The organism is Scytonema sp. NUACC21 (assembly GCF_054684315.1).
Genome location: NZ_BAAFZH010000100.1, coordinates 115,343 through 230,685, shown reverse-complemented (window position 1 = coordinate 230,685; position 115,343 = coordinate 115,343). Strand labels below are relative to the sequence as shown.

General features: G+C 41.3%; 90 protein-coding genes and 8 pseudogenes (2 of these 98 running past the window's edge). 54 read left to right on the top strand and 44 right to left on the bottom strand.

Translation table 11 applies throughout. The annotated features are described in order from the left end of the window. Together ACYRY3_RS32575 and ACYRY3_RS32570 are read left to right on the top strand one after the other, a co-directional pair. Positions 1-2,270, top strand: partial view of a heavy metal translocating P-type ATPase gene (locus ACYRY3_RS32575; protein ID WP_460205797.1) — the 3' portion only. It extends 391 nt beyond the left edge of the window; 2,270 of the gene's 2,661 nt are visible here — the last part of the coding sequence; its start codon lies off the left edge, out of view; it ends in the stop codon at positions 2,268-2,270. Positions 2,271-2,289: 19 nt separating this feature from the next. Beyond that, positions 2,290-3,741 carry an APC family permease gene (locus ACYRY3_RS32570; protein WP_460205796.1) on the top strand — a complete coding sequence of 484 codons (1,452 nt, stop codon included), beginning with the start codon at positions 2,290-2,292 and terminating at the stop codon, positions 3,739-3,741. Between the two features lie 26 nt (positions 3,742-3,767). Here ACYRY3_RS32570 and ACYRY3_RS32565 read toward each other — a convergent pair whose 3' ends face one another. After that, entirely contained in the window at positions 3,768-4,574 is an 807-nt protein-coding gene (locus ACYRY3_RS32565; RefSeq protein ID WP_460205795.1) for an HMA2 domain-containing protein, read from the bottom strand. Positions 4,575-4,829: 255 nt separating this feature from the next. Continuing rightward, positions 4,830-4,985: a DUF454 family protein gene (locus ACYRY3_RS32560; RefSeq protein ID WP_460205794.1), complete on the bottom strand. Its 156-nt coding sequence runs from the start codon at positions 4,983-4,985 to the stop codon at positions 4,830-4,832. Positions 4,986-5,451: 466 nt separating this feature from the next. On the opposite strand from ACYRY3_RS32560, the gene ACYRY3_RS32555 reads away from it, so the two are divergent. The 4 genes from ACYRY3_RS32555 (at position 5,452) to ACYRY3_RS32540 (ending at position 8,619) form a co-directional block, all read left to right on the top strand. After that, positions 5,452-6,021: an HMA2 domain-containing protein gene (locus tag ACYRY3_RS32555; RefSeq protein ID WP_460205793.1), complete on the top strand. Its 570-nt coding sequence runs from the start codon at positions 5,452-5,454 to the stop codon at positions 6,019-6,021. A 525-nt stretch (positions 6,022-6,546) separates the two neighbouring features. Further along, positions 6,547-6,912: a hypothetical protein gene (locus ACYRY3_RS32550; protein WP_460205792.1), complete on the top strand. Its 366-nt coding sequence runs from the start codon at positions 6,547-6,549 to the stop codon at positions 6,910-6,912. A gap of 325 nt (positions 6,913-7,237) precedes the next feature. Next, a complete protein-coding gene (locus ACYRY3_RS32545; protein WP_460205791.1) occupies positions 7,238-7,777 on the top strand; it encodes a Dps family protein in 540 nt (179 codons plus the stop codon). A 74-nt stretch (positions 7,778-7,851) separates the two neighbouring features. Next, on the top strand, positions 7,852-8,619 hold the full coding sequence (locus tag ACYRY3_RS32540) for a ChaB family protein (RefSeq protein ID WP_460205790.1): 768 nt from the start codon (positions 7,852-7,854) through the stop codon (positions 8,617-8,619). A gap of 76 nt (positions 8,620-8,695) precedes the next feature. On the opposite strand, the gene ACYRY3_RS32535 is transcribed toward ACYRY3_RS32540, so the two are convergent. From ACYRY3_RS32535 to ACYRY3_RS32520, 4 genes are all read right to left on the bottom strand, one after another. Continuing rightward, positions 8,696-9,121 carry a TIGR02588 family protein gene (locus tag ACYRY3_RS32535; protein WP_460205789.1) on the bottom strand — a complete coding sequence of 142 codons (426 nt, stop codon included), beginning with the start codon at positions 9,119-9,121 and terminating at the stop codon, positions 8,696-8,698. Then, positions 9,118-10,011, bottom strand: coding sequence for a TIGR02587 family membrane protein (locus ACYRY3_RS32530; protein WP_460205788.1), 894 nt, complete (start codon positions 10,009-10,011; stop codon positions 9,118-9,120). The genes ACYRY3_RS32535 and ACYRY3_RS32530 overlap by 4 nt, the downstream gene beginning before the upstream one ends. Before the next feature lie 358 nt (positions 10,012-10,369). Continuing rightward, positions 10,370-10,639 carry a GlsB/YeaQ/YmgE family stress response membrane protein gene (locus tag ACYRY3_RS32525; protein WP_460205787.1) on the bottom strand — a complete coding sequence of 90 codons (270 nt, stop codon included), beginning with the start codon at positions 10,637-10,639 and terminating at the stop codon, positions 10,370-10,372. A 453-nt stretch (positions 10,640-11,092) separates the two neighbouring features. Then, the gene (locus ACYRY3_RS32520) at positions 11,093-11,812 is read right to left on the bottom strand and encodes a response regulator (RefSeq protein ID WP_460205808.1); all 720 of its coding nucleotides are present in this window, start codon (positions 11,810-11,812) and stop codon (positions 11,093-11,095) included. A gap of 488 nt (positions 11,813-12,300) precedes the next feature. Here ACYRY3_RS32520 and ACYRY3_RS32515 point away from each other — a divergent pair, with 488 nt between their 5' ends. From ACYRY3_RS32515 to ACYRY3_RS32495, 5 genes are all read left to right on the top strand, one after another. Beyond that, complete coding sequence (locus ACYRY3_RS32515) at positions 12,301-13,989, top strand: PAS domain-containing sensor histidine kinase (RefSeq protein ID WP_460205786.1); 1,689 nt, start codon at positions 12,301-12,303, stop codon at positions 13,987-13,989. Between the two features lie 262 nt (positions 13,990-14,251). Continuing rightward, entirely contained in the window at positions 14,252-14,683 is a 432-nt protein-coding gene (locus tag ACYRY3_RS32510) for a response regulator (protein WP_460205785.1), read from the top strand. A gap of 111 nt (positions 14,684-14,794) precedes the next feature. Then, on the top strand, positions 14,795-16,126 hold the full coding sequence (locus ACYRY3_RS32505; RefSeq protein ID WP_460205784.1) for an ATP-binding response regulator: 1,332 nt from the start codon (positions 14,795-14,797) through the stop codon (positions 16,124-16,126). Positions 16,127-16,183: 57 nt separating this feature from the next. Further along, positions 16,184-17,311, top strand: coding sequence for an ATP-binding response regulator (locus ACYRY3_RS32500; protein ID WP_460205783.1), 1,128 nt, complete (start codon positions 16,184-16,186; stop codon positions 17,309-17,311). A gap of 491 nt (positions 17,312-17,802) precedes the next feature. Further along, positions 17,803-18,243, top strand: a complete 441-nt coding sequence (locus ACYRY3_RS32495; RefSeq protein WP_460205782.1) for a Na-translocating system protein MpsC family protein — start codon at positions 17,803-17,805, stop codon at positions 18,241-18,243. Between the two features lie 2 nt (positions 18,244-18,245). On the opposite strand, the gene ACYRY3_RS32490 is transcribed toward ACYRY3_RS32495, so the two are convergent. Further along, positions 18,246-18,701 carry a response regulator gene (locus tag ACYRY3_RS32490; RefSeq protein ID WP_460205807.1) on the bottom strand — a complete coding sequence of 152 codons (456 nt, stop codon included), beginning with the start codon at positions 18,699-18,701 and terminating at the stop codon, positions 18,246-18,248. Positions 18,702-19,357: 656 nt separating this feature from the next. On the opposite strand from ACYRY3_RS32490, the pseudogene ACYRY3_RS32485 reads away from it, so the two are divergent. Next, positions 19,358-19,609, top strand: a pseudogene (locus ACYRY3_RS32485) (elongation factor Ts); the annotation flags it as partial. On the opposite strand, the pseudogene ACYRY3_RS32480 reads toward ACYRY3_RS32485, so the two are convergent. Further along, positions 19,609-19,938, bottom strand: a pseudogene (locus tag ACYRY3_RS32480) (photosystem II q(b) protein); the annotation flags it as partial. The pseudogenes ACYRY3_RS32485 and ACYRY3_RS32480 sit on opposite strands and share 1 nt — an antisense overlap. A 244-nt stretch (positions 19,939-20,182) precedes the next feature. On the opposite strand from ACYRY3_RS32480, the gene ACYRY3_RS32475 reads away from it, so the two are divergent. Continuing rightward, entirely contained in the window at positions 20,183-20,812 is a 630-nt protein-coding gene (locus tag ACYRY3_RS32475) for a Uma2 family endonuclease (protein ID WP_460205781.1), read from the top strand. 71 nt (positions 20,813-20,883) lie between these two features. Here ACYRY3_RS32475 and ACYRY3_RS32470 read toward each other — a convergent pair whose 3' ends face one another. The 5 genes from ACYRY3_RS32470 to ACYRY3_RS32450 form a co-directional block, all read right to left on the bottom strand. Further along, the gene (locus ACYRY3_RS32470) at positions 20,884-21,222 is read right to left on the bottom strand and encodes an element excision factor XisI family protein (protein ID WP_460205780.1); all 339 of its coding nucleotides are present in this window, start codon (positions 21,220-21,222) and stop codon (positions 20,884-20,886) included. 3 nt (positions 21,223-21,225) lie between these two features. Then, on the bottom strand, positions 21,226-21,519 hold the full coding sequence (locus ACYRY3_RS32465; RefSeq protein WP_460205779.1) for a DUF433 domain-containing protein: 294 nt from the start codon (positions 21,517-21,519) through the stop codon (positions 21,226-21,228). Positions 21,520-22,038: 519 nt separating this feature from the next. Next, entirely contained in the window at positions 22,039-23,583 is a 1,545-nt protein-coding gene (locus tag ACYRY3_RS32460) for an HNH endonuclease family protein (protein ID WP_460205777.1), read from the bottom strand. Between the two features lie 642 nt (positions 23,584-24,225). Then, the gene (locus tag ACYRY3_RS32455; RefSeq protein WP_460205776.1) at positions 24,226-29,358 is read right to left on the bottom strand and encodes a LamG-like jellyroll fold domain-containing protein; all 5,133 of its coding nucleotides are present in this window, start codon (positions 29,356-29,358) and stop codon (positions 24,226-24,228) included. 39 nt (positions 29,359-29,397) lie between these two features. Next, positions 29,398-34,392 (bottom strand): LamG-like jellyroll fold domain-containing protein, encoded by a 4,995-nt coding sequence (locus tag ACYRY3_RS32450; protein ID WP_460205775.1) that lies wholly within the window; start codon positions 34,390-34,392, stop codon positions 29,398-29,400. A gap of 775 nt (positions 34,393-35,167) precedes the next feature. On the opposite strand from ACYRY3_RS32450, the gene gvpJ reads away from it, so the two are divergent. The 4 genes from gvpJ to ACYRY3_RS32430 all read left to right on the top strand — a co-directional run bounded on the left by gvpJ (position 35,168) and on the right by ACYRY3_RS32430 (position 37,239). Then, on the top strand, positions 35,168-35,572 hold the full coding sequence (gene gvpJ / locus ACYRY3_RS32445; protein ID WP_460205774.1) for a gas vesicle protein GvpJ: 405 nt from the start codon (positions 35,168-35,170) through the stop codon (positions 35,570-35,572). Positions 35,573-35,654: 82 nt separating this feature from the next. Beyond that, positions 35,655-36,128 (top strand): gas vesicle protein K, encoded by a 474-nt coding sequence (locus ACYRY3_RS32440; protein WP_460205773.1) that lies wholly within the window; start codon positions 35,655-35,657, stop codon positions 36,126-36,128. A gap of 113 nt (positions 36,129-36,241) precedes the next feature. Continuing rightward, positions 36,242-36,982, top strand: coding sequence for a gas vesicle protein GvpF (gene gvpF, locus ACYRY3_RS32435; protein ID WP_460205772.1), 741 nt, complete (start codon positions 36,242-36,244; stop codon positions 36,980-36,982). Positions 36,983-36,990: 8 nt separating this feature from the next. Further along, positions 36,991-37,239 (top strand): gas vesicle protein GvpG, encoded by a 249-nt coding sequence (locus ACYRY3_RS32430; protein WP_460205771.1) that lies wholly within the window; start codon positions 36,991-36,993, stop codon positions 37,237-37,239. A gap of 1 nt (position 37,240) precedes the next feature. Here ACYRY3_RS32430 and ACYRY3_RS32425 read toward each other — a convergent pair whose 3' ends face one another. Continuing rightward, positions 37,241-37,552: a gas vesicle protein gene (locus tag ACYRY3_RS32425; RefSeq protein WP_460205770.1), complete on the bottom strand. Its 312-nt coding sequence runs from the start codon at positions 37,550-37,552 to the stop codon at positions 37,241-37,243. Positions 37,553-37,865: 313 nt separating this feature from the next. On the opposite strand from ACYRY3_RS32425, the gene ACYRY3_RS32420 reads away from it, so the two are divergent. From ACYRY3_RS32420 to ACYRY3_RS32405, 4 genes are all read left to right on the top strand, one after another. Continuing rightward, on the top strand, positions 37,866-38,549 hold the full coding sequence (locus ACYRY3_RS32420; RefSeq protein ID WP_460205806.1) for a GvpL/GvpF family gas vesicle protein: 684 nt from the start codon (positions 37,866-37,868) through the stop codon (positions 38,547-38,549). 14 nt (positions 38,550-38,563) lie between these two features. After that, positions 38,564-40,465, top strand: a complete 1,902-nt coding sequence (locus ACYRY3_RS32415; protein ID WP_460205769.1) for an ArsA family ATPase — start codon at positions 38,564-38,566, stop codon at positions 40,463-40,465. Positions 40,466-40,755: 290 nt separating this feature from the next. Then, the gene (locus ACYRY3_RS32410; RefSeq protein WP_460205768.1) at positions 40,756-42,594 is read left to right on the top strand and encodes an AAA family ATPase; all 1,839 of its coding nucleotides are present in this window, start codon (positions 40,756-40,758) and stop codon (positions 42,592-42,594) included. Positions 42,595-42,928: 334 nt separating this feature from the next. Beyond that, complete coding sequence (locus ACYRY3_RS32405; protein WP_460205767.1) at positions 42,929-43,489, top strand: Uma2 family endonuclease; 561 nt, start codon at positions 42,929-42,931, stop codon at positions 43,487-43,489. Here the strand turns inward: ACYRY3_RS32405 and ACYRY3_RS32400 are convergent. After that, positions 43,374-44,414: pseudogene (locus tag ACYRY3_RS32400) on the bottom strand (AAA family ATPase); the annotation flags it as partial. The gene ACYRY3_RS32405 and the pseudogene ACYRY3_RS32400 sit on opposite strands and share 116 nt — an antisense overlap. A gap of 366 nt (positions 44,415-44,780) precedes the next feature. Between ACYRY3_RS32400 and ACYRY3_RS32395 the strand changes: the two are divergent. The 4 genes from ACYRY3_RS32395 to ACYRY3_RS32380 all read left to right on the top strand — a co-directional run bounded on the left by ACYRY3_RS32395 (position 44,781) and on the right by ACYRY3_RS32380 (position 53,050). Further along, positions 44,781-45,632: a transcription factor RcaD gene (locus ACYRY3_RS32395; protein ID WP_460205766.1), complete on the top strand. Its 852-nt coding sequence runs from the start codon at positions 44,781-44,783 to the stop codon at positions 45,630-45,632. Between the two features lie 65 nt (positions 45,633-45,697). Further along, positions 45,698-47,803, top strand: coding sequence for an ATP-binding protein (locus ACYRY3_RS32390; RefSeq protein ID WP_460205765.1), 2,106 nt, complete (start codon positions 45,698-45,700; stop codon positions 47,801-47,803). A gap of 26 nt (positions 47,804-47,829) precedes the next feature. Then, positions 47,830-50,412, top strand: coding sequence for a DNA translocase FtsK (locus tag ACYRY3_RS32385; RefSeq protein ID WP_460205764.1), 2,583 nt, complete (start codon positions 47,830-47,832; stop codon positions 50,410-50,412). Between the two features lie 745 nt (positions 50,413-51,157). Continuing rightward, the gene (locus ACYRY3_RS32380; protein WP_460205763.1) at positions 51,158-53,050 is read left to right on the top strand and encodes a putative bifunctional diguanylate cyclase/phosphodiesterase; all 1,893 of its coding nucleotides are present in this window, start codon (positions 51,158-51,160) and stop codon (positions 53,048-53,050) included. Between the two features lie 52 nt (positions 53,051-53,102). On the opposite strand, the gene ACYRY3_RS32375 is transcribed toward ACYRY3_RS32380, so the two are convergent. Further along, entirely contained in the window at positions 53,103-53,321 is a 219-nt protein-coding gene (locus ACYRY3_RS32375; protein ID WP_460205762.1) for a hypothetical protein, read from the bottom strand. A gap of 372 nt (positions 53,322-53,693) precedes the next feature. Here ACYRY3_RS32375 and ACYRY3_RS32370 point away from each other — a divergent pair, with 372 nt between their 5' ends. After that, complete coding sequence (locus ACYRY3_RS32370; RefSeq protein WP_460205761.1) at positions 53,694-54,107, top strand: hypothetical protein; 414 nt, start codon at positions 53,694-53,696, stop codon at positions 54,105-54,107. 28 nt (positions 54,108-54,135) lie between these two features. Here ACYRY3_RS32370 and ACYRY3_RS32365 read toward each other — a convergent pair whose 3' ends face one another. Next, entirely contained in the window at positions 54,136-55,878 is a 1,743-nt protein-coding gene (locus ACYRY3_RS32365; RefSeq protein ID WP_460205760.1) for a response regulator, read from the bottom strand. A 351-nt stretch (positions 55,879-56,229) separates the two neighbouring features. On the opposite strand from ACYRY3_RS32365, the gene ACYRY3_RS32360 reads away from it, so the two are divergent. The 8 genes from ACYRY3_RS32360 (at position 56,230) to ACYRY3_RS32325 (ending at position 66,945) form a co-directional block, all read left to right on the top strand. Continuing rightward, entirely contained in the window at positions 56,230-57,030 is an 801-nt protein-coding gene (locus ACYRY3_RS32360) for a calcium-binding protein (protein WP_460205759.1), read from the top strand. 135 nt (positions 57,031-57,165) lie between these two features. Then, positions 57,166-57,483, top strand: coding sequence for a nucleotidyltransferase family protein (locus ACYRY3_RS32355; RefSeq protein ID WP_460205758.1), 318 nt, complete (start codon positions 57,166-57,168; stop codon positions 57,481-57,483). Continuing rightward, the gene (locus ACYRY3_RS32350) at positions 57,467-57,820 is read left to right on the top strand and encodes a HepT-like ribonuclease domain-containing protein (RefSeq protein ID WP_460205757.1); all 354 of its coding nucleotides are present in this window, start codon (positions 57,467-57,469) and stop codon (positions 57,818-57,820) included. Before ACYRY3_RS32355 ends, ACYRY3_RS32350 begins: the two co-directional genes overlap by 17 nt. A gap of 41 nt (positions 57,821-57,861) precedes the next feature. Further along, on the top strand, positions 57,862-57,990 hold the full coding sequence (locus tag ACYRY3_RS32345) for a hypothetical protein (RefSeq protein ID WP_460205756.1): 129 nt from the start codon (positions 57,862-57,864) through the stop codon (positions 57,988-57,990). Between the two features lie 254 nt (positions 57,991-58,244). Then, positions 58,245-59,309, top strand: a complete 1,065-nt coding sequence (locus ACYRY3_RS32340) for a calcium-binding protein (RefSeq protein WP_460205755.1) — start codon at positions 58,245-58,247, stop codon at positions 59,307-59,309. Positions 59,310-59,458: 149 nt separating this feature from the next. Next, complete coding sequence (locus ACYRY3_RS32335; protein WP_460205754.1) at positions 59,459-62,026, top strand: two-partner secretion domain-containing protein; 2,568 nt, start codon at positions 59,459-59,461, stop codon at positions 62,024-62,026. Then, positions 62,016-64,046 (top strand): ShlB/FhaC/HecB family hemolysin secretion/activation protein, encoded by a 2,031-nt coding sequence (locus ACYRY3_RS32330; protein WP_460205753.1) that lies wholly within the window; start codon positions 62,016-62,018, stop codon positions 64,044-64,046. Before ACYRY3_RS32335 ends, ACYRY3_RS32330 begins: the two co-directional genes overlap by 11 nt. Before the next feature lie 265 nt (positions 64,047-64,311). Beyond that, on the top strand, positions 64,312-66,945 hold the full coding sequence (locus tag ACYRY3_RS32325; RefSeq protein WP_460205752.1) for a CHAT domain-containing protein: 2,634 nt from the start codon (positions 64,312-64,314) through the stop codon (positions 66,943-66,945). Between the two features lie 28 nt (positions 66,946-66,973). Here ACYRY3_RS32325 and ACYRY3_RS32320 read toward each other — a convergent pair whose 3' ends face one another. The 4 genes from ACYRY3_RS32320 to ilvA form a co-directional block, all read right to left on the bottom strand. After that, complete coding sequence (locus ACYRY3_RS32320) at positions 66,974-67,096, bottom strand: helix-turn-helix domain-containing protein (protein WP_460205751.1); 123 nt, start codon at positions 67,094-67,096, stop codon at positions 66,974-66,976. Positions 67,097-67,763: 667 nt separating this feature from the next. Then, positions 67,764-68,261, bottom strand: coding sequence for an Hsp20/alpha crystallin family protein (locus ACYRY3_RS32315; RefSeq protein WP_460205750.1), 498 nt, complete (start codon positions 68,259-68,261; stop codon positions 67,764-67,766). A 245-nt stretch (positions 68,262-68,506) separates the two neighbouring features. Next, entirely contained in the window at positions 68,507-69,061 is a 555-nt protein-coding gene (locus ACYRY3_RS32310; protein WP_460205749.1) for a Uma2 family endonuclease, read from the bottom strand. A 152-nt stretch (positions 69,062-69,213) separates the two neighbouring features. Further along, positions 69,214-70,725: a threonine ammonia-lyase, biosynthetic gene (ilvA, locus tag ACYRY3_RS32305; protein WP_460205748.1), complete on the bottom strand. Its 1,512-nt coding sequence runs from the start codon at positions 70,723-70,725 to the stop codon at positions 69,214-69,216. Between ilvA and ACYRY3_RS32300 the strand changes: the two genes are divergently transcribed. The 3 genes from ACYRY3_RS32300 (at position 70,724) to ACYRY3_RS32290 (ending at position 73,788) form a co-directional block, all read left to right on the top strand. Continuing rightward, a complete protein-coding gene (locus tag ACYRY3_RS32300; protein ID WP_460205747.1) occupies positions 70,724-70,873 on the top strand; it encodes a hypothetical protein in 150 nt (49 codons plus the stop codon). The two genes, ilvA and ACYRY3_RS32300, sit on opposite strands and share 2 nt — an antisense overlap. 212 nt (positions 70,874-71,085) lie before the next feature. Further along, positions 71,086-71,910, top strand: a complete 825-nt coding sequence (locus ACYRY3_RS32295) for a M90 family metallopeptidase (protein ID WP_460205746.1) — start codon at positions 71,086-71,088, stop codon at positions 71,908-71,910. A gap of 216 nt (positions 71,911-72,126) precedes the next feature. Beyond that, entirely contained in the window at positions 72,127-73,788 is a 1,662-nt protein-coding gene (locus tag ACYRY3_RS32290; RefSeq protein WP_460205745.1) for a tetratricopeptide repeat protein, read from the top strand. A gap of 51 nt (positions 73,789-73,839) precedes the next feature. On the opposite strand, the gene ACYRY3_RS32285 is transcribed toward ACYRY3_RS32290, so the two are convergent. Both ACYRY3_RS32285 and ACYRY3_RS32280 read right to left on the bottom strand, forming a co-directional pair. Continuing rightward, on the bottom strand, positions 73,840-74,895 hold the full coding sequence (locus ACYRY3_RS32285) for an alpha/beta hydrolase (protein ID WP_460205744.1): 1,056 nt from the start codon (positions 74,893-74,895) through the stop codon (positions 73,840-73,842). Positions 74,896-75,025: 130 nt separating this feature from the next. Further along, positions 75,026-75,922, bottom strand: coding sequence for a helix-turn-helix transcriptional regulator (locus ACYRY3_RS32280; protein WP_460205743.1), 897 nt, complete (start codon positions 75,920-75,922; stop codon positions 75,026-75,028). A gap of 730 nt (positions 75,923-76,652) precedes the next feature. On the opposite strand from ACYRY3_RS32280, the gene ACYRY3_RS32275 reads away from it, so the two are divergent. Continuing rightward, positions 76,653-78,467 carry a DUF262 domain-containing protein gene (locus ACYRY3_RS32275; protein ID WP_460205742.1) on the top strand — a complete coding sequence of 605 codons (1,815 nt, stop codon included), beginning with the start codon at positions 76,653-76,655 and terminating at the stop codon, positions 78,465-78,467. Between the two features lie 347 nt (positions 78,468-78,814). Here ACYRY3_RS32275 and ACYRY3_RS32270 read toward each other — a convergent pair whose 3' ends face one another. From ACYRY3_RS32270 to ACYRY3_RS32260, 3 genes and pseudogenes are all read right to left on the bottom strand, one after another. Then, positions 78,815-79,831, bottom strand: a complete 1,017-nt coding sequence (locus ACYRY3_RS32270) for a hypothetical protein (protein ID WP_460205741.1) — start codon at positions 79,829-79,831, stop codon at positions 78,815-78,817. Positions 79,832-79,879: 48 nt separating this feature from the next. Next, positions 79,880-80,179 (bottom strand): annotated as a pseudogene (locus ACYRY3_RS32265) (hypothetical protein); the annotation flags it as partial. 242 nt (positions 80,180-80,421) lie between these two features. Beyond that, positions 80,422-80,730, bottom strand: coding sequence for a hypothetical protein (locus tag ACYRY3_RS32260; RefSeq protein WP_460205740.1), 309 nt, complete (start codon positions 80,728-80,730; stop codon positions 80,422-80,424). Between the two features lie 45 nt (positions 80,731-80,775). Here ACYRY3_RS32260 and ACYRY3_RS32255 point away from each other — a divergent pair, with 45 nt between their 5' ends. Both ACYRY3_RS32255 and ACYRY3_RS32250 read left to right on the top strand, forming a co-directional pair. Continuing rightward, positions 80,776-81,582: a class I SAM-dependent methyltransferase gene (locus tag ACYRY3_RS32255; RefSeq protein WP_460205739.1), complete on the top strand. Its 807-nt coding sequence runs from the start codon at positions 80,776-80,778 to the stop codon at positions 81,580-81,582. 117 nt (positions 81,583-81,699) lie between these two features. Then, positions 81,700-81,864 (top strand): annotated as a pseudogene (locus ACYRY3_RS32250) (EAL domain-containing protein); the annotation flags it as partial. Positions 81,865-81,965: 101 nt separating this feature from the next. Here ACYRY3_RS32250 and ACYRY3_RS32245 read toward each other — a convergent pair. Further along, entirely contained in the window at positions 81,966-82,187 is a 222-nt protein-coding gene (locus ACYRY3_RS32245) for a DUF2278 family protein (protein ID WP_460205738.1), read from the bottom strand. A gap of 800 nt (positions 82,188-82,987) precedes the next feature. On the opposite strand from ACYRY3_RS32245, the gene ACYRY3_RS32240 reads away from it, so the two are divergent. From ACYRY3_RS32240 to ACYRY3_RS32230, 3 genes are all read left to right on the top strand, one after another. After that, complete coding sequence (locus tag ACYRY3_RS32240) at positions 82,988-85,969, top strand: DUF4114 domain-containing protein (RefSeq protein ID WP_460205737.1); 2,982 nt, start codon at positions 82,988-82,990, stop codon at positions 85,967-85,969. Between the two features lie 39 nt (positions 85,970-86,008). Beyond that, positions 86,009-86,155 carry a hypothetical protein gene (locus ACYRY3_RS32235; protein WP_460205736.1) on the top strand — a complete coding sequence of 49 codons (147 nt, stop codon included), beginning with the start codon at positions 86,009-86,011 and terminating at the stop codon, positions 86,153-86,155. A gap of 221 nt (positions 86,156-86,376) precedes the next feature. Then, positions 86,377-86,922: an EF-hand domain-containing protein gene (locus tag ACYRY3_RS32230; RefSeq protein WP_460205735.1), complete on the top strand. Its 546-nt coding sequence runs from the start codon at positions 86,377-86,379 to the stop codon at positions 86,920-86,922. Between the two features lie 152 nt (positions 86,923-87,074). Here the strand turns inward: ACYRY3_RS32230 and ACYRY3_RS32225 are convergent. From ACYRY3_RS32225 to ypfJ, 3 genes and pseudogenes are all read right to left on the bottom strand, one after another. Further along, positions 87,075-87,236, bottom strand: a pseudogene (locus ACYRY3_RS32225) (IS4 family transposase); the annotation flags it as partial. A 477-nt stretch (positions 87,237-87,713) separates the two neighbouring features. Further along, positions 87,714-88,754, bottom strand: coding sequence for an agmatinase SpeB (gene speB / locus ACYRY3_RS32220; protein WP_460205734.1), 1,041 nt, complete (start codon positions 88,752-88,754; stop codon positions 87,714-87,716). A gap of 70 nt (positions 88,755-88,824) precedes the next feature. Beyond that, a complete protein-coding gene (gene ypfJ, locus ACYRY3_RS32215; RefSeq protein ID WP_460205733.1) occupies positions 88,825-89,682 on the bottom strand; it encodes a KPN_02809 family neutral zinc metallopeptidase in 858 nt (285 codons plus the stop codon). A 266-nt stretch (positions 89,683-89,948) separates the two neighbouring features. Between ypfJ and nudC the strand changes: the two genes are divergently transcribed. Beyond that, a complete protein-coding gene (nudC, locus tag ACYRY3_RS32210) occupies positions 89,949-92,174 on the top strand; it encodes an NAD(+) diphosphatase (RefSeq protein WP_460205732.1) in 2,226 nt (741 codons plus the stop codon). A 153-nt stretch (positions 92,175-92,327) separates the two neighbouring features. On the opposite strand, the gene ACYRY3_RS32205 is transcribed toward nudC, so the two are convergent. Then, positions 92,328-92,984, bottom strand: coding sequence for a cytochrome b N-terminal domain-containing protein (locus ACYRY3_RS32205; RefSeq protein WP_460205731.1), 657 nt, complete (start codon positions 92,982-92,984; stop codon positions 92,328-92,330). Positions 92,985-93,159: 175 nt separating this feature from the next. Beyond that, positions 93,160-93,855 (bottom strand): esterase/lipase family protein, encoded by a 696-nt coding sequence (locus ACYRY3_RS32200; protein ID WP_460205730.1) that lies wholly within the window; start codon positions 93,853-93,855, stop codon positions 93,160-93,162. Positions 93,856-93,976: 121 nt separating this feature from the next. Between ACYRY3_RS32200 and ACYRY3_RS32195 the strand changes: the two genes are divergently transcribed. Next, positions 93,977-94,693: a precorrin-2 C(20)-methyltransferase gene (locus ACYRY3_RS32195; protein ID WP_460205729.1), complete on the top strand. Its 717-nt coding sequence runs from the start codon at positions 93,977-93,979 to the stop codon at positions 94,691-94,693. Positions 94,694-94,919: 226 nt separating this feature from the next. After that, a complete protein-coding gene (locus ACYRY3_RS32190; protein WP_460205728.1) occupies positions 94,920-96,647 on the top strand; it encodes an energy transducer TonB in 1,728 nt (575 codons plus the stop codon). A gap of 104 nt (positions 96,648-96,751) precedes the next feature. Here the strand turns inward: ACYRY3_RS32190 and petJ are convergent, their stop codons facing one another. From petJ to psbV, 3 genes are all read right to left on the bottom strand, one after another. After that, a complete protein-coding gene (gene petJ / locus ACYRY3_RS32185) occupies positions 96,752-97,114 on the bottom strand; it encodes a cytochrome c6 PetJ (RefSeq protein ID WP_460205805.1) in 363 nt (120 codons plus the stop codon). Between the two features lie 291 nt (positions 97,115-97,405). Next, positions 97,406-97,825 (bottom strand): plastocyanin, encoded by a 420-nt coding sequence (petE, locus tag ACYRY3_RS32180; protein WP_460205727.1) that lies wholly within the window; start codon positions 97,823-97,825, stop codon positions 97,406-97,408. Between the two features lie 454 nt (positions 97,826-98,279). After that, a complete protein-coding gene (gene psbV / locus ACYRY3_RS32175) occupies positions 98,280-98,771 on the bottom strand; it encodes a photosystem II cytochrome c-550 (protein WP_460205726.1) in 492 nt (163 codons plus the stop codon). Positions 98,772-98,899: 128 nt separating this feature from the next. Here psbV and ACYRY3_RS32170 point away from each other — a divergent pair, with 128 nt between their 5' ends. Both ACYRY3_RS32170 and ACYRY3_RS32165 read left to right on the top strand, forming a co-directional pair. Then, positions 98,900-99,088, top strand: coding sequence for a hypothetical protein (locus tag ACYRY3_RS32170; RefSeq protein ID WP_460205725.1), 189 nt, complete (start codon positions 98,900-98,902; stop codon positions 99,086-99,088). A gap of 203 nt (positions 99,089-99,291) precedes the next feature. After that, positions 99,292-100,212: a hypothetical protein gene (locus tag ACYRY3_RS32165; RefSeq protein WP_460205724.1), complete on the top strand. Its 921-nt coding sequence runs from the start codon at positions 99,292-99,294 to the stop codon at positions 100,210-100,212. Positions 100,213-100,254: 42 nt separating this feature from the next. On the opposite strand, the gene ACYRY3_RS32160 is transcribed toward ACYRY3_RS32165, so the two are convergent. The 4 genes from ACYRY3_RS32160 to ACYRY3_RS32145 all read right to left on the bottom strand — a co-directional run bounded on the left by ACYRY3_RS32160 (position 100,255) and on the right by ACYRY3_RS32145 (position 103,608). Further along, complete coding sequence (locus tag ACYRY3_RS32160; protein WP_460205723.1) at positions 100,255-101,091, bottom strand: carbohydrate ABC transporter permease; 837 nt, start codon at positions 101,089-101,091, stop codon at positions 100,255-100,257. Further along, on the bottom strand, positions 101,088-101,924 hold the full coding sequence (locus tag ACYRY3_RS32155; protein WP_460205804.1) for a carbohydrate ABC transporter permease: 837 nt from the start codon (positions 101,922-101,924) through the stop codon (positions 101,088-101,090). Before ACYRY3_RS32155 ends, ACYRY3_RS32160 begins: the two co-directional genes overlap by 4 nt. A 324-nt stretch (positions 101,925-102,248) precedes the next feature. Beyond that, the gene (locus ACYRY3_RS32150) at positions 102,249-102,743 is read right to left on the bottom strand and encodes a DUF3592 domain-containing protein (protein ID WP_460205722.1); all 495 of its coding nucleotides are present in this window, start codon (positions 102,741-102,743) and stop codon (positions 102,249-102,251) included. Between the two features lie 361 nt (positions 102,744-103,104). Then, positions 103,105-103,608, bottom strand: a complete 504-nt coding sequence (locus ACYRY3_RS32145) for an N-acetyltransferase family protein (RefSeq protein WP_460205721.1) — start codon at positions 103,606-103,608, stop codon at positions 103,105-103,107. A gap of 536 nt (positions 103,609-104,144) precedes the next feature. Here ACYRY3_RS32145 and ACYRY3_RS32140 point away from each other — a divergent pair. Continuing rightward, entirely contained in the window at positions 104,145-105,041 is an 897-nt protein-coding gene (locus ACYRY3_RS32140; protein ID WP_460205720.1) for a hypothetical protein, read from the top strand. 371 nt (positions 105,042-105,412) lie between these two features. On the opposite strand, the gene ACYRY3_RS32135 is transcribed toward ACYRY3_RS32140, so the two are convergent. After that, positions 105,413-107,083, bottom strand: coding sequence for a dipeptide ABC transporter ATP-binding protein (locus tag ACYRY3_RS32135; RefSeq protein WP_460205719.1), 1,671 nt, complete (start codon positions 107,081-107,083; stop codon positions 105,413-105,415). 448 nt (positions 107,084-107,531) lie between these two features. Continuing rightward, positions 107,532-107,882: a heterocyst frequency control protein PatD gene (gene patD, locus ACYRY3_RS32130; RefSeq protein WP_460205718.1), complete on the bottom strand. Its 351-nt coding sequence runs from the start codon at positions 107,880-107,882 to the stop codon at positions 107,532-107,534. Between the two features lie 308 nt (positions 107,883-108,190). Between patD and ACYRY3_RS32125 the strand changes: the two genes are divergently transcribed. From ACYRY3_RS32125 to ACYRY3_RS32115, 3 genes are all read left to right on the top strand, one after another. Next, entirely contained in the window at positions 108,191-110,464 is a 2,274-nt protein-coding gene (locus ACYRY3_RS32125) for a RelA/SpoT family protein (protein WP_460205717.1), read from the top strand. A gap of 207 nt (positions 110,465-110,671) precedes the next feature. Next, positions 110,672-111,724, top strand: a complete 1,053-nt coding sequence (locus tag ACYRY3_RS32120) for a peptidoglycan recognition protein family protein (RefSeq protein WP_460205716.1) — start codon at positions 110,672-110,674, stop codon at positions 111,722-111,724. Between the two features lie 90 nt (positions 111,725-111,814). Then, positions 111,815-112,558 (top strand): AAA family ATPase, encoded by a 744-nt coding sequence (locus ACYRY3_RS32115; RefSeq protein WP_460205715.1) that lies wholly within the window; start codon positions 111,815-111,817, stop codon positions 112,556-112,558. Positions 112,559-112,623: 65 nt separating this feature from the next. On the opposite strand, the gene ACYRY3_RS32110 is transcribed toward ACYRY3_RS32115, so the two are convergent. Beyond that, complete coding sequence (locus ACYRY3_RS32110; protein ID WP_460205714.1) at positions 112,624-112,905, bottom strand: hypothetical protein; 282 nt, start codon at positions 112,903-112,905, stop codon at positions 112,624-112,626. A gap of 274 nt (positions 112,906-113,179) precedes the next feature. Further along, positions 113,180-113,473, bottom strand: coding sequence for a hypothetical protein (locus ACYRY3_RS32105; protein WP_460205803.1), 294 nt, complete (start codon positions 113,471-113,473; stop codon positions 113,180-113,182). Between the two features lie 162 nt (positions 113,474-113,635). Between ACYRY3_RS32105 and ACYRY3_RS32100 the strand changes: the two are divergent. Continuing rightward, positions 113,636-114,130: pseudogene (locus ACYRY3_RS32100) on the top strand (alkaline phosphatase D family protein); the annotation flags it as partial. 1 nt (position 114,131) lies between these two features. On the opposite strand, the pseudogene ACYRY3_RS32095 reads toward ACYRY3_RS32100, so the two are convergent. Beyond that, positions 114,132-114,842 (bottom strand): annotated as a pseudogene (locus tag ACYRY3_RS32095) (family 10 glycosylhydrolase); the annotation flags it as partial. A gap of 347 nt (positions 114,843-115,189) precedes the next feature. Here ACYRY3_RS32095 and ACYRY3_RS32090 point away from each other — a divergent pair. Next, on the top strand, positions 115,190-115,343 hold the start of the coding sequence (locus ACYRY3_RS32090) for a pentapeptide repeat-containing protein (protein ID WP_460205713.1). The gene runs 380 nt beyond the window's last position; the window shows 154 of its 534 coding nt (coding positions 1-154); its start codon is at positions 115,190-115,192; its stop codon lies off the right edge, out of view.

Here is a 115,343-nt window from a genome sequence, read left to right as displayed (position 1 = left end):
ACAAAAATGAATGGCATATAAGGATAAACATTCCTCGACTGGCAACAGATACTGACTATGCTCTCAAGCTCAAATACCTTGTTGAGTCCATTGAGGGGATCGCTGATGTACGTATCAATGCATTAGCTCGATCGCTAGCAGTTGAGTACGAATATCAAGCAGATGCAACCGTGCTCGCACAAGCAGAGCAAAGGCTATTTGAAACGATCCAACAAGCTTTGAGCATTGAGCTTGATTGGGATGTTATCAGTAACTCAAAGCAAGAAAAAGACAACCAACAAGAAATTGATTATTGGCAAAGACTGGGACCATCTGTACTGAGTCTAGTACTGAGTTTTGGTGCTTTAATAGGCTTGCCCTTCCCTGGTGTACTCGTGTCAGCAGCAATATTTTTTGCTGCTATTCCAGTTTTCCAACGAACAGCAGAATATATTGAGAAAGAACGCCAGCTCAACATTGATTTTCTTGATGCTTTAACAATTAGTCTTCATACTTACCTGGGAAATTACTTTGCTCCAGCATTCATGTTGAGCCTGATCGAAGGGAGTGAAGTGATTCGAGACATGACCGCACGCAGTACCGAAAGGGCTTCTTTGAATTTACTCGATTGTTTGGGTAAGTATGCTCTGGTAGAACGTGACAGTCAAGAAGTGCAAATCCCAGTCAAAGACATTTTAGAAGGAGATCGGGTCATTGTTTATCCCGGCGATCAGATTCCTGTAGACGGTCACATCATACGTGGAACAGGTCTGATAGACCAATGCAAACTCACTGGAGAGTCAGTTCCCGTAACTCGTTGTGAAGGTGATGAAGTTTTTGCTTCAACCTTACTCGTAAATGGAAACCTGTGCATTTTAGCAGAACGCATGGGTAACAACACTCGTGCTGGTGTGATTGTATCGCTCATGCAGTCTGCACCCGTACACGATACTCGCGTGGAAAACTACGCCGCAACAATCGCAAATAAGGCTGTATTACCCACTCTTTTGGTAGGAACAGGCGTTGGTTTAGTGACTGGAGACTTGAATCGAGCGATCGCTTTGCTGACTCTAGACGTAGGGACTGGTATTAGAGTATCAGTACCAACAGCAATTCTCTCAGCCCTCACTTACGCAGCTCGTCATGGAGTCTATATCCGTAGCGGTCGAGCTATTGAAATTCTGGCTCGTGTTGACACTGTTGTCTTTGACAAAACAGGCACACTCACTCAAGGACACGCTCAGGTAACAGGTGTAAAACTCACTAATGCTGGCTCATCAGAAAGAGAAATACTTGCTCTAGCAGCTAGCGCCGAACAGGGATTGACTCACCCAGTTGCTGAAGCAATTGTCCGCCATGCTAAAGAAGAAAGCATGGAGCTTTACGAGTGTGAGGAATGGAATTATCGAGTCGGACTGGGTGTCTGTGCCACCATCAATGGTATGCAGCTCCTTGTTGGCAGTCATCGCTTAATGGCACAAGAAAACATTAGCCTAGAGTACCTAGATCGGCACTACCCAAATATCAAATCTGGTAGCAATTCCTTGGTTTACGTAGCAGGAAATGGGCAACTGCTAGGCGTCATCTTATATAGCGATCCACCTCGTTATGAAAGCAAAGATGTCATTAAAGAACTCCGCGAACAAGGCATTAGCCCCTATATGTTAAGCGGTGATGTGACAAGAGTGGCAAAAGCGATCGCATCCGAGTTAGGCATAGATAGCAACCAAGTCTACGCTGAAGCCTTTCCAGAACGAAAAGTTGAGGTCGTGAAAGCGATTCACAACAGTGGTAAAACGGTTGCTTTCTGCGGCGATGGCATTAATGATTCAGCAGCACTGGCTTACGCAGATGTTTCCATTTCCTTTGCAGGTGCAACTGATATTGCCAGAGAAACTGCCGATGTCGTGTTGATGGAAGATGATTTGCGGGGCTTAACTCATGCTATTAAAGTTGCTAAGTATACGATGGATATTATTTGGCAAAATGCCCTAATTGTAGCCGTTCCCAACATTAGTGCAGCAGTTGCTGGTGTACTCTTTGCCCTCGATCCCGTACTGGCAATTATTATTAACAATGGTTCAGCAGTCCTAGCTGAATTAAATGGCTTTCGCCCGCTTTTAGGTCCTGGTGGTTTAACTCCCCTCAGCACCTCTGTAGATGCTACGGATTTGGTTGAAGCAGAAAATCAGCTGCATACTCATGTAGATAATACTTCTCTTCACGAATATGAGTTAGTAACAACCTCTGTTGCTTCCAGTGTCCAGGTTGTTGAGAGTGTAGCAGTTTAAAAGATTTGAGACTTACAAAATGGCAAACAGAATCTCACCGCCTCAAAGCGCTCATGGCTTAAAACCAAACTGTCTATCTTTTGGAGAAGTTTTAGCTCAATCTTTTGCTGTTATAGCACCCACCACAATTCCTGCTTCAAATTTGGGCTTAATTGTTGCGCTGTCAGGGAACGGAACTTGGTTGAGCTTTCTTATCGGCTTGGTTGGATTGGTATTTGTTAGTATCAACATCAATCAATTCGCTAGTCGTTCGGCTTCACCTGGTTCCTTATACTCCTACATTTTGAAAGGTCTTGGACCGATAGCAGGCGTCATTTGTGGTTGGAGTTTAGTGCTGGCGTATTTATTTACAGGGATGTCAACTTTATGTGGTTTTGCCAACTTTAGTGGATCGCTCATTGGTCAGTTGGGTATTCATCCCTCTAGTATTACGCTATTGGCTTTGGGTGCAGCAATTGCTTGGTATGCAGCTTATAAAGATATCCAACTTTCCGCAATAGCAATGTTGTGGATTGAAGGATTATCTCTTTTGCTGATAACAATCTTGTGTCTCATCATTTGGTCAAAAACAGGTTTCGCGATCCACATACCTCAATTAACCCTACAAGGTGTATCTCCCGGTAATATAGCAACGGGATTAGTGCTGGTGATGTTCGCGTTTTCTGGTTTTGAAAGTGCTACGAGCTTGGGGGATGAAGCGAAAGATCCATTGAAAACAATCCCCAGATCTGTCATTAGTAGCGCTATCCTGGCTGGTATATTTTTTACCTTCACATCCTATGTTGAAGTGCTGGGTTTTAGTAACACTGGTATCTCTATTACCAAAAATGAAGAGCCTTTAAGTTTTCTTTCTCAACAAGCAGGAGTTGGTTTTTTAGGAGTACTGGTTGGTTTTGGTGCTCTGTTTAGCTTCTTTGCTTGCGTCCTTGGCTGTATTAATCCTGCAGCTAGGATATTCTTCCTTATGGCACGTCACGGACTGTTTCACTCTAAGTTAGGATCGGCACACACATCTAACAAAACACCTCACATAGCAGTGACTATGTGTTCCTTTGTGACATTTTTAGTACCTGCTGTCATGTCCTTCTTTAAAGTGCCTTTGTTTGAAAGCATGGGTTACTTGGGAGCTATGTGCAGCTACGGATTTTTAACAGTGTATGTTCTGATTTCAATAGCGGCTCCAGTTTACTTGCACAAAAAGAAAATACTTCGTCCAATCGATATGGTGTTCTCGATTTTGGCGATCGCGTTTATGATTATCCCTATTGTGGGCAGTGTAGGTATTCCCGGCAGTAAAATGTTCCCAGTTCCTGAAGCACCTTACAGTGTCTTTCCTTATCTGTTTTTATGCTACATAATGATTACTTGTGGTTGGTTTTTAAAAAAGACTTTTCGGTCTCCCAGACTTGTTACAGAAATGCAGCAAGGAGTTGATGAAATTCATGCTAGATTTGGCGATTTAGAAAATTGAGCAGTATACATCGACGATCCGAGATTTCAATCACACGGGAAAAACAACTTTTCAGCTTCTAAGGAAGCCGATTCGGACAGTCGAAAACTCCATCGAATACCATGTTTTTCCTGACTCCAGGTTTGAAAAGCTAAAACCCCTCTGTTTGCTTCGGCATTAATCGTGCTGCTTGAAATTTGCCACAATTTTTCTAGTTGAGATGCAGTTAAACCTGTTGTCACTTGTGGTTGGTTGCTCGGAACGTTACCGTTATCTGGCTGATTTTGCTGATATGACTTCAGAATTGGCTTTTTAGTTGCTTGTTTAGTTGCTTGGGACTCTAAATGGTTTATGAGTCCCGCAACATCAGCAATTTCCTTACCAACAGACTCTCCAATGAATCCTCCCGCTCTTGACATCACCTCGGAAGCAATTCGTTCTCCTATAGAGCCAAGCAATAAATGACCGATCGCACCTCCAAAAATCTCTCCTATAACCTCACCACCTATCTTGCCAGTTAGTTCTTCAGTTTCTACTTTTTCTAGTTGTCTGTTGGAAGCTTTAATAAATTTTTGATTTTGCTGGTAAAGATCTACTGACACTGCTTGCTTAAAACAACTAGCAATCTGATTCTGAACAACCCCATCTGAGATAGCATTGGCATCGTAACGGATCGCAATTGAAGAGGCTTGGGAATTCAACCGCACGCGAACAACAAAATCAAGCGAATTCAGTAACTGCTCGAGTTTTTTTGCGTATTCTAAATCTTTTTTTAGTTGAGGAACGCTAATGCGGATACGCCCTGGTGTAGCGTGAACGATACTATATTCTATATTTGATAGGGGCTTATTCATATCTAGCTCAACTCCTCTCACAACTAGGAAAGATTTTATCGGCTGATTAACAGTCTTGTTCTGTCCCAGAATCTCTTAACATCACTAATATAGACTTTCGGTTTTGATAAAAACAAATATTTTTTATTCTTAAATTAATAAATAAATTTTATGAAAGCGGGGTTGTTGGTTTTCAGTTGACGGATATCAACCTTTTTCGTCACAAATCACCCGCTTGTGTATAGTTGTATTTATGTAAGTTAAGAAGAAACAGCCTTAGGCGTTCATAGCCCAAAAGCAAATACCAGCCAAAATTAAAAACGGTGTTCCAGGAACAAAGGGGAGAATAACCCCTATAATACCAATGACTAAACTTACAGTTCCTACAAATCCTAACACCACTTTTTTAAGTGAATTCAAAACCTCAGTCATCTACCTTCTCCCTTACTTGAAAATTTTACGTATCAAATAATTCAGCCATCTTTATCATATCACTTAACATTTTATTTTTTGGCTGTTTGTACTAAGTCTTACACCAAATCCACTTCCCCCAACCTTCTTTATTAAGGGATATAGGATAGATAGTATGTAGCAATCATTTTTGGAAATTGTATTAAATATATATTTCTTTAGATAGAAGATTAAGTATAAATAAAAAACTATAAGATAAATATTCAAATATTTTTGAAAATAGAAAAGGTGTTCGGATAAAATTTAATTAAGATTTTCCCCAGCAGGAATGTAAATTAAGGCTTGTATATATTGTATTCAATAAATCGAATTTATCAATTTTGCGGTTGAATACACAATAGGCATGACAAAGTGTAAATTACGGGTTAAAGCCATATCGATTAAGTGTATTTACTACTGACCTCTATTATTAGAAGAGAATGTATATATGACTTATAGAGATTTGTCTAATTCCAACCAAAATTTGCAAGGGACAACCTTACATTCAGTTAATGGTACAGCAGGAAATCATGAAATCTCGTATAGTATAGCCCACGCAATTCCCGGACGCATCCGTTTTTGGATTCCCAAAATAGCAATAGATTCTGACTATGCTGACAAACTCAAGGCAACAATAGAAAAATCTCATTCTGAAATTACAGATGTTCGTATTAACGAGAAAGCTGCATCTATTGCCATCACGTATCGATCCGATGCAATCTCAGATGACCAAATGCGATCGCATTTAGTGAATTTGATTCAAGTTGCTCCAGATACTGTCCAGCCGCCAAAAGTAACGTCAAGACCACTTCTAGAAGCCATTTTTGATGCTCTGCTCGATTTCATAGACAGTATCCGAAATATAAATAAAGTGCGTAACGGTATTCAGTATGGGCGGTTTAAGACTGACTTTTGGGAGAATTTATTGTCTAAAGCAAAAGCTATGACACAGAAGCTAAAGTCAGCCGTCATGTTCGTATTACCTAAGCGAGCACAAAAAGATGCAACTGGTCACTGATGTTAAAGATTTATTTAGGCGTTGAGTTGTTAAATTCATGAAAAAGCTGGTCGTGATGTTGTTTGAGTTGAAGCTATTAGCATAAAATAAAGTATTTATAGCAAAACATCAACTTGCACTCGTAATCATAAGCAATTCTTGGTAAAGCTACTAAAAGTGTAAAAATTGGGTCTATCTGTAGATTGAATTTGATACAGATAAAATTTCATTCTTGAGGTCGATACATAACCGAGTGCTTTCATATTAGAAAAAGAATAAGCTAACCCATATCAATAGGTATCCTTGAAGATTGGGCTCGAGCAAGTAAGGGCAAAAGCGTATTGACGAAAAGCTTGAGTTTTTGTCTCAAGGTAATATTGCTTTGTTATTACTGTTGGAAACTATTTCAAAAGATACCAGTTGTCGTGGGATGTTGTGGTATTCAAAACTCGTAACAGGTAAGCATTTATGTGATGTTTATCTGTTTGTGGCTAAAGCCATGTGTACGTGACTTTTGGATAACCTAATTTTTAAGGAGGATTTTAGATGAAGAAAGTTGGTTTTGGTTTATCTATGCTGCGTCCAGTACGTTTTGTAATTTTGGCAATGACTTGTGCCTTATTGTTTTTCTCTAATGCTTTTCCTGCTGCTGCAACAGTTGGAACCAATCCAAGCAATCCCAATGAAGCTACGACACAGTTACTAGAAACACAGAAGAGAACTGACGCAATATCTACACAACCACCTCCAACCGCACAAGATCAAATTGAGGCAACAAAGGGGGGAGGTTTAAACGAGATTCAGGGAACTGCTGATATTGAGAAGATGAAGCGCCCTGAAAATTCACGGAATGCAACCACAGTAGAAGATGAAGTGAAAAATCTGTTAAACAAAGTGACAGGTAACAAGTAAGCGATATCTTGTGCTTTCTACTGTCCAATAAACTTTTGCTCATAGTTTCACTGTTTTGAGCAGTTAGTCAAATACTTAACCATTATGATTGGCATCTTGGAATCAGCAGACAAGATGCCGATTTATATTTGTTTGGATTTAACTAAATACAGCCAGAAAGAATAATAAAATTTTCAGTTTATATTAATCAAGTAGGGGCGCAAGGCCGCCGTGTCCCTACAGTTGTAAATTCATACCTCATGCATAATTCCTTCCTTAGGTTGATGATGATATGGGCTTGGAGTTGTGAACTTAGATAAAGAAGTTAGCTAAGGAATTTACAGGCATGCGTCGTATAAATATCGGTTTGACAGAAGAGCAACGTCAAGGTGTCATTAATCTTCTCAATCAAGATTTGGCAGATGCCTATGTACTGTTAGTCAAAACTAAAAAGTTCCACTGGGATGTCGTGGGACCTCAATTCCGCAGCCTTCACGAGCTTTGGGAAGAACAATATCAAACACTGACGGAAACAATTGATGCTTTGGCTGAGCGGGTTCGTACTTTAGGCGGTTACCCAGTTGGCACATTGCAAGGATTTCTAGATATTGCCACTCTTAAAGAAGAGGGTGGTAACGTTCCCACAGCAACCGATATGGTGGCTCGATTGGTAGATGACCACGAGCAAGTTATTCGCAACTTACGCGAGCATATCGATCGCAGTAGTGATGAGTTCCATGATGAAGGAACTGCTGACTTTTTAACCGGGCTCATGGAAGGGCATGAGGAAATGGCTTGGATGCTGCGTTCTTTCATTGAAGGACAGTCTATTCAGTCAGATGGTTCAAATAAGCTAGAGCAAACCAAAACTCCTGTAGGTGTTTAGCTATATGGGGAGTGTGGATATTATCTTTCCACTCCCTTTTATGAGAAAAAAGCAAGAAAATAAGGAGTATTTAAGTGGCAGAAGCATACAGAGCAGAACGTACCATTTCAGCTGTCTTTAAAGAACAAAAGCAAGTTGATGATGTGATTCGACGCTTACTGGATAGGGGTGTGTCTAGAGACCATATCTCGGTCATGGGCAGAAATTTTCAATCAGAAACTCGAATCGCTGGCTTCATTACCAAGAGAGATGTCATTCTTGGAGGCTTAAGAACAGGAGCCATCTTTGGTTCTTTGTTCGGTTCTTTCCTCAGCTTGCTCACTGGTGTTGGCGTACTGTTTATTCCGTTTGTTGGTCCGATTGTAGCCGCAGGTCCCATTGGTGCATTGTTGTTAGGGGCTGCTAGTGGGGCGATCGCTGGTAGTGCAGGTGCAGGTTTAGTATCTGTTTTAACTACATTAGGAATGCCGGAAGACAAAGCAGCTATCTATCAAACCCGCTTGCAAGCTGGTGAGTTTTTGGTAATGGCAGAAGTCCCAGCCGAACGCTCTGGAGAGTTTCAACTTCTGCTACAAAGTGCTGGTGGAGAAGAAGTTCACACACTTGAGCAAGCATTACCTCGTGCTTGCACTGGTGGTTGTAACAACCCAGAAGATTTGTCTCCTGAGATTCGCTCTCATCTTTCTATTGAAGCTCAACGGACATTCATTGAGAGCTATAACACCGTCTTAAAAGAAACAAATGATGAATCCAAGGCTGAACAAGCTGCTTGGGAAAAAGTTCATCAGCAATATGATGAAGATGAAAAGGGCGTTTTGTCTAAAGTAAAAACGACTGTTTAGTTAGTAGTTAGTAGTTAGTAGTTAATTGCTCTTAGCTACTAACTAATAACCACTAACCATTAACCCCTCACTAAATTTAAGGCAATTTATAACTAGCAATTCTGATAATCAACCGACCTTGCTGGGGATCGCGACTAAAAACAAAAGCCCCTTTTTCTTTTTCATTAGTTGATAAAAAATCAATTTGTATATCCCCCGTTTCTTCAACTTCATCGTTCACCCGTAACTCAGCAACAATCTGAATTGACTCAGCAGTTTCTCCCCCAGTATTAATCACCTCAAAGGGAACATAAAATTGTCCATCAGCTTGCCGAACAGCCTGTTTCCTAGTAATGGAAAGCATAGGAGGTTGTTGTTTGTCGTTAAGCCAAGTGTAGCCTACCAAACTAACAACCACGGCTAGAATAAACGATGTAATTCCAAAAGTTAACCACTCCGCAGGGCTGCGCTTTGGTCGCTGTTCTGTTTCAGAATCTGTCAATTTGTTTATTTGTTGACTCATAGTGCTAACCTTCCTGCTGCACCTCCGATAGTTGCTGGTAACCCAAGCAGGAGTGTGTGTTCCAACCAAATTGTCCAAGGATCGTCAAAGGTTAATTGCTGAAAGAACCACAACATAAACGCAGCTCCTAGGAGTGAAACTAAGTAAGACATAACAGTTTCACTTAAAGGTCGCTGAAAAATTCCTTCTTGCTGTCTGCGCTTTTGCTGATTTGAAAAGCCTGCCTCAAAAACAATACCATAGGAAATCACCAAAGATGAGGCAAGAATAACCAATAGCCAAGGTGGAGAAACAGCTGCAGCTAACATGGGAATTTCATCTGTAGGTGCGATGTTAAAAGCCAGTACTGTTGCACCAATCAAGGTTGCACCAACATCAGCAAAGCTAGCAGATAACTCATCAGATTTGTGATGGCTTTTGCCATTGCTTCGCTCCCTTGTTTTCCCTTCGGGATCGGTGTTACGAGTATCCCCTAAAAAATTGTTAGCTAAAGCTACACCTAAAGTAAATGGTACACTCTCAAAGACAATTTTGCCCAACGCTTCTTTAAGAGGAGTTTCTAGTGTTATTTCTTGTAGCAACAACATCACAAAACTAGAGCAGGCTATTCCAATTGCCATAGCTTCTACGGTGTCTGTTACTGATTGGTAAGGTGGGCAGTTACGTCTGGGTTTTTTAAAGCCTTCTGTACGATTAAGCAAGAAAACGGCGACGAACATCAGTGCTATAGTCAACATCACCATTTGTGGTTTTGCTCGTGACCCAATCCACCAGACCTCCATTGTATAAAGCAAAGGGATACCGAATAAAAAGCCTCCACATGCACCCCTGATGATGTCATTAATCTCACTTGCCCACTTTTTTTTCCTGCGATTTATTGCTACGCCCATAATGCAAGGCTGTCATTTATAATTTGTCATTTGTCATTTGTCACTTGTCATTGGTTATTAGTAAAGGATAAATGACTGAGGACAAAGGACAAAACTCACCAGTGAAATTGATTTGTACCAATGTAGTTATAATCTTAATATCAAAGTAAAGTGAAACAAAAAAATTCGGTTACCCTGATATAATACTTAACCGAATCTTTTTTCATTCACACAAAAGAATGTTAATTTTTTATTTTTATCCGTAGCTTCACTGTTTACATGACAGTGAAGTATTTTGTCAAGAAGGTTACAACAATCGTAGCATAGAAGGTTAGTTCCTAACAAATCGGCTCTAACCATAATTTTTACTATCCTTAACTTAAGCAGCGCTACGAGTTATTAGACCCCAAAGGAAGATAGCAATCATCGATCCAATAACTGCAACAAGTAGACCGGGAATACTTAAGCTAGCTGCAGCAAATTGCAACGTTCCCGTTTCTAAGAACGTCACTAAACTACCGCCGATAAGGGCACCAATAATACCTAATATCATTGTGGCAAGAATTCCACCACCTTGACGACCAGGGTAAATAGCTTTAGCAATTGCTCCAGCAATCAGACCTAATACTATCCAAGCAATGATGTTCATTACTTAATTCCTCATTTATAAAACTTCCCAAATCAAATTTAACAAACCGAATTAGTAAAACTCTTCTACCGCAAGTCCAGTGGCTATTCTCTCAAAAGAGTTATAAATACAGTCAATAATATATAGAAAAAAGTAAAGACGTAGCATACTACGTCTCTATAGGCATGGAATTATCATAAATAATCGGTAAATGAACGCTATTGGTTTATGGTCAGGGTAGACTTTATAAAGTCAATTTTATAAGTAGAGCAACCAAATTAAACGTAAAATGCTTGTTGTCAGAAACCCGGTTTATCATAAGTTACCGGGTTTCTATGTTTTACGTTTTTTTATGTTGACCTACTTATTATCTTCTAAATGCTAGGGCAGACGGTTCCGCTATCTTAGTAATTGTTATATGTAACTGAAAAACATGGCAGAACTCTTTAAGAGTTCATTTCCTCTTTATCGGTGTTACGCAACTAACCCAGAACGGAGAGCGCGAACAGCAGCCTGAGTACGGTCATCAGCACAGAGTTTGTTCAGAATGTTACGGACATGGGTTTTGACAGTCCCAACTGTAATGTACAGTTTCTCAGCAATTTGCCCATTGCTACATCCGGCAACGATTAACTCTAAAATCTCCAGTTCTCTTTGTGTCAATGGATAGGTTTCTAATACTTGCTCGTACTCTGATGATAGAGCCTCTATTTTTACAGTCTTTGGCTTCTCAGATGGTTGATCCTCTGGTAAACCTTGACGCATTTGGCGTAATACAACATTAGCAATCGCCGGATCGATCCAGGAATTTCCCCCGTGAGTTGCTTGAATTGCTTCAGTCAGCTTATCGATGCTGGTATCTTTCATATAGTATGAGTCTGCTCCCGCGGCAAAAGCAGCAAGGACTGCATCCTCTGTGTGATCCATCGTCAGTACGAGGATTTTTGTTGCCGAATCCCCTGTTTCTGCTTGAAACTGCCGAAATCTCCGGGTCATCTCAATCCCATCCATATCGGGTAAGCCGATATCAACAACAGCAACATCTGGCTTAGCAGTTTCTAAAAGTTTCAAACCTCTGGTAGCATTTGGTGCTTCGCCAATAACTCGAAGTGTGCTGTTTGATTGCAATGCAGCCTTCAGCCCCATTCGTGTTAGATCGTGATCCTCAATAAGAACAATACTAATTTCACTCATCGCTACACTCGCTTGCTCCTGATTGCATTTGTCGATCGCCGACAAAAATGCCAACATTTTTTCTTTATCCAAAACTTAGGATAGAGGATCTTTACTCTATCTTGCATCCACCGATAGAAATAAGGAATTTACTATCTTTTTGCCTTGAGATACATAGCAATCTCTAGCTTAGGATATATGGCTGTTTTACAAAATTTTATGAAATACTTGGACAAATTCCAGTCTATCCTACTTGGTTTCATCTTAATTAGTACAAATTAGGTCAGTTCTGGGAGTTTAATTAAGGATTTATCCCTAATTTGAACTACCACCCCATACACAACTGAATAATCTCTTATCTAAATAATATTTTTTACTGACCATTGAGCTAAGCATACCATTTTTATAACTCATTATAAGTTATAATTTTTAATTGAGAACGATAACGATTAGAGATTGGAGAATAAAAAGAGAGTCGCAAGAGCAAAGAGTGAATTCTAACAAAAGATATGTTTCAGGACTTCAAATTGGCTGGCACCAAAGCAGAAATTTACGGAATGAACTCATGTTTAGACGCAGAAAAAGTACAAATGGAACTTTACGCCGAAATTGTTAAGAATATGCAATTCGGCTTGATAGTGTGGTACCTAGAAAACACCAATGACTTGACATCATTTCGTTTGGTTACTAGTAACTCAGCCGCCAGCCAACTCACTGGAGTATCTCTTGAAGACTGTGTCGGGAAAAGAATCACTGAATGCTTTCCTAATATAGACAGGGAAAATAAAGCGACTTTGGAATTATACGCAGAAGTTGCTATGGGCGATCGCACCCGAGAGCAATATGAAACTTATTATAGTGACGAACGCATACCAGGGAGCTTCTATAGCATTAAAGTGTTTCGATTACAAGAGCGCTGTATTGGGGTTGTCTTCGATAATATTACACAACAAAAGCTGGCAGAAAAAGAATTGCGCGAGACCGACCAACGATTTCGTGCCACGTTTGAACAGGCTGCTGTTGGGATTGCTCATGTAGGGCTGGATGGTCGATGGTTGCGAGTGAACCACAAGTTGTGTGAAATTGTGGGTTATGACCAGAAAGAACTTTTAGAACTCAGGTTTCACGACATCACCCATCCCGATGACCTGGAAAATGATTTGATCTGCGTTAATCGACTGCTAGCTGGTGAAATTGAGAATTATTCTTTGGAGAAACGCTACATTCACAAGGACGGTTCAATTGTCTGGATCGATCTAACCGTTTCCTTAGCCAGGGAAACTTCAACTGTAGGGGGAGATGAAGAAGACGGGCAGATGCAAGATTTTTCTTCCGTTTCCTCGTTCCCCACATCTGTTTGTCCCCGTAACACCATGTTCTCTTCTCAGGGTGAGCCTAAGTATTTTATTGCTGTCATTGAGGAGATCAACGAGCGCAAAGCAGCAGAAATGGCGCTACAACAACGTGCAGAAGAATTGACACGTGTCAATACAATTCTGGCACAAACTACAGCAATGTTAAAAAAGCGCAACGACGAACTCGACCAATTTGCTTATGTGGCTTCCCACGACCTTAAGGCACCCCTAAGAGCAATTGCCAGTCTCTCTGAGTGGATGGAAGAAGACCTCGCAGACAGTCTTCCGGAGGAAAACCAGCAGCAGATGCGCTTGTTGCGAGGACGAGTGCGGCGAATGGAAGGCTTAATCAACGGTTTGCTAGAATATTCAAGAGTTGGGCGCACCCAAACTCCATTATCTGTGGTCAACGTTGCTTCATTGCTGAAAGAGGTAATAGACTTTCTGGCACCGCCGCCAACTTTCACTATTGAGGTAGAATCGGGAATGCCTACCTTTGTGACTAAAAAAATACCCCTGCAACAGGTATTTAGTAATTTAATTGGTAATGCAATCAAGCATCATTCGAGAGCTGATGGTCGAGTTCAGATTGCTGTGAAAGATCGAGGCAACTTCTATGAATTTACCGTCTCTGATGATGGTCCCGGTATTGCCACTGAGTTTCACGACAAAGTTTTTTTAATCTTTCAGACCCTGGAAGCACGCGACCATAAAGAAAGCACGGGAGTGGGTTTGGCAATTGTTAAGAAAATTGTCGAAACAGAAGGAGGGACGATCTCGCTACAGTCTCAAGCAGGAGCTGGAAGTACTTTCCGCTTTACTTGGCTCAAGGAATCCCTTTAGTTTAGAAAGCCAAAAATTAGGAGTCGAAATGTGTTCAGCTCTGACCAATGGCTGAAGACGGAATCCCTGCTGTGCATTTACAATCGTTTTGGTACTCTGTTGAGTGTTTCACTTTACTCTGACTGAGTCCGTTTTGCTACTTAGATAATCATTCTTAAAAAAGACATCTGGAATCAAAATCAAGCTATTAGCTGTCAAATATGAATTCCAGTTTCTGGGGAACCGGAACAAAGACAAAATAAACTGTATTTAATCAAAGGAAATGTCAGAAAGGGTGATAAACATTTTATTGGTGGAGGATGACGAAGTTGATGTTATGAATGTCAAGCGGGCATTCAAAAAAGTAAATATTAATAATCCTCTCTATATAGCTACCAATGGTATAGAGGGACTCTCAATGCTACGTGGAAATGATGGAGCGCAACCAGAGGTTCCCTATGAAAGACGCTTAATTCTATTAGATTTAAATATGCCAAAAATGGGAGGAATTGAGTTTCTTCAAGAATTACGTTCCGATCCCCAATTAAAAGCAACACCTGTGGTTGTCATGACCACCTCGAATCAAGATAAAGACAGAGTAGAAGCTTACAACCTAAATGTTGCAGGCTATATTCTTAAACCGGTGACTTTTGGTAACTTTATTGAGCTAATGGCAACCCTTAATAAATATTGGACATTATGTGAAATGCCTTAAGTAGTTAGGAGTTAGGAGTTAGGAGTTAGGAGTTGGGAGTGAACAAAGTACCACGAATTAGTAACTATTAACTACTAACAAATCAATGTAGAATCGCGAAAGCTAAGAGCGATGGAAGAGAAACTAAAAGTTTTAGTTGTAGATGATGACGAAGTAGACCGCTTGGCAGTACGTCGTGCCTTGACCAAAGCAGGTGTACAAATGGAACTGTCTGAGGTGAGTGATGGTCAAAGTGCGATCGCTACCTTATCTAATAGTTCCTACGATTGTGTATTTCTCGACTATCGCTTACCAGACCAGGACGGTTTAACTCTACTTCAAAACCTACGCTTAAAAGAAATCGCGGTAGCAGTCGTCGTTCTGACAGGTCAAGGAGATGAACAAATAGCGGTTGAACTTATGAAAGCTGGTGCGATCGACTATCTCTCCAAGTCTAGGATCTCGCCGGAAATTTTGTCACAGGTATTAAGAAATGCCATCCGAGTGCAAAAAGCGGAAATGCAGGTGGCTTTGGCGAATAAGCAGTTAAGAGAGAGCAACGATTTGCTGATTCGCCAAAACCAGGAATTAGAAGCACAACGACAACATATTGAACTGCAAAATATAAAACTTGTTGAAGCATCACGGCTCAAGTCACAGTTTTTAGCAACTATGTCTCATGAACTGCGAACGCCAATGAATGCCATTATTGGATTTTCTCAGTTATTACTGCGTCCAAAGTGTGGAGAACTGACAAGTCAACAGAGAGATATGGTAGAGCGGATCTTTAATAATGGCAAGCATTTGCTGATGTTGCTCAACGAAGTTCTTGATTTTTCCAAGCTTGAAGCAGGAAAGTTAGATTTAAAGCCAGAAATATTCGATTTGTCACAGGTAGTTCGTGCCACTGTAGAGGAAATGCGTTCTTTAGCAGAGGAGAAAAATTTGTCTTTGCTCTTTAAAATAGAGTCGCAAAACTCTATAGTGTTTAATGACCCCACTCGTGTACGGCAAATATTGACAAATCTACTCTCAAATGCCATTAAATTTACAGAATCTGGAAGTATTAGAGTTGAGGTCAAAGAACTGACAGAAAATAAAATGCAGCTTGCAGTTTTTGATACCGGAATTGGTATCGACCCTGTAGATATACCGCAGATTTTTGAAGCTTTTCGGCAAGTCGATCAAAGTACGACTCGCAAATACACTGGCACGGGTTTGGGTTTGCCAATCATTAAAGCATTGTTGCAAATGATGGACGGCACTATTTCTGTAGAAAGCCGATTGGGTGAGGGTTCGGTGTTTCGGATTGAACTGCCCCGTCAAATATCAGCGTCAACTCCCCAAAAAAGTAATAAAGTATCAAAGGAGACAAGTTTTTCAGACAAAAGAAACCTATGGCGGCAACAGGAGATGGCTCGCTTTGCTCCAGAAGGCACACACAGGAAGAGTATGGAAATATAATCTTAAGAATAGAAAGACAATCAAATTATAAATTCTTTTCAAGAAAGTCGATAAGTTATGTTGTCCGCCGAAAATCCTAAAGTAGATCGTATTCTGGCTGTCGATGATACTATTGACAATCTCATTTTGCTTCAAACAATGTTAGAAGTAGAAGGATATGAGGTAGAGTTAGTATCAGATGGTGTTAGTGCCCTGAAGCAAATTGCACAATCTCCTCCAGACTTAATTCTGCTAGATGTGATGATGCCAGGGATGGATGGTTATGAAGTCACACGCAGAATCCGGAGTGATTCAGAAATAGAATACATTCCCATCCTACTGCTAACGGCTCATATCGAAGTGAGTGTTGTCGAAGGTTTGGATGTAGGCGCAGACGATTTTATTCGCAAACCATTTGACCAAGATGAACTGTTAGCTAGAGTGCGATCGCTACTGCGGTTAAAGCACAGCATTGACGAGCAGCGAAAGATGGCGAAAATGCGGGAAGACTTTGTTTCACGTCTGACACACGACTTGCGAACCCCTCTAGTCGCCGCAGATCGGATGCTGAATTTGTTTGAACAGGAAGCTTTCTGCAAAATTTCGCCAGAAATGAAACAGGCGATCGCGGCGATGATACGGAGCAACCACAATTTGCTGGAGATGGTGAACAACTTGCTAGAGGTCTATCGCTTTGAGGCTGGGAAAAAGACCATGCAAGTTGATAACTGCGATATGCAGCAGATTGTGGAGGAAGTCGCTCAAGAACTCAGCCCTTTGGCAACAGAAAAAGGCTTGAGTATGGAAATAGATTCAGACAGCTTAAAACAACTGGGCGATAGTGCTGGTGTCGTGATGGGCGACAAGTTAGAGTTACGGCGAGTCATCAGCAACCTGATTGGGAACGCTATCAAGTTTACAGATACAGGGGGTGTAAACATTCGCATTTCTGAGACATCAGCAAACAACAAGGATAAAGGTTGGGTAGTCATTGATGTAAAAGATACCGGATATGGCATTGCTCCTGACGATCGAGCCTTTTTGTTTGAGCGTTTTCGCCAAGGAAAAAATAAACGCGCCGGTAGTGGGTTGGGGTTACACCTCTCACACCGTATTATTGAATCTCACAAGGGAAAAATCCAGGTTTCCTCTGAACTTGGGAAAGGCAGTGTGTTTACCGTATGTCTCCCGAAGCAAGCTTATTAGTCGTGTCCTTTGTCCTTTGTGATTTGTCATTTGTCCTTTGTGATTTTAAAGAGCAAATAACCAATGACCAATGACCAAGAACCAATGACTAATGACCAATATTTTTCTAAGCCAACCGATTACTGAGTATTTAGCGAAAATACTGCATTTGGATGGTGATTTTGAGTAGCTTGTCTGATTAGAATGTTATCTAGAGGTTCAGGAATCTTAGCTTATTAAATTAAGTTAAAAAATTTACACTGCTAATGGCAACTCAAAAAGTCAGGATTGAAAGTACTCTGAAGAGTTTACTTGTAAGGGAAAGAATTATAGCCATATCAGGTGAGGTTAAATGCTTATCATCAGGACTGACGCGGTTCCCCGTGGAGAGTTTTGAATGATAAGTCATCAGACAAACTTGAGACAGGAACTAAATAATTTAATAACTTATGACTCTCAACGTGGCTTTTTGACTTGTCTCTAGCGGTCTAAGAATCTAGGGAAAAAAACACATGACTACATCAACACAAACTCGGGGTCAAGTAGAAAGAACATTAGCGCAACGTATTCAAGCTCTTTACAGAGAGCAGCTGGGACATCAGCCAACAAAGATAACGTGTCAGCTATCAGAACAAAATGTAGTAGTTTTGCTGGAAGGTTCAATTACTCAACCGGAACTATTACTTGCTCAAACAGGTCGGGTAGAACTAGCCGAACAGGTTCGTTCAGATTTGGATGATGCGATTCAGCCACAACTTAAGGCGCTCATAGAAGAGACTTTAAATGTTTCTGTCATTGAGCTATTAAGCGATGCAACACTCTCTACAGGTCGTACTGGAATTATTGCCCTTCTAACAGATGCACCAAATGTTCGTACTTCTATGCCAAATTCTAAAATTAAGCGAAAACAGTCATCTAGTAGTGGAAACAACACAGAGAAAACAGCCTCATAAAATTATTCCTGACAAAGATCAAATGCTGACTCAGCGTTCAATTTTTTGTTTAGATAGGAGCGAACTGTGTCTTCTAAATCTTCAATCATGTAAGGCTTACTGATGTAGTCGTTAAAGCCTGCCATCAGAATGCGTTCTCTATCCTCCGCACTAGCTAAAGCTGTTACTGCAATAGCCGTAATATGACTAGTAAGTGGTTCTTGCCTCAGAGAACGCACAACATCAATGCCACTGGTACCAGGTAACAAGATATCTAGTAATATCAAATCGGGTTGGTACTCTTTTGCAACAAGTACTGTCGTCGAACTATCTTTCTGACAAATCAGCCTACAGCCTAAGGACTCAAGTGCATAGCTCAAGAGTAAAAGATTATCATCATTATCTTCTACTGCTAGGATAAGGGGTGGCTGAGAATTGTAATTCCTTTTGTCGCTCATAACTTTGTATGCCAGTTCCATTGCTTCTCCAGTAGATTTGTTGTGAGTACATCGTCTATCTTGAGAGAACAAACGAGGCATTCCGCAAGCGGTCAGATAGCGCTCACAAAAGACTGGCTCGTATCTCAACTCTGCCAAGTTGATCGTCGTTGCTCACTCAACTCACTCAATGAGCTTTCAGAGGTAAGAGTACCTCAAGCCGATAGAGTGAGAAGGCTTTCCTTAATTATATGCAAAGTGGCTAAAAATTCTAGCAAATAAGTCATAAGTACTTAATATATTTAATTATTATTTAATATACTACTTCAAAGTCTGATATCTACACTGCAGTCTCTTATACAAATTAGACATACATCAAAAACGGTGAATCAGCTCTCCAACACAAAAACAGTACGGACAGGGCATGAAGTCGTTCAGGTTGACACTGCGAACTACCCTTAACTTAACTTAAGAATGAAAAATTTTTTCCCAGTCTTCAGATTTTGTAGTATACTTGTAATATATAAGTAAAGGCATACAAAAAATACTTCAATTGTCAGTTGTTCCACACGGAAATACAAAATCCGCATTTACGATCCCTGTATGCCCTAACAAGGGTTAGTAACACGGCTACAACAACAAAGCCTGCTTTGCTGTGGAGTGTTAACTGACAACTGACTTCTCAAAGTTGAGGCTTTATGACACAAATATCTGCAAAACTCGTTCAAGAACTACGGCGAAAAACCAGTGCTGGTATTATGGATTGCAAGAAGGCACTGCAAGAAAACAATGGGGATCTCACCAATTCTGTTGATTGGCTGCGGAAGAAAGGTATTGCCAAAGCCATAACAATAGTAGATCGCATCCCAGCAGAAGGGCTTGTAGATAGTTATATTCACAATGGCAGCAAAGTTGGTGTACTGCTAGAAGTGAACTGTGAAACTGATTTCCCACCGTTGTACAACCACTCATCTAAGGAAGCCGCTTCCCAGATGGGGTAGAAGTGAAGACCGATGGCGTTGGAGGAAGGTACAACTGCACCAGAGATGATGTTGTTGCCGTAGAGTAAGGAACCTGCCACAGGCTCGCGGATACCATCAATGTCTACTGGAGGTGCAGCGATGAAGGCAATGATGAAGCAGATGGTTGCGGAGAGCAGGGTGGGGATCATGAGCACACCGAACCAGCCAATGTAGAGGCGGTTTTCGGTGGAGGTGATCCACTCACAGAACTTCTCCCATACGTTGGCGCTTTCGCGACGTTGTAAGGTTGCTGTCATGGTTTTATAATTGCGGTTGTTTTTTATGAATGAATCAGGCTTGTTTTGCGCCTGTATCTTCAATTTACATCTGTTTACACAACTTTACAATAGCCGGAGATTGAGTAGAAGTGATTTGAAATATAAGCTTGAGTTATGATTCGTTATCACGCGATCGCTCAAGTTGTTTCCGGTTCGGAAGAGCGCCTGGGACGGATGGTTAATCGCTCTCTGTTAAAGTCAAATATATGTGGGAGGTAAACTTATGACCCAAGCGGTAACTAAACCTGTAACCTACGAAGAATTTATCGAGTGGTTCCCCAACGACGGGAAGCGCTATGAGCTACATAAAGGAGTAATTGTTGAAATGGCACCACCAACTGGGGACCATGAAAAAGTAATCGTATTTTTATCACGCAAGCTAACAATAGAGTTTGACCGACTCAACTTACCTTACGGGATACCTAAAACTACATTTGTTAAAGCTCCTGGTGCCGAGTCTACTTACTCTCCAGATATAGTGTTGCTAAATTTAGATAATCTCCCTAACGAACCTCTTTTCCAAAAAGAGTCAACAGTTACTCAAGCAGCATCCGTACCCTTAGTAGTGGAAGTTGTCAGTACCAATTGGCGGGATGATTACTACGACAAGTTTGGGGACTATGAGGAAATGGGCATCCCTGAATACTGGATTGCTGATTATAAAGGGCTAGGGGGTAAAAAATTCATTGGGGACCCTAAACAACCTACTTTCTTAGTATGCCAGCTTGTTGGCGATGAGTACCAAATTACTAAATTTACAGGTAATGACTTGATTGTTTCCCCCACCTTCCCCCAGCTTAACCTTACCGCACAGCAGATTTTTGATTCGGCTCTACCCAAAAGAATTAATTAAATTAAATTTAAGCTGTTTTTTCAGGTTATGCCAAGCTTTTGCTTTTTGAAGTTTTCGTAATGCATGACTTATCATGCTACTGCAAAACCAGTATGTTGGCGCACTTTGGGATGGCGAAAACCAAGTACTATATTTTCTTTAGGGATACCTGCTTCCATTAAATCAGTCGCTACACCTTCTTCAGTATCATCGTATTGAATCCAAACTTTATTGTCAATTAAGCTGATATGGATAGGTGTTGCATGGAGATAATTGTCACGACTCCAGCCAATGTCTAAAACTAAATACTGTCTTCGCTCATCATCAAATATAACTTGAGAGGTATAATCATCGGGTACCGCCGTTCGATAATCGGCATGATTCTGGAGTACATTCTTAATAATATCTTGGTATTTTAATCCGGTATCCATGTGTCACGATGCACTCAATCCAATCTTTACAGACAGATGAACCAATTCATTGGGTACTTGGTTTCGCTCAATATACTTATTAATCTCTGTTTGACGATCCAAATAAAAACTCAAGGCATCAAACACTTGTGCTAGGGTCAGATGGGGCAAATGATTCAAGATTTCTTCTGGCATAATTCCCAATCGCCACAAACCAACAATGGCAAGAACGGATGTCCGATTGCCTACAATAATTGGCTCTCCACCCACAATTTCAGGATTTCGGGTAACGTAGCGAGAGGAGGTTTCGGTAACCATAAAACAAATCACTTAGGAAAACTAGCGCTGTCTTTAGTTTACCAATAGATTTGGGCAGACCGATCGCGATCGCTCTTGAGTGAAACTTCCCGCCATTAAAGTAAGTGCGAACGTGACTTCATGAGATCGCATATTGGACAAACTTTATGGAAACACACTGAAGGAATCGACAAAGATATCAGAACTTTCATTACAGAGCAGTCATGCTAAAAACTTACTCACCATCAATTGGAGTACAGAGAAGGTAGTTTCCGTAATGCAAATCAGGTGGTTGCAGTTTCTGTTTTTGCTGCTACAGACCTTTTTCTAAATGGAAAACACAAGCATCTTCGGTATCAATAATTTTGGTATGATTGGCACGGGTAAAATCAATGATTGATAAAGATGTAGCGATCTCCTCTTGGTTAAGTAGAATATTTAGGATATTTGAGATTGTGGTGCGTTACGCTTTTGCAACAATATACCACAGCCGACTAAAGAGGCACTATCGCACTTGAGTCTAATAGTCTGTAATAGATTTTAATTTTTGTAAGTACTGTTGCAGTAAGGGTGAGACAACTGGGCATTCTCTAAAGATCCGGTTCCACCATCCTGTTTTCGTATTTTATGGTCGATCTGAATTGATTTCGTATGTAGCAATCCATTACAAATTGAACAGCGAGGTGCAACCTTTATAGCTTCTCTAATAAAAGCAGCACTTTTAGTATCTTTTGAAAATGAAGAAGCTTTTGTTTCTGTTTGTTCAATTACCTCCATAGTTAGATATGAAAATTCCTTTTTTAATAGGACATTTTTTAGTACGTCTTGGGCAGGAACACCTTTACTCAATTCATCAAGAACTGCTTCAAAATAGTTAACAATAGGTAATATAGCCTTATTTGCCTGTCTCACCTTCCTAACAATTTGTTGAATAATGTTATCAGATGCCATTAATATTGACTCAAAGTCGGCACGGTATTTTGTAAAAATATCTAGTTTATGTTTCTGTTCTAATTTTTTGGAAAATTCAATAACAGCATGAAAACAACTTACTCGGAAATTCCCACTACTACTATATATATAAATTGCGGGATGAAGACCTAACGAAGATGGGTGGATATCATTTACTCGCCTCAATGCCTTACGAATAGATTTCAACAGGCTAAGTGTTTTCTCCCCATTTTCATCATTAGCCTCTTCAGGGCTCTTAAAAAGACAAACTAATTCATAGATCATAGATAATGAATTAGCTGCATGATTTTTCCCTCCAAGAGGTAAATCAAGACTTTTTATAGGGCTAGTTAATATCGGATTGAAAATAAGCTTATTTATCTCTTCTGCTTCTTTCTGAATATCATCAGCTATTGGGGAATTATAGGTCTGCCAATACTTATAACCTTGACCTCCACGAAGAATAGCTCTTGAGCATAACCCTGAGGGTTTCCTTCTAGATTCAAGCACCGCAATCTCAGTATCACTAATAGGGGTCGATTTTTGATTGATTTTAAAGAAAGAGCTTTCTGCTTTTCTCGAGTCTCCATCAACCCATTGAAGTTGAATTGCTCTTGTGCCAAGACTTTTTAATCTTTTTTTCACTTTATTTTCTGCTAAGTCAGGTTCAAACAGAGACTCTTCGTAGTGTTTAAACGCCCCAATCCGTGAATTAATTAACTCTCTAGCCTTCTTCGCATTATCGATTTGGCTCTCAGGAATACTATTATCAAAAAACCTTCTTGAAAGTTTACCGTCGCCATAATCATCATTAACCCATGCTGCTAAAGCACTAATTCGATGAGCACCATCGATGACAAACGTATAACTGTCTGCGTATTTCCAAAGAATAACTGCTGGAATCAAATCGCCATCAAGGAAGCTTTCGATTAAGTCACATACTTTTTCCGCATTCCATTCATTTGTTTCTCTTTGAAAATCAGGTTTTCTTAAGGATGCAAAGAAAAAACCAGGAATTTTGAAGTCACTATAGCTTAAAGTCGTCTTATGAGGACCTTGAGGCACTTGTGATTCATCCTGAACATCAAAATCTTCTCTACTAATTAGAGCGTCCAAAAATAACTTTCCTGTCATACTTGTTCCTTTGATGACTTATCGATAATGACAGCCTTTGCTAGATGTTAGAAACTTATCCTACTCATCTGACAATCGCCTGCTTGCCTATTGGTCTACCATTGTTACACACTACACCTATTCAATGCTTCTTAACACCTAATATCATAATAAACGATGACTGGATAACCGATGACTGGAAGCGTGCCATCTCTAGACTGAAATTGAACGCTCCTGACCACGGTCTCAACAGCAAAGCTTTGGAAAAATGTTTTCCGCAAGAGATGAGTTATAAAGTAAATATCAAGATTATGTAAGTTGGGTTGAGGAACCCAACCTACATAATACTTCTTGCTCTTTGCGTCTATGTCCTATGTCCTTACGGACTAAATCCGGATTAGCTACCCCTTTATCTTCTTTGTTTTTTCTTCGAGATCTTCGCGTCTATGTCCTAACGGACACGCTTCGCTAACGCGGTTCCATAAAAAGGGGTTTATAAACAAGATTTAGTATAGCGTTCTCAAAATGCTTGATTGCGTTTTCATTTTAGTATTTTCCCTAAGCAAACAGGCAAATTGCTTTCTCAATTCACCTGTTTGCTGACTCATTTCAGGAATTTCAAATTGAAAATTGTTCAATCCAAAATCCAAAATCTAAAATTCCTCAACGACCTTGGAAAATGTAGATAGCACCAACTCTGCGGAAGTGGGAATTGTTTGCCCAAGCAGCTGTGCTAAAAACCCACTCGCCATCAATGGGAGTGCAGAAACCAAAGTAGTTTTCGTAATGCAAATCGAGTGGTTGCAGTTTCTGTTTTTGCTGCCACACACCTTTTTCTAAATGGAAAACACAAGCATCTCCGGTATCAATAATTTTTGCAGAATTGGCACGGGTGGAACCAACGATCGCCACATCTTTAGCAATCGCCACCGTAGCACCAAAAAATCCGCAATACTTGGGATACTCGGCTTGAAGCTTTTGTTTGGGTTGCCAGACTCCTTTCTCCAATTGATACGTATAAACACTGCCAGCAGCGAGAACGTTGCCAATTTTAGTACCAACTGCCCCGACAAAAGCGTGTTCTCCAGCGATCGCCACAGAATAACCAAATAAATCCTTCCCATCAACTTGAGTAGATTGCAACTTCTGTTTGAGTTGCCACACACCATTTTCCAAACGGTATATATAAGCACCTCCAATTGGACGCTTAACATTAGCAGAGGCGTAGCGATCGCCACCACCGATAATTGCCCACTCCCCGCTAATAGCCATAGAATTCCCAAAGCATTGGTTAACCCCCAAATCCTTGGGTTGCAACTTCTGTACCTGCTGCCATATGCCATTTTCCAAGCGGAAGACATACACAGCCCCAGCCCCTGCAAGACCATTCGCTCTGGCATTGTAAGCCCCAATTAAAGCCCACTCGCCGCTCATCACCACACCTTTGCCAAAGTAATCACGAGCAGCCAAGTCAATGGGTTGCAGTTTTTGTACCTGCTGCCATACCCTGTTTTCCAAACGGAAAGCATAAGCGGCTCCAGTATCTTGCATTCCTACAGTATCCGCTTTCCTCGCGCCAACAATTGCCCATTCCCCACTTATATCGACATCACATCCAAATTGATCGCCGACGCGAGAGTCATGGGGTTGCAACTTTTGTTTGAGATGCCACATCTTGTTCTGCAATTGGAGAATATAGGCAGCTCCTGCCTCTAACAACCGCGATGCATTTGCTTTACGAGCGCTGACAATCGCCCACTCGCCACTGATTGCAGCTTCTTCCCCAAAGAAAGAGTTACTGTTTAAATCAGTGGGTTGTAACTTTTGTACTTGCTGCCATCCCCGTCTGGTAATCAACGGCTCATTCTCAAAAAAGACTTGTCCATCCCAAGCTACACCAAAAACTTTTCCATGCAAAGCGCGGTGAGAACGATCTAAAACTTTATCTCCAGACCCTTCATTTAAAGGCCAATAACCAATCAATCCTCGCTCGTTCCCCACCAGAGAACGGTGCATGTGTTCTTGCAGTTCCGCTGAGGTAAGTGCTTTATCCCACACTTGAACTTCAGAAATTTGACCGTTGAAATATCGAGATGGCGACTCAACATCCCTCCCTATATACAACCGACCGTTATCATTATTTAATTGTCCCGGTGCTTCCGTGCGAGCCACCTCTTCGCCATCAATATACAAACGAATTATTCTGCCATCAAACGTACCCGCGTAATGGTGCCACTGGGTAATATCTATATTCGGTGTAAAACTAGCACATTTCCACACACCAGAACGGATATAAAAATGGAATGTTTTGCCACCAGCTTCGGGATGCAAACTAAAAGGATTGCGTTTGGAAACCAAACAACCGTATTGGTTCCACGTGGGGGTATTGCTTCTCGCCCAAGCTGAAACTGTGACTTGGTTGCTAACGTTAGTATGCTCTGGAACTTCTACATAATCATCTTTGCCATCAAATGTCAGCACGGGTTGCAAGTAATCCGATTGGTAGGACTGCGGCCAAATAGCCCCATGAATCATACCAGTGTTGCTATTGCTAGTCTTATCTAAAACTTTATTGCCACGTCCTTCATTAAATGACCAATAACCTATCAATCCTTCCTCATTTCCTAACAACCGACGTTGCATATCTTTGAGCAATTCTTCTTGAGTACGAGCTTTTTTCCAAAGACGTACTTCCGACATCATCCCATCAAAATAATCATCAAACGTGTAGTTACTTCGAGCGATATAGTTAAGAGTTCGGTTAACATTGTTGGGTAGGTGAATTGCTCCAGATTGCACTTCTTCACCGTTCCTGTAAAGTTTGCCAGTTCCATCAGCACTTATTGTTGCTGCTAAATGCATCCATCTACCAGGTTCTAATACATTTGCGGCTGCGATTCTTTGCCCTACGCCATCACGTTTGATGTCTAAAATTAAATCGTTATCTGTGTCCCGATTGGCAAAGATGATGTTATCTTTGTCGATTCCGTTACCAAAGTCGATGACTCGTGAGGATTTTTTGAAGCTGTTGTAATAAACCCACGCTTCGATTGTGAAACCTTGGGAATAATCGAAGTCCATTCTGGGTAATGAAATGTGGTCATCATGACCGTCAAATTTTAGGGCTGATTTGATGACGTTTGGTTCGTCCCTGAATGCTGCAGGTTTGATAAAGTTTTGTTGTGTCCAGGTGGCGAAGTAAATTTTACCATTATTGGCGCGATCGCTTCTATCTCTCACTATATCGCCAATCCCTTCATTTAAAGGCCAATAACCGACCAGACCTAATTCGTCTCCTGTCAGGCGATTGTAGATATTACCTTTAATTTCAGCTGCGGAACGGGCATAATTCCAAACTGCTATTTCGGCAATTCCACCCGACCAAAAAGTATCAACTTTGCCAATCCAGTAAGGTGTTTCTTTGTTATGAAAAAAGGTTTCTGGGGCTGGTTGAGTCAATAAGAGTTCGCCATCCCGATAAATTCTGTATTCAGTTCCTTGTTTGACCCACGTTATATGAATCCACTTGTCTTTGGCTTTAAAGAAGTTATCTATCGATGCAAAATAACGCTTACCTGTTGGTTCGTAGGACTCGTAAACCAATCCCGATTTATCTTGGGTCATCCATATTCCAGGTTTGCGATATTTATCTCCTTCATGACCAATTAAGGCGTGCCAAGTTCCGTCGTTTAGTAAGGACGGTTTAACCCACAAAGAAATTGTAAATTCTTTATCGTTCTCAAAGGGGTCTTTGATTTCGATATGTTTATCAACCCTTTGGAAGTTTAAACTAGATGGCAAATGTAAGGCTAGATTGTTAACAATTTTTTGCTGCCATTTAGCACCTTTAATCTTACCATAATTCTGCTGACTTACTTTATTAGTTGCTAAATCGCCGCAGCCATCTTGTAAAGGCCAATAAGCTACTAAATTAGGTTCGTTACCATTGAGGGGTTTACCGATAGTTGCTTGAATTTCCTCTGAGGTTTTGGTTTGATTCCAAATAGCGAGTTCAGCTAGATTACCGTGATAATGAGCGGAAGCAGCACGGGCTAATCTTCCTATATTGGCAACTCTTGTTCTGGGCAGAGATTTTCTTTTTTCCTTACCACTGTGCCAGAGAAGCCCGTTACGGTAAATTTTCATTACTCCTTCTGTGACATTCTTGACGAATGCCCAGTGAGTCCATTCGCCTTGATATTCATAAAGTTGGGCTGCTTTTTCTATGCAATCGTAATTTTCATCGGGTTGGGTAATATCGCAGCCACAATCAAAATAAACCATCCCATCAACATTGGGAACTTGGATACTTAAAACTCTTTGATGGTCTTCTGCGATCGCTTCAATAACAGTAGCATTTTTTGGCAAGCGGCTTCCACCTTTAGCCCAAAAGGTAACAGTAATTTCATTACCTGAGGGAATACTTTCTGGAAATAGTTCTATATAATCATCTACCCCATCAAACTCTAGAGCATATTCTATAAAATTTGCCTTTTGTTCAAAAGCTTTTATGGAGTCTTCTTGCTGCCAATTGGCTCCAACTATTGTACCATAATTGCCTCGACTGGTGCGATCGCTTACTGTCTGACCGATACCTTCATTTAAAGGCCAATAACCCACCAATCCCGATTCGTTTCCTACTAAATGTTCATATCTACTCGCTTTAATTTCCGCTTGCGTCCGAGGAGAACTCCAGATAGAAACTTCTGCAATCTCACCCCACCAAAAATTATCAACTCGACCTATCCAATAACTGGTATGCTTGTTGGTGTAAAAGAATTCGGGTGCGGGGTAAGTAGCAAACAGTTCGCCGTTACGATAAAACCTGTATTCTGTTGCTTGTTTTACCCAAGTAATATGTATCCATTCGTTTTTAACTTCAAAAAAGTGATTTAATGTTTCACCATAACGCTTACCATTTAAGTCGTAAGAGTCATAAGACAACCCTGAATTACTGGGAGATAACCACAACCCAGGTTTGCGATATTGATCGCCTTGCTTACCTATCAACCCATGCCAACCATCATTGAGTACGCTGGGTTTAACCCACAAGGAAATAGTAAATTCTTTGTTGTTGGCAAACGGGTCTTTAATTTCTATATAATCATTTTGTCCGTGAAAAGAGAGAACGGGCTGGGGATAACTTAAAGGGCTGGCAATAGGAAAAAAGATTTGTTGATGCCAAGTTGCACCTTTAATTTGTCCATCCTGGCTTGCTGTACAGCCGCTTCCTTCGTTCAAAGGCCAATAACCAACAAGCCCCGTTTCATTGCCTTCCAGACGGCGGTGCATATCTCTTTGCAGTTCTTCTGGCAAACGTGCGTGTTTCCACAAACGCACTTCTGACAGCCGTCCGTTAAAATACCCATCTTCTGAATAGTGACTGTTGCCGATGAAATTTTGAGCCCGGTTAACGCTTTCTGGGAGTTGGATTTTTCCCGATTGAATTTCTTGGCTGTTCTTGTAAATTTTGACATTTCCCGCTGCATCCACTGTGGCTGCAAGATGCATCCATTTACCTGTTTCTAAGGCTTTTTCGGCAAGAATTTGTTGATGGTTAATTTGTAAAACTAAACTATCGGTAGCTTCTAGATTGGCAAAGATAATGCTATTGTTAAGAGCGCCATTGCTGAAATCAACAATCGATGCTCCAGATGTAAAGCTGTTGTAATATATCCAAGCTTCTACTGTTAAACCCTGGGAATAGTTAATACTGAGTTCGGGTAAGATGATGCGATCGCTTTGTCCATTAAACTTAAGGACGTAGGGTAAGTAATTAATCTGGGTGTTTAGCATATAGCTGTCTGGTGATGGGTGAACAAGTGATTGAAGGAATTACCGAGATGCGAAGACATAAACAGCACCCGCTCGTTTCGCTGTTGGAGTATTTGCCCAAGCAGCAGTTGTAAAAATCCATTCCCTATCTGTTGGGGTAGAAAAACCAAAGTAGCTTTCGTAGTGTAAGTCAGTGGGTTGGAGTTTTTCTTGAAGCTGCCATACTCCTTTTTCTAGTTTGAAAATATGAGCATCACCGGTGGCTTTGAGTTTGGAGGAATCGGCGCGGGTTGAACCAATAACAGCTATGTCATTGGCGATCGCAACTGTTGCCCCAAAGAAGGCACAATATTTAGGTTGGGATGGTTGCAGTGTTTGTTGTGGTTGCCAAACTCCTTCTATTAATTTGTAGGTGTAAACGCTGCCACTACCTGAGATATTGGCAACAGGAGTGTTGACGGCTCCCACTAAGGCATATTCTCCAGATATAGCAACGGAATAGCCAAATAAATCATGAATTCCTGGCTGAGGCGATTGCAGTTTCTGTTTTTGCCGCCATACACCGTCTTCTAGGTGGTAGAGATAGGCTCCTCCAGGGCGTTTGACGCTGGCGGAACTATAGCGATCTCCGCCACCGATGATTGCCCATTCTCCTGTCATGGCAATAACGTTACCAAAGCATTGATTAAAACTTAAATCTTGTGGTTGTAGTTTTTGTTTTTGCTGCCATACCCCGTTTTCTAGATGGAAAACATAAGCTGCGCCAGCATCTTGAATACTAGTTGCTTTGGCATGAGATGCGCCGATGATTGCCCAGTTTCCATGAATAGCAATTCCCTTACCAAAGGAACTGTTAACGTTCAAATCTAGGGGTTGCAGTTTCTGCTTTTGTTGCCACATGCCACCTACTAATTGGTAAACGTATGCAGCACCAGCATCTTTAATAATTCCAGAATCTGCTTTGCGTGCGCCGATAATTGCCCATTGGGAACCGATCGCGACAGCACTACCAAAGCGATCGCCGATACAGGTATCATTAGGCTGGAGTCGTTGTTTTTGTACCCATATCTTGTTTTGCAACTGGAAAACATAGGCAACCCCAGCATCTTCAACATCGGCTCTATCGGCTTTCCGTGCGCCTGCAATCGCCCATTCTCCACTAAATGCTGTTTCTTCGCCAAAGTATGATTCGCTCTTTAAATCCGCAGGTTGCAACTTTTGTAATTGCTGCCACTCATTCTGAGGAATGGCTGTTTTTGAATCTATGACAACAACTTTTGGTGATAATTCAGAAAGTTGCTGTGTCAATTCAGTATTTTTATGTTCTAACTCAGAGTTCTTTTGCTTGACTTCCGATAGTTGTGTCTCCTGTTCCAAGTTCTTTTGTTCTAACTCAGCAACTTTTTGAGCGAGTGCGGCTATTTGTTTAATTTGTTCGGTGTTCCTTTGTTCTAATTCAGCATTTTTTTTATCTTGCTCAAGATTTTTTTGCTTAAGCTCCGATAATTGTTTATCCTGTTCGTCATTCTTTTGTTCTGACTCAGCGATTTTTTTATCTTGCTCAAGATTTTTTTGCTTGACTTCTGATAATTGTTTAGCTTGTTCCGAGTACCTTTGTTCTGATTCAGAAATTTTCTTATCAAGTTCAGCATTTTTTTGCTTAAGTTCAGATATTTGTTTATCTTGTTCGGTGTTCTTTTGTTCTAGTTCCCCTAGTTTATAAGCCAGGTCAATGTTTTTTTGTTCGTGGGTAGATAGTTTAGGTGAAGTTAGTTTTTCATTGGAAAAGAAGACTTGCCAATCCCAAATTGCTCCTGTAATTTTGCCATGATTATTGCGGCTAGTGCCATCTTTAACTGTATTACTAGAACCTTCATTCAAAGACCAATAACCAACTAATCCTGATTCTTTACCTGTTAAGCGATCGCCCATACTATTTTTAATATCGGTATCCGAGCGAGCAATGTTCCAAATACTGACTTCAGTCATTTCGCCTACCCAGAAATTCTCAGCTAGTCCAAAACAATAACCCGTTTCTTTGTTCGTGTAAAATGTTTCTGGTGCTGGTTTAGTAGCCAATAATTGTCCGTTGCGGTAAAATTTATACTCTGTTCCCCGTTTTACCCAGGTAATATGCACCCATTGAATTTTCTCTGTAAAAAAGTTATCCAAGAGTTCTCCATAGCGTTTTCCTGTCGTGTCGTAGGAGTCATAAGCCAAGGCTGAATTATTTGGAGATAAGCACAAACTGGGTTTGCAGGATTGATTGTCATCTTTCCCAAGAAAACCATACCATTTGCCATCATTGATGACTTGTGGCTTCACCCATAAGGAAATAGTAAATTCTTTGTTGTTATCAAATGGCTCTTGAATTTCTACAAAGTCAGGTTGAAAACTTAGAACAGATTTTAATGCTAGAGATTCATCTGTCGAGCCTCTTTTTTTCACTTCCCATGTTGCACCTGTAATTTGACCGTGGTTCCCATAGCTAGTTTTGTCAGAAACCTTATTTCCTTTCCCTTCATTAAAAGACCAATAAGCGACTAAACCCAATTCATTACCAACAAGAGAACCCTGACTATTCTTTTGGATTTCTTCGAGAGCACAAACTTTATTCCAAAGTTGAATCTCCGCAATTTGTCCGGGGAAAAAGTATTTTTGATTTCCTTCAGTTGCACCAGCAGCTATTCGCAAGGGGCGTGCTGTATTGACTCCATAATTAGCTACTGTTTCCCCTACTAATTCTCCATTAATATACAGTTTTGCTCTACTGCCATCATAGGTGGCTGCTACTAATACCCAGGTATTTAAAACTACGTCTGAACCATTGACAATAATCCAAGTGCCTTGAGTACTGGGTCCTAACCAAAATTGCCATCTATTATTATCTCCTGCGTAGAGAATATATCCTTTGGTTAAAGTATCGTCTCGTGAGGTAATTACAGAACGCCAAGTTCCCTGTCCTTTTTCTACTTTTACCCAACACAATAAGGTAAACTGACTGGGATTGAGAGAGGCTGCATAAGGTACTTCGACAAAATCATCTACGCCATCAAATGACAGTACACTAGACAAAGAAGGTGTAGCGTTAACTGCTTTAATGATAGTGGCTTCCTTTAGCCAAGCTGCTCCATAAATGGTTGCTTGGTTGGTAATATTCATTTTGTCATTGGCGATATTACCTTTTCCTTCATTTAACGGCCAATATGCCATTAATCCCAATTCATTGCCGGTTAAACGGCGGGACATATCGGCTTTAATGTCTTCAGCAGTACGGGGTTTTTTCCAAATTCGCACTTCTGTCAATTGACCGGAAAAAAATGACTCTTTACCCTCTACAACACCAATATATAAAGTTCCCGTGCCTTTATAGTCGTCTTTAGCCGTTCTCTCAAGAAGTTTTTCGCTATCTCGATAAATGGTTTGCTGTTTACTGCTAGCATCATAGACACAAGCCCAGTGATGCCATTCAGTATCTGTCACAGTTTTTTTGGTATTTAAATCATCTCCATAAAAAGCTAAGGTGAACATATCGTTATCTCGAAAGCCTATATGCAATTCTTGGTTTTGGCTTCTCTTTCCCTGCTCGATAATAACTGCCCAAGCTTTTGTGGAATTTCGCTTTGCCCAAAATTCTATGGTAAAACTGGTGTTGGCTAAATTGATGCGATCGCCACAATTAATATAATTACTCTCTCCGTTAAAGTTTAGAACAGTTTGAGTTGTCGGTTGATTGGTTTGAGACTGAGATAGTGTTAATTGTGCTTCTGCCCAAGTTGCACCAACAATAGTTCCATCTTTACTAATGACTTTATTAGCCAGGGTGTCACCCGTTCCCTCATCTAAAGACCAATAACCTACTAACCCCGATTCTTTGCCTGTTAATTTTTGATATAGACTGGTTTTTACTTCATCTTCAGTGCGGGGGTAATTCCAGATTGATAAGGCAGCAATTTGACCCCACCAAAAATTGTCATTACGTCCAATCCAATAGGTCGTATTTCTGTTAGTATAAATGCTATTTGGAGCGGGTTTGGTGGCAAATAACTTCCCATCGCGATAAAATTTATACTCCGTCCCTTGTTTTACCCAGGTAATATGAACCCATTGATTTTTGACGGCAAAAAAGTTATCTAATTGTTCGTGATAGCGCTGACCGGTGGAGTCGTAAGAGTCATAAGCTAGCCCTGATTTATCTGCGGTTAACCATAAGGCTGGTTTGTTATACTGATTTTCTGCTGTAGCACTGCCAATAATGCCGTAGTTATTGCCATCATTGAGGATGGAAGGTTTCACCCACAAGGAGATAGTAAATTCGCGATCGTCGGCAAAAGGGTCTTTAATTTCTATATACTGACTCAGCCCGCGAAAAGAAAGAACAGGTTGTAGGTTATGGGTGCGATCGCCTGTGGGAAAATAGAGTTGTTGATGCCAAATACCACCGATAATTTTGCCATTATGACTTACAATATCCCCAGTTCCTTCATTTAGAGGCCAATATCCCACTAATCCAGTTTCGTTACCTTCTAAACGACGGTGTAAGTCTTGTTGCAGTTCTTCCACTGAACGTGCATGGTTCCAAAGACGTACTTCTGCCATCCGTCCGTCAAAATAACCATCGTGTGTCCAGTTACTCCGACCGATGTAATTCAGGCTTCGGTTAAGGTTTCCAGGAAGATCTATTTTTCCGGATTGAATTTCTACACCATTTTTAAAGAGTTTGCCCTTACCAGCACTATCAATTGTTGCGGCTAAATGCATCCAGTTCCCAGTTTCGAGGGCGTTATTAGCTGTAATTCTTTCGTAAACTGTGGTTTTTATCTGTAAGGTAAGGGTATTTGTTTTAGCGACATTTGCAAATACGATATTGTGTTTGTCTACACCATTACCAAAGTCAACAATCCGCGACCAAAACTTAAAGCTGTTGTAATAAACCCACGCTTCTATCGTAAACCCTTGGGAATAATCTATATTCATTTTGGACAAAACAATATGGTCGTCTTGTCCGTTAAATTTAAGAACATAGGGCAAGCAATCGATCTGTGGATTTAGCATGATATGGTTCACTCCTATTCCCAAGGGAATTCCTGCAAAATTTTGAAAAGAATTTATAAACCTGAATTGCCTAGCAATTGCTAGCAGGTTTAGGCAAATTGGACAATTAGTTTCGAGAGAGTTGAAGCTGCGTTTTGGGAATAAAAATTCTGTAATCGGTCAACACAATAGCTTAACCTAATTACTCTTAAAAGAAAATTCTATATTAATCCAAATAATGGATTAATTTAAAAAATATTTGCAGTTTTTAAATCAATTTAAACAAATGTAAACAGTCTATTGTAATTAGCTGCCAATCCCTAATTTAGAGGAGAGGATTTAATCTCAATAGATTTATTTGGAATAAATATACACCGATCTACACGCAAAAACTTTAAAATAAAGTTAATAATTTGGAGAATACCAAAAAATCAGTATAAGTAAGCCGGTAAGAAAAAACGTAACTGGTAAGAACCGTCCTTAGTCATTTGTCATTAGTAAGGGTTTCAGATGTATTTACATTTTGTAACGTATTTTTGTTTATTCACAACGGCTTTCTTAACTCTTCACGTGAGTTGATACGTTAGCTTGAAAAATAGCTATATGTAGATATATATTATTTTTTTAGCTAAATTTAAATAAATATATAAATTAGTAACAAAAATTAATTTGACTAAAATTATGAAAATAGTGACAATTGATACGAGTTAAGCTATAAATTTTTTGTGAATTCGTTGTGGAGATTTTTGTTGATAGAGGAAACTATTTTGTCCATTACTTAAGAGCTAATTAAACCGTGACATCAACACCAATACCATCTAGTTCTAAAGCTAACTCCAGTCGAACAATTAACACCTCTACTCAAGGTTCGACTCTGGCAGATATTCTAGAACGGATTTTAGACAAGGGGATTGTAATAGCAGGTGATATTTCTGTTTCTATCGCCTCTACCGAGTTGTTACATATCCGAATTCGCCTGTTAATTTCTTCGGTAGATAAAGCAAAAGAAATGGGAATAAATTGGTGGGAAGGCGATCCCCACCTCAGTGGAAAAACTCAGACTTTAATTGAGGAAAATCGCCAACTTCAAGATAGACTGCAAAGCTTAGAAGCAGAAATGCGATCGCTTAAGGCTTTAGCTATGAGTCAGGTAGATTTTGGGACAAGCGTACCGAGACAAGAGGAAGGGGAAGATTTGTAGATAAAATTTTTGTACTTTGATTTAAGAAAATTAGTTAAAGACAAGCAGTGTTTTTAAGCTAAAAAGTTAAATTAGCAATCATATGACATTAGTTGGCAAATCGTCAGACAGTTCGGTTGAAACAATTCCTAATGTTCACAAACTGAATAGTAAAGCAGGTTTAGCTTCTTTATTGTTAACGGTGCTGGAACTCATTCGCCAGTTAATGGAAGCACAAGTGATTCGTCGGATGGATGAACAACTTCTCAGCGATTCACAGCTAGACCAAGCAGCAGAAAGTTTACAAAAACTAGAAGAACAAGTATTACACTTGTGCAAAATTTTTGAAATAGAACCAGAAGATTTAAATGTAGATTTGGGAGAACTTGGTACTCTTCTACCTGCACCAGGGACTTACTATCCAGGGGAACCCAGCCAAAATCCTTCTATTTTGGAATTGCTCGACAGACTTTTGAATATTGGTATAGTATTACACGGGGAGGTAGATTTAGGTTTAGCTAATTTAAATTTAATTCACGCAAAGTTACGGTTAGTTTTGACATCAAAACCTATTTAATTTTTTAAGAGGGAACAGGGAACAGGTAATACCATAAATATCAAAATTTACAATCTTTACTTCTGCCTTCTGGCTTTTTTCAGGAAATTTAGAAATAGACTTAGGAAACATTCATGACTTCAGGGCTTTATCTTTACGGCATTTTTCCAGAAGCTATCTCTGATAGTGTGATTCTAGAAGGACTAGATAAACAAATAGTTCATAACTATTCTATAGACGGGTTTAACTTTTTATATTCAGAAGCCAAACAACAAAAGTATCTTGCTTCCCGAAAGAATTTGTTATGTCATGAAAAAGTTTTAGAAGAAGCAATGCATCAGGGGTTTCGTACCCATTTACCCCTACGTTTTGGATTGGTTGTGAAAACTTGGAACACAGTTAACGAACAGTTGCTGAGTCCTCATAAGGAAAAACTAGAGGCGTTGTTTCAAAAATTAGATGGACGGCGGGAAGTCAGCGTCAAAGTTCTGTGGAACAGCCAGGAAGAAATTCAAGCATTGCTAAAGTCAAATCCAGAATTGCGAGAAAAACGCAATGCAATGGAAGGTAAAAATTTGAAAATGGAAGAAGTCATCGAAATTGGTCAAATGATTGAGCAGGGTTTGGAAGCTCGTAAAGAAGCGATTATCCAAACTTTTGAAGATGAATTAAATGGTTTGGCAGAAGAAGTCGTAGAAAATGATACGATGACGGAGGAAATGATTTATAATGCAGCTTATTTAATTCCTTGGGACAGTGAAAGCCTGTTTAGTGAAAAGGTAGAGCTGATTGACCAAAAATTTAGCGATCGCCTGCGAATCCGCTATAACAATTTTACTGCACCTTATACATTTGCCCAACTTTCTTCAGTGTAACTAAAGTTATGTTTTTGAAACTCTTATTATTTCCTGTCATGGGTCCCCTTGAAGGTATAACCTGGATAGGAGAACAACTTTTAGAGCGTGCTAGTGCTGAATTAGATGAAAAAGAGAATTTACACAAACGCTTGTTAGCTTTGCAACTGGCGTTTGATATTGGAGAAATATCTGAAGAAGAGTTTGAAATTCAAGAAGAGGAACTTTTGCTGCAAATTCAAGCAATGGAAGAAGACGCAGCAGAAGCTGCGATGTAAATTAAATATCTAGGTAGAAAGTTTCAAAACCATTCGACTCGTAAGCCTTATGACTGCTTTGAGAGGGGTTGTCATTAGTTATCTTGCGAGTCGGAATAACCCGTGTAGTTTGAGACTGACTGGAAGGTGATTGACGCAAATTTTGGATGGATTGCTCGGTTTCTTGTATCTGAGTATCTAAATCACTCAGCTGCTGTTTTAATTGTTCCATACGTTCAGCCATGAATTTCAGTTCTTGCTGAATACGCTGCCGATCTGATACCATTTTGTACAGCTTTAGTTGCTCGGATGTTTCAGATTTCAAGCGAGGCATTGTACTGATCTTAGGTCTATTTAATCCCCGATGGTGAAGACTTTTCATAATAAGGTATTTTAGAATGATAGATTGTATTATACACGGTTACTAAAGAAAGGTAGAGGGCAGAAAGTAGAAGAAATAAATGTAAAAATGTAAGTAAGTTGGTAAGAAAAAACGTAATTGGTGAGGGTCGTCCTTAGTCATTTGTCATTAGTCATTGGTAAGGGCTTCACATACATTTACATTTTGTAATGTAATTCTGTTTATTCCCGCTCACTTACTTATTAATTTTCAACAAAAATTAAATTATTAAACTTTAATATTGAGCGTGCAACTATATAACCTTTACGTTTATGCCTTTTTAAAAACACCAACTGCTGACCTAAAATTACCTATAGGTATTGGCAATAGTGTAATCTTAATTAACAAATCTGGTCTTTCTGCTTTAGTAGAACCAGATATATCTTTAGAATCATTGCAAAATAACGACGAAAGCTTAATCAAAGCAGTTTTATCACACGATCGCGTAATTTGTGAAGTCTTTCGCCAAACAACAGTTTTACCCTTACGGTTTGGTACTTCCTTTGCTTCACAAGATAACTTATTAACTTATCTAGAATCCCATGCAGAAAAATATCTAGAAAAATTAAACCAAATAAATGGGAAAAGTGAATATATCTTAAAATTCACTCCTCGTACTTTAGATGAAACAACCACACCAACACCATCGGGAGGAAGACAGTATTTTTTAGCCAAAAAGCAACGCTATCAAACACAGCAAAACTTTTATGTTACCCAAACAACAGAGTGGGAAAATATAGTTCAGACAATCGGTCAAATTTATGAGTCTAAGATTGTTCAACAGGAAGATAAAGAACCACGAATTTATCTTTTAGTAAGGAGTCAAGATGAACCTTTACTAACAGAACAATTTTTGGCTTGGCAAGAAGCGTGTCCCAGTTGGGAATTACAATTAGGGGAACCACTACCTCCTTATCATTTTATTGAATGATTAAAATTATACACATGAACTCAAATTCCCAAGTCATTGATAGTATTCATCAATATGACTCGCTGCACTTAACCATGTTTAGCGGGAAAGGTGGAGTGGGTAAAACCACGCTGGCTTGTGCTTTTGCTCGTCGCTGGGCTATGTTATTTCCTAATGAAAGTATATTGCTAATTTCCACAGATCCAGCCCATTCTTTAGGGGACGTATTGCAAATGAAAGTTGTAGAGCAAGCTTCCCCTTTGCCCGATTTACCTAATTTAAGCGTTCAAGCATTGGATGCCAAACAATTATTATTAGAATTTAAGGCAAAATACGGTCATTATTTAGAACTGTTAGTTGAAAGAGGAAGTTTTGTCGAAGGGGAGGATTTAACACCTGTTTGGGATTTAAGTTGGCCTGGTATCGATGAAGTGATGGGTTTGCTAGAAATTCAACGGCTGCTAGCAGAAAAAACTGTCGATCGCATTGTAGTAGATATGGCTCCTTCAGGGCATACTTTAAATTTATTAGGTATCAAAGATTTTTTAGATGTAGTCTTAAATTCATTAGAATTATTTCAAGAAAAACATCGAGCTATAGCCAAAACTTTCACGGGACGTTATACACCTGATGAAGTTGATGATTTTTTAGTTAAAATGAAATCCGAATTAGCTGAAGGCAAACGGTTACTGCAGGATGTAAATTTTACTGCTTGCTTGGTAGTTGCGATCGCAGAACCAATGAGTTTTTTAGAGACAGAAAGATTTCTAGATAACTTACAAGAACTGGATATAACCTGTGGTGGCTTGTTCGTTAATAAAATCTTAACAGATACCAATTCTGATTTAGACCGCTACAGCGAGCAACAAAATTTATTAGCAAAATTCCTTAATTTATCAGGAAAACAACCTGTATTTACTGTACCGCAACTTGTAAATGAACCCCTTGGAAGTATAGCACTAGATAATCTCATTAGCCAAATCACAGAAATTGATACTGTTGCTCTTATCCCCGCACCGACTATACAATTACCTGTCAAAATCCCACCTAATTTTAGTGACTTCATTATCGAAGGTAGACAACTCATCCTTATTGGTGGTAAAGGTGGAGTCGGGAAAACTACTGTAGCAGCAGCTATTGGGTGGGAATTAGCAAATCGATATCCCGATAAAAATATTCGTCTCATTTCTATCGACCCCGCTCATTCCTTAGGAGATGCTTTTGGTAAAAAATTAGGACACGAGGCTACCCAATTAACGTCTAATTTAAGCGGTCAAGAAATTGATGCCAAAATCGTATTAGAACAGTTTCGCAATGACTACCTTTGGGAATTGGCTGCAATGATGAGTGGTGAAGCAAATGAACCAGGAGCAATTAAGATTGTTTATACTCCTGAAGCATGGCGACAACTTGTAGCACAAGCTTTACCTGGTATTGATGAAATGCTATCCCTCATCACTATTATGGATTTATTAGACCGCAAACAACAAGATTTAATTATTTTAGACACAGCCCCTACAGGTCATTTACTGCGCTTTTTAGAAATGCCTTCTGCACTGGCGGATTGGTTGGCATGGATATTTAAATTATGGATGAAATATCAAAGTGTTTTAGGTCGAGTTGATTTTATGGGACGACTGCGAAAATTACGCCAACAAGTTGTGCAAGCCCAGAAAAAACTCCAAGACCCAAAGCATACAGAATTTATTGGTGTCATTCAAGCAGAAGCAGCCATTATCGCCGAACAAATACGCTTAACCGATTCTTTAGCAAAGATGGGCGTTCCTCAGCGTTATATTGTGCATAATCGCTATAACTCAGATGTTGAGATAGAGAAAAATTTATTTAGCAAACAAAAGATTATTCGCTTGCCTATTCTACCGCGTTCTGTAGAACCTTTAGACAGAATTAAAACAGCAGCTAGTCTTTTATTTTGAAGGAACGATTGTAATTGTTGTGCAATTGATATGTAAAACTATCCAACCATAATACAGCATTTTTCAGTAGGGGCGAACGGTTGTTCGCCCAGACTTACAAGAGATTGGAACGGCGCTTTGGGGATTTTCTTCAAAGCATTGCGAGATATTGCCGTGCTAGGAGTTTCGGTTTCTAGTACGCTATGTCCGGAGATATCCTAGTGTATCCGGGCTTGAAGTATCTGTACCGTATTGATTAATATTAGTTATGTTAGGGGCTTTCCAACAAGTTCTAAATAGAGAGTCATGGGATGAGCAATTTTTTCAAAGGCTTTGAAGATTTATTAGAACTAGCAAAAACCATAGAAGAAAAAATTCAAAACGGAGAAATCAAAGCCGACGTGCAAGTTAGCACTCGTTCTTTGAGCAATATTCCCCGTGCTGGTAGTATTCCGCGTACCGATATAGGAACCAGTCGAGTTCGCACCCAACCACCCGCCAGTACTCCTGCACCAGACACAGTCACACCACCAGAAAACGCTACAAATTATTCCCTTAAAGATGTCGGTGGACTCGGACAAGTTCTCCAAGAACTGAAAGAATTAATCGCCCTCCCTCTAAAACGCCCAGAAGTTTTAGCCAAACTCGGACTCGAACCTACACGGGGTGTTCTTCTAGTTGGTCCTCCCGGTACGGGGAAAACACTTACCGCTCGCGCTCTTGCGGAAGAATTGGGTGTCAACTATATTGCTATAGTAGGACCGGAAGTTATAGGTAAATATTATGGGGAAGCAGAACAAAGATTGCGATCGCTATTTGAAAAAGCTGCTAAAAATGCTCCTTGTATAGTTTTTATAGATGAAATTGACAGTCTCGCCCCAGACCGCAGCAAAGTAGAAGGAGAAGTAGAAAAACGTCTGGTCGCCCAACTTCTCAGCTTGATGGATGGCTTCGCCCAAACTAAAGGGGTTATTGTACTAGCTGCAACAAACCGTCCCGACCATCTTGACCCAGCTTTGCGCCGCCCTGGAAGATTCGATCGCGAAATACAATTTCGAGTCCCAGACCGTCAGGGACGTTTGGAAATATTAGCAATATTAACTCGCTCAATGCCCCTAGATGAGACGGTAAACTTAGAAGCGATCGCAGATCTGACTGTCGGATTTGTAGGTGCAGATTTAAAAGCTTTATGTCAAAAATCTGCTTACAATGCTTTGCGCCGTTACGTCCCATCTGTGGACGAGGAAATTCCAGATTCCATGACTGTCAATCAATTAGATTTTCTAGCAGCTATCAAAGAAATTAAACCCGCCGTGTTACGTGCGGTGGAAGTGGAATCTCCCAATATTTCCTGGGAAGAAATTGGCGGGCTGGAGAACATCAAACAAACCTTGCGCGAAGCTGTAGAAGGCGCACTGCTACATCCAGAATTGTATTTAAAAACCAAAGCTAAAGCACCCAAAGGTATTTTACTTTGGGGACCACCCGGAACCGGCAAAACTTTGTTAGCAAAAGCAGTGGCTTCCCAAGCTAGAGCAAATTTTATCTGCGTCAACGGTCCGGAATTACTGAGTAAGTGGGTAGGTGCAAGCGAACAAGCAGTTCGAGAATTATTTACCAAAGCAAGACTTGCAGCACCGTGCGTTATCTTTATCGACGAAATCGATACCCTAGCACCAATTCGGGGAAGTTATACAGGCGATTCAGGAGTGAGCGATCGCGTTGTGGGACAATTGCTGACAGAACTAGATGGCTTGCAGACAGGTGCTACCATCTTGTTAATTGCTGCTACCAACCGTCCCGATGCCATCGATCCAGCTTTACTTAGGTCTGGACGCTTGGATTTACAGTTAAAAGTAGACTTACCAAATCAGGAAAGCCGTTTGGCAATTTTGCAAGTTCACAACCAAGACCGTCCTTTACAAAATGTAGACTTAGCTTATTGGGCAGAAATCACAGAAGGCTGGAATGGTGCAGACTTATCATTACTGGGCGATAGGGCTGCAGTGGAATCTATTCGCCGTTATCGTTCTCAAGGAATGACCGATCCCAATAATATTTGCATTACAATCGAAGATTTTAATTACGCTTATCAAATTTTAACTAATTCCACGGGATTCCCCACCGTCTTTCGTAGTGGGGATGAATAGTGGGGCAAAGACGAAAGCATCCCTTTTTTCTGGCGAGGTTTGAGGGGTGATTGATTCTGTTGAAGTTAAGTTGGAAGTAGTTATGTCTTCCTGAGATACATTGTTGACAAATCCTAATTTATTATTACCTCAAGCATGAATAATTGGAATTTTTGACTCAGGGTTGAAGAATTTCAGCTTGACATCCCAACACTTACTATCAAGTCAATAGAAGGGACTTTTTTCAACGTGGACACTTGCGACTTTATTTGCTGGAATTTAGCTCCAAATAAAATCTCTCAACCTTTAACTCTTGCTAAAATGGGGAATATCGGTAATTCACAAAATGAAAAAAATGACAATATCTGCTAAAAAAAAATTTCCTCTTTTAACAATTCCGCCCTTAGAAAATGGGGACAACCTCACCCGTATTGAGTTTGAACGGCGTTACCATGCTATGGCGAATCTGAAAAAAGCCGAATTAATTGAAGGAGTTGTTTACGTGGCTTCCCCTGCAAGAGCAAAACAACACGGCAAACCCCATGCTCGCATTATGACTTGGTTAGGCACTTATGAAGCAGCTACCCTAGGAGTGGAAGCCCTCGATAACACAACTGTTCGCCTTGATGCTGATAACGAACCACAACCGGATGCTTTATTAAGGATTGAAACAGACGGACAATCAAGCCTCGATCGGGATGATTATGTTGAAGGTGCGCCAGAATTAATTGTAGAAATTGCTGCTTCTAGTGCTTCCTATGATTTGCATGAAAAACTCAAAGTGTATCGTCGCAATCAAGTACAGTTGGTAAACCTTGGTTTGCAAATGGTTTTAAATCAGAAGGAATTATCAGATAATCAGCAGCAATCAATGCGACTTCAGCATATAAATCTCTTGACGGTGGAGTATCAATAATTACAATATCGTAATTTTCTTCCACTCGTTTTAATTTAGTAACTAATCTACTCCTACTAGCAAGTATTTTATTTAGTTTGTCTTGCTTTTCAATTAAAGTAATATGTGAAGGAATAACGTCTATTTCTGGATTGTTGAAATACTGAGATTTACGAACAATATCTGGGATAAAATTAAAATCTCCTGTTTCTAACAAATGATAAACATTTTGTTCTCTCAAATCGTCATCTTCTTCAAATTGAAATTTAATTAATCCTGTGGCAAAAGTAGAATTTGCTTGAGAATCTATATCCACCAAAAGAACTCTTTTACCTCTTTTTCTAAAGGTAGCTGCCAAGTTGACTGCAACGGTAGTTTTACCTACACCACCTTTATTATGATAAATAGCAATTGTTTTCATTGTATCTTGCCTCTTAGATGCAAAATTTAGATTAGATATTTGTATTTGATTACTTTGAGGAGTTGTATTGTCTATTTTCTCTGGAAAATGTTTTGCTTTTAAGCTATCTCTGCCAATTAAATCTTGGATTTGGTTTATCTTAGTATTAATGTCTTTGCCAAAACACTGAAATATTAATTCAATAGAGTTTTCAATTTGATGATAAATTCTGATTTCTTTGCCATTAGTTAATAGTCCATATGGCGCATTTAACATTGTTAAATAATGCCTAAGTCGCGGAACATGATGATTTAGGTTCTCCTTGGGGTGCTTTGCTTCCATCACAACACTTAAGGGAGAATTAGCATCTAAGACAAAGGGGATAACTTGTGCAGCAAAGGCTAAAAAGTCCAAACGAATACTGCCAACAGCGACTTCTTGATGCCAGGTGTCCGGAGTATACCCAAGCTGTGGTAACAGATACTGAACTATGAGCTTGCTTTCAACTTCGCTTTCGTTACGGCAAAGCTCGGGATTAAAAGCCAATCTATTTTACCTCTCAAAAAGTATAATCATTATTTAAACTTGATATTTGATTCATTATGACTGTACTTGTCTTTTTCTAACACGGAAATTATGCTTAAAAAAAGCGTATAATTTTTTACTAAATTTGATTTATGTAAAAGATAGTTCCTGTAGATAACTGTTTTTAGCCTGAACAAGCTAAGCCCATGAAGCGTGAATTACTATCTACTCATGGGGGTTGCATTCCTTTTATTCCTGTACCCCACCCTTACACAGGGTGACGAAGTACAAGATTTGAGTGGCGCAAGATATGAGTCAAGGTAGGGTGTAAATTATTGCTTCTTAAGCTAGAGTAGTGCTGATTCAAATACAGGGAAGAAGATTCCTATGGATACCAATGAGTTAAAGTTCCTACTGAAGTTATTGGGATTTCCCAATTACCGCTCAAGTCTGAGTGCTAATGCGTTTAACTCTTTCAAAGGTAAGGATAAAATTTGTCAAAGTTTAGGCGATCGCGAATTAGTAGATTTTTCCCGTGAAATTGCGTCTGTTAAAATCCTACCCCCTGGTGCTGCCCTCCTCACAACCGAGACAGATGCGTTACCATTGACATCTAATGAATTAAAGGTACTGAAAAGCATAGGCAAGGCTTCTGGAAAAATCACACCCAGCAAAATCAGTGTCAAATCTCTGAAGTCAGAAGAGCGAGACGCAATCTTGCAACGCTTTCATGAGAAGGGGCTGATTGAAATTGAAAGCAAAATAAAAAAGGCTAAAGCTGAGGTATGGCTAACCGAACGCGGAATTGAGTATTTGCGGGAAGATTACAGCCCCAAGGGAGCCGCGACCATCAGCTTGGATTTACTGAATCATTACCTGCGGTTTATACGTAAATTTTTACACGGTAAGCCGGAATCAGTAAATACACCAGTATCTACCAACGAAGAAGCAGCGCTTGTAACCATTATTAATGTCACTGACGAGGAAATCTTACGAACTATCCAGAAGTTGGATCGGGAACTCGGTACTGATAATTATTTGCCCATCTTCCATTTACGGCAAAAATTACAACCCCCGCTATCACGAGATGAATTAGATAAGGCACTGTATCGTTTGGAAGAACACGACCAAATTGAGTTAAGTTCCTTGCAAGAAGCTAACGCTTATACATCAGAACAAATTGATGCCGGAATTCCACAAGATATTGGTGGTTCTCTGTTCTTCATAACTGTTAATTAGCACTTGATTAAAGTCTTTATTTTTTGACTTGGAAATTATTTTCCAAGTTTTATCGGAGTTTATATATGACATTGATTGACGATATTATCAGACGTGAGGTTAACCCTTTTGATCTTATAAATTTGAAAGCTTCTAACTTCTGGGAAGAGAAGCAAGGGTCAACTGTTACAGTTAACTCTATTCATCAAGAGGCAATAGCTGAAATTGAAGGGTTGCTTGAACTAGTAGCTAAAGATCATCGAAGTCGGACTGTACTGCTTGCGGGTGACTCTGGTTCTGGCAAAAGTTATTTACTAGGTCGGCTTAAACGTACCCTTAACCCCAAAGCCTTTTTTGTTTATATTCTCTGCAACTGGGCTGATAGCGGTCATATCTGGCGTCATATTTTGCGCTATACCGTTGATAGCTTAATCCAAATTCCAGAGGGGCAGCAAGAATCACAGTTAATATTGTGGCTCAAAAGTTTATCTGCCTTTACTAAGCGCAATCTTAAACAGAGAATTGTTAACGATAGTATTTGGCAATTATTACAAAGCGATCGGCAAAAGTTTATTACACACCTCAAGGATACCTATAAGCAAGCACGTATCTATAATCCCGATATTTTTTTTGGAGTACTGCATGGTCTGACCGATCCAGAACTGTATCCTTCAGCTTGCGAGTGGTTGCGAGGAGATAATTTAAGTGAAGAGTCTATGCAAGCATTAAAAGTTAGACAATGTATTGATACAGAAGATGCAGCTAAAAATATTTTGGCTAACTTTGGCAAGATTGCTACAGAAACTCAACCAATTGTTCTATGCTTTGACAATTTAGATAGTATGCCCCAGTTACCAGACGGGTTTCTTGATATACAGCCTTTTTTCAATGTAAACACCACTATTCACGGTGAATGCCTAAAGAATTTTTTGGCGATAATTAGCGTCGTTACAAATACATGGAAGCGACATGGCGACCGTATCCTACAGGCTGATAAAGCTGGAATTCATCGCTTAATTCAGTTAAAACGTATTTCGCTAGAACAAGTGGAAGCACTTTGGGTTTATCACCTAAAATCACTACATGAAGAAGCCGATCCTAAGCCTAATTCTCCAATCTTTCCGTTGACTCGAAATTTGTTAGAGCAAAAATTTCCTGGCGGTAAAACTATTCCTAGAAATGCAATATTACTAGGACGCCAGGAATATCAAAGATATAAAGATAGCATAAAACTAACAATAAAATCTGTGAAAATACAGGAAACGGAAATTAATGATAAAAAACTAACTACTAAGCAAATACAGATAGAAGACGAGGAAACTAAAATTACGCAAGAAGAAATTGATGACAAAATAGCGGAATTAAAATTAATATGGCAAGATGAGTATAATAACGTCCAGGCAAAAATTAGCAAAATATCTTTTGTAGCTGCAACAGACCTCATTAAAATGTTACAAACAACTATGGAGGCATTACAAGTACAGGAAATTAGACCTAAACTGTTAAATGGAAGGCATGCTAGTGATTCTTTGAGTTATCAACACTCTAAAACGCGGAAACGAGTGGGTATCGTTTGGACAGAAGATTCAAATATGAATGTTTTTTTCAATGTAATGAATGTTTGCCAACGAGCAATTCAGCAGAATCTATGCCAAACTATGTACTTAATTAGGATTGGAAGTGTAGGTAACCCAACACTTGCAGGAAATAAACTCTATCGACAAATATTTACATTGACAAATCATCGTCATCTTAAACCAACACTATCTTCTGTTCATTACTTAGCAACATATGAGAGCTTAGTAAATTCTGCTCTTGGCTATGATTTAGTAGTTAAGGGTAAAACCATTTCTGTACAAGAACTGGAAGATTTAATCCGAAAGTCTAATATTTTACATAGGTGTACTCTATTGCAAGATTTAGGTATTGTTATTATTCCAGATAATTACAAAGTTAATGATAACGAGAAACATGATTTGCAAGTAGTTAAAGAATTTTTATTTAGTTTAGTAAAAGTACAAGGTTACATGGGAGTATCAACTTTAATTGCTCAGACTGAAAAGAAATTTCTTGCTCTCGAACAATTAAACATTCACCAGTTAATTCAACAACTATGTCAAGAGCAAAAGGTTCAAATCATCAACCCTAAAGCTAAAGTCCAAGATCAATTAATTTGCTTAGTCACTAGTTGACTTCGTGTATTTTTTTTAATCAGCAAATGCAATATCTTACAGACACTCACGAAATCCAAGCGAAAATTACCAAATTCACCTCAGCTAAAACACTTTGGTTAGATACAGAAATTGCTGATTGGAATACATCCAAGCCGAGATTATCCTTAATTCAAGTGCTAGCGGAATCGACAGATTTGACGGGTGAATCGGCTTACATTATCGATGTACTGGATAAACCCGATCTAGCAGCATATTTTGTAAATCAAGTCATGGTGAATCCTCAAATAGAAAAGGTCTTCCACAACGCTAACTTTGATTTAAAGTATCTGGGAGGACAACTAGCACAGAATGTGACTTGCACCCTCAAGCTTGCTAGAAAAATTACACGAGAAGTTTTGCAAGTAACCAACTTACAATTGAAAACCCTAGCAGTAGAACTCTGCTACTTCTCTGATGTAGATAAAGAAGAACAGGGTAGTGACTGGGGAAAGCGTCCCCTCAGCCAAAAGCAATTACATTATGCTGCGATGGATACAGTCTATCTGGCAGCTGTGCATCGTCGCTTATTAGAAATATCTAACTCCTATGGTGTAAATAAGATTATTGATATGCCGTCTAATGGCTCGAAGACGTCTACAGGACAATCTAAAAGTCAATCTTTCACTGCTACTAATATAAGAGTTGCCTTTGAATGTCCGCGCCTGTTTTATTTGAATCAGCATTTTGGAGGTAATACCTTATTTTTATCACCTGATAGTGGTGTTGGCATTGGCAACACATTTCATCAGTTAGCTGATGATTTTGTGAGTTTGATGACTTCTGAACCTCGGGTTAAAGATTTATTGAAACCGGATGCAAGTCAGTTGCAGATTGAGGAAGTTGCTTCTAATATGCAACAACTCTTCTATGAAAAAAAATTTTACTCTTACCTACAAGAAACAGCTAAAAAGGATGGTAGCCAAGTACAAGCCTTGCTCAAAGTATGGCAGGGATTACAAGGGCTTATTAGACGCTTTGCAGAATTGCTTGTAACCAATCGGCAATATTGTACTACAGAAACAGTCATTCGTAACACCTTTGTTTCTGAAGAACGCTATCTTGAGCATTATTTTAATCTCCCAGATAAAACACGGCAACGGGTAACGGGGAAATTTGATTGCTTGGTCTTCAATGTTGAAAAGCAGTGCCTGTGTGTCATAGAGTTCAAAACATATCAGCCCGCCGATCCATCAGCGCAATTAGCCCAGGTTGCCCTTTATAGTTATATGCTTTGGCAAAGGAAAAAAGTAGCAGTTGATTCAGCAGTTTACTGTGTTTTACCAGAGTTTATAGAGTATCGGTATTCCTGGGAGCAACTAGAAAATACAGTACATCAGCTGATTCCTTATAAATTACAACAAATGCGGCAATGGCTGGCTTGGAAACCACCATTACCTAATTTCCCACCACCAACCACTCAACCTCAGCTGTGCGATATCTGTCCGCAACAGCAGAAGTGTCAAAGTTTCTTTGTAGAAGAATTGGAAGCAGACGAATCATCAAATAAACAGACACAAAAAACAACAAGTCAGCAGAATGAGCAACGCAAAACCAATGCTGATGATATGGGTGTCAAGTTAGTGGCTAGCTTGCAATCTTTTGGCATTGGGGTAGATTATCAAGGGGCTGCTGTTGGTCCAGCTTTTATTCGCGTGAAACTCAAACCACATCCTGGTGTTAAGGTTAACGCTTTGCTAAAACTATCAGCCGATTTGCAGGTTCAGTTAGAGTTAGCAAATCCGCCTCTGATTTCCCCTCAAGCTGGATATGTAAGTGTTGACTTGCCTCGACCCGATAGGGAAACGGCTAAATTTGATGATTACGTAAAAACGCAAACTTTACCTGCCTCAGCACCTGTGAAAATTGCGATTGGGGTTAATTTGGAGGGGCAACTCATAGAAGCTGATTTGTCTGACCCCAATACTTGTCACTTCTTGGTTGGGGGTACAACTGGAAGTGGTAAAAGCGAATTTTTGCGAAGTCTCCTTCTTAGTCTAATCCTTCGTCATTCCCCACAACACCTGCAAATTGCTCTTGTCGATCCCAAAAGAGTTACCTTTCCAGAGTTTGAGGAAATGCAGTGGTTGTATTCACCAGTTGTTAAAGATAGCGAACGTGCTATCGAACTGATGAATGAACTCGTGGCAGAAATGGAGTCGCGCTACCAACGATTTGAAAAAGCAGGGTGCGCTGATTTGACAAATTACAATCAGCGTTCTCGTCAGCCTTTACCCCGGATTGTCTGCATTTTTGATGAATACGCTGACTTTATGGCAGAAAAAGAATCGCGCACAGCATTAGAACAAAGCATTAAACGGCTGGGTGCAATGGCTAGAGCAGCAGGAATTCATCTCATTATTTCCACTCAACGCCCGGAAGCAGGGGTTGTCACACCAATTATCCGTTCAAATTTACCGGGACGGGTTGCACTGCGAACTGCTAGTGAAGCTGATTCAGCAATTATCTTGGGAGGTAAACAAACAGATGCAGCTCGCTTGCTAGGCAAAGGGGATTTGCTCTACTACCTCAGTTCTCAATTACAACGCTTGCAAAGTTTACTGGCAACTGATATTCGGATAATGAAATAGCTTATTTACCCCACCCTAACCCTCCCCTTGTAAAGGGGAGGGAATTCGATTTCTGGTTTCCTTCCTTGATAAGGGGGGATTACAGCAGTTTTCAGATTAATAGACCACATGGAGTGGGGTTGCCATCCTTGCCCGCGCTGATACGAACGGGCGGGGACGCCCGTTCCACAAGAAAATGCTGTGGTTCATTCACTTGAAAATTGCTGTAAGGGGGGTAAATTTCCTCAAAGGCAATGGGGATTAGGGTCAGGGCGCTAGGGGGCGTTGTGCTGTCATTTTCTCATGCCCATTTCCTAGAAAAAAACTGAGATGAGAGTAGCTACTTATACAATAGTGAAGAAATGCTGTGTAGATGTGAAGTTTTTGTAAAAAAGTTAACACTAATCCTCCTAAAGAAGTAAATTTAATAATACCTTAAGAAATAAATAGGAGAATCAGCACTAAACGCAAGCCTTTCCGAAACAGCCAATTTAGAACAACTGTGCTGTTTCTATAGGTCTTCAACAAATGTAAAAACATTAGTTCTCTGAAAATACACTGAGTAAATTTATGAAAACAATTCTTATTTATACATATTTTTAGCAAACAATTGCCTTTCTGTTGTCGTCATCAGTACTTAGACGGGAATAAGAGCGATTACACGTTTTGAATTGTAAAAGTGGCTAGAAGCCTTACAAATGACACAATGACACCTACTTATACGAGTACCCACAAGTTACTGGTTTAAGCTTGCCAAACAGGTCGGATGTTTGGCTGGATTCCCTTTCCAATTTATAAAACTCTGGCAATGATTTTGACTCGTCGTTACGTGTACAGAAATCAGCATCTACTGAACAAGACCAATGAAAAGTTGGTTCCGCTTATTGAGGAGTCTTCCCCTAGGCGCAAGGAGAAGAAGGCGATCGCCATCAAACGCGGGCTATCGGAATCACGCTTACACCTAATGGAGCGTGCTCTTGCCGCCAGCAGCAATGGCATTGTTTTAACGGATGCCAATTTACCAGATAACCCAATCATTTACGTCAATCCAGCCTTTGAGGCAATGACAGGTTACTCTGCCAGTGAAGTCATTGGACGCAACTGTCGTTTTTTACAGGGATCTGAGCCTAACCAGCCCAGTCTTCATGAACTACGCACCGCTATTCAGGAACAAAAAGACTGCCACATTACCTTAAGAAATTACCGCAAAGACGGCACCTTGTTCTGGAACGAGCTTTATGTCGCTCCCGTGTTCAATGCCAAGGGGTACTTAACTCACTTTATTGGTGTCCAAACTGATGTAACCCAGCGTCAACGGGCTCTTGAAGCGTTACAGGAGAGGGAGGAAAAATTAGTCCATCATGCTTTTTACGACCCTCTCACCGGGCTACCCAACCGAGCTTTTTTTATAGACAAACTAGGGCAGGCGATCGCACAGTTAAAACAGGAGCCAGATGCGCTGTTTGCCGTTCTTTTTCTAGACCTCGATCGTTTTAAGGTTGTCAACGATAGTCTGGGTCACTTAGTTGGCGATCGACTCCTGGTTGCATTTGCCCATCGTTTGCAACACTGCCTACAGCCAAACGATACCGTTGCTCGCTTGGGTGGAGATGAATTCACGATTTTACTTTCTCACATTCAGACTATTGATGATGCCACCCGTATAGCAGAAAACATCCATCAATTATTAAAGTTACCCTTTAACTTGAGTGGATATGAAGTATTCACAACTGCCAGCATTGGTATTGCCTTGGGGACAACTGAGTATCATCAACCTGCGGATTTGCTACGCGATGCCGATACTGCTCTTTACCGAGCCAAAGCCCAGGGTAAAGCTTGGCATATGGTGTTTGACACAACTATGTACAAACAGGCAGTGGCACTGTTGCAGTTAGAAACTGACCTGCGGTGGGCAATTGAGCGGCAAGAGCTAAGTGTACATTACCAACCTATCGTATCAGTTGAAACAGAAAGAATTACGGGTTTTGAAGCACTAGTTCGCTGGCACCACCCAGAACGAGGTCCAATTTCCCCATCCGAGTTTATTCCAATTGCAGAAGAAACTGGGCTGCTCATTCCCCTTGGTCAATGGGTACTTCGTGAATCTTGCCAACAGTTGCGGCAGTGGCAGTTAGAGTTTTCCGATCTCGATCCCTTAACCATTAGCGTCAACTTTTCTAGCAGACAGTTTTCTCAAGCCAATTTAGTGGAGACAATTTGCCAAACTCTACAAGAGACTAACCTGAATCCCAGCAGCTTGAAGCTAGAAATCACCGAAAGCACGCTGATGGCAAACCCTGAATCTGCTGCCACCATTCTTAAGCGATTGAAAGCTTTTGGAATTCAATTATGCATTGATGACTTTGGCACGGGTTACTCATCCCTAGCTTACTTGCACCGTTTTCCCATTGATATTTTGAAGGTCGATCGCTCTTTTGTAAATCGAATTGATAGCGATAACGACCAATTAGTGATTGTTCGAGCCATTACTACCTTAGCTCACAATTTAGGTATGAGTGTGATAGCTGAAGGTGTAGAGACTGTGAAGCAGTTGGAACAACTCAGATTATTGCAATGCGATCGGGCACAGGGCTATTTATTCTCCAAGCCCTTGAACACAGAAGAAACAACTCTATTGCTGAGAAAACATCACAAGTAGAGACGCGCCTTGGCGCGTCTTTACACAATTGCTACGTGAAATGGTATAATATCTACTCTTCGTCTTTGTTAGGTGTATTACTGGGGCGCTCAAGAGCAGGAGGATAATCAACAAATTCGTCAGTTCTGGTCGTTTCAGTTCTTAGAAGACCTTCCTCCAAAACATCTTCAGGCTCTAATGAAGTATCGGATGCAGGTAAATTAACCTGACCGTTTGCGTTGACATTAGGTTTAGCAGAACTTCCTTTATGACTAGCATGACCACCTGGCATAACTATTTCCTCAAAACTTAAATATCTTCTAAGCCTAGACTTATTTGTTATATCGAGCACACTGCCACAAGTGTTAAACCCAATCAGATAAATACCTTGACCTTAGAAGGATTTCAGCGATAGCTTCGCTCCTGCCCAGAGGGCAGATCGCTCAACTAGTACACATCAGCAGAAATATCATTATAAAACCTTCCATTATAACCTTTTGTTACTTTCATCCAAATGCCTTCATACTTCATCCTTTGTGTACTAGCCATCCTCTCAGGTGATGTTGTTCCCAAAGTCTAAGCGTTATCTTAAAAATACTGGGGGTTATTGAACGCGTACTACTTCCTCCCCTCTCCCCGCACGGGGTTTCTAATGGAGGTCAACATGAAAAAAATTATTATTTCCAGCCTACTAGTTTTAGCTACTACCACTGGATTTTTACTAAACAATCAGCCGATTCAGGCTAATCAACGACGTCACCATCACTATCCTGCATACAGACACAGACATCGCTACTATCGGTATCCCTTCTATAGACAGCGAATAAGCTACTGCTATCCGGTGACTCAATGGCATGTTGATGAAGACCCTGGTTATCATCCTCAGGCTTACTCTGATGGCTACCGCCAAGGGCAACAAAGTGCTAGAAAAGGCAATGAGTACAAACCCCGTACTGCTGGTGGTGAATTTGGTCGTGGTTTTGATGATGGTTATTATGGGAGAGAATTTAGCGGTCAGAAACAAGTTGTTCCCAACACGGTTCTGCCATACACAACAACAGAATGTGGTTGGTATTGAAGCAAGTCCGGATATGGAACGGTGCTCATTAGGGACTCCACTGGTGCTGCAATGTTGAGCTAGTCATTTTTTGTGCCAAAAGCAAACTAGCTGCTTGGTAGAGCGATTGTATCGTTAATCCATCATTAGGATACTCTACTACCGCAAAACTACAGAGAGTCTGATATCGAGTTCCCTCCGGCGCGATAAATATTTGCTGTCGGAGAGCCGTCAAAATATCAGAGAGACGATCCTTCACTTCCGCCTTAGTCATTCCAGATATCCCCACCACAAATTCTCCATTACCCCAGTAACCCATTACCTCGCCACCTCGAAATGCTGATTGCAAATGACGACTCCACCGTTGTAACACTTGGTTGCCAGATTCATGACCGTACTGAGTATTAATTTGACGTAACTCTGTCACCGCGAGTAACACTAGACTTGCAGGCTGACCATTGATTCGTGCTTGGTCAATCAGGTTATGCAAATCACGGCTAGACTGAGGCTGATTTGCCAGTCCAGTGAGTGGGTCTTTGCTAGAAAAAGACTGAAGCAGGCGAATGCGTTCCAGGCGATTGGTGATTCTTGCCAGCAGTTCTGCACCAACGACAGGTTTGACCACATAATCATCTGCCCCCGCAGCAAATACCTGTTGCACGGTTTCCAATTCTCGATGAGCAGTCAAAAATAAAATTGGTAATCCTTGGCAATTGGGGTCAGTACGCACAGCCTGACACAGTTCTATGCGGTTAAGTAAATTTGTTAACTGCTGGATAAGCGATCGCAGTTCGTGTTTTTGGGATGCGAGTAAGTCGTCATTTTCAGCTAAGAGTTGTTCAACTGTCCTTGCCAGTTGAGTCCCAGTTTCTAGCTCAAACATTCCCAAAACACCTGCTAGTTTATGGGCTTGCTGTTGGGCTGACTGGCGTAACTCAGCTGTCAGTGTATTATCTGCAATTGCTGCTGCTGCTTTTTGCAAAACTTTCATCCGCTGCATCATCAGTCCTTGATACTGATTCCACAAACCGCCCATCGCCTGATTAAACTCCTGTTCGAGGGAAGGAGATGAGGCAGATGAGACAGCAACCTCCTTTGTCTCCCTGACTCCCTCACTCACAACCTGCGGATTCAACCGATACCCCACACCATAGACGTTTTCGATCCAATCCACAGCCCCAGCTGCTTTCAGTTTTTGTCGCAAGCCTTTGATATGGGATTTGACACTTTCTTCCTGTGGCGGATCTTCAAACGTCCAAAGATGCTCAATGATGTTTCCCCGGCTGAACACTCGCGAAGGATTTCGCATAAAAAGTTCTAGTAAGCTGTATTCTTTGGGTGTCAGTACTAGTTCTTTTCCTCCATAGGTCACCTGACAACTGCTCGGATCGAGTCGTAGTGTACCCACATATAGCACTGGGGTATGGGGAACTTCTCCCCGACGTAATAGCGCCCGTACCCTCGCTTGGAGTTCTTCTAGATCCAATGGTTTGATGAGATAATCGTCTGCCCCTGCGTCCAGCCCGCGAATGCGATCGCTACTTGCGTCTTTTGCAGTCATCAACAAAATTGGTGTCAAACAACCATTGGAACGCAGTTTCTGACACAAGGTGATGCCGTCTAGCTTTGGCAGTTCTACATCCATCAGGATGAGATCGTAGTTGACGTTGACGGCGTACTCCCAAGCAATTTGTCCATCCTCTGCTGCACACACCACATAAAGTTGTTTGGTGAGGGACTGCAACAAAATATTCATTAAAACTTCATCATCTTCAATAAGTAAGATTCGCATTGGCAAAACCGTCTTCTCTGTGATTTTTAGTGGTTTTTATAAATGAAAAGTGATGTTTATCCTATTTTTCATCGAGCAAAGTTTTAAAAATAAACAAAGCACGGTGCTTCCCAAGAAGCAAGGACATTTAGCATCCCTTCCCTAAACAGTTGTATCTGATGAATTTACACTATTGGTACTTAGCTGTTTGCAAAACTTTCGTGTTTTCTCTTTTGCTAGCTATTTTATGATTAAGTTTTGTAAAGCTTGGCATAACTCCCTCATTTCCCGCAGATATCTCTACAGAAGCTCGCAATACACTGCGACATTCAAACTTTAAACACTTGACATACAATCTTGAGGGGAACCGCAATGGCTATCTACGGCGATTCTGGAAATAATACTCTGTACGGTACTGGCTCTTCTGATATTTCCATTTTCGGTTACGCAGGCAACGATACCATTTATGGCTATGGAGGAGATGATATTATTGACGCTGGAGACATTGTAGATGGTTACAACGACTATTTATCCGACAACGATACTGTATACGGCGGCAACGGTAACGACACAATTTTAGGTCGCAGAGGTAATGACTCGTTATACGGTGAAAGTGGGAATGACGGTATCTGGGGAGAAGAAGGGGATGATTCCCTAGTTGGAGGCGCTGGTGATGATTGGCTCTATGGAGGGACAGGTAATGATGTCCTGTTCGGTGATGAGATAGCTGATAGTAGCCTCAACCCAGTTGTTGGTAATGATACTCTTTACGGTAATGATGGTAACGACTGGCTTTATGGGGGACGTGGCAGTGACACCTTGTCTGGTGATGCAGGGGATGACTATCTTGTAGGTTATGGCGGTGGTTCCTATGAGTATGATGTCCTTACAGGTGGTACTGGCGCTGATACCTTTGGGCTTGGTTACAATGGTTACTTTGGTGCAGAAATTGATTATCTAGGTTCTGGATATGCAACCATCACTGACTTTCATTACTGGGAGAACGATAAAGTTCGTCTTGGCGGTACTGAAAGCAATTATACATTGGATAAAACTCTCAATTGGGGCGGTACCTCTGCATTGGATACCGCCATCTATTACGGTAGTGACTTGATTGGTGTTGTGCAAGATACAACTAGCTTCTATCTCAATCTAGATGTCAATTGGTCTTAATGCTTGCCCTTAGTTGTTGGTGGCAAACTTTGAACCAAAAGCATAGCATAATCAGTTAACAGTCACATAACGAAGACCATGCTGAGTGATTAGAATAAGCTTAGCCCTAATACCCTCTAATAAGCTAGAACCAAGATGACAGCAATAATTTCCCAATTACCTATTGAAATCCCCAGCGATCGAATTGCCGAACTTTGCCAACGTCATCATATCCGTAAACTTTCCTTTTTTGGTTCCATCCTGCGGAATGACTTCCGCCCTGACAGCGACATTGACATTTTAGTTGAGTTTGAACCGGGCTGCACTCCTGGCTTTGCGTTCATTGATATCCAGGATGAACTCTCTCAGCTTTTAGGGCGAAGAGTTGACCTTAACACCCCTCAAGATCTCAGCCGTTACATCCGAGAGCGGGTACTAGCAGAAGCCCAAGTGCAGTATGTCAAAAACGGATGAGGTACGTCTGCGGCATATGCTGGATGCGGCAAGTCAGGCAATTGTATTCACTCAAGGACGTAGTCGCGCTGACTTGGACACGGACGCTATGCTGGCACTAGCGATTGTGCGACTAATTGAGATTTTGGGCGAAGCAGCCAAAAACGTTTCCCAGTTAACAAAAGACAGCGTACCGGAAATTCCTTGGCGACAAATTGCCGGAACGCGAGATCGACTTAGCCATGCCTACTTTGATGTCAACCTTGACATTATTTGGGATATCGTAACTCGCGATTTGCCACCGCTAATCGCTAAGTTACACGAAATTCTTTCATCCAATGAGGTTGATGATTTGTGAGCGTCCACGAGAAGCGTTCCCTTGTTAATAGAAAGGGGTGCATGCTTCTGATACAAGTAGTGATGCTCGCTCCTGACAAAATCCTTGAAGACAGAAAAGTTGTTTTATTAGGACTTGTCGTAAAAACTCCAGTTTGGCAAGGAATTCAGGAAGAATATAAAGTTTTGTAAATCCTCGCATAACTTCTGCCCTTCAACTAGACAAGTTAATGTCGGTTTGAAAAAGTATGACTGTAACAGGCTTTGATGGGAAGCTCTAATTGAGCTTTGGTTGTATTGCATTTTAGATAGGGTTTGTTTTTATAGCATGAGAATAAACCTTTCTAAAATATGCAAAATTGATTTTTCGAGCGCTATAAACGCTAAATCAATTGCTTAAAAACAACTAGCTTTGTAATCAACATCTATCGTCAAAGGACAAAAGTATGCCATACATAGATTGGAGCAGCAACAGATGCAGGGGGCAACACTCTAACGGAGGTTTTGAAGATTTCAAACTTGACATTGGTGGATGGGAAACACCCTATGATGCTAACTTTAACACAATAAAAATTGATGAAACAACACAGAGTGTTTCTATCAATATCTTGGATGATAGGGACTTTAGTGGTTCAGGCGGTAGGCATGATGGTAATAATACTGTTGTTCTAACAATTAACGATCCCAACACTACAATAGGATTTGACAAAGAAGTCTATGTCTTTACTGAAGAAGAGGCTAAAAATCTAGGGGGTAGTGTTGTTCAACAGATTTCTCTTCAATCTAACAGCAACATTAAAGCTGTTACCATCATCATTGAGGATAACGATCCAGGCACAGATTATAACCTTTCCCCAATTAAAGGTACTGCTAGCCCAGATCAACTCTTTGGTACAGAAAAAGGTGATGCTATCTACGGTTATGATGGTAACGACATTCTCTTAGGGCTAGAAGGATCTGATAGTCTGTACGGTTATGGAGGTAATGACACCCTATTGGGTGGAAATGAACGCGATTTTCTCTATGGGCTGTCTGGAGACGATAAACTGTACGGTGAAGCGGACAATGACACGCTTGACGGAGGAGAAGGTAATGATTTCCTTGATGGTGGTGATGCTGATGATAATCTGTTCGGTTGGAATGGTAACGACACCTTAATAGGTGGTTCTGGAAACGATAGTATTTATGGTGAAGCGGGTCATGACATTCTGCAAGGTGACGATGGGAATGACACCTTGATTGGTGGGCTTGGGAATGACATTTTAACAGGTGGGACAGGTGGTGATACCTTTGTCTTCAATTCTTTATCTCAAGGAATCGATCTCATCACAGATTTTAACTACTCACAAAGCGATAAAATTCAAATTTCTCAAACAGGATTTGGAGCGACTTCAACTAACCAATTTACCTATGACAGTAGCACAGGTGCTTTATCATTCAATAGCATACAATTTGCATCTCTCCAGCCCAACCTGACTTTTGTTCCTTCTTTAGACATTATCCTTGCCTAAGTTTAACTAGATTTTGTGCGGTGGACAATATCTACCGCACATATTTTAGTTATTACTTACTTTAGAACTTCTTGTCTAATAATGAAATGTTTTTTCAGCACCTTTTTAGAATATTCTCCCTTAACAGCAGCCTTATCTTCTGTTATTTATTGACTGCTAGCCAAACTCAAGCCCAGATTTCTCCAGATGCTACCTTATCCAATCCTTCTGCGGTGATACGTGACAGTAACACTATCGTTATCACAGAGGGTACACAAGTCGGTTCTAATCTATTCCACAGCTTCCAAGAATTTTCTGTCCCAAGAGGTGACATTGCATATTTCAACAACGCCCCAACTATAGAAAACATTATCAGCCGTGTTACAGGTAAGGGGGTCTCTGAGATTGATGGGTTAATCCGCGCCAATGGAACAGCTAATCTGTTCCTCATTAACCCGAATGGAATTATTTTTGGAAGAAATGCTTCACTTAAAATTGGCGGCTCATTTATAGCTACCACCGCCGATAGCGTTAAGTTTGCCGATGGTACTTACTTTAGTGCAGTCCAGCCTCAAAGTTTACCTCTGCTAACAGTAAGTGTTCCTATAGGCTTACAATTTGGGCAAGAACCGGGAGAAATTTGGAACGAGTCAATCGCACCTTTAATAGACTTCAGCACAGGGAACCCCATTATAGATGAGGAAAGTGGCGAGCCATTCTTTGGTGGTTTGCAAGTTTCCCCCAGTAAAACTTTGGCTTTAATAGGAGGTTCCGTCACCTTTGTTGAAGGACTTATGACAGTACAAAGTGGACGAATTGAGTTAGGGAGTGTCGGAAGTGATGGTTTAGTCAGCTTGGTTCCAAAAGACAATGGTTGGACTGTAGATTACGAAGGAGTACAAAATTTTAAAGATATTGAGTTTTCTCAGTTTAGTATTATTGGCGGACTGGGGGGCGGTAGTATCGAGATCCAAGGTGAACAGGTCACACTCACAGGTGAGTCAACTATCGGATCTCGCACCTTTGGAGATGAGAAAGGAGGAGAAATCTGGATTCGAGCTTCACAGCTAAAAATAGATGAATTATCTCAAGTCACTTCAAATTCAGAGGGTTTTGGAAAAGCAGCAGATATTAAAATTGAAACCAACCAACTAATGACTACGAATGGGGGACAAATAGGAAGCAAAACTCGTTTTGAGGGAGATACTGGAAACATAACTGTTGCTGCTTCTGACTCTATAGAGGCGAGTGGTGGTGTCATTATTGATGGAGTGTGGTTCCCAAGTGGATTGCTTACAGAAGTTGAACAGACAGCACAAGGAAATGGGGGTAGTCTCACAATCAAAACCAACAATTTGAAGATTGTAGACGGAGCACAGATTAGTACAGGTACCTTGGGCTTTGGAAATGCTGGTTCAATGAAGGTTGAAACTTCACAGGTAGAAATTACTGGCAGCGCCCTTACAGGTGATGGCAAACTTTACAGAGGTATACAGGGTTTACCTGTAAGTAGTGGCTTATATACAAGCACGGAATTTAACTCTAGTGGCAACGGAGGCAATCTAACCATAACAGCCGATCGCATTACTCTTCGCAATGGAGGAATCCTGCAAACTGCCACCCGTGGCACGGGAGATGCGGGAAACTTAACTGTGAAAGCTTCAGACTTAATTGAAGTAATTGGCACAGATGCAGAGGGATTATTCCCCTCCTCCTTATTTGCTGCCTCAGGAGGAATTACGGGAGTTACGGCGGGTGTTCCAGAAGCTACAGGTAAAGGTGGAGATATAAATATTGAAACCAGAGCATTGCGTGTTCGGGATGGGGCGGCGATAGCTGTGGGAAGTATCAATCCCAACGGTGAAGCTCAAGGTACGGGTAATCTGACAATTCAGGCAGAAACCATCAGCTTGGATAATGGGGGCAGGCTGGTAGCAGAAACTGCATCTGGCACGGGAGGCGATATTGACTTGCAAGTGCAAGATTTACTCATTCTACGTCGGGGCAGCCAAATCTCTAGTAGTGCGGGGACGGCTGAACAACAAGGCGATGGTGGCAATATCAATATCAATGCAAAAAATGGCTTTATTGTTGCTGTCCCTGGTGAAAATAGCGACATTACCGCCAATGCCTATCGTGGAAGTGGGGGAAAAATTAACATAACAGCTGCGGGTATCTATGGAATGGTGCAGCGTAATCGCCAAGATTTGGTCAGACTGCTTAAACCCAATAACCCCAGCGAAATTAACCCCAATTTGCTGTCAACAAATGATATCACCGCCATTTCCCAAACAAACCCAACTTTCAACGGTGACACAAGTGTTAACACACCCGATACAGAACCCCTTGACTTAGTTCCCCTACCCGTCAGCTTAGTTGATGCATCTCAACAAATTGCTACCGGCTGCACCCCAGGAAACAGACAAGCACGCAGTTCCTTTACCGTAACTGGACGCGGAGGAGTAGCGCCCAGTCCCACAGAACCACTGACAGAAGAAGCAACGATCGCGAATTGGATTGCTCTCGATCCAGCAATGGAAAATCGCGCCAGAGCAACTGAATCGTTACAAACAAGCAATAATCGCCACAATCCTTTCCCTAAAAACCCTGATTCCCATAAAATTGTCGAAGCGCAGGGATGGATTGTCGATAAAAACGGTGATGTCATTCTTGTTGCTCAAGCACATACCATGAATTCTTCTGTCCTCTTATCACGCTCATCTTGCCATGCTCCGTAAATCTCGCCAAAGATTAAGCATCTACCAGTACTCCTGTTGCTTAAGTTCAGTGGCAATCATCTGCGCCCTGCCTGTACAACCAGTGAAAGCGCAGGTTTCTAGTAAAACCCAAGTACAAAATCAAATTGGCAAAGCCTCCGATCTATTATTTACAGACGTAGTGAGATCCCCGCAACACAAGCCACTGGCTATCTCCTTTGGAGATGGGTGGCTTCCCGTGGTTCGGGAGGCTGTGTTCTTTCCTTCACGGGAAGAAGTCGGGGGGAGCGAAACTGAGGTATCCCTTTTAACCACAGAAGCCCCCTTCCCCCCTTTCCAAGATAGGCTGGGGAAGATTGTTGCCCAAACTCCCCCTACACCACAGCAACCTGGTATCTCCCCAGGACAAATTGAACCGCCTACGACTCCGCCTTTACCAGAACCGCCTACACCAGAACCAGAACCAGAACCTCCTTTCCGCCTACCGCCGCCTGAGGAGTTACTACCACCTCCAACATCACCGACAACACCAGAAAAAACCCCACCTGAAGACGTTCCCCAAACTATCACTGTTCAAAAATTTCAAATCACGGGCAGTACGGTTTTTAGTGAAAAAGAGTTTGCCGAACTTCTGAAAGAGTATACCAATCGTCCCATAACACTGGCGGAGTTATTTCAAGCACGTGCGGCAGTGACTGAGTTATATGTAAGAAAAGGTTATATAACCTCAGGGGCATACATTCCACCGCAAAAGCTTCAAAGTGGCACCGTAGAAATACGTGTGGTAGAAGGTGAATTAGAAGACATCAAAATTACAGGCAACCGCAGACTGAAACCGGGTTATGTGCGAAGCCGAATCGCCATAGCGACAAAAAAACCCCTCAATCGCGATCGCCTCCTCCAAGCACTGCAACTGTTGCAACTCAATCCCTTAATTGAAAACTTGTCAGCAGAACTATCCGCAGGTTCCCGTCCGGGAGTAAGTTTGTTAGAAGTGCGGGTTAAGGAGGCAGATACTTTTAACCTTCAGTTAGCTCTGGATAATGGACGTTCGCCCGCTGTTGGTAGTTTCCGCCGTCAAATTCAGGTTAGCGAAGCCAATCTTTTTGGTTTCGGCGATAGCATTAGCGCTATCTATACCAATACCGATGGTAGCAATGCCTTTGACTTTGGCTACTCCATTCCTTTCAATCCTCGTAATGGAACTGTTTCATTTAACTTTGGAATTTCTGATAGTAATGTCATTGAAGAACCATTCGATTTTCTGGATATCCAATCCAACTCTCGCTACTACGAACTGACACTACGCCAACCTCTGATACAAACCCCAACTCGGGAATTTGCACTTGGTCTAACAGCAACTCGCCGAGAAAGTGAAGCTACCCTAAATCCGGACAATCAAGGGGAAATTCCCTTTCCAGCGTTTGGTGCAAATGAAGAGGGAGAAACTAAAGTAACCGCCTTACGTTTTTTCCAAGAGTGGACGCAGCGTAGCAGCCAGCAAGTTTTTGCCGTGCGATCTCAGTTCAGTTTTGGACTGGATGCTTTCGATTCCAATACTTTCTATGCATGGAGAGGACAAGCACAGTGGGTAAGACTGTTAGCACCCGATACCCTTTTTCTACTGCGAGGGGATTTGCAAGTTGCGGATCGTCCCCTTGTACCGTTTGAACAATTTGGCTTGGGTGGATTTGAGAGTGTTAGAGGCTACCGTCAAGATGCTCTGCTTACGGATAATGGCTTCTTTGCCTCAGCTGAGGTGCGAATTCCTATTGTTCGCTTCTCCCAACGCGGTAGCTTTCTTCAGGTCACTCCCTTCTTCGATGTTGGAACTGTCTGGAACCGTTCTGGTAGATCCAGCCCTGATGCCGAACTCGAAGAAAGCACCCTCGCATCTGTGGGATTTGGGTTACGCTTACAAATAGAAGACCGCCTGACTGCACGCATAGACTGGGGTATCCCGTTGATTTCCATTTCTGGGGATAAAGACACTTGGCAGGAAAACGGTTTGTACTTTTCTATCGTTGCCAATCCCTTTTAATCGGTTATTCGTCATTAGTCATTAGTTATTACTTTCCCTTTCTCCCTACCTCTCCAATTCAATAAACCCTTTGACTGAGCGATTCCCTTTTTCTTAAAAAAATCTTATGAAAAAATTAAAATTTACTCGTTTTTCTCTTCCAGGCATTGCCCACCGGCTCGAGTTTTTGTGCGGTATTATCTAACGCCACTCCTCTCAATGGGGGAAATCCGCCCACGAGGGCGGCTCCCCTACGTTTATTTCAAAACTCAAGTGGGAGTTTTATATGAAACAATTAAATTTAATTCGTTATTCTCTTCTGGCTATTGTAACTGCTTTACTGTGTATTTTTAGTTTCCCTGTCCTCGCAAAACCCCCCCTCTCCTCTCCCATTGCCTTACTGCAACAGGGGAAAATACTATACGATGGCGGGCGCTATTCAGAAGCAGTTCAAGTCTTGCAGCAAGCAGCACAACAGTACCAGCAGGAAGGGGATGCGATCGGTCGTGCGGCTACTTTAAGCAATCTTTCCCTCGCTTACCAACAACTAGGTGCATGGAATGAGGCAAAACAAGCGATCGCTAGTAGTTTAGATATCCTTGGTTACACGCAGCAAGATTCGGAAAATACAGTCAGCCAAAATCCAAAATCCAAAATCCAAAATTTACCAATTCTAGCTCAAACCCTAGATATCCAAGGTCGCCTGCAATTAGTGACAGGACAATTAGAGCAAGCTTTGGCAACTTGGCAAGATGCAGAAAAAGTTTACAGCAAGACAAATGACAAAAGTGGTATTGTGCGATCGCGCATCAACCAAGCACAGGCACTGCGAACCCAAGGATTTTACCGCCGTGCAGAAGCAATACTTTTGCAAGTCAACCAAACATTGCAATCTCAACCAGATTCTTTAGAAAAAACAGTCAGTTTGCGATCGCTTGGTGATGTTCTCCAACTGGTGGGCGACTTGGATCGATCGCGTGTTGTCCTAGAGCAAAGTTTGGCAATTGCCCAACGCATAGAATCACCAAAAGAAATTAGCGCCAGTTTTTTTAGCTTGGGAAACAATGCCCGTGCCCAACTGCAAAAGCAACAGGCAATTGACTTTTACGAAAAAACAGTTAAAGCATCTCCAACACCATTGACAAAACTTCAGGCACAGCTTAACTATTTAGACCTTCTTATAGAAGACCGACAAACAACACAAGCCCAAAATTTAATCCCCTTGATTCAATCCCAACTCGACCAACTTCCTCCCAGTCGTTCTGCCATTTACGCCCGGATTAATTTTGCTCAAAGCCTCGGGAAATTAGGAAATTGGCAAAGAGGAGCAATGGAAAAGGGGACAGGTTCCCTCACTCGCCCCCAGCAAGCGATCCCCCCGTCGAAGATACTTGCCACTGCCGTCCAAGAAGCCCGCAGTTTGGGTGACAAACGAGCGGAAGCCTATGCACTAGGGAGTTTGGGGGGTTTGTACGAACAAACCAAGCAATGGTCAGACGCGCAAAACCTGACCCAGCAGGCACTATTTTTAGCGCAGAGCAGCAATGCACCAGAGATTGCTTATCGATGGCAGTGGCAGTTAGGAAGGTTACAGAAAGCACAAGGAGATATTAAAGGAGCGATGGCAGCATATGATGCAGCCGTTGAAACCCTACAATCACTTCGCAGCGATCTTGTAGCAGTCAACCAAGACGTGCAATTTACCTTTCGAGATAGTGTAGAACCTGTCTACCGACAATCAGTAGAATTACTGTTGCAATCTCAACAAAGTCAGCCCGATGAGAAAACTTTAGAGAAAGCACGCCAGCGAATAGAAGCATTGCAGTTGGCAGAACTCGATAACTTCTTTCGAGAAGCTTGTTTACAAGGTCAGAGAGTGCCGATCGACAAAGTGGTAGACCAAGATAACCCGACTGCGGCTATTCTTTACCCAATTATTCTTGAAAACGAACTTCAAGTTATTGTTAAGATTCCCAAACAACCCCTACGGTTATTTGGCACCAAAATTGCCCGAACAGAAGTCGAAAAAATATTAAGTCAGTTGCGGCAAAATTTGGTCAGACCATCAGCTATCAAAGCATTCAAAACACAGTCACAACAGGTTTACAATTGGTTAGTACAACCAATCGAGTCAGATTTGCAAACAAGCGGGGTAAATACCCTAGTGTTTGTTCTAGATGGAGCGTTGCGAAATATACCACCAACAACTCTTTACAATGGTAGACAATACTTAGTCGAGAAATACGCCGTTGCCTTAAGCGTGGGTTTGCAACTTTTTGAGCCCAAACCACTGGGGCGACAGCCGCTTAATGCCTTGACAGCAGGGTTAACTGAACCACCACCAGAATATTCTCCCCGCTTTTCACCCTTGCCTGCCATCAAAACAGAATTAAACCTAATTTCCCAGGCTGGTGTACCCACAACTAGTCTGCTAGATCGAGAGTTTACTAGTAAGGCTTTGGAAAACAAAGTCAGTAATGCTCCATTCAGCATTGTGCATCTAGCCACTCATGGTGAGTTTAGTTCTCGTGCTGATAAAACCTATATTCTAGCTTCTGACGGTCCAATTAATGTCTCCCAATTCGGCAGTATCCTCCGCAGCGGGGACGAGAATAGACCCCAGCCAGTACAACTACTTGTTTTGAGCGCCTGCCAAACAGCAGCGGGAGACAACCGCGCAACCCTCGGTCTGGCTGGGGCTGCGATCAAAGCAGGAGCACGCAGTACAGTAGCTTCTCTATGGCAAATTGATGATGAATCAACCGCGCAGTTTGTTGGTGCTTTTTATCGAGAACTGAAAAACCCTAACATCACAAAAGCCGAAGCTCTGCGCCGTGCTCAGTTACAACTGTTAAAGCATCCTAACTTTAACTCACCCAGCTTTTGGTCTGCTTATGTTTTAATTGGAAATTGGCTGTAAATAGTCATTTGTTATTAGTCATTTGTTCTTAGTACAAATGACAAATGACAAATGCGTAGTTCCAATACCATCTCGCACAACCAAATGACTTGGCTAGTGCTTCCTGTTGTTCGATTGTTGGGTAAAGTCTCACCTTAACCGCTTTCAACACCGCAATCACCTCCTCAATGTACCTATAATACCATTAACGTAACGTTATTGTACTGACATTAATGAAAAATAAAACACTGAACCTACGAATATCGGAACGCAGATTAAATAAGCTAAGGCTATACTCGGCGTGGAAAGATAAGACTATGACTCAAATACTAGAAGACTTTATTGACTCGTTACCAACTCCGGAGATAGGCGATTCCTCATCCGTCTAAGCCCTCAAAGCCAAGGGCTTGCCTCCAGGCTTAGACGTAATCGTCATCGCCCCAAAATTCATGAGGACAGTCGCGTGCGGGGGTTTCCCCCGTTGAGCGAACTGTCCGTCTCGTCACTCGTCCGAAGCGGACTGAGTGAGAGGCTTCTTTTGGATTGAGCTAAAAAACCGCCAAGACGAGCCAGTGCGTTGCTCTGGTTCCCAGAGTTGAAGCATCTGGCGTCGCCAAGAACACTAAGGTTTAAGACCGATAATTGTAGTAGTTTCGTAGGGTGGGCACTGCCCACCGCTTATTGTTTTGTAGGCACTACCCACCACCTTGAGAAGTTTCGTAGGGTGGGCAGTGCCCACCGCTTATTGTTTTGTAGGCACTATCCACCGCTTTAAGAAGCCCAACACTAACCCCTGAAAAGGTGCAAAATGTCAAGCTATTCCTAAATAACTCAAATCATTAGGAGTTAATTGTTGTCGAACTGGCGTTTAGGGTTTGACTGGGAGAAGAGGAAGACAATTCGCCCAAATTAATCTTAACGACACGATTGCGGACTTCTTCAACCTTAGGCAGTGTGAGAGTTAGAATACCATCACGGTAGTCGGCTTGCACTTTATCATTCTGCACTGCAACTGGCAAATTAACGATCCTTTGGAATTTGCCATAGCGGAATTCAGAGTGCAAATAATTGACGTCATTGCTGCCATGCTGGCGTTGGCGCTCTCCACTTAGAGAAACAGCATCACGAGTCACTTGCACATCCAAATCCCGAGTACTCACACCGGGAAGTTGTGCTTTGAAAATCAAATTATCACCCGCATCAATTAACTCAACAGCAGGACCCCAAGTGGTGGCAGATGTATCGCTAGTTTGCGCTGTTAACTCGTCAAACACTTGATCCATCTGACGGCGAAGAGTTTCCAGTTCTTTGAATGGTTGCCAGTAGCGAATCATCATAGACTGTTTACCTCTGCATTTGTTGTTAATTATTAGGTTTTGTTAGGTTTTGTGTAACTCAGTATTTCTTGCAGCGTTTCAACTGCTGACACTTGTTATCTTGCCTTAACGTCTAACAGGGTGGAAATACAAAGAACACTACTCTAGATGTCGTGTTTTGCACACCTTCAGATGGCGTGTTTTTAAAGCTAAAATTTATTAGATATGCTAGTGTTGTTTCCCGTTACTTTCATACTTTAGCCTTTCTAACTTCCCAGCAATCGCTCAATGGAAACAGCAATATCGGGAAATGCCAATGGGTTAATATAACCCTCTGTCAGAGTTACTTTTGACTGATAACCTTCATCACCAGGTACTCGAAACACAATGAGTTGCATCGTTCGCAAATTAATCACCCAGTACTCTGGAATACCTGCAACTGAGTAAATCTTGCTTTTATCCTCCAAGTCTTTATTTAAGCTAGAGTCTGAATACTCAATCAGCCAAAAGATGTTTTCCGGATAGGGGTGATGCCGTTGGTAATCTCGTCCCAAACGTTGAACAACTGCAATATCTGGTTCAGGCTCAGAATTACTCTGCGGCAGTATGATTGGTTTAGCTTGCCGAACTTTTGCTCTGTTGCCTAACAGATAAATTAGGTACTCTCCAGCCTCATCGCTAGAGTAAGCATGAGATTCTCCTTCAGGAGCCATTTCTACAATTTCTCCATTCAGCAGTTCGATGTGCCGTTCTTCTAAAATTCCAGCGGCAATCATACGATGGTAATCTTTAATTGTCCATTTCGCAGTTATTAGGGTCACGGCGATCGCTCCTGCGGCTCTGCTTTTATTTTACAGACTTCAGATAAATGAACCATATCGTTTGTAAGGGCGAACGGTTGTTCGCCCCTACGACTGTGGTCTATTTACCTGAAAATTGCTGTATTATCTATCCTGGAAAAAGAACCAGCGCACTAGCCCAAAAACAGCTTGTATGCGGGATTTTGGGTTTCATCTAAATAGTTATAGCCAAGTGTATCGAGAAATGCCTGCCACTCCTTCATCTCATGAGGGGGTACCTGCATCCCCACGACAATTCGCCCGTAGTCCGCGCCATTGTTACGGTAGTGAAATAGACTGATATTCCAGTCGGGACTCATAGAACTCACAAACTTCATTAATGCACCGGGACGTTCGGGGAACTCAAAACGGTAGAGCAATTCATTATGAGCGAGGGGAGATCGACCACCGACCATGTGCCGTAAATGCAATTTGGTGAGTTCGTCGTCGGTTAAGTCTAGCGTTCTAAACCCACAGCTTTCAAAGGTTTCAACCATCTTGGCTGCATCGGCACGGTTTTCTATTTGTACGCCTACAAAAATGTGGGCAACTTTTTCATCGGCAATGCGGTAGTTAAACTCTGTGAGATTTCGTTTGCCGATGCATTCACAAAACTTACGGAGACTGCCCTGTTTTTCAGGAATTGTCACTGCAAAGATGGCTTCGCGGCGTTCACCCAACTCTGCCCGTTCTGCTACAAAGCGGAGGCGATCGAAGTTCATATTGGCACCGCAAGCAACAGAAATTAATGTTTGTCCCTGGATTTGTTCTCGTTCTACGTAGGCTTTGGCACCTGCGATCGCTAAAGCACCTGCAGGTTCGAGAATCGAGCGTGTATCTTCAAACACATCTTTAATTGCCGCACAGGTGTCATCCGTATTTACAAGAATAATATCATCTACATACTGCTGGCACAAACTGAATGTTTCTTCACCCACTTGCCGTACTGCAACCCCATCGGCAAACAATCCCACTTGAGGCAAGCGCACCCGATGTCCGGCTTTGAGGGATTGATGCATGGCATCGGCATCTACTGGCTCAACACCAATAATCTTGATTTCCGGACGTATCCGTTTTACGTATGCTGCAATTCCAGAAATTAATCCACCCCCTCCAATTGCCACAAAAATGGCATGAATGGGTTGCTGGTATTGCCGCAGAATTTCCATTCCAATTGTTCCCTGTCCGGCAATCACGTGGGGATCGTCAAAGGGGTGAATAAAGGTCATCCCTTTTTCCGCTTCTAGCTGACGGGCATAGGCATAAGCATCATCGTAGGTATCTCCATGCAATACCACCTCTCCTCCACGGGCTTTGACTGCGTCTATCTTGACTTGAGGTGTGGTTACTGGCATAACGATAATAGCCCGTGTTCCCAACTTACGAGCACCAAGGGCAACACCTTGGGCGTGGTTTCCAGCGGATGCTGCAATCACACCTTGTGTTAGCATATCCGGTGGCAGTTGCGCCATCTTGTTGTAAGCACCTCGCAACTTAAAGGAAAACACCGACTGCATATCCTCCCGTTTGAGCAGGAGTTTATTATTCAAACGTGCGGATAGGTTTGGGGCATAATCCAGTGGTGTTTCCTGAGCAACATCATAAACGCGGGCAGTCAAAATAAGTTGCAAGTAGTCGCAAAGCATGGGCGTCAACAGGTTGATAGATGCGGGTTGGCAAACTATTCTACCGTTACTTGTACCCATTCTGTATTCATTGTTTGTTGTTGTGCTGTCTTCCAACGCATCTGTTGCTTTTAACGTAGTATTTTACAATGCGATCGCCGCAGGATAAGACGTAAAGTTTGCTTTTGAGCTTGGTCGAATTCAGATGATGGCTTTCGGAACGCACCAAACTCTAGTTTTTAAGAAGAACGAGTAATATAAATCCAGCAGAGCGAGAGCGAGTTTTAGTAAATATTTGCAAAGAAAATAAAAAAGCCGCAAACTTTTAGTAAAGAGTCATGGTGTTTACCATGCAACCCGGTACACAGTGTTAAAAATTATATGGCTGCAGCAATTATTGTTTTTCTTATCATCGGACTAATTATCACTGGAATTTTAGTCAGTCCCGTCCTCACTAAACTAAGAAGAAATCGTCTTAAACATCGTCCATTTCCCCCATTATGGAACAGTATCGTCGAAAATCATCTTCCTATTTACCTCCGTCTTTCTCCTAACGAACGAAGACGCTTGCAGGGACACATTGAAGTGTTCTTAGCGGAGAAACAATTTATTGGCTGTGGGGGGTTGCAAGTTACAGAAGAAATGAAGCTGACTATTGCTGCGATCGCTTGCTTGCTTTTGCTGAATGATAGAGGAGAATACTTCCCCAAACTTCGTTCAATTCTAATTTACCCAAGCACTTATTTAGTGAAGGAAACTACTCCAATCAGCGATTATGTTGTTGAAGAAAGACGGGTAGCAAGATTGGGAGAATCGTGGAGTAGAGATCAAGTGGTAGTGTCTTGGGAACAGGTAAAACAAGATACTAGCAATTGGAGAGATGGACATAACGTTGTTCTTCATGAATTTGCCCACCAGTTGGATCAAGAGGATGGTAAAGCAGAAGGGGTTCCCATTTTGCAACAGAAGTCAGACTATCCCATCTGGGCTGAAGTGATGGCAGCAGAATATCAACAACTTTGTCAAGATGTTCAGCAAGGAGTAAAGACTGTAATAGATAGCTATGGCGCAACCAATCCCGCAGAATTTTTTGCTGTAGCAACTGAAACATTTTTTGAAAAATCTGACCAATTGCTGAAGAACCATCCAGCATTATATGAGCTATTACAACGCTACTATCAGTTAGACCCCGTGCAATGGGTTTAGAGACTTTGAAATAAAAATTACCTAGCAATCTCTAAGTGGGATGGGGGCTTTGGCGGGCAGGGATGCCCGCCCCACAAGATAGATAATTAATTTATATTAAGTTTTGTAACAAAATAACTACAATCTGGCAAACATTTCTGTCTTTGACTTTAGAGGTTCATGGTTAAGCACCTGTGGGTAGTCAGTTGTGTAACAAAAAGTTGAGACGGAAAAAACATGGCTCGAAGAATAATCCAGTTCAATATTTTAGCTGTCAGTACACTCATTTTTACGGTTTGTCTGGGTGGTCAAGTTGTAGCAGTAGAAAATAACTTGAGAAAAGCGAACCTATTGGCTAACATCGCAGTTCAATATGCAGCAGCAGGAAAGCCAGAACAGGCTGCCGAAGTTTTAGAGCAAACCCTGCCCTTGACCAACGCGATTACCAATGAGTGCTTTAAAGCCAACCCCCTATCGAGAGTAGCTCTTGGCTATATCTTAGTTGGACAGGAAGCAAAGGGGAAGCAACTTCTGACTGAAGCTATCCAAATTGCCCGTACTCAAACGGCAACGGGCTGTAGCGGCAGCGCAACTTCCCCGGATGAGTCTCTGCTAAATCGAGCTCGGGAATACGCAGAGGCTGGGTATTACGAATTTGCTCGCACAATCATTATAGAAGTGAACAATCCCATGTTCACTCCTATAACGCTGGCAGAGCTTGCGGGTTATTATGCAAAAAACGCAGAGGCTGAACAGGCAACAAAGGTTCTTAACCAAGCGATCGCGATTGCTCAACGCAATGACCGCCCTCTCTATAGAACCATGACGCTGATTGGAATTGCCGAACATCTCACGCGAGATGGACAAAAGGAACAAGTGCCTTTAGTGCTGGAGCGTGCGCTTGAGAGTGCATCTGCTATAGATGAGGCACAAGCGAGTGAAAATTCCTCAATGAAAGTTCATTGTATTCTCAGGATTGCCAAACAATTCGCAACAGTTGGACAAGAACGTCGAGCCATCGAGCTTCTAGATCGATCTTTACCAAAAATACGTACCCTAGCAAACAAGCCCTTTCCCCTTGATAAAATTATTCAACTGATTGCAACAGCAACTCAGTACGCAGTATTGGAGGAGAAGAACAAAGCAGTCGAGACGCTAGCTGAAGCTCGAACAGCGGCGCAGGCAATTCCAATTGACGCAGCACGGAGCCAAAGTGATGCATTAGCTAGAGTTGCTAAAGCCTACGCAGAATTAGGAAACTTTGACGGGGGACAGCAAATTGCCAGATCGATTAAGAATGTCAATGAGAGGGAGCAGGCGTTCGGTGTAATTGCGATCGCTTATGCCAAAGCCGGATACTCTGACCAAGCGATTAAACTGGCAAAATCGATAGGAAAACGAGACTATACTTTGAAAGAGATTGCGAGGTATTATCTAAATAGCGGGCAGTACGACCAAGCGTTTGAGATCGTTCAACAGTGGAATCTAAAGGACATACTGTCGGAGGTGGCATTTGGTTACCTTGAGGCAGGGCAGCCCGAACGTGCGCTGCAAATTGCTCAGTCCATCCAATCCCCTCCTGATGCCATACAACATAAGGATTGGAGATTACCTGCGATCGCCCGTGGGTTTGCAAAACAGAGGAAATTTGACCGGGCGCTTCAGGTTGCTCAAGGCATTACAGACAAAAGTTACAAAGCTGAAGCCCTGACGGCGATCGCAGAACAGTATGTGGTGAGAGAGCCAGAGAAAACAGGGATTATTCAAAAAATCCTTTCTATTCTTACCAATAGCGTCAATTCTCTCTTCGGCTCCTCAGATAAAGACAAAGCTTCTGAAATTCTAGACCGAGCGCTTCAAGTTGCTGAATCAATTACAACAAATCGTTCTCCGCATTAGATTTAGACCAATGACCAATGACAAATGACCAATAACCAATGACCTCCCTACCTAATTGACTATACTGCCACCTAAGGTTTGCTTAAGCCATGCTGTTGCCTTACTTGCTGCTTCTTCCACCACCTCTGTTTGGTCGTAAAATGCAATATGATTTTCTGTAGTCATCCAGTGTAGATTTTTCCGATTGGTTGGGATGCTATTGAAGAAGCGACGCGCACCATCTGGAACTAAAGCTGTATCGGAGTGAATGACCAAAGTAGGAGCCTTGATATCACGACCAGCGTTAATTGCATTAAATTGTAAGAACGGCTCAAAGAACATCACTGCCGAACGATTGACCCAACCATGATGGGAACCACGGGAAGTTCGGTAATAGTCATAAGCTTCCTGACCGGGCATCGCCACGTTTTGGTTTTTCTGGTCAACATTTGTCATGTAATCAACTTGACCGGTTTTTTCATACTTAATACGGGCTTCTCTTCCCATCTTGACACGTGCTTCGTAGCGATCGCCGAGCCATTGACGCATCACTTGAGGGTCATGATAGAAACCTGCCACAGTTACAAGGGCATTAATGGATTTATCTATTGCAGCAGCCTTGGCTGAGTATCCACCACCCGAACAAATACCCAACAAACCTACTGCATCCTGCTTAACTTCCGGTAGTGCCCGCAAAAATGTGACGGCATTGTGAATGTCCTGCACTTTCATTTCAGGGTTTTCAAACTGGCGGGGCATTCCTGCACTTTCACCAAAGGTGCGATGGTCGAAAGTCAGGGCTACAAATCCTTCCTCGGCTAATTGACGGGCATAAACTGCAGGAACTTGTTCTTTGACGCTCGACTGGGGTCCAACCACAACCACTGCTGGCTGTGCTCCTTTATTTATAGTTGTAGGAAGATAGAGATTACCTACGACTTTTGTACCCTGGCTGAGAAACTGGACTTTCCGGACAGTAATCTTATTTGCTGTAGCAGTTTTGGTAACACCAGGCATGAGAGATTCTCCAATTTTTTGCCGTTCGGCATTGCTAATTTGGGGCAAGGTCAACAAACCAACAGAAGCCAGCGTGAGTGTTGTTAAAGCAATTTTTTTAACTGAAAGCATGGTTGTTTTTCCTGAGGTTTTTAAGTTTTTGATTTTTTGGACTTATGACTCAAATCGGCTTTGTTGTTTGCCGATAGCTCAATAATCCCAGGAGGCAGCCGAGAAAAAATTGGAAAATCTTGCTCAGTTTTTAAAGCGATTTTGCAAAAGCTCGTGGAGTCATACCAAAAGCACGTTTAAAGACATTTGTAAAGTGTGCTTGGTCGAAGAAGCCAACGGTAACCGCAACGTCTGACAGGGGCATTTGACCTGTTTGAATCAGTGCTTGTGCTCGTTCCAGTCGCAGGCGCAGGACAAACTGATGGGGTGCTAATCCTGTGGTTTTCTTAAACAAGCGGGAAAAATGAAATTCAGAAACTTGGGCTGCTTCTGCTAGTTGAGTTAAGTTTAGCTCTGCACCAAGTTGTGTCCGGGCTAGTGCGATCGCATCACGCAATTGGGTTGCAGACAATTTACCTTTTGGGCTTAGCGGCTTTTTGGCTTTACGGCTATGACAGTTTAATAAATGCAGTGTAAAAGCAAGTGATAGTGTTTCTGCGTAGAGGGGTTCACCTGGTGTGGCTAGTTCGGAAGCGATCGCCCTTGCATAGTTGTAAGCTAGTTCATCACCGATACAACGCCGTTCTGCAAAGGTGTCAATAGCATCCGGAGTTCTGTCTTCAAGGATGGTTTCAATAAACGCAGGCTTGATGGCAATTGCAGCCACCGTCATTTCATCCTGCCAAAAGGGGGTATTTGTTTCACCGTTAGATTGCAAGCAAAATCCTCCAGGCGGAAGGATAGCTTCGTGGGTTCGCCCACCTGTTCGCCAGCCAAAGCGCACTGAACCCCCCAAATTAATAATCAATCGATGATCTTCAATGTAATGTTCTGGTAGTTCCATTGGCGTCAACCGGTGAACTTCGAGAGTCAGACGATCGCGCCATCCTGCTTGAACACTTGACAGAACCACAGATCGGTCTGGAGCAGATGGAAAACGCTGCCCGGTCTTTGGATCGATTAAATTGATGTTACTGTGCAACTGCATGGTGCAGGATTGATTGCGTGATTTTTAGATTTTTTGAGATTTCTTACTTAAGCTATCAGATTCGTCTTTTAATAGCTAGGTTACGTGAAAAGGATATTAAAAAGCTTTGAACTCTGGAAAAACATTCTCTAGCATTTTTTGCCGTAGCAAAAAATCTCACCACTAGACCGATGCTCTAGACATTTAATTGGGTCAAGATGTGAAAATCTCAATTTCATAAATGATGCTGCACCTACAAACTATTAAGGAATGAAGGTTTCCTATGAATGTCTTCCCCCTCAAGTAAGAGTTTATTATCGAGCCATAAGGATAAATTTAGGGAGTATTTTAGTAGCTTTCTTTGTGTAAGATTACACATACAAGCAGGCAAGCTTTGTGCCAGGTAGTATTAATATATGAGAGACATTAGGTTGAGAATGGTGAATATAATATTTTTCCAGTACTTATGTACTTATTTTATTGATGTTATCTGCGAGCACTTTACTTAGGTAATTTTTTCTACTGTATAGCTTGGGGGTTTCATTTACAATTTGCAAAAACAGAGTAGTATCAATCAAGCCTACCATAGGTAATCAGATGCTGATAGTTACTATTAATGAAGCTAACACGATGCCTTCAAATATCTTTATAAAGTAGAGGTAGCAGCAATTTAGTTAGTATAAGTTTCTAATGTATATAATATTCTTGTAAACTAATAAATAAATTTGAAATAAATGTGATTCGTATGAAGATGGAACCTGCTTACACTTCTGTGGGAAAAATTTTTGAGTACAAACCCATGTTTTTTATTCCTAAGTATCAAAGAGCTTATGCATGGGAAGCAGAATCTGTTGAAGATTTTATCAAAGATTTGAAAAACTGTTTTGAGAGAAGAAAATCACAGAAACCTGTTAATCATTTCTTTGGAGGAGTTCTCTGTGTTAGATATCCTGTTGCTGGAGCTGTTAATCAATATGAATATGAAATTATTGATGGGCAACAAAGGATTTCGACTTTTACACTATTGATGGCTTGTTTAATTAAGATATATAGAGAGTTGAAAGAGGAAGCTAAAAATTTAGGAGATGCAAATAATGAATTTATTTTGTTGGGACGAATTAAAGACCTTTCTGAAAGATTTATAGAGTTTCGACAAGAAGTTCAACGAAAGGTAAATTCCGTCGAAGTAATGAGACTTTCAAGAGTGGATCACCCCTTTTATAGAGAACTTATTCGTGGAATCAATCCATCTCCTTCAAGAGATTCTCATCAAAAGATTAATCACGCATACCAAAATCTGCTAAAAGCAGTACGAACTATCATCAGTCTATCAAAGTTAGAAGAAAAAATGGACGATATTGAAATAATACAAAACATTATAGATAATGATTTTACAATACTATACATGGTGACGGATAGTAAAGAAGATGCGTTTAGATTATTTCAAGTTATTAATGATAGAGGAACAAATTTAACAGTTGGCGATTTATTAAAAGCAAAAACTCTAGAGATTTTAGAAGGTTTTCAGGACTATCAGAATAGTTGTGAAACATTCTGGGATAATATACTTGCCGATTCTCCGTCAGATACAGCTAATTATCTCAACTGGATTTATGAGTCATACAAGGGTAAAAGAGCTAAACAGGATGAACTATTTGATATACTTCTGGATGGTTTCTTCCCAGAACATAAAAAGCATAAAACAGAAAATTTTGCAGCTTTTGAATCTGAAAAAGTATATCAAACAGTCAAAAATATACATGAGGATATTTTTAAGTGTAGAAAATTGCTAGAAGGGCAATGGCTATTTACATCACAACAACCAATAACTAATTGGGATAGGGCTCGCTTAAATCTTCTTTTAAAAGAACTCGATCATACTTTATCTATACCTCTCTTTCTAGCAGCCTCACAACTGGATCATAAGACGTTCTCGGAAATGGTGCAGATTGTAGAAAAAGTTTATTTTAGATATAAAATAATAAGTAATCAGCACGCTACACCATTAAAAAACATTTACTATGAAGAATCACTTGCTATTCGGAACAACTCAAATTCTTATGATATCTCCGCATTAAGAAAAAAACTACAAAATCTCATTAATTCAAAAGCATCAAATTTTACGTTTAAAAATGGTCTTGAAATATTAGAATATAAAGAATCCGGTGGCAATAAACCTCTTAAATATTTTTTGATGACTCTAGAGTATTATTATCAATGGTATAAGGATGGCAGTACAGGCACTCCATTATGTAAAGATAAAAGTAGAGTTTATGACTTTGCTGGAACTTCCATTGAACATATATATCCACAAAATGCAGTTAAAAATTTTAAGAATGAAAGTTTGGAAACCTTAAAAAATACATTAGGAAATTTGACCATTTTAGATCCGGCACAGAATACATTAGGTGGAAACGAACCTTTTGAAGCAAAAAGATCGCTTTATCAAGCATCATCAGTACTATTAACTAGAAATATAGCACTGAATGATAATTGGGGTGAAGAAGAAATCAAAAATCATAAGAATTTACTTATAGATATTGCGTTAAAAGTTTTTTATCCATAGTTGTCAACTACAAAAGACAAATTTATATGAAACCAAGGATGTACAACTACTATTCTTGAAAGAGAAACGGTTTCAACTGATATGGCACATCTATGTATCAGTCAAAATATCGTGTTGCTCCTTAAAAGTTCTCTCTGTGCTGCTTAAGCCGAGATTGCTAGCTAACAAATCAATACCATCAATGATTTTGGTTAATTGAGAGTTCTCAACACGTAGACCAAAAAAACCTCTTTCCCTGTAATCTGCCCTGTCTTGAAAACCGCAATCGCATGACTAGCTTGGAAATTTTTTCAATTTAAATCTCCTCCTGTCAAAAGGTTAAGCGATCGCACTTTAGCTGAAGGTTTCTAATTTCCATCGCTAACACCCCACTGAAATTTCATCGCATGAAGCTGTGTTATCAAAGCGGAAACTTCAACATTTGAACCAACAGGTGCTAAATGCTCATTAAGAATTCGTTGAGCCGTCGCGAAATCTTGAGCACCTATAGCATCAACTCCTGTATGGAAAACAAGACGATTGACTTGTGCAAGGCGAGCAGCTAAAAGTTGTAAAAGAGCCATCAATATACGATTACCTCCGTAAGCACCGCAGCCCCAAAATCCTGTATGAATAATTACAACTGGCTCTCGCTCTGATTCAGAATATGATTCCACCTTTGCTGCTGAAAATCCGGTAAACGCTGTAGCAAGAACATACTGGATCTCTTCCTGAGTGTAAAAACCATAGCCGCTTAAAGGGGCTTCCATCGCAATAATATTAGTGACTGTGGGCGGATTAAGTGGTTTCGTTGCCAGTTCAATAGCTTCTGGTGTGGCACGTGCAAAGTTGTTTCCATAAAGCCCGTAGGGTCTTGCTTGTTCTATGTTGGAATCGGTAGCGATCGCACAGCGCCGTTCCACCCCACGAATTAATACGGGTGTGGGTTCTCCAGCCTCTACTGTCAATGGCTCGATCCCTCCATCCAGCAATGCTTCTCGCAGAGAACCAAGTGCAGGATGTTCAGCCACTTGCATCTCATCCTGTGCGAATAGCGGACCACTGTATGCACAAAACAGGTCAGAATGAGCAAAATTTAGATACCACTCCACTTCGTCATTTTTCTCACTTAATGGTTCGTATTCAAAGTAACCGTTTCGTTCCTCGAACTCAGTACGATGGTTTGAAGAAGAAAGAATGGGTGGAAGTGGCATCGCACGCCATCGTGAAAACATTACTTCACCACTATGGAAGCCGCCAGGTGGACAAGCAATTTGATAAACTATTTTTTTATTTTTGTTTTTTAGTTTGGGTGGATAAGCATCTACCAGATGTTGGGCATTAAATGTATGGCGGCAAATCAGACTATTTAAAGATTTGTCCATGACTCTTTTTGAATATGGAATATGCAATCTAGCGATACCATTTTATTACTAACCCTCCCAAATCATCCAAACTAACATTCCGAGAATTCTCTCAACAGGTGGCAGGGGATAATCAGTTAAATCAATAGTCACCATGTTATCCTCAAGCTTGAGAAATCTCCATTGAGTGCCGTTGCTAACAGAACCATAGATGATAGGAATTGGACGGTTTTTTGCTGCATTAAACCGTTGTGCTGCAACCATTTCAGCAATGCATTGCCCAAATCCAGTTCTTAAATCGGCTTTTTTTGCCTCAACGATCGCGATCGCAGGTGCTTCAATTACGCGCTGTTCCGGTCTCTTGTCGAGATAGGGCTTGACGAGCCAGATCCGAAAATACTTTGCCAATTGAAATACCTCGGTGGCGGGCAATTTCTTTGACTGCAAAGAGTACATCTTCTTCGATATCCAGCGTTGTACGCATACCCTTCTCCGTTCAATTACCGTTAACGTGCTATTCATTAAACTGATGCTAACGCATCAAATAATTGGTGTCCAAACATTTTTTTGGCTTGCTGCTCAGGTAAGCTGGCAGATGGAATCCTATAATACTAGTCGTCCTTCTTATCAAACAGTTCTAACAACCCTACTGTGCCTACAAAAAAAGTATAAGTGCCATATTTGATGGGCAACTTTTTTCTTGAAGGGGCATAAAAAGCTGCTATAACTCCCTCAAGGAAATGTATGGCAATGGCAAAACGTTCAACCCAAAAAACAGGATTTAGGCTACTTGGTAGTTTACTGTTAGTAAGGACTGCATAAATATTCCATAATTCCAATCCAATTGCACTTGTTATGAGGACTATAGATATCACTTTTATAGAATTAGAAAAGAGGTTCCTTGTATACTTTAAATTCATGCTATTTACCAAAAATTTTGTGCTACGTAATGGGGAGAAGTTGCTGTGTCAAGGAATCAGAACCAGATTGGTCAACTTTTGTTAAAGTCTATGCTTCGCCTCCTGGTTGGGGAAGACAAACTACGTTTTTACGAGACTATCGATTGGCAGCACCAGAGCGATCGCTATCGGCAAGCAGACCTAATTTATCCAATATATTACAGCAGTGAAAATTTTCACGGTATTGAAGGCGGCTACTTGAATTGTATAGCAGCTATGACCTATGATCTAGTGACGGCATTCGCTTCGCCACCTAGTGAAGTTTGGATTCGCAAGCGGTTAATGACTGCAATTAAGTGTCAGCCAACAAGGATACTGGATCTGGGCTGCGGTACGGGTTCCAGCACGTTGATGTTAAAGCAAGCTTATCCACAAGCGGAAGTTATCGGATTGGATTTATCTCCATATATGCTGGTTGTGGCGGACTACAAAGCGCAGCAAGCAGGGTTAAACATACAGTGGCTGCATGGGCTAGCCGAAACGACTGGTTTAGAGGAATCTTCTTTTGATTTAGTGACAGCTTCCTTTTTATTGCACGAAACACCGCCCAAAATTTCCCACTTAATTTTGCAAGAATCTTTCCGCTTAATTAAACCAGGAGGACAGTTAATTATTCTCGATGGGAATCAAAAAAGGCTTCGTCATGCCGGATGGCTGATAAAAATCTTTCAAGAACCTTATTCAAAAGTCTATGCCACAGAAAATGTAGATGATTGGATGCACGCAGCTAAATTTGAAAGCGTGCAAACAGAATATGTCGGGTGGATTAACCAAGTGACGCACGGTATTAAAAAGATTGCCTCACATTCCTAATTTTTGTAAAGATGGCAGATACTTCCCAAACTTCTTCATAAATTAGATGGCTTAATTCACTACATCTGCAATTATGACGAACTTACTGGGTTACCGAATCGGGAGCTATTTCGCGATCGCTTTCCTGTGAATATGCTCAAAATCGATCGCTTATTTGTACAGGATATAGTATCCAATTCTGATAGCGTAGCGGTCACCGATGCCATCATTCCCCTAGCAAAGAGCTTACAGCTAAACATCACGGCAGAGAGAATAGAAACGCCAGAACAGCTTGATTACCTGTTCCAATCGATCCACAAGTACCCAATCGCTCAAGTTGGCTCTAGTAGAAGTGGTAATGAGTAGAGTTACAGTCTCTTTGCCCAAATCGACACCTAGTGGATTCACTCTTGCGTCAACAATCCGAATATCCGCTGCGGTGGCTGGTTGTGCAGGCAAGGTTGGTCAGTCCCCACTCGCACATCTAGTGGATCGCCATTGTCATCGTTTGTATGGAATGACTGGGACTGAAACGCAAAGAGTGCCGCTACCCACTCATTGCGATCGCGGAAGTGAACAAACAGTCCGCCATCTTGGAAAACCCCATGAGTAAGTAATGAATACACTCCAAAACTGGAGCTAATTTAGATTGATGGAATAAACGCGAGTGCCTCATCGCATACAACGACTCAGTTAAACCTAACAACAAGGGCAATTACCTCAATTCCTGATGAAGTTGAAACTTTAGCTAGTTTTTAGAGAATTGGTATTAGACGTTTCAAAAGTGAGGGAACAGGAATAATCTGTTTCTCAAAAATAGCCAAAATTTGAATGGGCTCAATTGCCATTGAATCAGTAATTACACGGTTTTTATAATTAGGTAGTCCTATGTTAAACTAAATACGCGTATGTTAAAGGGAGTGCATTTACCGTGAATCGATTGAACGCAGGATGTGTGGAGTTTTGCCATACTTTATGGCAATTAAAAGCTCGCTCACGATGGCACCATGTCAATATTAGGAAAGGAGAATATTATCGTTGCTAGTTAGAACATAGCAATGATGGTATTCAAAAGAATCATTTTAAGAAAAAAAATGAGCAGCCAGGGTATCTCTTAATTCTTAAAAAGCTTCTACCACTAAGGCACATTTTTAAATTTAAACGTCATAAAAGATATACAGTATTTTTCAGGTAAATGGAGTACATAGGTAGGGAGAGTCAACTGAAGAATGAAGGATGAAATATAAAGTAACCTCTATTAATAAATTGAGGAACTTCAAATTATAACTTTTTTCAAATGCCTTTATTGATTGAGGGTTTTGTCTCCATCTCTCAACCTATTTTTCATCCTTTATCCTTTATCCTTCATCCTTCATCTTTTTTTGGGTGCTCTGCCATGATGTTAATCTTACCCAAAGAATGATTCATGGCTACTGATTTTATCAATGCAACGGTTGATTGGAATGCTGTTCAAGGACAGACAAAAGATGAGCATTTTGGAATAAATGTTTACAGGGCAGTTGCTGATACTGCTAACTCCAAATATCACAATAATATGAGTTACATGAGTCCGGGAATGATCCGCTTGCACAATATGGATTTCATGAAAGACTCTAGCGCCGAACATGGGTTAATAGATAACAAGAACAAAACTTGGGATGCCAAAAAGGTGGTCAATGCCATTAAAGCTTCTATTGACGCTTTTGGTACGGATCAGCCTCAGCGTATGTTCAACATTCCTTCATGGCCCAGTTGGATGGATGCGAACAACGATGGTTATCTAGATGCCGACCAATTTGACAATTATGCTCAATTCTGTGCAGATTTAGTCAAAATCGTTAATCAGGACAATAAACTCGGTGTTCAATATTGGGAAATTACCAATGAGAAGGACAACGAGTACTTTGCTCAATTTTATACTAAAAACGGTTGGGGAAGGCTCATAGACCCAAATCAACCAGACCGCATGGACGAATTCATTACTATCTACAATAAAGTGGCTCAGGCGATGAAGGCGGTCGATCCGAGCATTAAAGTGGGTGGACCGAGCATTGCTCGTTCTGACCTCACTCCGTTCTATCAAAAGTTTATTGAAGGAACAGTAGAGAATCTCGACTTCTTCACCTACCACTATTACGCATCAGGCAGCACTTCTACTCCAGACGCTAAAGTCTTTAATGCTTCAAATTCAATTGGAGACTACACAAAAAAGATTGTTGAAACACTAAAAAAAGCTAGCCCCAATCGAGAAATTCCCGCCATATTGGGTGAGTATAACATCAGCTGGACTTGGGATATCCAAGATCCGCGCATGACCAATAACAAAGGAGCAGTTTTTGACGCACTGTCAATGATTGAGGCAATAGAAAATGGTGCTGCTGCTTCACTCTCCTGGAATGAAAAAGATGATATCTACGGCAAAACAAATTATTATGATGTTTTGCGCCCAGGCGGCGAATTGCTGCACTTGTTTAATACGTATTTAGTTGGAAATCGCATCTCTACAACTAGTAATGACAGCACTATCACTACCTTTGCCGTAGATCGTCCTGGTTCTCATAAAGCCTATGTGCTAATTAACTCCTCAGACAGCCCTCAAGCAGTCACAGTCCGATTCAACAATTGGAATTCAACACAGTCAAGTGTCAGTAAACATATTATTTCTGCCTCTGGTTACGACCAGGAAAATACTGCTTGGACTGAGATAAACAACGGCACAGTCTTGCTACCACCAGGCTCCATTATCCTCTTTGAAGATAAAGAAAATAGTGGCAGTTCTAATGTTGCTTTACCGACTACCCCTGAACTTGGCTCTAATGTCCCAGTGATTGTACCTGACACTCCTACTAGCAGCACTAATGTTGGATTACCCAGCACTTCTGACGTTAGTTCTAACACCCCGGTAATTGTACCCGATACTCCTATTGCCAACGAGGGGAGTAGTACTAGCTCTAATATTGACTTGCCCAGCACTTCTGACTTAGGCTCTAATAGCTCAGTGGTTGTATCTAACACTCCTAGTGATGAAGAAGGGGGTAGTAATAGCACTAATATAGAGTCGCCTAACACTTCTGAAGTTAGTTCTAACACCCCAGTAGCTGTACCTGAGGTTCCTAATAGCAGTGATAGTCCTAGTGGCAGTTCATCCGATACTCCAACCACTTCTCAGCAGTCCACTACACCACCCCCAGCGAGTTACTACAATGAGCCTGAACGCTTTGATAATATTGAGTTCTCTAATAACAATGGCTCAAGCACTAGTGATAGTTCTCAATTACAAAACAGTAGTAATAATAGCCAGGTAGTATCCAATACCTCGGTTACCTCATCCGACACTTCTGGAAATCAAACTACTGCTCAAAGCACGACAGGCAATAGCGACAGCATAACTGCGGTCAGTAGTTCTGGTTCGGATACTTTGTCTAACACTTCTGGAAATCAAACTACTGCTCAAAGCACGACAGGCAATGGCGACACCATGACTGCGGTCAGTAGTTCTGGTTTGGATACTTTGTCTAACACTTCTGGAAATCAAACTACTACTCAAAGCACGACAGGTAGTGGCGACACCATGACTGCGGTTAGTAGTTCTGGTTCGGATACTTTGTCTAACACTTCTGGAAATCAAACTACTGCTCAAAGCACCACAGGCAGTGGCGACACCATGACTGCGGTTAGTAGTTCTGGTTCGGATATTTTGTCTAACACTTCTGGAAATCAAACTACTGCTCAAAGCACGACAGGCAATGGCGACACCGTGACTGCGGTCAGTAGTTCTGGTTCGGATACTTTGTCTAACACTTCTGGAAATCAAACTACTACTCAAAGCACGACAGGCAATGGCGACACCATCACTGTAGTCACTAGCTCAACTGACTCTCAAGGGCTACTGCTCGACTTTCGTAAGGTAGACCTTAATAACAATGGTCAGATCGATAACAAAGTCTCAGTTAACTTCAACGATATTAGCAGTGATGCACTCTATAACAACTCCTTAGGATTCTACAAAGTTGTTAATGCAGATGGAGCAGTTCTCGATTCCTTAACAGGCAAACTTATTTATCCAGATGAGACAAGTTATGCCCAAGTGGCACTTGAACAACGGGTATTGGGGGTAGACCTAAATCGGAATACAGGCAAGTTTGTTGCTCAACTTGAGGGTGGAGCGTTATATGCGCCTTACCTAATTGCAAATGGCACTACACAACAGTATCTTAACAGTGAGGCTAGCAATCAAAAGAGCGATCAAACACTGCAAGTATTCTTTAACTATGGATCTGCGAATTCTGACAAGATAAATCACGTCAAACTACTCGGCAATAATCAGCTTGGGTTTGAGGATACGCTTGGTGGAGGAGATCGAGACTTCAATGATTTTGTCTTCAAAGTGAAAGTGCAAAGCACCTAATTAGAATTTTGTAACGTCTAGCATTCAAGGAGAATAATCATGACGGAACAGCTTAAAATTGCAGTTGTCACAGGCAGTAATCGAGGATTGGGGTATGCGATCGCCCGTAAGTTAGGGCAACAACAAGACATTAAGGTAATCGTCACGGTCAAAAGATATAGAACGCAACAGAGAACTGGCACGTAAGTCTTGGAATTAACATTCGCTCTTTCCAGGTGCAAGATGTAAGTTAATCAAACGTAAGCCCCAAAGCAAACGTCATTCTTAAAAAAAGCTTAAATAAGGAAGTAATCAACTCAAATTGGGTATTATTCTTAATGTTTATCAAAGGTTAGAAATTGTCCCAAGTTTCTGGGATTCGTTAAAATTCAACAATAACGATTAATTTTTGTCAATGTGTCTAACTCATGATTAGTAAAATACTTAAGAGAAAATTGGCAGTTCTTTTTCAAGGCTTAGATGTCGATAAAAACGGCTTTGTAGAGCGAGAAGACTTTGTTCAGATTACTGCTAATTTTGCGCGGATACGTGGTTGGGAACCTGGTTCATCTGATTATGAAAATCTGCATAATCAGCTGATATCAATGTGGGAAAATTACTGGATTGATGCCGATCTTAATAAAGACAACAAAGTTTCTTTAGATGAATTTATCGAAAGCTACAGTAAGCAATACGCTATAGATAAAGACTCTTCAGCAGCAGCTTGGCAAGAACCAATGGCGACTTTGTTTGAAGTAATAGACATCAATGGTGATGGGAAAATTGCTTTAGAAGAATACAAACAGTTGCTCACGGCATTTGGTTTTAATGCGAGTGGGTACGAAGAAATTTTTCCAAAACTTGATACCAACGGTGATGGTTATATCTCCAAACAAGAGTATTTACAGCTGATAAAAGAATACTGTGGGGAGAACCCAGAAGCTACTGGTAACTTGTTTTATGGTTATTACTGATATTGCCAACTGCCGAGTATTAATACCAATTCTCTGTGAAGATGTACTTAACTCTCAAACGGGCATCATTTACACCATTGTAAAAACGGTCTTAACTGTCAGAGTACCCGTGAGAGGTTAAGAGAATTGCACATTTGTCAAGTAGGTGCGAAAAAAGGGGATAGATTTAGCTTGGGGACTGGTTTTCGCAGAGTTTTGACGACTCCTAAATCTTGATTCTCTTTAGCAGCAAAGTATTTAATCGGGTCATCGGCGTTACCTCGATCGTGAGCAACACTAAAATGATAAAGTCCGCGATAAATCATCTTCAAAGAGCTGACAAAATTATTCTGTTGTAACAACTCTTGTTTTTGAAGAAGATTAACTCTGTCAACAACTTATCTAATAATGATAATCAAATACTGGGGAAGGAGGCAAGCGTCTCTCGCCTCCTTCCCAACCCCCCTGCTACAATTATCATTTTTATTAATAGCTTTTTGAGTATTTTAGCTGATTGACAAAATGCACTTTTTCTTAACCTATCACGGGTACGAAATTGTGAGTCTGCTTGAACATAAACGCGGTATGTTCGCCCAAATTCGTTAAAATCATTTACATAGCGCGAACCGATGAAAGTTTGTAGGGCTAGTAGCTGTTAGTTTTTGTTGCCAATCAGGAATAGATTTGAGTCGCTCTTTCAGTTCAGATGTTATTGAGAATTGGCTGGGAGGGTTTCTCGGCAATTGGCTTAGTACAAGATTTTGTAAATTCGTAGCTAATTGACAGCGCCTGAACAAGGAAGCATTCCAGCATCAACTCTGCTGAGATAAATCCATAAAATTGGCTAACTTGTAAACTATCCGCGCACCCACGTTGCCATCCCACTCTGCATCCCCAACTTCGCAGAGATCGAAGCCAATAATTTTTCGACCGCTATGAACTAATTCACGGAATAAACAAAATGCTTGCTCCAATTCTAACCCACCGGGAACAGGAGTCCCCGTCTTTGAACAGAGTTTGGGATCGAGACCATCGACATCAAAGCTAATATATACTTGTTCGGGCAAATGACTGATAATTTCTCGGCATATCTCAATCCAAGTCGTGCCAGAGTAGAGCTTTTGTTTAATTATTGGGTCGTAATAAGCCACAATTCGATCGTTGGATTGGTTAATCATTTGCACTTCATCATGGCTAACGTCACGTAAGCCTACTTGCACTAACTTGGAAATTTGCGGTATCTTCATGGCATTAAACATGATAGATGCATGAGAAAATTCAAATCCCTCATAGGCATCGCGTAAATCTGCGTGTGCATCAATGTGTAAAATACCATAGTTTGTGTAGCTGTTTGCTAATGCTTGGTAATAGCCTAATGGCACACTGTGATCGCCTCCGATCGCAGCAACTCTTTTACCATTCGCGATCGCTTCGTTACACTTTTCAAACAGCCATTGATTGACCTGTTGGCAAGCTTGATTAATTTCTGTCAGGACTTGTGTTAAATCGGGCGTATCTGTCAGTGGTTTGCCTTGCTCCAAGCGCTGGATAATTTCCGCCGCACGGGCGCGATAATATTCGTTTTTCTCTAGAATATCCTGAGGAATTTCCGCCATGAAAATTCCCTGTTTCCATCCTTCTGGATTATCAAAATCAAATAAATCGAGTTGCGTCGAAGCATCTAGAACGCGCTGCGGACCATTGGAAGTGCCTGCACCATAAGAAACGGTAACTTCCCAGGGTACACCAAAGACAATTAGTTTTGCCGACTCGTAATCAAAGGGCAAACCAAGGAGATTGCCATTGATTTGACCGACGCCGCTAGGATTGTAGTCTTGGAGTTGATGGCTCATTGTCTTATAGATATACGTGGGTAGATAAAACACCGCATGGTGGATACTGCATTATGATATTATGCTTGTGCTAAAGATTGGCAGCTGCAAAAGTATTGCATTGTGCGGGGTCGCCCGTTTGGATACCCTGCTTAAACCAGCGTGCTCTCTGGACCGAAGTGCCGTGTGTAAAGGAATCTGGGCTAACGTATCCTCTTGCCTGACTTTGCAAGCGATCGTCCCCAATACTGCTAGCTGCATTCAGTGCTTCTTCAACGTCGCCTGCTTCCAGAACTTGCCGCGATCGCTGGGCATGATGCGCCCAGATGCCAGCAAAACAGTCTGCCTGTAACTCCTGCCGAACTGAAAGCTGATTGGCTTCTACTTGAGAGACTTGACGCTGCTGTGCGCGAACTTGGTCGGAAATGCCCATAAGAGTTTGAACGTGGTGTCCAACCTCGTGAGCAATGACATAGGCTTGGGCAAAATCTCCTGGTGCTTGGTACTTATTTTTCAAATCATTGTAAAAGCTTAAGTCAATGTAGAGCTTTCGATCGCGAGGGCAATAGAAAGGACCAACTGCCGCACGGGCATAGCCACAGGCAGATTCTACTGCACCCGAGTAGAGAACTAATTTTGGCTCTACATAATTTCGTCCCATTTGCCGAAAAAGGCTATTCCATGTATCCTCTGTATCTGCTAGGACAACGGAAACAAAGTCAGCCAAGCGATCGTTTGTCGCAGAGCCTTGTGTTTGAGGAGATTCCGGGTAAGAGCGATCGCTTGGTGCTTGCTCTTGCTCCCAAATGGCACTAGGGTCCCCTCCCAACAAAGCAACAATTAATGACAAAACAATTGCCCCAATACCACCTCCCACAACAGGTGCCGAAACCCGGTTGCCACGCCTGTCCTCAACATTGGTGCTTCTACGACCAAATTCCCAGCGCATAGATTAGAATCTCCCAACGACTTAATGTGGTAGGATGCAAAAAATTTTCTACAAATGCACCAAAAATATAAGAAATTCCGGCGATTGGAATCATCTGTCACAAGGAAAGCAGTTATTGGATAAGTAGTCCTACTTGAGGAAGGCTGTATTGGAGCCAAATTTATTCCTCCACCGATGGGCTTGGTCTGTGGATAGCTATTTATACTTATTGACAAGTTATTTAAAGGTAGAGAGTGATACCATCGGAGTAATCGAATTCTACTGATATGTATCGAACCTTCATCCCTGGCATTGCTCCACCTACAGTACAGTCTGAACCCGCTTGGTGGTTCGCCTTTGTTGGCAATAAGTTGCTGGTTTGTTCTGAAGGAACAACTACCCAAATACCCAAGGTTGTTAGTTTAGCAGGAATTGGCTTGGAGCCAGTGCGATCGCAATTCCTAGGCACCTTGGATGGCAATGGGTGTTACTCTGTTGAACTACCAAAAGATGCGACGATCCCAAATGGTATGACTTTGATGGGGTTGCGAGAATTGTACGGTGTTTTGGATGAAGACTTATATGCATTAAGCGGTCGTGCCATTCAGATTATAGAATGGGATCGCACCCACCAATACTGCGGTTACTGCGCGACTCGAACAACCCAATTACCCAATGAACGTGCCAAGCGTTGTCCGAGTTGTGGATTAGTGAATTATCCTCGCCTCTCGCCTGCAATCATTGTTCTGATTTCTCGGGGTGAAGAAGTGTTATTAGCACGCGCCCCTCGCTTTCCAGTCGGGATGTATAGTGTACTAGCTGGATTTGTGGAACCAGGAGAATCTCTGGAAGAAACGGTAGTGCGCGAAGTCCGGGAGGAAGTAGGGATTGAGGTCAAAGATATTCGCTATTTTGGCTGGCTGGGTGAATTTCCTTGGCCTATTGCTTTCCTCTTCGCTTCCTTAGTCGTGGTTACAGGCCCAACTGTTATCAGTCCCCTGCTCAAACAAATCAATGTTGATAGACAGGTGGCAACGCTTTTGGAAGGAGAAGGTGTTCTAGTTGACCCAGTGGGAGCAATTCTTGCTGTCGTCGTGCTCAATACCATCGTCAACGACCATACTGACTTTGTCTCAGCAGCTAGCAGCTTGATGATGGGTCTGAGCATCGGCGGTGCTATTGGTTCAGCCGGTGGCTGGCTGATGTCTTTTATTTGCAAACGGGCTAATTTTCTCTCATTTGAGTTAAAAAACCTGGTGGTTTTGGCAGGTTTGTGGGGCTTGTTTGCTTTATCTCAAATGATTCGCAGTGAGTCGGGGCTGATGGCAACTGTCGTGGCAGGAGTTGTATTTGGAGATTCCTCAGTGCCAGAAGAACGATTGTTGCGACGCTTCAAAGGTCAGCTAACGATTCTCAGTGTTTCGGTTTTATTTATTTTGCTAGCCGCCGACTTATCTATCGCTAGTTTGTTTGCTTTAGGTTGGGGTGGTGTCTACACTGTCTTAGTACTGATGTTTGTTGTTCGCCCAATCAACATCCTCTTGTGTACCTGGAATAGTGGGCTTAACTGGCGACAAAAGCTATTTCTCAGTTGGGTTGCCCCAAGGGGTATTGTTTCTGCTTCCGTCGCCTCGTTATTTGCAATTTTGCTGACACAACGCGGTATTAACGGTGGTGAGGCTATCAAAGCTTTGGTATTCTTGACCATTATCATGACCGTGGTTTGCCAAGGACTAACAGCCGGCTGGGTTGCCCAGTGCTTGGCAATCACCTCAAAAGAGGCAACCGGGGCAGTGATTGTTGGTTGCAATCCTTTGAGTTTATTGGTAGCTCGGTTGTTTCAACAACGGGGAGAAACAGTAGTCATGATTGATACCGACCCACAACGTTGTCTGCAAGCAGAAGCAGAAAATCTCCGGGTGATTGCTAGTAGTGCTTTAGATACCGGAGTTTTGGAAGAGGCGGGGCTTGCCTCAATGGGAACTTTTTTAGCAATGACTAGTAATGGCGAAGTCAACTTTGTTTTGGCGCAACGGGCAGCAGAAGAGTTTGACCCACCCCGTGTTTTGGCAGTTTTTCCAAGAGATCCGCAAGCAACTACAACAACAAAAGAGAATAAGGTCGATCAAGCTTTTCTTTCAGACTTATCAATAAAAACCTGGAATGATTACCTCAATGACGGGCGGGTAAAGTTGGGAACCACTACACTCAGTGATTCTGATTTTGAGCGTCAGCAAGAGCATTTGCAAGGATTGATCGGAGCAGGGGAGTTAGTACCGCTTTTGGTAGAACGAGAAGATCGTATCTGTGTTACAGCCGCCTCCCAAGAGTGGGAAGTGGGCGATCGCGTTATCTACCTGTTGCATGACCCCAGACCCAGCCTTTTAAAACGGCTGTCTGGTAGCAACCAATCAACTCGCCTGTCTCTGGAAAACTTATCGGAGGTTGAAGAAATACCCTTGACAAAGCTATCTCAACTTTCTACCAGTAACCAAATCATGAGTAATTCGTAATTCGTAATTATTACCCCACTGATAAATTTGGGGGTTTACCCAATAAAGGAGACAACACCCTTTTTTTCTTTTTCATAACTAAAGTTATAATTGCGAATTACGAATGTTGGGGAGAGTGGCGTTCGTGCAAACCTACTCTTGCTAAAGTCTTGATTAAGCTTGGGCATCCACAGGTTTTTGTTGCACTTTATCGGTCTGGGGTAGCTCTTTTTCGTTGTCCATTTGCTTCATTTGCCGTTCTTGCCACAGCACACAACTGAGGTGAACCACAGCTAGCACTAGGGCGGCAACCGAGACGATATAACTGTGTATGGTGTATAAATGTTGAACAGTTACAGTGCTAATGCCTGCACCGCCAGTCAAAATATCTCTCAGTACCGAACCTATAAAGGGGATAGCTTCAATGGTTCCCAGTTCTATGCTAAAACGCCAAAATCCTTCTTGATCCCAAGAGAGAATCATTGCCGTCCAACCCAAACCAATTGCACTTAAAGTAAACAAAATTCCACTCACCCAAGCAGCCAACCAACTCTTGGTAAATTGTCTGCTAACAAACATGACCACAATTTGAATGAGTGAGACTCCAACGACTGCATTACCAGCGAGCGCGTGTGCTTTATGGAACAACCAACCATAATGCAATTGCGTATCGATCGCTCTTAAGGATTGGTAAGCCCTACCAGCTGCAGGTTCATAGTAAAAAGACAGCAAAATTCCTGTTGTCGCACCAATCAAAGTCAGGGTAATAATGACTACAGATAATACCGTTGTTATTCGCCGCAGAACCATATCTGACTGAGTGCTGTGCATGGCTCTCGTGCTCCTTCTTTTGTGCAAATCATTTACTTTTATTACATTTTAGCCAACAATTATTAACTTTATTTAATTTTTACAATGAGAAAACTTAAGAAAACTATAGAGTGTGTACTGCCCAACAACTACACACCGGACATTGCCCACCCTTAATGAAAGTAAAATTTATACATCATAGAAGATGCTCTACCCAAACCTTCAAAGGCTCTGGTGAACCATACCAAACTCCAGAACTTCTGGGAGAATGGTTCACTCCTTCAACGACAATATTTTGCGCCCCTTCCAAGCAAGCAGCTTCAATGGGTGTAATACCATCACCCCAAGTGTTCCCTTTACCGCAGGTCAACTGATAACTGCTATAGGCTAACCAACTGCCCCGTCGTCTTTGTCCATAAATCGTTTTTCCTGCCACACAAACGTAGCGGACATTTTTGTAAAATGCCCCTGGGTAGTTATCATTAACAAAATCCAAATTCCAACGCGTCCAGCGTTCCTGGCTAATATGTGGTGTACCTAAGGTAATCAGAGTAGCAACAACAGAGTGAGCTTCCCATAGATTTGGTTTGACCTCACCTCTTCCTAAGTAAGGCTTCTCACCCAAGTAAATGCGGGATATCCAGCCTCCTGCTGAGTGACCAATTAAGTTCACTTGCTGAGCGCGGTATTGCAGCAATACCTGTTTTACAGTGGAATCAAGTTGCCGCACAATAGGCGTTACAGGTCTGCCGCCAAGAGCAGGTATCCAGTCTCGCCGCCGCAACGGTACTGTAACGGTAGGAAAACCCAACTGTTGCAAGGATTGTTCTAGTTGACGGTAAGCAAGAGCGCTTTCTAAAAATCCAGGCAAAATAACTGTTGGTAATGGCATTATAGATTTTGAACCGCAAATGAACGCAGTTAAATATTTAAACATTATCTGCATTTATCTGTGGTGACAACTTGAAATTTGTATTGGAAAACCCCAAGCGATCGCTTACACCTAAATTACTGTGGAAATTGGTACTCTTTACGGCATCAGTGTGGGAACGGGCGATCCAGAATTGATTACGATTAAAGGTCTCCGTTTACTCCAAAAATCATCGGTAGTCGCATTTCCTGCGGGAGTCCAGGGTAAACCAGGAATGGCACAGAAAATTGTGGAACCCTGGCTGAGTCAAGAGCAAGTGCAGATGGCTTTAACATTTCCCTACGTGCGGGACATAGCAGTGCTGACACAAGCATGGCAAAAAGCAGCAGAACAAGTTTGGCAATATTTACAAAACGGTCAAGATGTAGCTTTTGCCTGCGAAGGTGATGTCAGTTTTTACAGCACATTTACTTATTTGGCACAAACATTACAACAGGAACATCCACAAGCCAAGGTGCAATTCATACCGGGTGTTTGCTCGCCAATGGCAGCAGCATCGATATTGGGATTACCGTTGACAATTCGACAACAGCGACTGGTAGTTTTACCTGCGATCTACAATATTGGAGAGTTAAAAACAGTTTTAGACTGGGCTGATGTTGTCGTACTTCTAAAAGTGAGTTCGGTCTACAAGGAAGTTTGGCAGATGCTGCAGCAGCACAAATTGCTAAAACGTAGTTGGGTGGTAGAAAAGGTAACTCTACCAGATATGGTTATATACTCAGACTTAAGCGATCGCCCTGATTTGGAGTTATCCTACTTTTCACTTTTAATTGTGAAAGTCAGAGAAGACGAATAATTAAGATAGCGATCGTTATTTTAAGCGGTGCGTCTGTCGGTGCAACTTTTTAGTAAAATAGTACGTCAATGCTGGAAAATAAAAAATTCAGAATTGACAAGATGACTGTGTCAAGTCAGCATTAGGACGTTATTATTTGTAGAAGAACGCACTTAAGTTGATAATTTTTTAATTAAAAATAGAATTGCCAGATAATCGCAACCGAGCCGAGTGAACGAGAACAGCTATGTCTTACGTCTCCGTCCTGAAAAATATACCAGAATTCTTAAGCCAACCCACCGGTATAGCAGCTATAGCCTCTCTTGGCCTTCACGGTGCTATTGCGTTCCTTATGCCGTTGATGCCAGTAGAGTCTAACTCCAAACAAGCAGCATCAAAAACAAAAACTGTCGGACTTGTTGAGTTAAATCAATCTGAATTAAATCGGCTGCCACAAACTGGCACACCTCAAATAGCTTTACCAACCCAAGCTTCTATACTGCCACAAGTTCCCCCAGCAAACCTGCTGCCCCAATCAAACCCGACATTACCCCCTCTGCCTCCGCCAACTGCTGCTAACAATTGGGTAATGCCCCCGTTGCCAAACTCAACTAACGTAGCTATTGCTCCTTTACCAAAAAGTCAGCCCTTAAAGATAGCCTCAAGGAGTGATTTGCAATTTAATTCATCCTTGAGCCCACAAGTAAAACCCTTTCCGCGTTTTCAAGAAAAGGTAAGCTTGGGAGAAGCTAAGCCTTTGGACACTTCTCCAGTGCCTTACAATGTACCTCCCATACAGCCAGCTAATGTGACTCAGCAGCAGGAGATGATCAATAATAGTATGGCTCCTGTCGCCCCCTACCAAATGCCAGAGTCAACCGGTGGAAACACGGCAACACCATCGATCCAGGCAAATCCTGAATTGGCAAACTTACCAAATGTTGCTCCCAAGCCCCTGACCCCCCTTGGAGAACTTCCAAAAGCTGGGGATAATACAGTGGGAACACAAAACATTGAGCAATTGCCGCAGCAAGAATTTGCTCTCAATGTCCCTAGATTGCCATCTCCGGCAACTCGGGAGATGTCAGACAAGACAAATTCCTCTACCGATCGTTTCCTTGAAGTTAAGGCACAATACCCCAATATTGAAACGCGACTGCCCATATCAGCAACAGTCAATGCAAAACCCGGTCAGGAAGGCAACGTTAACGGCGACTTAGTGATAAATAGTGAAGGTCAAGTTGAATCTATCAAATTCCGCGATGAGTCAATTTCATCTGACCTCAAAACTGCTGCAAGGCAATATTTTAGGCAATATTTCCAAAGCAATCCCGTTCAAGCAAACGGCAAGCCAAAGTTTTACCAATTTAACATTGCTTTTACACCCAATAGCAATGTGAGACCTGAAACGATTCAAGAATTCGTACCCCCATCTCAAAGGGGTTCAGTACAAGCATCATCTGAGTCACAAAGAAACCTCATTCAGCGTTTGCGTTCACCAAAGTTAAACCTTCAACTATCCCAAGAACCAAAACAAGAAAATCTTTCTCGACGTTCGCGTTTGCCAGAGGTGAATTCACAGGTTTCTTCTAAAGAACCTCCAATCAATTTGACACGGGGTTTGCGTACTCAGGACAATCAACCCGCATCTGTCACACCAGCTAATCCAGAAGTTGCTCTGAAGCGGACTCAGTCAGTATCAGCAGCCACCCGTGAAGAACAAACATCTTCCCGTCAGGTAGTTATTAAGCAGCCTGCAGCCACACCCCAAAACGATCGAGAACAAACATCTTCCCGTCAGGTAGTTATTAAGCAGCCTGCACCAACAACTCAAGTAAATGAAGAACAAGCATCTCAACCACAGGAAGCAACTAGCAATCAGTCTTCAGCTTCTTCTAAAGAACCAAGCAAGCTAATTCGCCAATTACGCCAAATTAGAGAGCAAAGACAAAACTCTAATCAAGAGAGTCGTTAGTGGATAATGGTTAGTAGATATTAGATAGTGGTTAGTGGCCAATACTAACTACTATCTACTAACTCACTTAAATTTGCTTCCCGATTAAATAGACCCTCTGGCGTTTATTTCAGAGGGTTTTCTTGTTCAATTTTTCTTTCCCAGCCTTGTTCTGCTTTCTGGAAAACGTAAGCAGCTACTTGTAAAATTTCTTGTTCGCTCAATTTCCCTTTAAAAGCAGGCATAGCATTTTTACCGTTTTGCACTTGATAAACTATTGCTTCAATTTGAGCGGTTTCATAATTTTCTAAATAATTTAATAAAGCCTCCTTTTTTAAACTTTTTTCAGCAATAAGGATGTTACCACCACCTATATGACAAGCAGCACAATTATCTTTGAAAATTTTGGCACCATTAGATGTTTCGGCTGCAAGTGCTGAACTCGTACAGGTGAATGTAAATATAATTGATAGGGCGATCGAGAACACAACTAATAAAACTTTTTTCAAGGGAGTCTCCTAGCAACAAGCTTACAGCCATTTAAAAACCACTGCAGTAACCATTTTACGGCTGGTAGAAGCCTTAAGAGTGCTGGGGAAACAACTGCGTTAAATGCAATTTTTTTGTCTATCAAAAATTTGCGGTGACGGATCTACCCCTCTATCGCTGTTACCACCATAGGTAAGGGTAAAACACGCCACCACTAATTTTCCCTTCTCACGTACAGCGAATTTCGCGTGTTTCGCTGGGGAAATTATTTTGGAGCAACAAAAGTATCTCTAACCTTGGACAGTCACTTTACCAACCATACCAGCGCCACGGTGAGGTTCGCAGTAGAAGGTGTATTCACCAGGAGCAGCATCTGCTGGGAAGGTTGTTTCATAGTCTTGACCGGGGTTCATCAGCAACTTCTTGTGAGACAAGGATTTAGCTAAATCAGCGCTTTTAGCAGGGTTTTTAGCAGCATCAAATACGACATTGTGGGGAGGAACTTTGTTGTTCACCCATTTGATTGTGTCGCCCGGTTTAACTGTCAATTTACTGGGTTCAAACGCCAGCATTCCCTTATCACTACCCAGTTTTACAGTGTAGGTATCAGCCGCAGCACTGGGGGTGAAAACTGCAAAGCTACTAACAACTAAAAAGAGCATTAACAATGCTAAGCCAAAGCGCCGTAAACTTGACGCAATGAATTTCATAGCTTTCTCCTAACAGCAGGTTTTATCTTTCCTTATTCATTTTAAATATAATTTAGCCAAAATATGACAATCTGTCGTAGATGCAATTTTTTTTTTAAAAGTAGGGGGTCGTCAATTATGAAATAACTGGGTGTTCGGTAACTGAAATACACTAGAACACTGAAAAGCAAAAAGCAAAAGGTAAGCCACAGTAAGCAGATTTTTGCCCGCAGTTACAGATTTCTTAACTATTTTTTAAATTTTTTCGAGATCGATTCCGCTAACTATGAAATCGCTCAAGAGAGAAACGAATGACGAGAAAAACATTGACACCTCAGAAAGAGGTCACTCACACCAGTGTCTTTAGTTGGTAGTTCTAGGTTGAGAATCAGTAAAAGCTTTAATGACTAACCGCTGATGTAGAGACGCGCTACAGCGTGTCTCTACGATCTTCACACTTCTCGTTCAACTAGATTTAGTAATAAATTTTACCGCCACCCCATTTAGTGCCGATAACCTTTGGTTGTAGGAGAATGTGACCGGCGATCTCTACTAAGTCCTCATCGTCTAAGTTTCTCATTTCCGTGAAAATATCAGCACTCTTGATGCTGGGATGTAATTCGGCTATTTCCTCCTCTCCGTCATAAGTTGTGGGATTTTTCATGTAGTCCACCAACGCTTCAATGTTATCGCGAGGTGGTGTCGCCCCTGCTAGAGTTTCTGGATCTAGCCCTATGTTCTGGTTGGTCTTAGTGATACCTCCAGCATGACATTGGGCGCAAGCGTACTGAAATAGGGTTTTGCCTTCTTTGACTTGTTTCAAGCTGAGAACAACAGTATCGCCTTTGTCATTGAGTGGTAAGGTGCGAGTCGCTTCATCCAGTTCTACGGCTGAAGCACTACCAACTACAAATTGAAACGTCAGCAAAACAGCAGCAGCCAAAATGCCAATGAGTCTTCTAAACATTTTTCCCCTTAACGATTCTGACACTCAACACAGCTAAATATTGCGATGCTTAATTTCCAGTGCTACTAACTCATCGCTAACTGCCAACTGCCATTAGCCATGAGCCATTAACACTTAATTAGTAGAAATTGAGCTGCTGTAATACCAATATCACGTCATGCGTGCAATTTGTTGCCCAAACCACTGATAGAGTCTTGGATTCAGTCATGGCAAGAAATGGCGATCGCACTTTGCTTTCCTGGCAAAACCTTATACATGGTGCAGTTGATGTGGATTGGTTTGCCCGTCTTTACAAAGTACTTGGTAAAGAAAAATAGCAAAGTCTTGACAAATTAGCTAAATATGTATATCGGTTCATCCATCGACGAGTGCAACTTTTTGCGAATGCTATGTTGGAGCAAATCGAAAAAGCAGCTATAGATATAAATATGTAAAATATTCCTAAAAATTAGAAAATTCAGTGATTTTATGCCAGGAGTAACATAGATAGCTGTAAAAATCTATGTAAAAAAATTGACTCATGGCTCCCAATCTGTTTGATGTCAATTTCTATCGCAATGCTAACCCCGATTTAGCAGCAGTAGGGATAACTACAGATGCTCAACTGACATCACATTTTTTCAATAATGGTCTGAATGAAGGTCGCCTATTTTCACCACTCGTTGACCTCAACTTTTATCGCTCTAGCAACAGCGATTTATCTCGCTTGTCTTATAGCAGAGCATACGATCACTTGCAGAATACTGGCATTGCTGAAGGACGTAAGTTCTCACCTTTTTTCGATCTTGCTTTTTATAGAGAAGCGAATAGCGACTTAATAAGAGCAGGATTAAACAACGATCAATTATTCGACCATTTGCAAAATTATGGTCTGAATGAAGGACGTAATTTTTCACCCTTCTTTGACCTGAATTTTTACAGGTCTAACAATCCCGATTTGGTAACAGCAGGTTTCACGAATCAACAATTACTGGAACATTATGTTTTATATGGTTTTCAGGAGGGGCGCACTCCTAGAGTTGACTTTGCTGGAAATACCTTGAATGATGCGGCTACTATCGATCTCAGCCTTGGTGTAGGATTTGCTGCTGATAATGTGGGACCATCTGATGCTGATGACTACTATAGGCTTGTCTTGGATAGACCCACTAATCTTACTGTAACATCGGGAGTTTCTAATCAGAATATCTCGGGCACATTGTTTAATAGTAGCAGTCAGCCCCTACCTGGTGGATTTTCATCCGGCGTTTTTAATATCTCTAACTTAGTAAACATCAACGGTCGGGTTGAAGAATTCAACTTTACAAATAGGGTCTTGAGTAACACAGACGTTCAGACTTATGTCTTCAATTTTCTAGAACCAGGTACTTACTACCTGCGCTTCCAACCAACCGCAGGTAACACTAACTACGCTTTTGTAGTTAACTCTGTCCCTGTATAAAGGAGTCACGGTAGCCTGTAAATTAAGCCTGTTGAATGATTTTTATCCCTTCCCTCCTGTAAAAGTCACGCTTTCAATAAAGTATCTGTTGAAGAAAGCATAGAGAATGAGAGCTGGCAAAGTGAACACCATAGAAGCTGCCATAATGTAATTCCAGTAATTAATGTATTGACCTTTGAAGGTATTTAGACCTAAGGGAAGGGTAAACATTTCTGGATCGAACAAAATAACCACAGGTAGCAAAAAATTATTCCAACTACCCATAAAGACAAAAACCGTTTGTGCTGCTAGTGCAGGTTTGGCTAAAGGCAATACAATACGCCGAAAAATACCAAAAGTATTGAGCCCATCTAGTTGAGCGGCTTCCTCAAGTTCCCGAGGAAAACTGATGAAAAATTGCCGCATCATAAAAATGAAGGTAGCATTGACCATGCTGGGAACAATCATTCCTTGATAGGAATTCAACCAGTTGAAAGATTTTAGAATCAGAAATGTGGGAATTAAGGTAATCTGTGCGGGTACTGCTAATACTGCTAAGATAAGGAAAAACCAAAAGCGTTTACCAGAGAAGTGTAACCTCGCCAAAGCGTAACCTGCCATTGAGTTGAAAATTAAGTTTAATATGGTGACACTGATGGCTATGACCACGCTATTAAATAGCCAACGGAGAAACAAAGGTTCCTGCAATAAAATTTGTTTGTAGTTATCAAAAGTGAAGTTTTTAGGTAAGAAATTAGCTTCTCCACTGGCAATTTCGGAAAGGGGTTTAAATGATGCGGAAAGTGCCCAAAGGAAGGGAATAAGGGTAATGACTGCGTACAATGTTAATACCGTGTATAACAGTACTTTCAGCCAAGAGTGACTGGAGATATTTTTCAAACTCTTTCCCCTCCAAAGAACCTTCGCTGGATCAAAGTGATAATAATAATAACCGCTGCTAGTAGAAATGCGATCGCCGCAGCATATCCCATTTGCAAATTGCGAAATACAGCTTGATATATCAACAAAACGACTGTTAAAGTCGCATTATTTGGTCCACCACTACCGTTAGAAAAGATGTAGGATTGGTCAAACAGCTGAAAAGTACCAATAACTCCCATTGTGACCACAAAGAAAGTAACGGGTTTGAGCATGGGAATAGTAATGTAAATAAACTGTTGCCAGTTATTAGCCCCATCTATCGCAGCTGCTTCATAGAGAGAACGAGGAATGTCTTGTAACGCTGCTAAGTAAATGACCATGAACAAGGGCGCTGTTGACCAAATGTTCATCAGCATAATGCCTTTGAGTGCAACAGATGGATCTCCCAACCAGTTGTAGGTAGGTAGCCCCAAAAAAGCAAGAAAATTGTTAAGTAACCCGTTCGTGTTGTAAATCCACATGAAAACCAGCGTTAAAACAGCTGAAGAGGTAACCGTTGGCAAAAAGTAGAGAACACGCCACCAATTTTTACCATAAATACCGGAATTGAGAGTGACAGCGAGAAGGAGAGCAAGGGCAGTTTGCGTTGGAACCACAATCGCAACATATTGTGCCGTATTTAGTAAAGCAATCCAAACTCGTTCATCTTCAACCAATCGCGTAAAGTTGCGAAAACCAACAAACTCATAGTCAATTCCACCTAAAAGTTGGACTTTGTGAAAAGAAAGAAAAACAGCAAAGAGAATGGGTATGACAACAAAAGTACCTAACACCAGAATAGTAGGTGTCATAAAGAGGTAACCCGTTAAACTTTCTGTTATTTCCCAATTGGTTGTTCTTGTTTGCCTTCCCTCTTCAAACACAAATATACCTCTATTTAACTAAGCTTAAGTTTAGTTGTTATTCAATAATTTTAAAATTAATAATATTTATCTTTTCATCTAAGTTTAGGATTTTTATTTATTAACAAATATCATTTTTCATTTAATAAAATATCTCTCAAACACATTTATTATCATTTATTTAATAAGATGTTAAACAAAATCAAGAAATATAGCGATTGGAAATTATTGTAAAAATTCTTTTCTCTTTCTTTTCCTGGCAATCTTAGGGTTTTAGCGGTTGATAATTTTTAAAATGGATCTACTTAATTTCTTGTTTTTTGCCGATTTGGTTTGCGTTGAGAATCGAGCAAATAAAGCCCCTCCAAAGATAATAGCTGCCGATCCCATACAAGAAAAAGCAACAGAAGAAAACCAGAGATTTACCCATGTATTAATCATGGCAGCATTAGGCTTTTGCGGATTGTAGAGAACTTCTACTTGTTCGCCTTTAGTATACTTAGGTGAAGTGTTACCAACTTTTGATTCAAACACAATTGTTTCCCCCGAACGGGTTATAAATTTCACCAAAGGATAGTAGTAACTAGAGCTTTTTGTAGAGTCTTGCAAATTATCAATAACTATGCCTTGTGTTGTTACTGCTTGTTCAACAAAGGAGCGATGATTCAGCCCTGTTGTTATACCGACCGCAGCAAATAGAACACCAATACAAGTACAAGCTGTTGAAGCAAAGATAGAATTATAGTGATTTATACTGGCTGTTCTCATAGTAGTTTCTACAAGTTAGATAGCACTAAGGTAAGGTTGTACAAAACTACCTATTCTCAAGCAGCGATTCCGAATTTGTTCCAAAATAGTGGGCTTTAGCCTTACCTGCTAAATACTATTACTATTCTCAAGCAGCGACTATGATACAACCTACAACTAATACGACCTGTGTCATGTTGATTGATTTTAACAAGTTACTAGTTTGTACACAAACTCGGTGCAGTGATTTAAGTTGTGCTGTAATGGGTTCCATGTATTACAATACTCCCACTCTAAGTTTTAAAAACTTGCGTCTCCACCAACCCCAGTAAAAGAAACACTAGCGGGCAGCAAGTAAGCACTAACCAATAACTACCAACCACTAACTTTTCTCGTTGTTCACACGCAGCCCCATAATAATTAAGTCGCGTTCAATACCGTCAAGTTCTGCAACGTTGGGTAAATGTCCCCAAGGTTGAAAGCCAAATGTTTCAAAAAGTTTCAAACTGGGCAAGTTATGAGCAAATATAAAGCCTAGTAAAGTTTTGATACCCAAACTAGGGCTTTTGTTAATGGCGTGAGTTAGTAGTTGCTGTCCCAAACCACGTCGATGATATTCTAGGGCAACGTAAATACTAATTTCAGCAGTCGCGTGATAGGCTGGTCGTCCGTAAAAGGATTGTAAACTCAACCATCCAGCAACTCTACCCTCTACTTCGATAACCCAGAGGGGACGTTTTAAAGGTGAACGTCCTTTAAACCAAGCAAGGCGACTTTCCACAGACACTGGTTCTAAATCGGCAGTTGCCAGACGGCTGGGGATTGCCGCATTGTAAATTGCCACAATTGCTGGCAAGTCAATTTCAGTGGCATCGCGGATTATCATTTCTGCTGTTGAAAATAAAATGTCGAAAAATATTAGCAAATTATACAGCTTTTGCCTGATTTCTAAGCTGTCATACAACTATTTTGCATAATTTGGCCAGACGAAACACCTACCCCACTCAGAGATTTAACATTTAACAACCTGTCCGTGCAAATTCAATGTATTTTAACTGAACCCATCAGTGCTTAGGCAGCCATTAAAAAGTTTTGGCTATTTTACTCACTACAGATAATTTTGCCCTCAATAAAAAGAAAGATGTCTCTAAATGTAAATTTAAATACAATTTACAACTGAAGTCTATTTTTTATCCTTTCTAAGGAAGATGCCTTTGGGGATCGACGATATTCTAAAGAATCGATAGATTATACAACTTGCAAAATGTATCTGATATTACTGTAAATGAAAGTGCTTGAAAAAGAATGTAAAGAATATTTACAGCTATAGGTAGAGGTTGTCTGTCTTTATCGTTTTTAAACTGAGGTTAGATAGCAAGATTATTCAGTTATATCCGAGCCATATTAATTTTGTGTATGACTATGTCTACTAATATTGTTGAAAATGAAAAGAGCGAAATAAAGAAGAACACTCAAGTTATAGAAGAGGAATTTTCTCTTTTTATATTAAAACTTAAAAATGGTGTTTGGCTCTTTGGTATTCCATCCTGGGTTTTTGGTATTTACGATAGAACTGTTGCAGGCTTCGCTGATGGTTATTTATCAACCATAGAACTTATCCACTTATTTACAGCTTCTTTCTTTTTCTTAACCTGGCTGTATTTGAAACCTGAGGAAAGTGTCGATTGTGAGGCTCAAACGAGAGGGTTCGAGTTGAAAAAGCGACACATGATTAGTCAGGAGTATATTTTACCTTTTCCCTATCTGTGCCAAATCTACCATCTATTAAATTTAAAACATTTGGAAACAATCCATAAATTTAGTCTTAATAATTTGAAAATTATTAAGATTAACAAAGTCAACTCCACACCTATTGGAGGAAGAATTACTTTTGAGACCTACCTAGATTCTCCATTTAATGTGCTTAGAATTTGGAGACAACCAATTGCTCAGGTAGATTTAATATTGCATACGCCTTATACTATTGAGCTTAGTGTTCCAGTGTATAGTGACAAAAGAATCACCGTCATGTTTACGGCACATCCCTTAACAGATAACGAGCATTATTTCTTCATTGATATTTACAGCGACCTAAATTGGCCCAAACCCTTCCTGCAAATTTTGTTGCACCTTGCCTCTTGTTTAACTTTATTTGAAGATTTGCCTTATTACCGAAAATTAGCTGACAGGAATCTAGGCTATTTGGTTGACCGAAATAGGCTGTCAAATCACGAAACAATGTGGCTTTTTAATAGATTTGTTGAGTTGCATGGTGCGAGTGTTAAGGTTCCTAAGTTGATGGAAGCAAGTGCTGAATAAGATAATTTCCCTCAGTTCATGGTTTGTCTCATTCATTTTCATTTTTAAGCATCCGTACAGAAAGTTACCTTGCGCTCTATGCTCCGAGCGTCAAACTGATTTCTCTGTGGTCGCAATCGGCAAGTTGGGGGAATGCTCATCGGCTGGCACTTGCTGGTGGAGCGCTGCTAACCTATGCCTGGTATGGTTTTCCTCAACCCCGACTATCGGTTCTAGAGGTGTTGTTGATTTGCTCGGCAACGTAATCTTTGCGCTCGGTGCGATTGTTCTGCTTGCGATCGCGAATCATACGGTGCATCAGACAAATTCTGAGAGGGAGTTAGAGTCAATGGTGGGCAGTGCCCACCCTACGAAACTACTACAAAAATTGGTTAAGCTCTTGCCAATAAGGGGGCTGCTGCTAGTAAGGTTTGAGTATAAGGATGTTGTGGATGGGCAAAAATTTGTTTTGTCGGACCTAGTTCGACTATTTTGCCACTGTTCATGACAGCAATCCTATCGCATAAAAATCTTGCTAACCAAAGGTCGTGAGTAATAAATAAGTATGTTAACTCAAATTCTTTTTTTAACTCCAACATGAGGTCTAGCACTTGCGACTGTACGCTAGCGTCTAACATACTCACCGGTTCATCACAAATGATGAGTTTCGGACGAGTAATCAATGCACGGGCTATTGCAACTCGTTGCTGCTGTCCACCAGATAAATCTGAGGGATAACGCTGATAATAAACTTCTGCTGGCTTTAACCCCACTTTTTCCAGCATCCACATCACCTCTTGTTTTGCTTTGCCAGAATCTGCTAGCTTGTGAATCAGCAAAGGGTCTGCAATGCTTTGTCCCACCGTCATTGCAGGATTTAGGCAAGCATGGGGATCTTGAAATACCATTTGCATCTGTCGCCTGGAATTGCGAATTTCCTGACGCGAAAGCCTCGTTAAATCCCGTCCCAAAAACTCGACTTTACCTTCAGTAGGACGAATCAGTTGCAGTATTGTTCGCGACAGCGTACTCTTTCCGCAACCCGATTCGCCAACCAATCCTAAAATTTCCCCCGGATAAAGTTCTAGGTTGATTCCGTCCACTGCTTTGATTGTTTGACTTTCCCGTTTCAAAAGTCGTTCTACAAAATTAGGTTCTAGGGTGTAGTGCTGTTTGAGTTCTGTAACGCGCAATATTGGGGTCTGGGTACCCGCAATGTGGGAATTAGGGACTGGGGATTGGGAAGGATCTTCCCCTGACCCCCCGTCCACTGTTTGAATGTGCAAAGCTGCTTTTAAAAGGGATTGTGTATATTGGTGCTGGGGTCGTTGGAATACAGTCCGGGATGAGCCCGTTTCTACCATTTTGCCGGTGTACATGACGCCAATGCGATCGCAATACTCCGCCACAAGCGCCAAGTCGTGAGAAATAAGCAGGAGTGCCATGTTTTCTTCACCGCACAGCCGCGTTAGTTCTTGCAGAATCTGAGCAGAAACAGTGACATCTAAACTGGTAGTCGGTTCATCAGCTACAATTAATTTAGGCTTAAGAAGTAACGCCAAAGCGATCGCGACCCTTTGGCGCATCCCACCGCTGAATTCGTGAGGATACTGAGTCCAACGGCTAGCAGGAATCTTCACTTTTTCCAGAGTGGCAATTGCTATTTCCTTGGCTTCCCGTGTAGATAACTGGGGTGAGTGTGCCTTAAGAGTTTCCAAACAATGATTCCCAATTGTCATTAGCGGATCTAAACGCGTCATTGGGTCTTGGAAAATAAGAGCTACCGCCTCTCCTCGAAATTTCCGTAGCTGTTCGGGGGTCATATCAAACACAGATCGCCCTTGAAAAGTAACTCTGCCTGCAATTTGAGTTGATGGTGGTAGCAACCGCATTGCTGCCCTTCCGAGAGTAGACTTACCACAGCCTGACTCTCCCACCAATCCCATTCTCTCACCAGGTTGCAGGGTGAAAGATACACCATCAACCGCCCACTGGACTTGTTCATCACTATGATGGGGGTAGGCTACGCCCAGATTCTCAATACAAAATAAGGCTTCACTCATAATTAGCTTTTATCTACCAGCTATCAAATACCTGCTTTCAGTTTTAAGATTAAGATACAGTATTCAGTCAAAGGCATCAGGGTTGTTGCGGAAGTCTCTTTTTCTGCTTTATCGCTGTTTGCACAACACATTTACTTGCAAGGAGAACTTACCGAAGAAAGGCGCAGAGGTCAGAGGGCAGAAGGAAAGACTCTAGTAAATCCCAGAATTTATCCCAAGGCATTCCCCGTTCCCCATTCCCTGTTAAAAGCCATAAGTTCAAATTTCAGCAAGTCTTGACTTTAGACCCTTGATTACCTTTACACAAAGTTTAACCGAATATAAATGTGTCAAGCCCACGACAAATACAGGAGGGATCTGAATTTAGAATGCAATAGTAAATTACAATCAGATTTTTATTATTTTTAATCATCTCCATCAGTTATACTGCTTGTTCTGCTGGTACCATTTATTGCAATAAGGCATTACAGTATTCAATGAGAGTGGTTAGGCGATTGCCGATGGCATCAAGTCTAGCTTTAGTAGTGGAAGTTTGCCGTGCTCCTTGGAGAAAAGTGACATCTATTTCCAACAGCCGCAGCTGCTTACTCATTTCAGTCATATAAGACTGCAAACGCCCCTTATTGTTACTGTCTGTGTCCTCATTCACCAAAGGCACGATCTGTTGCTGAAAAAACTTCTGCAAAGATATCACCCGTTGCCGTATTCCAGGTGAATCTAATTGGTCAGCAGCAATCTCTGAATGCAACTGCTTCAGCTGAATTGCAAATGAGTCGTATTTCTCGCGAATTAGAGACATACAGTACTTATTGAGATAATATTAATGACAAGGTAATGTCAAGAAATTTTTCTGATAGGCTAAACTTTTCTAAACTCTATCTTAAAACCTCGCGCCTTGAATAATTTTTGGGGCGGGATTTGCTTTATATCGACACTTACAACCTATGATGCCCGACACCCGTACTGGATAATTTGCACTGACGCCTTGAGGGAACACCCGAAACGCAAATTGTCCTTGCGTATGTCAGTTATTGTTCCTGTTGACGGCAATGCCGCCAACTCACTCCTCTTTTGAACCTTATCACCAATTACCATTGGCGCTATTTTATGAGCAGCACTGTATTAACTTCCAGAATTGATATTACCCTTCCGGAATGGCTACAGCATTGCCTGGGGTCATCTACACAAAGCGCCGAAGCACATGATGACCGAAGGCAAAGTGAGTCTAATTTAATTTTTCAGGCATTTGAATTTGCCTACCAGTTACATCAGGGTCAGTACCGCAAATCAGGAGAACCATATATTTCTCACCCCGTCGCTGTAGCAGGAATACTACGCGAGCTAGGTGGCAGTGCTGCTATGATAGCAGCTGGCTTACTACATGATGTAGTGGAAGATACAAATGTCACGATTGAAGAAATAGACCAGCGCTTTGGTACGGAAGTGCGGCAATTGGTGGAAGGTGTTACAAAGCTTTCTAAAATTAATTTCAAAAGCAAGACCGAAAGCCAAGCAGAAAACTTTCGTCGAATGTTCTTGTCAATGGCGCAAGATATTCGGGTGATAGTAGTAAAGTTGGCAGACCGCTTGCATAATATGCGGACTCTCGAACATCTTCCTGAAGAAAAACGCAAAAGCATCGCTTTAGAAACACGAGAAATCTTTGCTCCTCTGGCAAATCGTTTGGGGATTTGGCGCATTAAGTGGGAACTGGAAGATTTATCTTTTAAGTACTTGGAGCAAGATGCCTACCGTCAAATTCAAGAGTATGTAGCCGAGAAACGAGGAGCCAGAGAAGAGAGATTAGCAGCCGTTGCTGAAACTTTGCGGAATCGATTGGTAGAAGCAGGAATTCAGTGTCTGGATATTAGCGGACGACCAAAGCATCTGTATAGCATCTATCAAAAAATGCAGCGCCAAAACAAAGAATTCCACGAAATTTACGATTTGGCAGCACTACGAATTATTGTGAATTCTAATGAGGAATGCTACCGTGCTTTGGCAATTGTGCATGATGCTTTCCGCCCGATCCCTGGAAGATTTAAGGATTATATTGGATTGCCCAAACCCAATCGTTACCAATCATTGCATACAGGTGTCATTAGTCCGTGGGCTCGCCCTTTAGAAGTGCAAATTCGGACTCTTGAAATGCATCGGATTGCTGAATATGGAATTGCTGCCCATTGGAAGTATAAGGAATCGGGTGGTTCTTTGACAACCCATTTAACAGCATCAGATGAGAAATTTACATGGTTGCGGCAACTGCTGGAATGGCAGAATGATGTCAAGGATGCTCAGGAATACTTAGAAAGCGTTAAAGACAATCTGTTTGAAGATGATGTTTATGTCTTTACTCCGAAAGGTGATGTGATTCCTTTGAGCCCCGGTTCTAGTACGGTGGATTTTGCTTATCGCATTCACACAGAAATAGGAAATCACTGTTCGGGAGCAAAGGTGAATGGACGGATGGTTCCCCTCTCAACACGGCTGCAAAATGGCGATATTGTAGAGATTTTGACGCAAAAAAACAGCCACCCAAGTTTGGATTGGTTAAACTTTGTTAGAACTTCAGCAGCAAAGAATAGAATCAAGCAGTGGTACAAGCGATCGCGCCGTGAAGAAAATATTGCTCGCGGTCGGGAATTATTGGAAAAAGAACTGGGCAGATCCGGTGTGGAAAACCTGATTAAGTCGCAACCGATGCAGAATGTAGCGGAACGATGTAATTACCATTCTTGTGAGGATTTGCTTGCAGCTTTGGGTTACGGTGAAGTCACCCTCAGCCTTGTGCTGAATCGGTGGCGAGAATTGGTAAAGGCACAGCAACCCGCGATTGCAGCAACATCAAGCGATTTGATCAAAGAGTTACCTTCGGCATCAAAAACCCTGCGCGACTCAACACCAACCACCTCGCGTACAACTGACTCCCCAATCGTTGGAGTAGAAGGATTGGTATACCATCTTGCTGGGTGCTGCACTCCCATTCCGGGAGAACAAATTATTGGTGTTGTTACCCGAGGTAGGGGAATTTCCATCCATCGCCAAGGATGCCACAATTTGGATACTGTAGAATGCGATCGCCTTGTTCCCGTGCATTGGAATCCTTCCGGTGAACCCTATGGTCGCCCTCAGACATATCCAGTCAATATCCAAATTGAAGCCCTAGACCGGGTGGGAGTCCTTAAGGATATTCTTTCTCGCCTGAGCGACCAAGGTATTAATGTGCGTCATGCTCAGGTGAAAACTGCCAACGGTCAACCAGCTTTGATAGACTTGGGGATCGATATCCGCGATCGCCCCCAACTCGAACAGATATTTACCCAAATCAAGAAACTGAGCGATATTCTCAATATCCGTCGCATCGGTCAAACTGATGAATAAGTTATTGGGTTCATAGTTAGTGGTTAGTGGTTAGTAGAGTAGCACTCCGACCACTAACTACTATCTACTAACTAATTAACAATTTCCTTATATATACCTATAGACAGATTGGTCTTTTAGGTATAATTTTATATGAAGAAATTATATTAAAAATTATTTCTTTTACATCATTGCGAAGGTAAAAGATTTTATAAAAGTGTTAAAAAAATGAGATTTAGGGTAAAAACAACAGGTGTCGTACTGGCAGTTCTAGCGTTAGTGGGTCTGATTTTAGGGCTACTTCTTGGAAGAGCAGATTTTCTTCAAGAGGAAACAGTCACATCTAATCCAAAACCAGCGCTTTCGGATCAATATTACGACGAACGACCAGAAGAAAGCACAAAAACATTAGATACAAAGGCAACTATCTCAAGCCTTGATTCCGACTCCGAACCCAAGGAACCTGAAAAAACACCATCTCCAAAGGCTACTGCTCCCAATACGGATTCTCGACTGAAACAGCTAACAACAGCACCCAATCAAAATGTAACTATTCCCAGTCAAGATTCCGATTCCCGTCTGAAAGTTGGGAAAACTCAAAAGAACAAAACCCTAAATTTCCAATCTCCAAATACTCTGACTTACTCCGTCAAAACCACTGCAGCTTTTGCAGCTTACAAACCGAGATACGAGATTGCATGGGCAGATCCAAGTAACTATGGCGATCGGTTTGCAACAGATGTTAATGGCAACCCAGTTAACAATGCACCAATCATAGTGCTTCACGAAACTGCAGCCCCTGCATCCAGCGCCATCAACTTTTTTAAAAATTCCCACGAAGATGAAAACGTCCAAGCTAGCTACCATACCATGATTAAGCTAGATGGCACCGTTGTTTATTTAGTCCCGCCAGAAAAAAGAGCCTTTGGTGCAGGTAACTCAGTTTTTGAAGGACCTCTCGGTGTAGAGACAGTGAAGACGAATGCTGATTTGCCTCCATCTGTCAATAACTTTGCCTATCACGTTGGTTTAGAAACTCCACCTTCTGGTGTAGGGACTAAAGAACCAACTCACATTGGTTACACTGACGCTCAATATCAATCTCTTGCCTGGTTAATCGCTCAAAGTAACGTTCCAGATGAGAGGATTACGACTCACAGGGCTGTAGATCGTTCCGGTCAAAGAATTGACCCAAGAAGTTTTGAGTTTGATAAATTTTGGAATTTACTTCATTCATTTCGGGTAATTGCTCCAGTTAATATTAGTAGCATTGGCAACTAGTAGAAAAAGTCGCTCAGTATGAAGGCTAAAGGATGAAAGTCACAGGCTAATACTACAAGCTTTACAAAGATTTGCATTTGTGAGCCTTATTTGTGCCAACGTGTACTAGAACGATTGGAAGATATCACGGAAACCGATATACCAGAATTAGAACTAAATTTTACATACCAAAAACACCAACCAATCAAAGTACCAGTCTTAGATGATGGTTCGATAGAGCCAAAATTTTTTAAGTTGGTAAATTCTCGGTTTGCTTCAGGTTTAATAACACAGCGCTGTCAATTCTTAACAACTGTTAACATAACATTTAGCAGTTTAGCTAAGATGTGGGATGAAATTACTCTTACCCCTAAAGAAGACGAGGTTGTACGAGGACTGCAAATTATAGAGCCAAATGTAGAGCGCATTAGTTTTACCAGCCGTCAAACCTCTAATAGTGGCATTATTATAAAAGTAAGCGGACAGCATGACCCCATTCCTTTAGGTAGTATGGGTGATGGAATGCGTCGTATTTTGAATCTAGCAATATTTGCTGTGAATGCCGAAAATGGTTTTTTACTAGTAGATGAAATTGATGCTGGTCTTTATTATGAAGTGCAAACAGATATGTGGCGCTTAATTTTGGAAATAGCAAAGCGACTGAATATACAAATTTTTGCAACCACTCATAGTTGGGATTGTGTTCGTGCCTTTCAAGAAGTATTAGATGATGTGGAAGATAGTAACATAGGCAAATTATTCTGCTTAGATATGAAGTACGGGAAACTCCGTGCTGTTGAGTATGTAGCTGAGAATTTAAAAATAGCGATGCAACAAAATATTGAGGTACGCTAATGTGCAAAAAAAAAGCAAAAAAAGCGAACCTCATGAGTTACTAGTTGAAACACCCGTGTATAAAACTATTCGTGTTTTTTAGGAATCAAGTGAATCAACGTGCGTAAGGCGTGATTGACCGCTTCCCCATTAGGAAAATATTCCCTGACATCAGGGTCAAGGATTACGATCCCATTTTCACGAGTGTAATGGTGGACAACTGTCGTGCCATCTGTTTGCTGAATGGTTACAGTGTGTCCCCGTCGATAAGCTTGGTAATATTTCCCGCGTTCGCCACCTGTAACATCGTATTCTAGAGGTGTGCGGTTCTCTGTCACATTAAAGTCTTCAGAGTTAACGTTATTCATAATATATACCTAACTAACTTACTCTTACTCAATAATCCTATCCTCTTAAACTTCCACCGCACCTAAAGATTTCAATGTTGCAACAGTTGCCGCCATTTACCCTGTAACATCACTGATGCTTATACTATCAGGGCTAAAGGCGATTGACTAAGCAAAATTGAGGAGTATGTTTTTGTAAAGTTTTAATGCATTCACCCGTGCTAGAAGTTGAAAAATTTGATAAGTGCAGCCTAATAATCTGATAAAAGCTGACTTTTTCTAACATTTTTATTTTCTACTTAAAAAAACGACACACAAGCTCGCCAGGATCATTTTTTCCAAACGGCAAAACAGTTCCGTCTTTTTCAACTTTAGTGCGATCGCGGCAGTTATAAACTTCAACAGGTATTTTCACCCCATCTACAGTTATAGATACCCTATATTCCCAATATTTTTTAGCACTTCGTTTAATATCAATAATACAAATCTGATGTCCATTGTAATTCTTGCAAAAAGATGCATGAGCAGGAAGTGCAATTAAAAAAGAGACTATAAGTAGTAGTACTATAGAAAGATGTTTTACACTCATCATATTTGATAATATTACAAACTTTTTATCTTACTAATAAATATAAACTAATCTTTCAATTAAGCAAGATTTAACAGTCCCTTAACTATATCGTTGATGCCGAATTGATAATCTTTTGGTGCATATTTTTTCAACAGAAAAAACTAAGAGGCAAGATTTGTGATGGAACGCTTGCATCTCGAGCGATTACTATCAACTTCGTTGAAGCGTCGCAGCCTGTTGATTAGTGGTGGATTCTTCACTGGCTTAGCACTGACAACCCAATGGTCAAGCAGAGTCAATGCTCAACCTAAATTCCCCGCTTATCCATTCAGTCTCGGTGTCGCTTCAGGGGAGCCGTATCCTAGAAGCGTTGTTATATGGACGCGTTTGGCTCCCGATCCACTGAATGGGGGTGGAATGCCATCAGAAAATGTCTCCGTACAGTGGCAGGTTGCTACTGATGAAAAAATGACACGGGTTGTGCGAAGCGGAACGACCTATGCAATTCCCGAATTAGGGCACTCGGTACACGTTGTTGTTGAGGGATTACAACCAGACCGATGGTACTGGTATCAGTTTAAAGTAGGCAATGAAGTTAGCCCCATTGGACGCACCCGCACTGCTCCTGCTTTGGGACAAAAAATCGAACAGTTCCGCTTTGCGTTTGCTTCTTGTCATCCACAGGTAAACTCATGTGGTCGTCAAATTGAATACCATCAGCATCATATTGAGTGACAATTTCCACGACGAGGTCAGTAATAAACTTTTGCACTTCTGGGTGAAAGGGATTGAGCCACGCCACCTCACCTGCAGCACTAATCGAAGTTTGAGTTCCATCCTGCTTTTGCGTCAGCCAATCTGGATGATTTGATGCTAATTCTGAAGTCAGAGGAGCCATAAAACCAAATTCAAACCAAGGTACTGCAAGTAGACCTTGGCGACGGGCTTGAGTAATGATGTCTGCAATTACATCTTGTCCCTCTGCGCCCTTAAAGAAAAAAGGTATACCCATTCGTTGTGCTACTGCACTGGGATATTTTGTATAGCCATCATTCCAAACTACGGGATAAATTGTGTTAAAGTTTAACCGACGCAATTGAGCAATTGCGTCCTGCGCTTTGGCACGATGCCTAAAGATGTCAAAGTCATTATTAGTCAGCCAAACCCCGCGAATTTCTTGAGAAGGTAACTGGGGTATTTGAGCAGTTGCAAGGGGAAGGTTGCCTACCAGAATTACAGTAACAAAGGATACTGCAAACAACACTGGGATAAGACGCTTAATTGACCGCAAACCTTTACCTAGGACAAGTATTTGCACGACTTTAGATAGTATATTACCTAACCACGGACTGAGTTGTATACTTTTGTGATAGAATTGTACCGCCATTATCTCTAAGTTATTTATCTTTAATCAATGAAGTTGATGTACAACATTCCATTCAAACAACACTAAATGACCGCACGGGTTTTCCCGGTACAGATTTAGCTTGATTAAGATAATCGACGCAACTGGTGGGCAACTAGTGCCAATGGACTACACGTAAAACATTAGGTGTATCGTCTATTCTGAACTTGAAAGAATAAGGATCTATAGGGAGATAGGATTTCAAACTCCGGATAGACATTTTGCAGCAGTCAGAATTGATAGTTTAGAACAATTACAAAACCCACTGTGAGGCACTTGAGTGAGATTGCTCAGCCCTTTTTAAGTGAAGTACAGATAGGTAAAAAGTTATGAAAGCAACAGAACTCCTCTCACAATATGAAGCAGGTGCTAGAGATTTTACAGGCGCTGACTTAAGCGAGGTTAATTTGGCAGGAGCCAATCTCAGTGGAGCTATTTTAGATCGAGCTCTTTTAGATGGAGCAAATCTGAATGGGGCAAATC

Coding starts and splice junctions, on each gene's coding strand:
- ACYRY3_RS32570 (WP_460205796.1), top strand. CDS start 2,290: ATGGCAAACAGAATCTCACCGCCTCAAAGCGCTCATGGCTTAAAACCA.
- ACYRY3_RS32565 (WP_460205795.1), bottom strand. CDS start 4,574: ATGAATAAGCCCCTATCAAATATAGAATATAGTATCGTTCACGCTACA.
- ACYRY3_RS32560 (WP_460205794.1), bottom strand. CDS start 4,985: ATGACTGAGGTTTTGAATTCACTTAAAAAAGTGGTGTTAGGATTTGTA.
- ACYRY3_RS32555 (WP_460205793.1), top strand. CDS start 5,452: ATGACTTATAGAGATTTGTCTAATTCCAACCAAAATTTGCAAGGGACA.
- ACYRY3_RS32550 (WP_460205792.1), top strand. CDS start 6,547: ATGAAGAAAGTTGGTTTTGGTTTATCTATGCTGCGTCCAGTACGTTTT.
- ACYRY3_RS32545 (WP_460205791.1), top strand. CDS start 7,238: ATGCGTCGTATAAATATCGGTTTGACAGAAGAGCAACGTCAAGGTGTC.
- ACYRY3_RS32535 (WP_460205789.1), bottom strand. CDS start 9,121: ATGAGTCAACAAATAAACAAATTGACAGATTCTGAAACAGAACAGCGA.
- ACYRY3_RS32530 (WP_460205788.1), bottom strand. CDS start 10,011: ATGGGCGTAGCAATAAATCGCAGGAAAAAAAAGTGGGCAAGTGAGATT.
- ACYRY3_RS32525 (WP_460205787.1), bottom strand. CDS start 10,639: ATGAACATCATTGCTTGGATAGTATTAGGTCTGATTGCTGGAGCAATT.
- ACYRY3_RS32520 (WP_460205808.1), bottom strand. CDS start 11,812: ATGAGTGAAATTAGTATTGTTCTTATTGAGGATCACGATCTAACACGA.
- ACYRY3_RS32515 (WP_460205786.1), top strand. CDS start 12,301: ATGTTTCAGGACTTCAAATTGGCTGGCACCAAAGCAGAAATTTACGGA.
- ACYRY3_RS32510 (WP_460205785.1), top strand. CDS start 14,252: ATGTCAGAAAGGGTGATAAACATTTTATTGGTGGAGGATGACGAAGTT.
- ACYRY3_RS32505 (WP_460205784.1), top strand. CDS start 14,795: ATGGAAGAGAAACTAAAAGTTTTAGTTGTAGATGATGACGAAGTAGAC.
- ACYRY3_RS32500 (WP_460205783.1), top strand. CDS start 16,184: ATGTTGTCCGCCGAAAATCCTAAAGTAGATCGTATTCTGGCTGTCGAT.
- ACYRY3_RS32495 (WP_460205782.1), top strand. CDS start 17,803: ATGACTACATCAACACAAACTCGGGGTCAAGTAGAAAGAACATTAGCG.
- ACYRY3_RS32490 (WP_460205807.1), bottom strand. CDS start 18,701: ATGGAACTGGCATACAAAGTTATGAGCGACAAAAGGAATTACAATTCT.
- ACYRY3_RS32475 (WP_460205781.1), top strand. CDS start 20,183: ATGACCCAAGCGGTAACTAAACCTGTAACCTACGAAGAATTTATCGAG.
- ACYRY3_RS32470 (WP_460205780.1), bottom strand. CDS start 21,222: ATGGATACCGGATTAAAATACCAAGATATTATTAAGAATGTACTCCAG.
- ACYRY3_RS32465 (WP_460205779.1), bottom strand. CDS start 21,519: ATGGTTACCGAAACCTCCTCTCGCTACGTTACCCGAAATCCTGAAATT.
- ACYRY3_RS32460 (WP_460205777.1), bottom strand. CDS start 23,583: ATGACAGGAAAGTTATTTTTGGACGCTCTAATTAGTAGAGAAGATTTT.
- ACYRY3_RS32455 (WP_460205776.1), bottom strand. CDS start 29,358: ATGCTAAACACCCAGATTAATTACTTACCCTACGTCCTTAAGTTTAAT.
- ACYRY3_RS32450 (WP_460205775.1), bottom strand. CDS start 34,392: ATGCTAAATCCACAGATCGATTGCTTGCCCTATGTTCTTAAATTTAAC.
- ACYRY3_RS32440 (WP_460205773.1), top strand. CDS start 35,655: ATGACATTAGTTGGCAAATCGTCAGACAGTTCGGTTGAAACAATTCCT.
- gvpF (WP_460205772.1), top strand. CDS start 36,242: ATGACTTCAGGGCTTTATCTTTACGGCATTTTTCCAGAAGCTATCTCT.
- ACYRY3_RS32430 (WP_460205771.1), top strand. CDS start 36,991: ATGTTTTTGAAACTCTTATTATTTCCTGTCATGGGTCCCCTTGAAGGT.
- ACYRY3_RS32425 (WP_460205770.1), bottom strand. CDS start 37,552: ATGCCTCGCTTGAAATCTGAAACATCCGAGCAACTAAAGCTGTACAAA.
- ACYRY3_RS32415 (WP_460205769.1), top strand. CDS start 38,564: ATGAACTCAAATTCCCAAGTCATTGATAGTATTCATCAATATGACTCG.
- ACYRY3_RS32410 (WP_460205768.1), top strand. CDS start 40,756: ATGAGCAATTTTTTCAAAGGCTTTGAAGATTTATTAGAACTAGCAAAA.
- ACYRY3_RS32405 (WP_460205767.1), top strand. CDS start 42,929: ATGACAATATCTGCTAAAAAAAAATTTCCTCTTTTAACAATTCCGCCC.
- ACYRY3_RS32395 (WP_460205766.1), top strand. CDS start 44,781: ATGGATACCAATGAGTTAAAGTTCCTACTGAAGTTATTGGGATTTCCC.
- ACYRY3_RS32390 (WP_460205765.1), top strand. CDS start 45,698: ATGACATTGATTGACGATATTATCAGACGTGAGGTTAACCCTTTTGAT.
- ACYRY3_RS32385 (WP_460205764.1), top strand. CDS start 47,830: ATGCAATATCTTACAGACACTCACGAAATCCAAGCGAAAATTACCAAA.
- ACYRY3_RS32380 (WP_460205763.1), top strand. CDS start 51,158: ATGTTTGGCTGGATTCCCTTTCCAATTTATAAAACTCTGGCAATGATT.
- ACYRY3_RS32375 (WP_460205762.1), bottom strand. CDS start 53,321: ATGCCAGGTGGTCATGCTAGTCATAAAGGAAGTTCTGCTAAACCTAAT.
- ACYRY3_RS32370 (WP_460205761.1), top strand. CDS start 53,694: ATGAAAAAAATTATTATTTCCAGCCTACTAGTTTTAGCTACTACCACT.
- ACYRY3_RS32365 (WP_460205760.1), bottom strand. CDS start 55,878: ATGCGAATCTTACTTATTGAAGATGATGAAGTTTTAATGAATATTTTG.
- ACYRY3_RS32360 (WP_460205759.1), top strand. CDS start 56,230: ATGGCTATCTACGGCGATTCTGGAAATAATACTCTGTACGGTACTGGC.
- ACYRY3_RS32355 (WP_460205758.1), top strand. CDS start 57,166: ATGACAGCAATAATTTCCCAATTACCTATTGAAATCCCCAGCGATCGA.
- ACYRY3_RS32350 (WP_460205757.1), top strand. CDS start 57,467: ATGTCAAAAACGGATGAGGTACGTCTGCGGCATATGCTGGATGCGGCA.
- ACYRY3_RS32345 (WP_460205756.1), top strand. CDS start 57,862: ATGCTTCTGATACAAGTAGTGATGCTCGCTCCTGACAAAATCCTTGAA.
- ACYRY3_RS32340 (WP_460205755.1), top strand. CDS start 58,245: ATGCCATACATAGATTGGAGCAGCAACAGATGCAGGGGGCAACACTCT.
- ACYRY3_RS32330 (WP_460205753.1), top strand. CDS start 62,016: ATGCTCCGTAAATCTCGCCAAAGATTAAGCATCTACCAGTACTCCTGT.
- ACYRY3_RS32325 (WP_460205752.1), top strand. CDS start 64,312: ATGAAACAATTAAATTTAATTCGTTATTCTCTTCTGGCTATTGTAACT.
- ACYRY3_RS32315 (WP_460205750.1), bottom strand. CDS start 68,261: ATGATGATTCGCTACTGGCAACCATTCAAAGAACTGGAAACTCTTCGC.
- ACYRY3_RS32300 (WP_460205747.1), top strand. CDS start 70,724: ATGGGCGTCAACAGGTTGATAGATGCGGGTTGGCAAACTATTCTACCG.
- ilvA (WP_460205748.1), bottom strand. CDS start 70,725: ATGCTTTGCGACTACTTGCAACTTATTTTGACTGCCCGCGTTTATGAT.
- ACYRY3_RS32295 (WP_460205746.1), top strand. CDS start 71,086: ATGGCTGCAGCAATTATTGTTTTTCTTATCATCGGACTAATTATCACT.
- ACYRY3_RS32290 (WP_460205745.1), top strand. CDS start 72,127: ATGGCTCGAAGAATAATCCAGTTCAATATTTTAGCTGTCAGTACACTC.
- ACYRY3_RS32285 (WP_460205744.1), bottom strand. CDS start 74,895: ATGCTTTCAGTTAAAAAAATTGCTTTAACAACACTCACGCTGGCTTCT.
- ACYRY3_RS32280 (WP_460205743.1), bottom strand. CDS start 75,922: ATGCAGTTGCACAGTAACATCAATTTAATCGATCCAAAGACCGGGCAG.
- ACYRY3_RS32275 (WP_460205742.1), top strand. CDS start 76,653: ATGGAACCTGCTTACACTTCTGTGGGAAAAATTTTTGAGTACAAACCC.
- ACYRY3_RS32270 (WP_460205741.1), bottom strand. CDS start 79,831: ATGGACAAATCTTTAAATAGTCTGATTTGCCGCCATACATTTAATGCC.
- ACYRY3_RS32260 (WP_460205740.1), bottom strand. CDS start 80,730: ATGAATTTAAAGTATACAAGGAACCTCTTTTCTAATTCTATAAAAGTG.
- ACYRY3_RS32240 (WP_460205737.1), top strand. CDS start 82,988: ATGGCTACTGATTTTATCAATGCAACGGTTGATTGGAATGCTGTTCAA.
- ACYRY3_RS32235 (WP_460205736.1), top strand. CDS start 86,009: ATGACGGAACAGCTTAAAATTGCAGTTGTCACAGGCAGTAATCGAGGA.
- ACYRY3_RS32230 (WP_460205735.1), top strand. CDS start 86,377: ATGATTAGTAAAATACTTAAGAGAAAATTGGCAGTTCTTTTTCAAGGC.
- speB (WP_460205734.1), bottom strand. CDS start 88,754: ATGAGCCATCAACTCCAAGACTACAATCCTAGCGGCGTCGGTCAAATC.
- ypfJ (WP_460205733.1), bottom strand. CDS start 89,682: ATGCGCTGGGAATTTGGTCGTAGAAGCACCAATGTTGAGGACAGGCGT.
- nudC (WP_460205732.1), top strand. CDS start 89,949: ATGTATCGAACCTTCATCCCTGGCATTGCTCCACCTACAGTACAGTCT.
- ACYRY3_RS32205 (WP_460205731.1), bottom strand. CDS start 92,984: ATGCACAGCACTCAGTCAGATATGGTTCTGCGGCGAATAACAACGGTA.
- ACYRY3_RS32200 (WP_460205730.1), bottom strand. CDS start 93,855: ATGCCATTACCAACAGTTATTTTGCCTGGATTTTTAGAAAGCGCTCTT.
- ACYRY3_RS32190 (WP_460205728.1), top strand. CDS start 94,920: ATGTCTTACGTCTCCGTCCTGAAAAATATACCAGAATTCTTAAGCCAA.
- petE (WP_460205727.1), bottom strand. CDS start 97,825: ATGAAATTCATTGCGTCAAGTTTACGGCGCTTTGGCTTAGCATTGTTA.
- psbV (WP_460205726.1), bottom strand. CDS start 98,771: ATGTTTAGAAGACTCATTGGCATTTTGGCTGCTGCTGTTTTGCTGACG.
- ACYRY3_RS32165 (WP_460205724.1), top strand. CDS start 99,292: ATGGCTCCCAATCTGTTTGATGTCAATTTCTATCGCAATGCTAACCCC.
- ACYRY3_RS32155 (WP_460205804.1), bottom strand. CDS start 101,924: ATGACACCTACTATTCTGGTGTTAGGTACTTTTGTTGTCATACCCATT.
- ACYRY3_RS32150 (WP_460205722.1), bottom strand. CDS start 102,743: ATGAGAACAGCCAGTATAAATCACTATAATTCTATCTTTGCTTCAACA.
- ACYRY3_RS32145 (WP_460205721.1), bottom strand. CDS start 103,608: ATGATAATCCGCGATGCCACTGAAATTGACTTGCCAGCAATTGTGGCA.
- ACYRY3_RS32140 (WP_460205720.1), top strand. CDS start 104,145: ATGTCTACTAATATTGTTGAAAATGAAAAGAGCGAAATAAAGAAGAAC.
- ACYRY3_RS32135 (WP_460205719.1), bottom strand. CDS start 107,083: ATGAGTGAAGCCTTATTTTGTATTGAGAATCTGGGCGTAGCCTACCCC.
- patD (WP_460205718.1), bottom strand. CDS start 107,882: ATGTCTCTAATTCGCGAGAAATACGACTCATTTGCAATTCAGCTGAAG.
- ACYRY3_RS32125 (WP_460205717.1), top strand. CDS start 108,191: ATGAGCAGCACTGTATTAACTTCCAGAATTGATATTACCCTTCCGGAA.
- ACYRY3_RS32120 (WP_460205716.1), top strand. CDS start 110,672: ATGAGATTTAGGGTAAAAACAACAGGTGTCGTACTGGCAGTTCTAGCG.
- ACYRY3_RS32110 (WP_460205714.1), bottom strand. CDS start 112,905: ATGAATAACGTTAACTCTGAAGACTTTAATGTGACAGAGAACCGCACA.
- ACYRY3_RS32105 (WP_460205803.1), bottom strand. CDS start 113,473: ATGAGTGTAAAACATCTTTCTATAGTACTACTACTTATAGTCTCTTTT.